This is a genomic window from Myxococcales bacterium, assembly GCA_016706225.1.
Taxonomy (GTDB): Bacteria; Myxococcota_A; Polyangia; order Polyangiales; family Polyangiaceae; genus JADJKB01.
This window is the reverse complement of the sequence record JADJKB010000021.1, coordinates 1199390-1312064: the sequence shown is the minus strand read 5'-3', so window position 1 is coordinate 1312064 and position 112675 is coordinate 1199390. Positions and strand designations below refer to the sequence as shown.

Here is a 112675-nt window from a genome sequence, read left to right as displayed (position 1 = left end):
CTTGATGCAGACCTTGCTGCTCGGTCCGTCGCTCTCCGGCTCCAGTCGCGGGCGGATTCTGGGCTGGCTACGCGAGTGCAAGACGGGGCACGAGAGGCTGCGCGCCGGCCTCCCGCGTACTTGGAACCCCGGTGACAAGACGGGCACCGGAAACAACGGCGCCGTAAGCGACATCGCGATCGCAACGCCGCCCGATCGTGCCCCGATCTTGATCGCGTCGTACATCAGCGAGAGCCGTCGAGTGCTGGCTCGCCTGAACGCCGCCCACGCGGAGATCGGGCGCGTGGTTGCAACGCGGCTGCGCGGGGGATAGGCGTGTAGAGCATGAGAGCAAGGCGCGCCCGAGTTCATGCGGCCATCGTCGGCATTGGTGTCTTCTGTTTGGGGATCGCTCGCGCCGATCTGCCACCGCCGGATGGTCAGACGGGTGTCGACTACGCGTTCCGTGTGAGCGGGGCCGCAACGGGAGTCGTGCTCGTTGCGTTCCCCATGTACAGCTCGGATGGAGGTCACATTCTGAAGCTCGCCTTCGACCAGGACGCTCGGCCCGTTCAGGGGTGGACGCCAGGGATCTACAGTGTGGGCGCAGACGCGCTGGCTTCCATCAAGGACACTGCGGACGACGACGCGATTCGCGCGCTCTTGGCCAGCAAGGCGCACATGTGTGTGAAGCAGGTGCCTCGCGTCCGCCACGTTCCCCGGGCGACGCGGGTCAATTCGATCACGGATGTGTTCCGAGTCGAGGCCACGGCCGCCGCCTGCAAGACGACGTTCGACAAGACGCTCTACGGCGGCGCAAAAGGCATGCAGGGGGAAGGCACGGTCGACACGACGGGTCGACGGCTCGCGCCCGCGCCCTTTGGCTCCGAGCTACCGAACGTGGGCGACCTTGGGTTCACCCTCACACAGCCGGCGCTCACGCCGCCTCCGGCGATCACGCCGACCTCCCCCGCTCCGACGCCAAGCCCTCCGACTCCTGCGACGAGCACGGCGCGTCCGGACTCAGGCTCGCCGCCGAGCCGCTCCGGCTGTGCGGGCTGCGCGGTCCCGAGCTCGCAGGAGAGCAACCAGCGCCCGGCCGCTTGGGCCGTCTTCGCAGTGGGTCTTCTGCGACGCCGCCGAGCGCGCAAGTGAGAGCGTGCTCGGCCGAGCCCTGATCCTCCAGCGCGCCCTCGTGTATGCTGGCGGAGTGTGTGGGCTCGGCGGAATGCGAGGGTGGCGGGCCGTGCTGCTCTCCGGGGCGGTGGTACTCGTCGTGTTGCCGAGCGCCGCCCAACCTGCCCCGTTGCCGCCACGTCAGCCTGGCGAATACCACCACGACGGATTCTACCTGCGCCTCGCGCTGGGCGTAGGTGTCCTGAAAGATAGCGTGCACCTGAAGCAAGATGGGCTCAGCGGCTTCGAACGCGACGGCTCCGTCACCGGCGTCGGTCAAGCGAGCGAGCTCGCGGTCGGGGGCGCGCTCGCCCCTGGTCTGATCCTGGCGGGCGGGTTTTTTCTCAACGTCGCCTACACGTCCAAGCAAGACTTCGGCGACGTCGACACTCAGACCAGCGGCGCGTACGTGACCGCGACCTATGGACCCCTGGTGGACTACTACCCGGATCCGGACGCCGGGCTTCACTTCCAGCTGGGCGGTGGCCTTGGGGTGACGAGCGGTGTTGCCCCTAGCGCGTTCGACAAACCCGGCGGGGCTACCGGGTACGGGTTGGTCGTGGGCGTCGGACAAGAGTGGTGGATCGCCAAGCAGTGGGCGATGGGAGCGCTGCTCCGTCTGCAGCACGTCGAGGCGAAAGACAACCTGGTGTTCTTGCTCGGGCCCGAATTTCACGCCGAGCATTCGAGCAACGCGCTCAGCCTGATGCTCGCCGCAACCTACAATTGAGCGTCGTCACGGCTCGTAGTCGCCGCTGCCGGAGCCGGCGGGTTTCTTTTGTGGCTGCGGCTTGGTGGCGGGGCTCTTTGCGCCTTTCCCGGCGGGTGCCTTGGCAGCCTTCTCGGCAGGGGTCGCTTTCTTCAAGAGCGTGATCATCGCGAGCGTGTTCTCGTCGGCAATGGCGAGAGACGACGTCAGCGACGGCAGGGTGATGCGCGCATCCGTCAGGTTGCGATGCGTCTCCTTCGTGCGCGCCGGACCCAAGAGACGGAAGCGCTCGTCGACCGCGCCCTCGAGCCCGGGCAGCTTGCTCTTGAGCGCCTCTAGCGTCTTGGCGGCGGCGCGCACCCGCAGCGCGAGTTTGGCCGAGCCTTTGGCAATTTGCTCGAGCGCCTTGCTCAGTGAGGTGGGTTTGGAGCTGCCCGAGGCATCGGAGAGAGTGACCACTGCGTCGGTCTCGCTCGCGCCTTCATCGAGTCCGATGAACTCGACATGCAACGATGAGCCGTGTTTCGCCAGCTCGTCGAGCTGCTTCTCGAAGCGCGCAGTGATGAGCTCCATCGAGGCACGCGGGTCGAGTCCGAGCTCCGTCGCGAGAGCGCGTCGCGCCGCGAGTTGTTCGTTCGACGCAGCAACCACCGTCATCTGGACGTCGTGCAGTTCCTTGAAGAACGCGTCGTACTCCGGCTCACTGGACTGATAGAGCTCGGCGCGGCTCACCGGAGTGGGTCCGGTATTCGGCAGAGCAAAACACGCCGTCGCGCCGAGTGTCAGGGCGAGCGGTGTCGCCCAGAACAAGCGGCGGAACGCTTCGGAGGTGGGTTTGCGCAGCGTCATGGGATTCGTCCCGAACGGGCTCGATGCTCGTGCCGACCTAACGCTGCGCCCCGGCCGCCACAAGCGCGGGTTACTCGGCTGAGGAAAGGGTTGGGGGCCTCGAGACCGGTCGGGCTCGAAGCTCAGTGCGCCGGGATCCCCTTCTGCCGCAACCACACCTTGGCGAGCGGAGCGGGATCGAAGCCGGTTTCTGCCTTGATCAGATCGAGCATCTCCTGCATCCGCGCCGCCTTGCCCACGTGCGCGAGGTAGAACTTGCCTATCACCTGGTCCAGCACGTCGACGCCGACCTGCTTCGCCACGGCGCGGTAGAAGAACGCTCCCTTCATGTACGGAACCGACGTGAAGAGGTCCTTCAGGATGTCCACCTCGTTGCACGTCGTCGGCCAGGCCACGTGGTCCCGTTCCGCCACGGCGTTCTCGAGGTCCTGCTCGTAGTCCTTCCACACGGCGGTCTCGGCGGTCGCGCCCTCGGCCGAGCCGGCAGCGCGAGCGGTGAGATAGCTCACGGTGCCCTCACTCAGCACGAAGTCTTCCCAGCAGGCCAGACGCACACCATCGCCAAACCAGCCGTGAGCGGCCTCGTGCAAGTGGGTGGTCTTGTCGCCCATCGAGTCGCGGCCGACGTGCCAAAACGGGTGGTGTTCCATGCCTCCGTAGGCCCCCGGGCCCCAGGTGACCGAGACGGACGCGACTTCTTCACCGAAGCTGTACGCGCCGAGGGTCTTTTCGTACCAGTCGAAGCCCTTGGTGAGTGAGGCGGTTCCCTTGTCGACCACCGCCTCGTCGCCCGGCAGGTAGTAGACGGAGACCTTCGTGCCCGCCGTCGTCGTGCCGAGGTCTTTGTGGCTGTATTTTCCCGTGGCCCACGCGAGCATGTAGGACGGGCCATCGGCGGTCACCTGCTTCGGGAACACCACGGACTGCCCGCTCGGCGCGCCGTGCACGTTCAGGTCGAAGCGCATCCCATCCGATGGGTCGCTCTTGCACGGGAACAGGTTGCCGCAGAAATAGGGCCAGACGAAGGTCGAGCCTCCGGCGAGCAGCCCGTCGAAGCTGGACTGTTTGGTGAAAGTGTAGTCGACCGTGACATCGGTGGGCGCGGTCGACGGGGGCAGCGCCACATCCAGGCGTCCGTCCACGATCTCGAAAGACAACGGACCGGACGCGGCCTCCACCTGATTGATCACGAGCCCCTTGGCCTCGAATGAAACACCGTTCTGGCCAGCGTCGTTCACTCGCAGAGTCGCGCGGGCGGTACGCTTCGAAAGGTCGACGTCGAGCGCTGTCGACACGAGGTCGTAACCGAACTGCGGCTTCGCGGTTCCAATGCCACAGACGGACTTGGCGTCGTTGCAACAGTCTCCGTACTCCGTACAGCTTGCATCGCAGTAACAGGCGCCGCTGGTGCTTCGCCCTCCGCACGAGGTCGCCGTTGCCGTCTTGCAGCTTCCGGCGCTATCGGCTTTTCCGATGGGCCCCCGCTCGGATGGAGTGTCGGACGGGCCGTCGTCGCGCGGAGTCGACGAACAGGCGGTGAGCAGGATACCGAGCAGCATCAGCCGGATGACCCGAGGCATGGTTCCGATGTAGACTAAACACCTACATAAGACCACGCCTATGTTTGAGCGGGTTCCGAATCGAGTGCTCTACACACCTGAAATGAAAGACAAATATTTGTGTTGTGCGCTTATGTAAGACGATGTAGGTTCATGTGGTCCGCAGGAGGCAGCATGAAACTTCACTCCCTCATCGTCGTCGCACTCTTCGGCAGCGCCGTCGCCGCTTGCTCTGCCAACTCGGACTCCGGCGCCCCGAGCGCGCCGGGTGAGAACCCCTTCTTGGTGGAGTTCACCGACGAGGGAAAGGCCGACACGGGTTATGTCAATCCGGACGGTGTCGAGGTCGAGGTCGACCTCGAAGCGGATGTCGAGGCGCCCACATCTCGTGTGATGGAGGCTCCGGCATTCCTCGGGCAGTTCGCCACGACCTACCTGCGCAAACACGGCGACTTCTACCTCGAGTCACTCGCTGAGGACTCGACCTCCGCCGAGCGGGTCGAGTGGCGCGTCGACGGGCAGTGGATGACCGCGGCAAAGGCGGCGAACGTCGCTTCGGCCAAGCTGACTCACTTTCGGATCCGCGGCGTGAACGCGGTGCTGTTGCACGGCGCGGCAGATGGAGTGGCGAAGGGCAGCAAGTTCGACGCGACCGTCCCGCTGAATCCTTTCAACGTCATGAGCAAGGCGGACAAGACCTGCGCCGACTACGACCACCACATGGGCCTCGATCAGTCCGTGTACTGGTACCTGTGGAACCCCGAGAAGACCACCTGCAAGCTACCCACTCAAAAACTGTCCCTGACCGTGTCGAAGATGTTCGCAGCGCCGAAGACGACGTATCCGGAGTACGACCGTCTGGTGGCCGACGGCAAGGTCACCGCCGTGGTGCTCTTCGGGCAGATTGACGATGGGCCGGTGAAAAAGACCGATCCCGGAATGGTGGCGCTCGGGCGCATGGCCAAATGGCTGCGCGAGGGCGGCTTCTCCGAGGTGACCCCCGCACCCGTCGGTCGGCGCTTCAGCAAACACATCGGCAGCGTCGACTTCGTGGTTGATCTGTACTCACCCTTCGACTTCGCCGGGCTCGACGACGAGGCTCACTTCGACAATTTCCAGAAAGCGCTCGGCGAGCACGAAATCGTCACCTATGACGGCCACAGCATGCTCGGGGCCAGCGACTTCTGGGAGCGCCCCAACTACTCGAACGACTACCAGATCTTCCTCTACGGCGGCTGTCTCGGTTACGAGTACTACGTTCGCCCGATCTTGAACGGCAAGGGCGGCTGGCAGAACCTCGACATGCTCTCCAGCGTGGTCGAGGTCTCGGCCAGCACCGAGGAGTTCGCGGCGCCGGTGCTGGCGCGCATCGCCTGGTCGCTCAACCGCAAGAACAAGAGCTCGTGGCTGAGCATTCTGCGCGCGGTCCGGCGTGAGGTCGGAGACAGCACCTTTGGCATGAGCGGTGTGCGCGACAACTGCTGGTCGCCCAGCGGATCACTCTGCCACTGAGGCCGCGTTGTGGGGCAGGGCGAGACAGGCCTCGCCAGGTGAAGGACTTTCGGTGTATGCGCGGGCCCTGAAATGGGAGCCCTGTTCATGCCCAACGTCTCGAGTCAGTGGTCCGCCGTCCTCCTGTCGCTGATCTTCGTGGGCTGCGGTGGCGGTCAAACGGCCGCGCCGAGTGCGGCGCCGCCGGAGCCAGGGCCGGCGACGTCTGCATCGGAAACTCCCGCGGGCCCTCCGGCGAAATCACCGGCTCCGCCGGCCAGCGCCGCTGCGCCCGCGGCCCCACCACCCTCGGGCGAGAAACCGAGTCGGTCGCCCGTCGACACCGTGACCGGAGCGAAGGTCGCCTACGTGATCAACTACCCAAACTCCGCGCCCACCGAGACCGACCAGAAGAAGTGCGGGGGTGTCGCCGAAGATGCGAAGGCGGCCTGTCTGAAGAAGGAGCGCTCCAACTTCTTTGCCGACGTGGTTCGCTTCAAGAAGGATGCCCAGGACAAGGTCTGGTTTTACACCTACCACCGAACCGGCAAGACGCTGACCGTGCTGCACAAGACCCCCGTCGAGCTCGTCAATGACGGAGACGCCGCGCTGAAAGTGCAGATCCTCGGGGACGACAAGGCCGTGCGCGTGTTGTTTCCCAAGTCGAAGTCGTTCGCGATTCGAGTGCCCAACGACTACTCCATCGAGATCGAGGAGCCACGTCTGGGGCATCTGCTCTACGACGCCAAGCTCGACGTCGTGGGCAACTGACGCTCTCGGTCTACGCCGCCGAGTGTTGCTGCGCGCCGCGCCGCCGCCCAGGCGCGAGGGGTTTGTGGCTCACATTGTCGCTGAAATGCGGCCGAGCTTCGTAGCCGACGCCGCGGCGGTTAAGCTCCGAACGCATGCAGCCGCCCGAAGTCCTCCCGATGGGCGCCGTGCTGGCGGAGCGCTATGAAGTGCAGGGGATCCTCGGACGCGGCGGCATGGGTGCCGTCTATCGCGTGCACGACAGGGTGCTTGGCGAGAGCGTCGCGCTGAAGACGCTCCTCATCCGAGGCGCCGAGACCGAAGAGGCCCGATTTCAGCGCGAGGTGCGGCTGGCGCGCCGTATCACTCACAAGAACGCGGCTCGCACCTACGACATCGGGAGCTGTCACGGCACCTGGTTCCTGACCATGGAGCTCGTCGAGGGGCAAAGTGTCGGTCAGCTGGTGAGAGCACGCGGGAGGCTGTCTCTCGGAGAGGTCGCGGACATCGGCGCTCAGATCTGCGATGGTCTCCACGCAGCTCACGTGGCCGGGGTGATCCACCGCGACTTGAAGCCATCCAACGTGATCGTGGAGGAGAGCGGACGCGCCGTCATCCTGGACTTCGGCATCGCGCGGGCGGCAGACGACGAAAAGCTCACGCAGGGCGCGCTGGGCACTCCGGCTTACATGGCTCCAGAGCAGCTCTGCGAGGGTGCGCTCGACGAGCGTACGGATCTCTACGCTCTCGGCCTTGTGCTGCACCACGTGTTGGCCGGCCGGCAACCGAGCTGGGGAGGGGGGCGCGGTGACGTGCTCGCCCGCCTCCAGGGCGTGCCCGCGGAGCTCGACCTGGGCGGTCAGCCGCCCCGGCTCGTCGAGCTCGTTGCCAAGCTCCTCTCGCCCGCGCCAAGGGACCGGCCCGCGTCGGCTGAAGTGGTGGCGACGCTGCTTCGCGGGTTCCTCTCCGCGGAGGCGACCCACGCCGAAGCAACGGTGAGCTTCGGCGTCACACCGTCCGCGGCTCCGGGAAACACAGGCACCGCGGCGCCCTTTGCCCCTTTGCCGGACAGCGGGCGTGTGCTTGCGGTGCTCCCGTTCCGCGAGCGCGGCGAAGTGGTGGCGGATTTGGGCGAGGAAATTGGCGAGGAGTTGATCGACGTGCTCACTCGCGCTCGTGGCCTTCGCGTCCTCTCCAACCGCGCCACCATGAAGTTCGATTCTTCTTTCGATTCGGGCGAGGTGGGTCGCCAGCTTGGTGCGGATCTCATTGTCGATGGAAGCGTGCAGCGCCGGGGCGACGTGCTGCGAGTCACCGTGCGTTTGGTGGATGTAGCCACCGGAGTCCAACTCTGGTCCGAGCGCTTCGACGGCGCGTTGGTCGATGTGTACGCGTTCCAAGAGGAGGTAGGGCATCGGATCGCGGAGGCACTCCGGGTGGAGATCGAAATAGCCGAATCGAGAGGCCAAGCCTCCTCCGAGGCCATCGAGCTCTACCTGGCCGGCCGCCGAGCGTTTCGCACCATGTCCGGCGACGCGCTCTCGACCTTGACGGAGGCGGTGAAGAAAGCACCTGGGTTCGGGCCAGCGCTCGCGGCCCGCGCGCTCGCCGCCGCCAGTCGGCGATTTGCCGGGACCGTCGAGACCCAGGCGCAGGACAACGCGGTCGTCGAGGAAGCACTGGCCGCGGCCCTCGAGGGCGCTCCGGGTTTCGCCGAGACCCAGCTCGCGGCGGGGATCGCTGCGTCGCAGGCGGGCGACTACACCTCCGCAGCGGCACACCTCCGTCGCGCCCTGATCCTCGCGCCGACTGCCGCGAGCGCCCAGGAATACCTGGGGCATTTGCAGTGCGAAGCAGGTCGAACCGAAGAGGGTAAACGTCGGCTCACCGCCGCCATGAAGCTAGACCCCTTGCTGACCGTGGCGCCGGTGGATCTTGCGCGGTACTTCGCGCTGCGCGGCTTGACGGAAGACTACGATCGGATGCTGTCGCTCGCTCAGACGCGGTCGGTGGGGCGGAATGTAACGATCACGCAGCTCCGGATTCGGGTGGCGGCCTGGCGGGGGGACCGCGAGGAACTGGCCAGGCAACGCGAGGTCGTGGCCCCCGACCCGCACGCCGCCTTGCGCTTCTTGAAGACCTATTGTGACTGCGCGCTCTCGCCCGACGCCTACGCTGCGACCAGTCATCACCTGGACGAAATCATGTCGCAGTTCCAGACTCAGCGGTTCTTCACCTACGCCAAGCAGCTGGCGGCCGAAATCGCTGGGCTCAATCAGGACAAACGCGGCGCGTTGAGGCATCTGGAAGACGCCGCCAAATCGGCGCTGGTCGATCTCGACTGGCTCGAGCATTGCCCGGCTCTTGCTAGCGTGCGCGAGCTCGCCGAATTCGATGTCGTCGTCGCCACGGTCCGGGAGAGCGCGCGCGCGATTTGGACCATCTGAACGCCGCCCGGGGCCATGAACGGCGCCCGCGCGTCGCAACCGCCTTCAGTCCCGCCCGTATTCGAGATCGGCACGGATATCCGAAGCCTCGAGCTTCCATGCGTGGGGACTGGAGCTCGCGACCGGCAGCGGGCGAGCTTCTGCAACGGCGTCCAGGATCGTCACGGCCTCACGCCACAGGCTGTCCTCCGCTCCCGCTCGGAAGAATCCGAAGTGCCCGATGCTGGTGAGTCCAGCATCGGCGGGTGCCAGACGGCGGTGAGTGACGTCCGACGAGAGCAGACGACTGCGGAAGCGGTCGACTGCAGCTCGGGGCGCGTAGTCGTCGTCGGTGAACGAGTACAAGACGGCCGGCGCTCGAAAGCGTGCGAAGCGCGCGGCGGCGTCGGGGACGTGCCCCGCGAGGTAGTCAGGATGGGTTGCCCACTCCGCCCATTGCCGCGCGACGCCGCTTGGTAGGTCGACGCCCAGGCCCGCACGCCCGGGCAGGTAGCCGAACGCAGCCGTCAACGCCGGGACCGCGCCACCCCAGATCGCGCGCAGGCGGAGCTGTTCGAACAACGGCCAGTGTCCAACCCAGCCCAGCTGTGCTCCCACGAAGAACGCGAACGCCACGTCGTGAACCTCGTCGCTCAGACCCACCAGCTGGCCACCGAAGCTGTGACCCAGGGAGACGACCGGCTTTGACCCGGCGTGCTGTCTTGCGGCTCGATGGGCGGCGGGCGCGTCGAGGTTTCCCCAGTCGGACATGGTGGCGTCGAACCCGCGCAACGTGTCGGGCCGTGATGCACCGACCCCGCGGTAGTCGTAGGTCAACACCTGGTGCCCACGCCGAGCTAAATGCGCGGCAAAGCGCAGGTAGAACCGCTGCGGCACGGCCGTCCCCGCGTGAATCACCACCGTGGTCTTTGCAGAGCGCGCCTCGAAGAGGGTCGCGCCCAGCTTCCAGCCGTCGTCGGCGGTCAGGGTCAGGGGTCGGCCGCCAGTCGCGATGTGTTCCGGTTCGATCATGGGAGGCTCCTTTGCTGCACACAGTCCTAAGACCCGACCGGCAACTCTGCTCCCAGCGCTTTCGCAGTTCGAAACTGCAAGAAGGCAGGGGTATGTTTCGCCTATTGTCGAGCCGCGACATGGACTGGGACGACCTCAGGCATTTTCTGGCCCTGGCCCGCACGGAGACGCTGGCCCGCGCCGCCCAGCGCCTGCAGATCAATGCGACCACCGTCAGCCGGCGCATGGGTGCGCTCGAAGAGCAGCTCGGCCTCCGGCTCTTCGACCGCACGCCGGATGGCTGGCTGCTCACACCGGAGGGTCGCGAGCTCTTGCCGAGCGCGGAGCGCATGGAAGCCGAGGCGCTGGCGGTGGAGCGTCAGCTACTCGGTGCTGATCAGCGGGCGGCGGGAGGAGTGCGGGTGAGCGTCACGGAGATGATCGGCACGCGGTTCATCGCGCCGCACCTGCCCCGGCTCGCGGAGCGCCACCCGGACATCACGCTCGAGCTCTCGTGCACCTCGCGCAGCGTCAGCCTGGCGCGCAGGGAAGCCGACATTGCGTTGCGCTTGGCCCGCCCACGGGAACAGCGCATCGTGATTCGGCGACTGACGACGATCCCTCTCGCGCTGTATGCCTCGCGAGACTACGTGGAGCAGAACGGCCTGCCGGACCTCGACGCCACAGGGCTCAGCGGCCACGCGGTGATCCTGTTCGCCGACGCCCCGGCGTTCGCGCTCGAGAACGCCTGGTTCGACGCGCGCCGGACGGGTGCGCGGATCGTGCTGCGGAGTGACAGTGTCAGCTCGATCTTCAGCGCGACCGTCGCAGGGCTCGGCATGGCTCTCTTGCCCCGTGCGGTGGCGGAGTCCGACGCCGCGCTCGTTCCGGTGCCGAGCGACACGACCCCGACACCCCGGGTGATCTGGCAGGCGGTGCACGAGGACCTGATGAAGTCGGCCCGCATTCGGGCGGTCCTCGATTTTCTGGCGGAGGTCCTCAAGGCCGTCGACGCCGACATCCCCCCGACCGATGACGGGACTCCGGCATGAGTGAGCATCGCGCAAGCGTCCACTGGCAGAGCAACGACGATGGGTTTGCCTCAGGCAAGTACTCTCGTGTGCATCGCTGGCGCTTCGACGGCGGCGTGGAAGTCTTGGCCTCACCGAGCCCGGCAGTGGTGAAGCCACCGTTCTCGGATCCGGCCGGTGTCGATCCGGAAGAGGCGTTCGTCGCAGCCATCGCCAGTTGCCACCTGCTCACGTTCCTCTACCTTGCCCAGCGGCGAGGGCTCATCGTGACCGAGTACACCGACGAAGCCGTGGGCTTCATGACCAAGAACCCACAGGGTGTTCCGTGGGTCAGCCGGGTCGAGCTCCGGCCGGTGATCGGATTTTCGACCGTACCCGACGCCGCGACGCTCGCGGAGCTTCATCACCGGGCGCACGAGCAGTGTTTCATCGCCAACTCGGTGAAGACCGAGATTGTCGTCGTTGGCTGAGGCGCGACGCGACGGGTTCACTTCAACAGGTGCTTCGCGATGCGCTCGGTGGCGGTTCTCGGAAGGCTGGCGCGCACGTGGATGACGCTGGGGAGCTTGTGCTCGGCCAGGCGCGTCCGCAGAAAGTCCCTCAGGGCTTCCGGGTCCAGCGTGGCGCCGGCGCGCGCTGCAACGTACGCGACGATCTCGTCCTCGCCCAAAGCTGACGGCGCCGCAATCGCGGCTGCTTGCCCGACAGAAGGGTGAGCAAGCATCGCGAGCTCGATCTCTGCGGCGGAGATGTTCTCCCCTCGGCGGCGGATGAGTTCTTTCATGCGGGCCACGAACGTGAAGAACCCGTCGGCGTCTCGGCGCACGAGGTCGCCCGTGTGCAGCCAACCGCCGGCCAAGGTGAGCGCCGTCTCTGCGCTCGAACCGAAGTATTCGCGCAGGCTGCCCGGGTTCTGGAGCCAGAGCTCGCCCGCCTCGCCGTCCGCGGCGTCGGTGCCATCCGCGCGAACCACGCGCGCCCGGTTGATCTCGCCGAGGCGCGGGTGCTGTCGCAGCGTGCCCATGCTGCCGTAGCGAGGCGGGAGCTCCCGCGGCCAGATCGTACCGAACGTGGTTTCGGACATTCCGTAACCGACGAGCATGCGCAGGCCGAAACGGTCTTCGAAGGCACGATGCTGCGCCTCGGGAAGGGCGAGCGCGGCGTACAAGGTGCGGAGCTGGTGATCGCGATCGCTCGGGCGCGCCTCCGCGGCGGCGAGGATATGAACCATTGCGCCCACCGCGTTGACCTGTGTCGCAGCGAGGCGCTTGGCTTCTTTGAAGAAGCGCGACGCCGAAAACTTGGGGACGAGCGCCAGGCTCGCGCCTGCGCCCAGCGCTCCCAGCGTAGAGTACGCCTGCGCGTTGATGTGAAAGAGCGGCAGTGCGACCAGAAGGCGGTCGCTTGCATCGAGACCGAGCCATGCTGGGAAGGCCTCGGCCGTGAGGGTGTAGGTCCGGTGGGTCTGGGCTACGGCCTTCGGCGCTCCAGTGGTGCCGGAGGTTGCGATCAGCACCGCCACGTCGTCGGGAGTAACGGCGACCTCGGGTGCCCCTCTGCCTCTCTGCCCGAGCTCCGCCGTGCTCGCGATGATGGGGCGCGCTCCGTCCGGGAGCGCCGCGCTGGCAACTTCGGCCAGCGCTTCGTGTTCGTCCGCGACCAGCACACGGGGCCGGGCGAGCCGGAGGAACGCGGCAACCTCGAAGGGCGTTTGGGCGGGGTTCACGAAACAGGCGATCGCGCCGAGACGGTTCGCGGCGAACCACGTGAACAGCGCCCGCGGGTGATTTGGGAGCAGGATCGCGATGCGATCGCCGTGCACGACACCACGCTCGGCGAGCCCGACGGCCACACGGTCGACCAGATCTGCGACGTCGCCGTAGGTCCAGCAGTCGCTCTCGTAGAAAAGCCACGTGGCGGACGGCTGGGCCGCCCGCCACGCGAAGAGCTCCGGGATGGTCTCCGGAAAAGCCGTCACGCCGAGATAGTGACGAACTTCTTCTCTTTGAGCGAGGCCGCGAAGCCGTCGCTGGCCTCGTTGACCTTGTTCCAGCTCGGTAGTGCCCGCATCGTCTTCATCCAGCGATCGACGTTGGGGAAGCGCGCAAGGCTGACACCGACCAAGTCGCCCACAGCGAGGATCTCAGCGCCAAAATAGTCGGCGATGGTGATCTCGTCGCCGCACAGGAACTTGTGATTCCCGATCACGTGTTGGTCGAGCACCTTGAGCCAGTGTTCCGCTTTCTCCTTGCCTCGCTCGATGGTGGCCATCTGCGCGGTCTCGGGCTCGCGCTTGTGGTGAGGGAACAACTGCGGGTAAACCAGGTTGTATCCCAGCTCGCGGTACTGCTGAGTGTTGAACCAGTCCATGACCTCGTTGACGCGTGCGCGAGCCTTGAGGTCCTTCGGGTAAGCCGGTGAGTCGAACTTCTCGGCCAGATACTTGAGCATCGCCGACGACTCGCTCAGGCGGAAACCGTCATCGTCCAGGAACGGGACCAAGCCGCTGGGGTTCAGGCTGATGAAGGGCTCTTGATGGTGAGCGCCCGTCATGAGGTCGACGACGACGGGTTCGTAAGCGATGTTGGCCTCGGTGCAGAACAACACGACCGGACGCGATGCAGTGGACACCGGATGGAAATACAGCTTCATGTAGATTCTCCTCCCCGTAGGGGCGGCGAGGCTATGCTCAGTCTTACCGCGGTAACAAGCACGTCGGGGCCGGAGTGATCATGAGTCGGAGCTTCACGATTGAACGAGGCAAAACGCGGGTTGTCTTTGGCGCGGGCTCGAGTGAACGAATCGCCAGCGACATTGCGGCTCTGGGGGCTGAGCGCGTTCTCGTGGTGAGTACTGCGGGAAGAAACGCCGCGGCAGAGCTGTTGAGCGGCCGGCTTGGCGCGTGTTCAGTGGGTGTCCTGAACATCGCTCGGGAACACGTTCCGGTGGAGGTAGTCGCCGAGGCACGCCGAGAGCTTCTGCGAGTCGGTGCCGACAGCGTGCTCGCGCTCGGGGGTGGCTCCGCCATTGGGCTGGCCAAGGCCCTCGCGCTCGACGGCGGCGTGCGGGTGATTGCGCTGCCGACCACCTACTCCGGCTCCGAGATGACTCCCATCTACGGCATGACCGAAGGCGGGCAGAAGAAGACCGGGCGCGATGAACGCGTGCGTCCGGCCCTCGTGGTCTACGATCCCAACCTCACCGCCGCGCTTCCGCGCGCGATCACCATGACCAGCCTGTGGAACGCGCTGGCTCACGCGGTCGAAGCGCTGTGGTCCTCGACCCTCGATCGAGCCACGGCTCTGGCCGCCGAAGAGGCCGTGCGTCTGCTCGCGTCCAGTCTGTCGCGGCTCACCGCGCGACCGGATGACGCCGAGGCGAGGGAAGCTGCGCTCGAGGGCGCCTACCTCGCCGGGCTCTCTCTCGCCGACGCCGGAGCCGGTCTGCACCACAAGTTGTGCCACGTGCTCGGGGGCATGTTTGCGTTGCCCCACGCCGCAACTCACGCGGTGCTCCTGCCTCACGTGGTGGGATTTCAGCGTGCGACCGAGCCCCAGGCGATGGCGGCCCTCGGGCGCGCGCTCTTGGTCGTGGATCCCGTCGAAGCCCTGGCGCGGCTGGCGCGAGTGACCGGTGTCCCGCGCTCCCTTCGGGAGCTGGGCATGCCCGAGGAGGGGATCGCTCGCGCGGTCGACGCCGTGGTCACGGCGCCGAGCACTGGGTCGTTGGAGCGGGCCGCGCTCACGCAGATGCTCACCGAGGCTTGGTCCGGGCCCAGCGCACACCCCGCACCGCCGCCGCTCCGCCGCCCGAGCGACGCGGGCACGCAACCGGGCTTGGGCTCCACTCACGAGTCCGAGGCGCTGCCCGGTGCGCTGCCGAGACGCCAGAACATCCCCCGCCGTGCTCCCTACGGCTTGTTCCCGGAGCTCTTCAACGGCACGCCCTTCACAGTCAAGAACGCAGACAACTCCCGCCTGTGGATGTACCGAGTGCGTCCCTCGTTTGCTCACGGGGAGTTCACTTCGCTGCCCTCGGCGCGCTTCACTGCGCCCTTGGGTGACGCGTGCCCAACCCGCATGCGCTGGCGCCCGATGGCGTCACCGGACGAGACATCGACCACGGATTTTCTCGACGGCCTCGTGACGCTCGGCGGCGGTGGCGATCTCGTCGCCGGGCCGGGCTGGGCGGTGCACCTCTACGCCGCGAACGCCGACATGGCAGATCGCGCTTTCGCTGACGCCGATGGCGACCTGCTCATCGTTCCACAACAGGGAACCCTCGATTGTCGAACCGAGCTCGGGTGGCTGCGCGTGGCACCCGGCTCGGTGCTGCTGATCCCGCGAGCCATCAAGTTTGCCATCGGCCTGCCCGACGGTGCCGCTCGCGGCTGGGTGCTCGAGGTCGTTGGTCGTCGCTTCCGCCTGCCCGAGCGTGGCCCCATCGGCTCGAACGGCCTGGCCGACGCGCGGCATTTCCTGGCGCCGCAGGCGTCGTTCGAAGATCGCCTCTGCCGTGGAGGTTTTCAGATCGTCAACAAACTGGGCGGGCGTCTCGCGGCGGCCATGCAAGAGCACTCGCCCTTCGACGTTGTCGCGTGGCATGGCAACCACGTTCCGTGCACCTACGACCTCTCGCTCTTCAACGCCATGGGCACGGTCACCTTCGACCATCCGGATCCATCCATCTTGACGGTATTGACCGCTCCGCTCGACGATCACGGGCGCGCCATCGCGGACTTCGTCGTCTTTCCTCCGCGCTGGGAGGTCGCTGAACACAGCTTCCGCCCGCCTGTGATGCACCGCAACGCAGCCAGCGAGGTGAACATGGTCGTGAGCGTGGCGAGCGTGGACGCCGGGTATGAGCCCGGCTGCACGTTCCTGTCACCCTTGCTCACTGCACACGGTGTGACCACGAAGGCCTACGACCATCATCTTGGACCCGAGTTCGAGGACGTGCCGAAGCGCATCCCCGACGAGTCGCTGTGGGTCATGTTCGAGTCCGCGCTGCCCATGCAGCTCACGGCGTGGGCGCGCGAGACGCCGCTCGTCGATGCCGGGTTCTTGCAGTTGTTCGACGGGCTCAGCTCCCGCTTCGATCCCAGCAAACCCTGAGACTCGCGGCGAGTCACATGCCCCCGAGCACACACACGTCCGTCTCTCCGCAGGGTTTGTCGACGATGCACTGAGAGATTTCGGCCGCCTTGCCATCACAAGCACCGGAACCATTCACGGTGCAGGTGGAGCCCGGGCTGCACTGTTCGAGCTTGTCGCAGGCCTGTTCACAGATGCTACCGCTCGACAGGTTTCCGTTGCCCGAACCCCCGCTGCCGTCGCCGTCGCCATCGCTGCCCCCGCACGCGGTGGCGAGCGCTGACCAGAGGACGAAGAGGGTGAACGCGAGTCTCGAAGATGCCATGACGATGCTCCTTGGGTTTTGCCGGGTGTGTCCCGGTGCGAGGTGAGACAGCAAGTCGTGTGCCTCGCGCCGGCGGGCCGAAATTGCTGGGAAGGCGCCGTCGTCTGGTGGGGTTCACCCCGCCATGGACGGGGGAGACCGGCAGGGCGCACCACTCGGCTCGTCTTCGCAGAACGGCGCCAGAGATCTAAGCTCGACGGCATGGTCAGCTGCGCCGACGCCGAGCGCGCCGCCGGTTTCGTGGTCGAACACGTCCGGCGACGTGTCGGCACGCGCTGGCATCAAGGGTACTGGTGCCCGCCCTTGGCCGAAGCACGGCATTCGGAAGCGGTCGACCTCATTGCTCGCCATCGGGTGTGGCGCGTGGAGCGCCTGGTGGCGCGCGGAATCGTCGCCTGGGCGTCGGGCGAGCGTCCCGCGGAGGTCCGCGAGACCATCCCCAATTTCCGCGAGGTCCTCGCGCTGCAGGCGGTCGGCAGGCGTCCCGTCTCGCTCTTGCCCGAGACGACACCGACTGCGCCCCACGCGGATGCTTTGGCTTTTGCGCTGCACGACCTGTGTCACCTCGAGAAGTTCGTCGATGCGGAGCATCACGCTGGCCAAGTTGGTTTCTTCGCACATGCCCACGCCGCGCTCGACACTCCGGCGTTTCGAGCGCTCGACGCACGTTTTGATCCACTCTGGCTGGCAGATCTCGAGCACGTGGTCGCCGACATGAACGGCAGTGCAATCTTCCTCTTCGCGGCCCTGAAAATGAAGCTCAAGATGGCGGCTCGGCGTGAGCTCGCGCAATTGACCGGCGCCGCCGCCCCAACCGGGGGTGCGCTCTCGCAAGCAGAGCTGCGCTGCTTCGATGCCGCGCTGGAGTTGCTGCTGGACGCGTTCGAGTTTCGCGGCGCCGAGCGAGCGGCCGCCCGAGCCGTGAACACACAGCGGGGTGAGCCGGAGCAAGCGGCGCAACTGCTCACCCTGTTCGAACGACGTGGGCACGAGCTCCTGGCTTCTCGAGCGTGAATCGCCGCCGATCCGCCGAACGCGCGCCTCCTGTCCGGCCACACAGCGGTCGCGCTGACGCGCTGGGTGCTCGGCTCGGTCTCGTCATCGGGTCCGCTTCGGCGTAGGCTCCCTGGCATGACCTGGCGGGTTCTCGTGGGTTCGTTTTCGGGCCTGCTCGCGCTGTCGACCTCGGCCTGTTCCGCGAGCGATGACGCGGGGAAGGGCGCGCAGGCCTTGCCTTGCGCGGACATCGTCTGTGTCGACTCGCTCCCGACCACACAGAGTGGAACCACCCTCGGCGCGAGTCGGAATGCGTTCGAGGTGTACGGCTGTTCGGGGGCGGCGAACCGGGATTTGTCCGGGGCGGAGGTCGTTCACCGGCTGACGTTGCCCGAAGAAGGGTTCCTCTCCGTAGCGAAGACCAGTGGCCCCGCCGATGGTTTCTTGCTGCTGCTCGGCGCGGACGACGCGGCGAGCTGCATCGACGCTCACCCGACGAACGTGGGGGCTTGGTTGCCACCCGGAGACTACTTCCTGGTGGTCGACGGGCCCGCGGGCGGCGAGGGAGAATTTTCGCTGCGCGCTGCGCTCACCACTCCGAAAATGCTCGAAGCTTCGGGCGTGGACCCCGCTCTCGCGGCGGACGCATTGACGATCTACAAGAACGCCTGGGCCTGGGGCGCGACGCGGCGCGCGGAGTACGTCGTCGTGGACTTCCGGCTGCACTCCGCGGAGCCGCGGGAGTGGGTCTACGATTTGTCGAAGGGCGAGCTGCTCTGGAACCTGCGCGTGGCTCACGGGCGGAAGTCGACGGACGGTGTGGACTTGGCTCACGCCACCACGTTCTCGAACGTGTCCGGTTCGAATCAGTCGAGCCTCGGCCTGGCTCGTTCGGCGGGGACGTACAGCGGCAGCTTCGGCCCTTCGTTCCGCATGGAGGGGCTCGAGCCCGGGTTCAACGACAACATCTGCAGCCGCGACATCGTCATGCACCCGTGGTCTCCCGTCGGGGACGCCTACGTGGCCAAATGCGGCTGGGCCAGGCCGAGCCTGGGCTGTCCGGCCATCGACGACCAGCTCTCGCTACCGGTGCGAGATCGGCTCGCACGTCCGGATGGCCAGCCACGAGACGCCGGTGTGTTGATGTTGTTCTGGTATCCGAACACGGACTGGCACGCGGCCTCGCCCTACTTACACGGAGCGGCTCCTACGCCCGAGCTCGAGACCCAGATGGCCGTCGAGTGTGACTCCAGTCAGGACGGCACGCCGCAGTCGGGTGGCGTCTATCCCTGCGACTGAAAGCCCCTGAGCACTGGCGGGCAACGGGCGCCCATGCGGTCCGAGGCTGCTGGGCGAGACACGCCTGGCGCTGCGCGAAGCGCATTTCTGACCCGATTCCCGCCGGGTCCGTCGGATGGCGTGATCTCCCCGCCAAACGGTGCGAACATCAGCTCCGACATGCCGGCAGAAGAGCTCGTCAGTGAGGTCAAGGAGATCGTAGCGGTGGCCAAGGGCGGCGACGCCGACGGAGCCAACGCGAGGTGGAGCGCGCTCTTCGCGAGCGAACCGTTCGCGGCGTATCCGCCGGAGGACCAGCGCCAAGTGCTGAAGTTCGTGATCCTCGCGAAGCGCAGCGGGATGCCACCGGCGTCATTGCTCGCGGTGCATCAGAGCGCGAAGGCACCGCTCGAGAAACTGGTGGCCGCGTTTCAAGAGCCGGTCGACTACGAGCTGCTCGGCCTCTGCCACCTGATCTTGGAAGAGAACATGGCCGCATCGGCCATCTTCCGAACCGCCCTCGAGGTGGAGCGCGGGCGGAACCCGGCGTCCGATCTCTGCGGCCGGTTGATGAAACACGCCTCGTCCGTCTGAGAGGTAACGCCACGCGCAGGCGTCTCTGCTACCCTTGCCGGGAATGGCCCAACTGCTTGTGGCCCTGGGTGGGATCGCCGCGCTGTCACTGATGGCGCTCGGCTGTGGTGAGAGCGGAGGCGGCTCGTCGCCGACCACCGGTGGCGCAGCCGGTGCGGCGGGGAGCGGAGGCTCCGTCACGGGTGTCGATGGCGGCGGCGGCTGGGTCACGGGGGGCACCGGCACCGGTGGTGCGGCGGGGAGTGCTACCGACGCCGGCGATGCGGGCGACGCCGCGGACGCCGCGGACGCCGCGGACGCCGACCCGAAACCGAGCGGCTCGACCTGCGCGGACGTGCTGAAGAACGAAACCTCGGCCAAGAACGGCAAGTACCTGGTCCTCCCGCCCGGTTCGAGCACACCGATCGAGGTCTACTGCGACATGCAGGGAGGCGGCTGGACGCTCGCGTTCGTGTCGAGCAAGTCGCTGCTCGGAAAGGCGGGGCTGTCCGTGCTCTACGATGGAACGGGCGCCGGATCGTTTGGCTCGATCGCGTCGTTCTACGCCGTCGAGCAGTACGGCACCGCGTTTCATCACTCGGGCATCGAGCTGCGTGTGACCTGGAAGTGTGAGCAGAACATGGGTGTTCTGGAGCTCACGGGCGGCACGGCGCTCGACGGCGGAACCGCCACCTGGAAAGACAACCGCAGCAAGGCAGAGCTCCAGGCGAGCAAAGGCGAATACCACACGGCGTTCTCGGACTTGGTGTTCAACGGGACGCAGTGCTTCGTCGGGCCCCTGTCCACGGACTTCATCTACGGGTTCGCCGTGGGCAACGGTGAGGGGTACGGGCAGTACCTGGGCTGGTACCACCAGCCCACCGAGCAAGCGTGGTCGACTGCCGTGAGCGACGGCGCGTTCGACAACCTGAACGGAACGGTCGCGGGCTGGTTTCGTTGACCTGCGCGAGTCGGGTTGGCGCCCTGAGCGCGTGTGCCTTGACCGAACCCAATTGATCGCGTAGTGTCCGCTCGTTCAAATGTTTTCCCACCTCACGAATCAAACAGTGCGCTCGGGCCAGTCGCCCGTGTGGACGAGCCCAGCGGTCGCATGCGATCGACGGGGCATCGTCGGAGGTAAGACCTGAGCGGTCATCGGAACACACACATGTGTGAACTCGAGGCCGCCAGGGACCCCCGGCGGCCTCGCTGCATTTGGGCCGAATTTGCCGGGAAGTTTGACGACTTTTGGAAGGTCCCGGAACAAATCGAGGTCACCGAGAATCGAATGCAGCGTTTGCCCGTCAGCAGGAACCAGCAGGCAGCGGTCAGCTGTCAGAGCCAGGAAGATGTCGTACACGAATTTCATAGCTGCCGAGCAGCACTCCAGTCGGGTGCTCCGAGTCGGCTCCACGTGTGCACAGCAGTGTGCATGCTGGGGCTTCGGCCTCGGACCATTCACTGATCGCAAGCTCGAAGGAGAGGTCACCTAAGGGGCGGCGCGCGATCCCATCGTTCATCGCGATGAGCCGCCCGGGTGACCCGACCTGAGGCGGCTTTTCTGTTTTGTTTTTCTGCGGGCTCTCGAGCTTTCAGAAAATGGGGAGTGGTTTGTCCAGCGCACAACGAAACAAATTTCGAAACACACCGCGCGAACACCTCGTGTTTGCTCGGGGCTCTAGCTCAATGGCAGAGCTGCCGGCTTTTAACCGGCTGATCGGGGTTCGATCCCCCGGTGCCCCACCGCCCGACACCGAGTCGGACGATTTTGATTGGCCCCCATCGGGTCGGCGCACTCGTGCGCCCTGCTGTTTGAAAACTCGTGCGACGAGAAGAACGGATGCGCGTCCGAGAGGGCGCGCGTCTGCCTTCTCATGGGCAGCCCGCCACGGCTGCCCAAGCTGCCCGCGTACGCATCTGGTGAGGCGACCGGATTGTCGATCCGGCGAGGAGGGTCCGATTCCCTTCGCGGGCGCAGCTAGCTCCCTGTCCTGCCGGAACTGCAGGCTTTGGTCTACGAAGCCAATTGTTTCTTGGTTCGACTCCAAGCAGGGAGGCAAAACCACACTCCGATTCGAGCCAAAGAGGCGGCCTCGAGCACGGAGCTCTCTCCCTGTCCTGCCGGAACCGCAGGCATCGGTGTCCGAAACCGGTTGCTCTTGGTTCGACTCCAAGCAGGGAGGCCATGCACCAACAACCCAGAAAGTAGGTCCCATCATGCACACGCGCACCCTCGTGCTCACGCCCTGGTTTTTCCCCCACAAGGTGGTCCGCTGGGAGGACGCGATCACCCTCGTCTACCTGAGCAAGGTCGATGTGGTCATCGCATACGACGACGAGATCCGCTCGCCGTCGGCGACCTTCCCCATGCCGGCCGTCGTGCGGCTGAAGCGGCAGATCTCGGGTCAGAAACGTGGCGTGAAGTTCTCGCGGATCAACGTCTACGTCCGGGATGGCTTCACCTGCGCGTACTGCGAGAAGAAACTCCCGCTCCGCCAGCTGACTTACGACCACGTGCTGCCGCGTTCGCGCGGTGGCCGTACCGAGTGGGAGAACATCGTGACGGCGTGCACGCCGTGTAACGCCAAGAAATCCAACAAGACGCCGGACGAGTCGGGCATGTGGCCGCGCAAGCGGCCGTGCCGCCCGCGCTCGCTGCCGCTGATGCCGCCGCTGATCGACCCGAAAACGGCACCGATCGAGTGGCGTGACTTCACGGCCGCCCTCCCCGAGGTCGGCGTCGCCTGAGCCCACGCGGACCGCACGAAAGCGCGGTTCGCGTGGTGCTCCCTATCCTCTCGAGTCCGCGCCACACGGCGCGGCCCAGGAGTAACGCACGCATTTCCGAAGACGAAACCGGAAGCCTTCGTGACGACCCCAAGCCCGCCCCAAGCGGGCGGCCGACGGGTTGCAGGGCGCCGGGCCCGGCCAGAAGTGGCCGGCGCGCACTCGCGACGAGTGCGTGGTTCGACACCACGCGTCTTTGCCAAGGAATCAGACACCCGGCCGTGAGGGTCCTACACGCATTTCGCCGCGGAGCCAGTGCGCTCCATGGCGTTCAAGGGAAACCCATGACCCCCACACTCGGGTGCTGACTCCGACAGATTTTCCGCGCCCGGCCGACGAGGCCCTACACGCAAACTAATTGGTGGTTCGAGTCCATCCGAGTGCGCGAGCACTTGTAGCCAAACGGTAAGGCACCAGTCATTGGAACTGACACAACAGTCATGGCTTCTTCACTCGGGCGCGGGAAGCTCTTTGGCGACACCTGGGCACTGCTCCGCTCGGGTTCGCCGGGCCGTCGAGGCACAGCTGTGCTTCCGGCCTGTCTCTCTTCTGGCCGTCGAGCGCGCGTCCGCGCCTCCGGCCTTTTCTCTCCCGGATCGTCGAGGCCTTCACTGGCCTCCGATCCTTTCTTTCCCGCGCCCGTTCGACGAGGCCCTACACGCACCTTGGATGTTGGTGGTTCGAATCCACCGAACTGCGCCAAAATGCAGCTCTCGCCCAACGGTAGGGCACCCGGTAATAACCCGAATCGATGGCTTCTTCACTCGGGCGCGGAATTCTTTAAGCTCGGGAATCCTCCCGAGATCACCCAGGAGAAAATCGTCATGACCACTCAATCGCCGCTCCCGGAGAGCCAGCTCGGTCCGGCCGAGAAGCTCCTCGATCTCGTGCTCTCGTCGTCGGCCCACCTCTGGCACAACCGCCCGGGCGTCGACGTGGCTGGCACCTGGTATCCCCGCCGTGACGTGAAGAAGAACCGCGCGCTCGCCGGCGGTACGCCGGTCTCGTCGGGACTGTTCGTTCCGGCGGCGTCGTCGCTCTACTCGCGGCTGCTCGAGATATACCAGCTCAACGTCGATCTCATGGCCCACTTCGCGAGCTACGCGCTCAAAGAGACCGAGTGGCGCGACCTCAAGGTGGCCTGCGCCGCGTTGATGCTCGTGCAGCAGCGCTCGGGTCAGCCGGTCCACGACGACGATGGCTCCGTCGCTTTCTACGACGACGACTATCGGCGTATCGGTGAGGCAATGCTGCTCCACTACGAGCAGAAGTCCGCGCGCATGATGACGCCGAAGGCCGTGCTCCGGGTCGCCGAGCTGCTCGAGACCTCGGACATCGCCGAGCTGAACCGCCTCGCGGGATTCTCGGATCCGGCGGCCAAGAAGGCGGCCCTCGGCCGCTGGAAGAGCGCTGCGAATCACTGGCTGCGCATCCGGGAAGCCAACCGTCCGATGCTCGAAGGCCTGGTCGCCGCGGGCTACAAGGAGACCATCAAGAAGATCGCTCGCAAGGCCGGCTACAAGCCGGAGAGCGGCGCGTTCTTCGAGATCCTCGGCTGGAAGCAGAAACAGGCGGCCGGCGGTCACCGCTCGGTCGGCATGGACGGCCTCGTGCTCCAGAAGCGCGAGCGCTTCGATGGACTCTCGGAGGCAGAAATCTGCGAGGCCATCGAGACGCAGAAGCTGAAGTACAAGGAGGTCCTCGGCCGGCTGCCGGCGGATGTCGGCCTCACGCCCGCCATCATGGTGACCTTGTTGCCGACGTTGTCGGATCGCGACCTCCGCATCTTGACCCCCACGCTCGAGAGCCTGGGCTTGCTCGTAGTTCCGGAGGTCCGCGATCGCTGGGAAGCGGCGGTGAAGACCTCCACGGATCAGCGGGCGCTGAACATCGCCAAGAACGTTCGGGATCAGGGAGTGCGCGAGAAACTCGAGGAGGCCGCCGACAACGCCGCCAAACAGGCGGTCGCGGCGGCGACCCGCGAGGTCGACGTGCATGTCATGTTCTTGATCGACAAGTCGGGTTCCATGCAAGGCGCCATCGAACAGTCGAAGGAGGCGCTCTCGCGCATCTTGGCCGGTTTTCCGCCGGACAAGCTGCACATCGCGTCCTTCGACACGATGGGCACCGTGCTCGTCCCGAAGGCGCCGTCACGGGCTGCCGTTCAGCACATGCTGACCGGCATCAAGGCCGAGGGCGGCACGCTCCACTCCTCCGCGGTGCACGCGCTGCGTCGCTCCGGAGTGAACGTGCCGCGGGACGCCAAGCTCGTGGTGATCGTCGTGGGTGACGAGGCGGGTGAGGCGGGTCAGAACTTCGCCGACAGCTTCCAGCGTGCGGGTTACGATCCGGCCGCGCTGGCGCTGCTGGTGAACGTCTCGGTCAGCCGTGGCAACACGGTGCGCGAAGCCGCCCGAGCGCTGGCGCTGCCGTTCAGCGAGGTGTCCATCGAGCAGTTCGACGATCCGTACCAGGTGCCGCGGGTGCTCCAGGCACTGCTCGAAGCACCCCGCGCTGCCCCGGCGAAACAATTCGGCTGGGTCGAGCGGGTGATGTCGACGCCGCTCCTGGAGCTTCCGGCGTGAGCAAGCTCGACTACCGCAAGTTCCTGTCCAAGGGCGAGCGGACTCGGTGTGTGCTCCCGTACTTCGGAGGTCGATACGTGCACGACGCCACCCGACGCTACTCCATCAACGTGGAGCAGCCGCCCGGGTGGTACGAGTTCGAGCTCGATCAGCGCGTCGCGACACCCGTCGACCGCGCTGAACCACCGGACCTCTCCGCTCTGCCAGCCGTGCGCGGTCACTTCGCGCGCGGCTGGCTGTTCGGCGGGGGCCGGGACCTCACGCGAGTGGAGCTCCTTCCCGCGGAGGAACCGCCCGTACTCTCGCCGGTCATTGCTCGGCGGTCGGCGGGCGGGGAGCTCGTGTTCGACAGCCTCGAATTCGAGACCGAGGCCGAAGAGGCGTGCCGAGTGGCGCTCGAGGAGGAGCGCGGCATCAATGACGTCAAGGGTGTGAGCGCGGCGCTTCGCGCGGCCTTTGGCTACGCGCTCGCGGCTCGGATCGGTGCGCGAATGGAGATTGCGATTTCGCCCCGCGAGGCGATGCGTGCGGTGAGCACGCTTTCGTCGGACGGTCGTGAACGGGCCGAGCGCTTGCTGCGCGAGCTGGAAGAGGAACGCCGACTGGAGCGCGTACGCATCGACGCCTGGCTTCGAAGCGAGGGTCGTCAGGCGTTGCCGCACGGCTCGAGCGGTCCAGACGGCTGGCGTCGGCCGGAGACCGGTCGCGCGGGGCGGACTCCTGCGGAGCGTGCGCATCGGGCACTGGACGAGGCGGGCGCCGAGCTCTCCGGGTACCGGGTCTTGGGCGACGGCATGCTGGAGGTCACGTATCGATTTCTGGGTGAGCGCTTCATCAGTGTGGTCGACGAGCAAACCCTGCAGGTCATCGATGCTGGCATCTGTCTGTCCGGAAGTGATCGTATGGTGACACTCGAGAGTTTGCCGTCCGTGATCCGTGAGGGTTACGAGAACGACGAGCTCAACATCACGCGGAGGTAGGGGATGGCGAGGGAGGTGTTCTTTCTGATCGGGCGAGGCGGCGCGTTGCTCTTTAGCGACGCCTCGACGAGCCCGAACGCTCTGCCCGACTCACGTCGGCGCTGGGAGGCAATCTGGGAGCACCGTGCGGAGCTCGAGGAGCTGGCGCACAGCCACCCGCATGGCCCGCTGTCCTTCTCCAGCGAAGACGAGACCACGATGAAGGCCCTCGAAGGGGCCCTCGGAGCGGAGCTGTGTTTCTCGGTGGTCAGCCCGAAGGGGATGATTCGCCGGGAAGACGGCGCCACCTCCGGCATCGACACCGAAGACGAGCCCTGGTGGGCGGCGCTCCTGCGCCTGGCCTCCGGCATCAACAGCAAACCCACGGAGGAATGACATGGCAATCTTGAACATCACGTACAACGGCATGAGCGCGGACGCGCCGCACCCGATCGACGACCGCTCGTCGGACTCCGACGTGCGGCGTTACGCGGTGGAGCTCGTGCGCTCGGGAGGCTTGCGTGGCCTCCACATCGCGAACCTTTCGCACGACGCGTTCGACTACTTCGTGGTCGATCGCTTCGATGGTCCGCGGGGCCAGAAGCGCGTCTACCTGCGTCCGAAGGTTCCCTTTGGTCGTGGGCGGGCGGCGGCGTAGGGTCGAGGGTGATGCGCATCGTATTTTGCGGTGTGGGCGCCCTCGGCTCTCTCTCCGCAGTGTTGTGCCGCAACTTAAACGCCACGTTGGTCTTCATCGACTTCGACCGCGTGGAGTCGAAGAACCTCGCCTCACAGGCCTTCGTGAAGCCGAGCGTCGGTAAGAACAAGGCTGAAGCGTTGAAGCTCCAGCTGTCAAACTTCCACGGCGTGAAGGCGGAGGCGTTCGGCGTGCGCCTGGCGAGTGAGAACGTCGACACGCTGCTCGTCAGCGCCGATCTGGTCGTCGACTGTTTCGACAACCAGAAGAGCCGGCTGCTCGTGAGTGAGTGGTGTCGAGCGAAGCAAAAGCCGCTGGTGCACGCGGCCCTGGCTGCCGATGGCAGTTTTGGGCTCGTGCGCTGGGACGCACGCTTCGTCGCGGATGCCGAAGATCACGAGGGGCAAGCCACCTGCGAGGGCGGCGAGCACCTGCCGCTCATCGGCCTGGTCACGGCTGCGCTCGCGCGCGCCATTCAGGAGTTCGTGAAGAGCGCCACCGAGCGCGACTTCATGATCAGCCTGAGCGGTGTGAGCGAGACGTGAGCGAGACGTGAGCTGATCGAAACCCCGGCGACGACTTCTGCGCGGGCCATCCCCAAGCCCAAGCCTGCGCAAGCTCCGAGTCGTCGCCCGTCTGGCCCGGACGGAAAACGGGCAATTTCTGGGCGTAGCTTAGCCTGGCAAAAGCGCCGGTTTCGGGAACCGGAGAGCGCAGGTTCGATTCCTGCCGCCCAGACTCCTTGCACGGTGGCCAAGAGGAAAGGCACGCGGCTGTTAACCGCGCTACCGGGGGTTCGAATCCCTCCCGTGCAGCTGCTCCGAGGTGTTGTGGTGGCATGCCGGACTCTTACTCCGAGCGGCGAAGGTTCGACCCCTTCCGGAGCAACGCCGTCATCCCAATGGCCGGGGTCCTCTTTCGTAATGAGGTTCGCGTGAGTTCGATTCTCACTGACGGCTCCACGGGCCCGTTCGTCTAGCAGTCAGGATCTCGGTCTTTCGAACCGATGACGAGGGTGCAACTCCCTCACGGGTCGCGAAACATCGCGTCGATAGCTGGCCTGGTGGAAGCGCTGGTCTGAAGAGCCAGAGGTGTTGGTTCGATTCCAACTCGACGCACTGTGGCCGTAGTGTAGCGGTTTCTGCACGGCAGGACGTGGCCCTGCAGGCACGAGTTCGAATCTCGTCGGTCACCCCGGGGCGATCGTCCAACAGGAAGATGCTGGTGTCGCAAACCAGAGATCCGGGTGCAATTCCCGGTCGCTCCACTCCATCGAGGGTCCGAGGTCGTGGTGACCAGCTGGTTTCCAAGTCCAGCGGCTGGCGTTCGATTCGTCACGGGCCCGCAATTCGTTCCCATCGTCTAACGGTTCAGGATTCGAGTTTCTCAAGCTCGAGATCGGGGTTCGAATCCCCGTGGGAACGCTGGGGAATGCGAGCGACGCGATCGTGTAGCGGAACCTGCTGGGCGCCAACGAGCGCCTCCGCCTTGGCGATCCCTACGCAGCCGCTCGTGAGGCTAGTGGCCTCAGCCTGTCTGATACGCAGGCCTTTTCCAGGTGCGATTCCTGGCGAGCGGACGAGAAGACGCCTCCGTGGTCCAAAGGAAAGACGCTGGTCTTCTAAACCAGCCGATGCAGGTTCGAATCCTGCCGGCGGCGCCGAGCGCGGGGATGGTCCAACCAGCCAGGACGCGGTCCTTTGAAGTCCGAGATCCGGGTGCGATTCCCGGTCCCCGCCCGCGGGACGTGTTCGTCTGGTGACGACGCCACGCTCACAACGTGGAGCAGCCGAGTTCGATCCTCGGGTCCCGCACTGGAAGTAGCTCTCGCGCCTGTGTCCGGTCTCCTCTTTTGATCGTGATCTGAGCGTGCCGAGACACGAAGTAGTTCCATGCGGGGATGGTCCAATGGCGAGGACGCGGGCCTCTGAAGCCCTGAGGTCCAGGTTCGAGTCCTGGTCCCCGTACGAATTGGGAAGGTGAACCGGTCATGGGATCGGGCCTGCCTCGAAAGCAGTGCGAACCCCCGGGTTTGAGGATCGAGACCTCCGCCTTCCTCTCTTGCTCGAGTGGCGGAACTGGCAGACGCACCAGGCTCAGACCCTGGCGCTCCATCGTGGGCGTGTGAGTTCGACTCTCTCCTCGAGCACTGCTGGCTGGCGTGCACGCCGTAGCGCGTCCGCGTCCGCTGGCCATTCTTCGCGACGGTCGTCCAACGAGCAGGATCTGAGAGCGCCACTCTCGGGATGCGGGTGCAATTCCCGCCCGTCGCTCTGGTTCACCTTGGCAAGCGGGACGCCCGTCCCGACTCCGACCCGATGGCCCGGTGGCCGGCGCGGTTTGCAAGTCCGCGTGGGCGAGTCCGACTCTCGCTCGGGTCTCCGGCCCCTACTCGTCGCACGAGTTTCCTTCACTTCACCCACTACGGCTTCGGCCCCACGAGCCGATCGCGAATCGGGGCGACTGTCTCCTTCCAAGAGATCAGGTCACGTCGTCCACCCGAAATCGTACGACACATTGCTCATGTGCGTAGGACCCGGAGCCGTTCCCTTTCTTCTCTTTCGCTTTCATCAGGAGTCTCAACATGATCACGGTCTTCATTCCCCAGTCCTTCGTCGGCCTCTTGTACGAGAACGGCGCCTTCGCGCGCGTGCTCGAGCCGGGCCGTCACAAACTCCGGACGCCGCTCTTCCAGCGTGTCACGCGCAGGGTCGATCTGGTCGATCTGCGTGAGCGTTCGCTCACGCTGAAAGGTCAGGAGATCTTGACGGCCGACAAGGTCGCCATCCGGGTCTCGCTCTTGGTCTACTTCAAGGTCGTCGATCCGGCGGCCGCGCTCCACAACGTGGCCGGCTACGAGGAGCGCATCTACGAGGACGTGCAGCTCGCGGCGCGGCGGTTCTTGGCCAATCGTACGCTGGACGCCATCTTGAGCGACCGGAACGAGATCTCGGACGCCGTGCGTGAGGACGTGCGGGCCACGGCCACGGTGTACGGCGTCGCGATCCTGCGCGCCGACGTCAAGGATCTGGTCTTCCCGGGCAACCTCCGGGAGATCATGAATCAGGTGCTCGAGACCGAGCGCCGGGCCGAGGCCGAGATCATCCGCGCCAAGAAGGACGCCGAGTCTGCACACATCAAGGCCGATGCTGCGCGGGATCAGGCGATGTTGCAGATGGACGCGGACATCGAGCGGGCGCGGCGTCAGGCCGACGTCGAGCGCGCTCGGGCCAAGCTCGATTTGGAGCTTGCGCTGGAGAAGGCGCACCACGACGCCCACGTCGAGCGCGAGCGGGCCGAGCTGCGCCTCGCCCTCGAGCTCGATCAGGCGGCGGCGCTCCGGGACAACCCGGAGCTCTTCAAGCTGCGTGAGCTGCAGACGCTCACGGACATGGCGCACGCGGGTGGTCGCTTCGCCATCGGCCTGCGGGCGCCGGCGGGCTCGACGCTGCTGTCGGACGGTGAGTCCGACGGAAAAGTTCGCAGCTCGTGAGGCCTGAAACAAAAGACCGCGACCCGCGCAGCCTTACTGCGCGGGTCGCGGCGTTCTGTCCGCCACTGCCCCGCGGAGGACCGGGGCGCTCAGGCGCTGGCTTTGAGTCGGAAGATCGGTCCGCCTGGGATCTGAAAATAGGCGTGCGCTTTGTCCGTGTAGTCGACGCGCAGGGCTCCGAGCTTGGCCAGCGCATCCGTGCGGCGCTCTGCGTCATCCACCGCGAACTCCAGCCAGGCGCTCTTGGCCTGCTGTGAATCGTCCAGGGCTGCCGGACGATCGACGAATGCGACGCCGACCATGCCGCCGTCCGCCAGAACGTAGAGGTCGAAGTCCGGACTGGGCCCAGGCTTCGACGCGAGGCCGAGCCCTTCGGTCAAGATCCGGCGCACGCTGTCGCGGTGCTCGGCAGCAATGGTCCACTTGGTGTTGTTGCCTAGGGTCGTCATGTCTGATGCCTTCCTGGTTTCACCACTGGTGAAAGCTCGTTGATTGGTAAACGCCGAGAGTTGGGGTCGCCGAGAACAGAGCGCCGAAAGCCTTTTGAAAATCAGGGTCGCCATAGACCGCGGTCATTGCGTCCTTGGTCGTCCAGAGATCGATGGCCAGGAACTCCTGCGGATCTTGGGCGCCCAGAAACACGACGTGGGCCACGTCGCCCGCGGCTTTGGCTTGCGCCTCGCCCCCGGCCGCGAGTTGGTCGTGAGCTGGTCGAGTGCTGGCGGGATCCTTGGCGAGGTGACCGCGCACGACCACGTAGTAGTGCGGCTCGATGCCGTCGCCGGCGTCGATGCTGCCCCAGCTGTGCCAAGTGTCCTGTTTCGCAAAGAGCTCGAGGGTCGGTGGTGCCGAGAACAGCGTGCCGAACGCCTTCTGGAACTCCGGGTTGCCGTAGAACGACGCCGGGTCGCTGCCCGGCTTCCAGCGGTCGAGGCCCATGAACGCGTTTTCCGTGGTGCCGAGCAGGGTCGTCCCCAGTGCTACGTCGTGCCCGATGTCTCCCGCAGCCTTGGCCGTCGCTTCACCGCCGGCGGCGATGGCGTCGTGCTTGGCTTGCGCTTCCGTCAGGTTGGTCGTGTAGAGGGTGCCGCGCACGAGCGCCGCGAGCTCCACACTCGCGGTCGTTCCGCCGGCGCCTGCGCTGCCGCCGGTCGCGGCACCCGCAGCACCACCGGCTCCAGCCGCACCGCCCGTCGCGCCCGCTGTGCCGCCCGACGAAGCACCGCCGGTTCCTGGATTCGATCCCGAGCCGTCGTCCGACCCGCACCCGGCGATCACACTGACGGCCATCACACCCACACAGCCAAGAATGCCAATCGTCGTCTTCCGGTTCATGCTGACCTCCTCGGGAACGACAGCTCCCACTCTCTTCGTAACCGCGGACTCCCCGCCGGCAGCCGCCCGTTCGTTCCGCAGATCCGCCCAAACGTCCGGCGCGGCAGAAATCCGGATCTGTCGCGGATTTCTGGCCGCATACTGGGCTTCGACGAGCCATGGACGCACTGGCCAACATCCTCGACTCCCTGCGCGTTGCCAGCAGCGTCGTTTCGCGCGCGGTGCTCAGCGAGCCGTGGTCGGTCCACACGTCGGGCGCCGCGAAGCCCATCTTCCACGTCGTGGCTCAGGGGCGCTGTTTCGTGCAGCGCGATGGTGACGCTGCCGCCACCGCGCTCGAACGCGGTGACACGGTCCTCTTTCCGCAGGGCTCGGGGCACGTGCTCTCGACTGATCTCGCCCGTCACCCGGTGCCCATTCGCTCGATCGCGACGGAGCGACCCGGCGTCCCGTTCTTGCGCTTCGGTGGCCGCGGCGCGGAGACTTCGCTCTTGTGCGGGAGCTTTCGCTTCGAGCGCGACGCCGCCGGGACGCTCGCGCCGCTCCTGCCTGCGATGGTGGTCGTGCGCGGAGACGCCGAGCTAGCGGACTGGTTTGCGCATACGTTGTCGTTGCTCGACCGAGAGCTCAGCGAGGGTGAGCCGGGGAGCGCAGCGGTCGGCGCACGTCTGATGGATGTGCTTTTCGCGCAAGTAATGAAGAAGAGCATGGCGACGGTTGGCGATGCCGATGGCTGGTTCGCCGCGATCCGTGACCCGCATGTTGGTCGAGCGATCGGTCTGATCCACCAGCGCCCCGGAGAAGAGTGGAGCGCTGAGTCCCTGGCGGCAGAGGTGGGCCTCTCTCGCACGCGCTTCTACGAGCGCTTCACTGAACTCGTGGGTGAGCCCCCCGCGCGTTATCTCGCGCGCTTCCGCGTCACGGCCGCAGCCGATCTCCTGCAGACTCGCGACTTGACCACAGCAGCGCTCGCGGAGGCAGTGGGTTACGCCTCGGAGGACGCCTTCGTGCGCGTCTTCAAGCGCTACGTGGGCAAGACCCCGAGCGAGTTCAAAAAAGCACGGGCGAGCTTGATTTGAGTCGGCGCAGTGAAGATCGCGAGCAAGGCCACGGGCGCAGCGACGACGGCGGACACGATCAGCGTCACGAGGAGGGGCACGATGATCCAGCGGAGCTTGGGCACGTACGCTCAGGGAAGCGCCCCGACCCTCGTCTGTCAACACGGCCCCATCGTGCCGGCGCTCGCCGGCGGAGGGCGCGCCGCGCTGGCTGGGCGCTGAGATCCGCGCAAGGCCTCGGCGGGTTCGGGCGCTCCACATCAAGTCGGTCCGTTCGCTCAGGTGTGCTCCGCCTCACGAACGCGCGCGATCTCCCGCAGCCGCTCCGGGTCGTAGGCCCATGATTCGAACTGCGCGTCGTGGATCCCGAGATTTGGAAAAGGCAGGCTCCTTCTCAGCCAGTACTCCGCGCGGTTCCAGACCGTCACGATCAGCCGGCGTGCCCGGCGTCCTTCATGATCGCCGCGTAGTCGGCCGGGTGTTTCTCGCGCGCGAGGCGGAGGTAGACCTCCACGTAGAACATCATCGCCAGCACCCCATCACGAGCGCTCACGCGGGAATTCGAGTCGAGCAGATCCCGAGTGCAGACGCGCGCGGCGAGCGAGTGGGCGTAGGCGTTGTATTCGTCGAGCAGGGTGTTGAAGCCCTGAGCGCCGCTCGAGCCCCTCACTGCGCCGGCTTCGGTGCGCCGCAGTCCGTGGTCTTGCAGGTCACGCTCTCGACGGGTTTGTCTTGGACGGCATCGGTCAGCCAGCTCACCAGCTTCGTGCCGCCGACTTCCATGTCGTAGAAGTTCGCGTTGCCGAGCACGCAGTGCTGAGAGCCGGCCGCCATGAACGAGCGGAAGTTGCCCCCGGCCGCCGAGATGGTCGCGAGATTGGCCTGCATCTTCTGAGACCAGTCGTTCTCGTCGCCGCCGCCCATCGCCTTGAAATAGGAGTGCTGGGTCGCGTCGTAGGTGGTGTTGAACTGTGAGTAGAACATGTCCGGGAACGTCTTGCCGATCGCCACGTACAGCTCGGGCAACGAGGTGAACGTCGCGGGGTCCACCCCGATGAAGCTCGGGAAGGTCGTCTTGGCGTTCCAGGCGGGGAAGCTCTCCTGGAAGAAGGTGTCGGTGATGATGCCGGCCGCACTGTCGGAGAAGTGGTAGACGCTCGCACTCTTGTAGTGGTTCTTCACGAAGCCGGACCAGAAGATCGACCCATATCCTCCAGCACTGCAACCGGTGACCATGACCTTGTCGGGGGAAGGGACGTTTTCGTAGACCCAGTCGAGCGCGGTTTGGGCGTTGATTGCGCCGCGGTGCTCAATGCTGGTCTCTAGCGGCGCGCCGGGGCTGTAGACCTGCTTCGAGTCGCCCCAGTGCACATCACCGGTGCAGTAGGCGAGGAGAACGTGGTGCCAGTCCTTGAAGGGATTGTCGCCACGGCTGTGGTCGTAGATGCCCTGTGCCTTGGTCTCGTCGCTCATCCAAGGATCGGCGTCGGCGGTCGAGGAGTAGATCGAGTCACCGACCGAGCAAGTGAGGGTGTTCCAGCACGCACCGCCACCGCGGAAGTCGACCACCACCCGGTTCACGGTGCCGGGCCGCACCCAGAACTTGTATTTGGCACCCTTGGCGCAGGTTGTTGCGCCGCCGGGTGCGAACTCGTTCCAGCCGGCGGGTAGCGTGGTGATGGGGCCTTCTGCCGGTGGCGCAGTCGAGGTTCCACCCGTGCCGCCCGTACCACCTGTGCCGCCCGTGCCGGACTTCCCACCGCCGCCCGAGTCGTCGCTGCTACCGCAGGCGCTCGTGGCAAAGGCGAAGCTCGGGAGGATCAGAATGGCGAGGAGAGATCGCGTTCGGCCCATGCCTCCGAAGGGTAGAGAGAATCGGCTCGATTGCAAGGCCGAGGCCGTTGGTTTGCTGCCCGCTGTGACCCTCTATCACGGAGCAACGATCATCGATTGAACGGTACCCCCGGCAGGCGCGGCTTCGAGCAGCTTGGAGGCCGGGGTCTGGTTCGCAGTCGTGAAGTCGCTCGTCACGTAGAGCTCCTTCTGCGTGTCCGTTCCGAGATCACCTCGCACGAACAGTCGTGTCCCGTCCTTCGAGAAAGCGAGCTGGTCGACGTCCAGCGTCGTGGAGGTCGGGGCGCCGAGCACCAGGGTCGCCGCGGGAGTCCCGGATGCCGGCAGGATCCAAGCACCATAGGCGTTGTCGGCAGCGCCGGGGGCGCCGGGCCAGTCGGCGACGACGGCCAGCTTGCTGCCATCGGGGCTCCAGCTGATCGGTGAGAAGAAGTCGGGGCCATAGCTCGTCCCACTAGCTGGTGTCGCCGAGATGCTGGTCACCGCAGCTGCCGTGGTCTGCGTCACGTCGAGGACGAACACCTGATACAAGGCGGCCGTCGGCGAGTCCGAGGAGAACGCCAGCTTGGTGCCCGCAGCGTTGAAGCCGAACGAACCGATCTGAGCGTTCACGGCGCCGCCGCCGTTCTTGAGTGCCGTGCCCGGGACCTGCTCGCGGTTCGCGCCGACTGCGCTCGAGCGATAGAGCTGGAACGAGTCGTCCACCTGGAAATCGCTCTTGAAGTAGATGCGATTTAGCGAGTCCCAGCCGAGCAACGCCTGGACGTCCTTGGTGCCCGCGCTTCCACCGAGCTCGGTCTGGGTGACGATCTCGACCGGCGCGGGCGTGGTGGCCAGAGCGTCGACGACCCACAGCCCGTTCACACCGTTGTTCACGACGTCACCGGTGTACGCGACGTAGGCGTTGCTGCTCGAGACGCTGAACGCCCAGCGCACGCTCGACACCTGGAGTTGAGCGTTGGTGACGGCTGGACTCAGCCGCTTGGGCGGCGTGCCGCCTGCTGCCGGCACGACGTACAGGGTCATGGCGACGTCGGCGTTGAGCTGTGCTGCGAACGCGATCCACTTTCCGTCCGGCGACCACGAGACCTCTTGGAACTGGCTGGATGGTTTGCCTGTCGCCACGGTCGTGGGTGCGCCGCTGCCGTCCTTTGCGTAGACGTTCAAGACCGGGTTGCTCGAGGGGGTATCGCGGCCTGCGACTGCGATCTTCGTTCCGTCCGGTGATGGCGCGACGTCGTAGATGTTGTCGCCGCCGGCGAGGCCGGACAGGGCGAGCACACTCTTGGTCGTGCCCTGGTACGCGCCGACGTTTTCCTTGCCGGGGGTGTCGAAGTCGCCCCAGAAGTAGAGCTCGGGTGAGGTCACGGTTGCGCCACCGGTTCCGCCGCTTGCGCCACCAGTTCCGCCCGTTGCACCACCGGTGCCGCCAGTCGCCCCGCCGGTGCCACCAGTTGCCCCGCCCGTGCCACCCGTCGCCCCGCCCGTGCCTGCCGCACCACCCGTTGCGCCGCCGCTGCCCGCCGCGCCGCCGCTACCCGCCGCGCCGCCGCCACCCGCTGCTCCACCAGTGCCACCCGTCGCCCCGCCAGTGCCACCGCTCACACCGCCCGTGCCACCGGTCGCTCCGACTCCGCCCACGCCGCCGCCGCCAAATCCCCCGGCGGCGCCGGTGCCGCCGGTCGCTCCGACTCCGCCCGCACCACTACCGCCGCCGCCCGAGCCTTCACTGCCGCAGCCAGCGAGCGCGAAAGCGAGAAGTCCAAGGGCCGAGAGCGACGAATGCGAGAAACGAGAAGTCATGGGAGCTCCTTTTGCAGTGCAGCGCCGCCGCCCGTAGCAGGGCGCTGCGACGCGGGCAATGAGAGCAGGTGCGCCCAGGTTGATGTGTGTCAGTCGCACTACGCGAGCGGCGCCCGAGCGCTCTCACCGAAGCGCATCGAGGGAAGCGATGCCGAAGCCCCAGCCGAAACGCGACGGGCGTCCCAGCGTGACGTCCGTGAACGCCACGGTCTGCCGCACGCCGCCGGAGAACGGGAACTTCCCCGTCGCGCCGAGCGCCCGCAGCGTGAGCTTGCCCTTGGCGCCGGGCTCTCCGCCAACGATCAGCGTTCGATAGGTGCCAGCTCCCAGGCCCGTGAACGCCACGGACCAACGGCTGGACCGGGAGCCGCCCGGGGTCCAGGGCGACAGCACGACTCCGCTGGGAGTGACGACGATCACAGTCGGGCAGTCCTCGGCCTTCCCATCGCACTCCAGCGTGGCCTCGAAGCTACCCGCTCCGCCGACACTCTTTTCGTAGGCGGGCACATTTCCAGCTTCGATGAGAGGGATCAACGACTGCACCAGCTTTCCAGGTTGGTCGACGGCCTTTGCCAGCGTGAGAGCCGCGTCCTTGTGGCCAGGCACTCGCGCCCGGCAGCGCAACGCTTGGAATAGCGCCTCGTCGCTCTTGGGTGTGAGTGCCGCCAGCGACTGCCAGTGTGCGCACGCTCGCGCCTCGTCACCGGCCGCCTCGAAAGCCCGGGCCGCCCGCACCTGCGTCTGTGCGCTCTTGGGGTTGGTCTCGACGAGCCCCGCTACCGCCGCGAGCGCCAGCTCGCGATCGCCGCTCGCGGCTGCCGCGTACGAGAGGAGCTCGCGCGCGGTTGGCAAGTCGGGATCGAGCCCGACGAAACGTTGTGCCGCCTTCAGCGCCTCGTCGAAACGTCCCCGGGAGAGCAGCCCACGCACCAGGGCGTCGTGTTTGCGCCGGCTGTCCTTGTTGGTCTCCAGGTCCTTGCGCAGCTTCTCGAGCGCGTCTTCACCAGCTGTTAGCCATTTGTCGTCCCCGGCGCGGTGCACCGCGGTGTCTTGGGGCGGTGGGCCTCCGACGAAGCTGTTTGGGCTCGGCAGCCCGATAGGTCCGCTCGGGTCCGGCTTGAAGATGATAGGGATGCTAATCGTCGCCCCGCCCCCCTCCGGCGGATCGAATTGAGCGGCCCGGGCGCGGGCAACCACGCAGCTCACCACCGAGCCCAAATTCCCACTCACACCACCGGGTTTCGCCGACGCGACGCTGCCATCGGGACCGACACCGATGACCAACACAACGCGTCCGGCCATGCTCGGGTCGAGCTGAAGACCACGTTGGTAACACCTGCGGAACCCTGCCCGCATTCCTGCGACCATGCGGGCGGCATTCGCGACCGATCCACCACTCACTTGTGCGCCACCGACTGACACATTGCCGCTGGGGGTGCCCACCGGTTTTGAACTGGCCGAGCCGTCCCCGGCTCCGGTTACGCCGATGCCGGCGAGGCCCCCGCTCGATGCGCCGGCCTTGCCTCCGGCTGGGCCCGCCCCGGTGTCGAGAGCGCCGACCGACGTCATCTCCAAACTGTCGAGCTCACTGAGCGACGAGCCTCTGGCGGACGACGGTATCGCCCCCGCTTCCGCGTTCTGACTCGCACCGCTCTGCCGGATCCCGAACTCCGCAAACATCTGCGCGTTCTCCAGCGCCAGCAGTGACGTGGCCCGCGACATGACATGAAAACGTTTCGACAGCTCGATGAGCTCCTTGGGTGCCTTGTCTGCTGTCTCCGCCTCGAGCTGGTTGATCCGCGCGGACGCCCATAGCCGGGGCACCAGGGGATTCTGTCGCTCGGGCGCTTCGCTCCACTCGATCGGGACAACGAGCTGATACGGCTTGCCATCGAGGGTGCCGCTGAGCTTCACGTTGCCGGTCGGCGCCGACGCGAGCTTCGCGACCACGACGACTTCCCGCCCGAGGCGCAGGTTCGGCAGCTCTCTGGGGTAGGGCTCCGTCATCTCCGGTGGCAACTCGAGCTTCGCGTCCAGGAGCAGCGGGCGGCGAAGATCGCTCGCGATGTGCTCGAAGCGCTCCTCGAGTGCTTCGCCGTTCGAGATGGGCTCGTAGCTGGCCTTGACGGCGTGAGCGAGCCCGGTGAGCACGACCTCGTCGAGCGAGCGCCCAGCGCCGAGCAGACGCAGATCCAGCTTCTTTGCCGAAAGCGCGGGCAACACCCTGGCGGCGATGCGTTCGACGCTGAGCTCGCCGGCGGTCGGCACGCCGTCGCCGACGTAGACGAGCTGCGCCGGCACCGCGGCATCGGCCCGAGCGCTGGCGGCCACGATGGCGCCGGCAACGTCCGACGCGCCGCGGGCGGCGGCCTTGCCGAGCCACTCGTTGGCAGCGGCGACCTTGTCTTCCGTCGCTGGTGCCAGCCCCTGCTCGGGGAAAGCAGAACAGCTCGTGTCACAGGTCAAGAGCGCAAAACGCTCGCCATCCCCCATGCGGCGCAGGAGCGCGATGGCTAGTGCACGTTCGCCAGCGAGGGTCTCGCGCGACTGGCTCTGACTCGTGTCGATGGCAATGATGCGGTCGCGTCGCACCCAGGCTGGGGTCGCTACCTCGGTGGGCAGGTCCACACCCAGGCGGAGCGCGACGAAGCCGCCGCCAGCATCGTTCCGCATGCTGTCGAAGCCTTGGTCATGCAGCTCACCCCACTTCGGGACGTACGCAGACAGCTCGGCTCCGGTTTGACTGCCCCGGGTGTAGGCAACGACGAAGTCCGTTGCGGGCGTGAAGGCCTTGGCCTCGTAGCTCGCTGTCACCACTCGTTCGGCAGTCGTCAGCTTGGCCGCGTAGCCCGGGGTCGTCGGTGCCGACAGGGGGCGTCGTGTGTCGCTGACGGTCACCCGCAGTGAAAAATCGTCGATCTTGGTGGCGCGGTCGGCACCCAGTGACAGTGGGTAGACGTACTGGCTTCGATCCCCATCGGCGGGCAGGGCTTGGTCGTACGCCAGGAGCACCTTGCGCCGGCCCTTGGCCGGGATCGGAAATATCTTGAGTGAGAATTCGCCGCCGGACACCCATTCCAAGAGCGCCGGGTCGCGCGGGCGCACCGTGTCGTCGACGATGCCCTTGAAGATCTGCGCCGCGCGCTTGCGCTCGACGATCTCTCCTTCCATCAGTTTGTCGCCCACCCAGAGCGCAAGGCGCGACACACTCGCTCCCGGTGGGATCGGAAACACGTAGCGACCCTCCAGGACCTGGCTCGTCTCGTTCTCGAACTCCTCCGTGACCTCGGTGCGCGCGAAGCCGTCACGGACTACCGCTCGCACGTGATGGGACGCCAGTCGCACGCCCGAGACGACCGCCGTCTGACCCGGAACTCTGGCGGTCATGCGGCCCAAGCCCCGCGGCTCGAGGCTCTCGGCCCGCTCGCCTCGTTCCATCGCCAGCGGTACAGCGGCCGTGCGGCTGCTCCAGGCCGCGCGTCGATCGGCCGCCTTCCCGGAGGCGAGGCGTGCCATTTCTCCCGCGTGGAGCTCCAGCGTTTCGGCGGCGCGTACCAGCTTGAAGGTCCCGCGGTCCACTGCGAGATCCGCAAACTCGGCGGCGTGAACGTCCACCGAGACGCTGAGCAAAGCGTCGTTTTCGACCACGCCCTCTTCGCCACGCACGACCAGTCGGAGGTTTCCGCTCGAGCCTGCGCCAGCGCGAGCCAAAGTTGCGCCGCCGCGACGGATGTCGAGCGAGCGTGCGCTCGGGTCGAAGGCGACTTCCGTATCCCCACCGAGCAGCAACGTCGTGGCAGGATCGAAGCGCAGCAGCGCGTGGGCGCCCGGGCTGCTCTTCCAGAGGCTGGCCGATTCCAGCTTGGCGCCTTGTTTCATGGGCTGGCAAGCCGAGCCGTCCGGCTGGCACACGAACGCCTGGCTCACTCCGCCGAAGTCCTCGACCGTCGCAGTCGCGCCCGGGATGGGGACGGGCTTGTCGCTCTCTTTGCGACAGCCCGCCACGAGGACGATGACAGCCAGACAAACAGTCGCGCGAAGTCGAATCCCGCCCATGTGCGCAGGGTACTACATCAGCGGCGAGACGGGTCGCTGCGGCCCGCTCTCACGGCTCGCAGGTTGGTCCGCTGCCGGAGCCGGCCTGGTTCGCGCTGCCCTTCGGGTACTGGTAACTGTACGAGCAGCTCACCGGGGCCGACGCCTGATCGCAGTGCAGCACCAGGTTGGCGGAGATGCCTCCGGTGGATGCCGCGCCGACGATGTAGCTCGTCGTTTGGCCGCCGCAGTCGAGCGTGACCTCAGCCAGGCAGTCGGTGCTCGGTGTGCCCTCGTTGATGGTGAAGGCCATGTTCACCGCTTCGCCATTCTTGGCCTGACTGGGCGTGAAGTCCGGGAATGCGACGTCGACCGCCTGACAGGCACGATTGCCGCCGCCCTCGTCGCTGCCCGAGCAGCCGAGCATCACGAGAGTCAGCGCCACACTGGCCGCGCCGCGATCCATGCGCTGGAGTCTAACACGTGCTTCCGCTCCCGGCTCCAGGAGGTAGGCTAGCTTTCATGTGGTTCTCCCACCGGCTCACTCCACTGCCCATGTTGATGTTCAGCCTCGCGATCACGGCGGGCTGCGACGATGCGGACCGCTGCAAGACCGCGAAGGAGTGCGCGAGCCAGGGCAAGTGCACCCAGAACCCAGCTGGCGTGTGTGTCGTCGCCTCGGATCAGGACTGCAAGGCATCCGAACCCTGCAAGGCTCACGGAAAGTGCAGCGCCAAGGCCAACGAGTGCACGGTCGCCGGGGACGCCGACTGCAAGAACAGCGAAGACTGCAAGAGCCGCTCGATGTGCAGCGCCAACCAGGGCAACTGTGTCAACATCGAGACGGCGATCTTCGCCGAGTGCGCCAAGACCTGCGGCCGCGACGGGCTGTGCGCGAGCCGCGACGGACGCTGCGTCGCCGTCTCTCGATTTCACTGCGCTGGCGGCAGCGCCGGCAAGGCCGAGAAAGACAGCCCTTGCGCGACCGAGGGGCTGTGCAGCGCGAAGGACGGGCGCTGCGGCGCCGAGGCGGACAAAGACTGCGCCGACTCGAGCGCATGCAAGAGCGACGCGCGGTGTACGGCCAAGGAGGGCCGCTGTGTTGCGACCGCCGAGTCGTGCAAGGCGTCGCCCGCTTGCGAGCGGGACGGCAAGTGTGGCGAAAAGTCCGGGGCCTGCGTCGCGATCTCGAGTGCGGACTGCAAGAAGGCCGCCCGCTGCAAGCTCGAGGGCGCATGTTCGGTGAAGGACGGCGCCTGCGCTGCCACGTCGTCTGCGGATTGTGCGCGCTCGTCGGTGTGTGCTCAGGTCAAGCGTTGCCTGTTCAAAGACGGGGCTTGTGTGTCGAGCGGCAGCGGCAAGGGGGCGGGCAACGCCGATCCTCCCGACAAGACGCGGAAGACGACGATCGACGGCTTGTGGTGAAGCGCCGCCTGATCCGACGCAGATTCGCCGACTTGTGACGGCCGCCGCGCCGGCTATGCGCGTCGCCGTCCCCGTGCTGTGCTCCCGGCCCTGGAGGGGATGATGGAAACTGAGGAAGAGGTCGACCGCGAGGTTCGCGAGTCGATTCGGGTGATCAGCCAGCAGCGCGCGACCAAGAAGTGGACGGTGCTGATCGGGATGGTGGTTGCGTTGGTGGCGCTGTGCGCCGCCGTGCTCTTGGCGTATCGCGACACCGGCTCGGAAAAGGGCACGGGGCAATCCGCGCCCGCGGTCACGCGCTAGACTCGCACCTGATTCGATCCGGGGCGCCGGCAGCCCCCGGCGCTATTTCGGGCGGCCTGCCGGCGGGGTTGAACGTCGAGTCGAAGACCGCCTGGAGACCTCGGGCCACGCGGGTGTAGCTTGCGTTCGGTGCGTTCCGGATCGACCGAGGAGCTGACCGGCGAGCTCTCGCCGTGCCTGGCGAGCACGCCTGCCAGCGCCTCCGGCGCAGGTTACCTGGCGGCACCGCTGCCGGCACTCGACGATGAGGAGGGCGCCGCGGTCCCGACCGACCTGCCGCCCGTCACTGACGCTCATGTGCACCTGTTCGGCGCGGCATTGTCGGCGGCGATCTGGCGCTGGTTCGACCGCTACGGTTGGCCGATTCGCCACAAGCTGCACGCGCCCGACGTCGTGGACTTTCTGCTCAGCCGCGGAGTGGAGCGCATCGTTGCCCTTCACTACGCGCACAAGCCCGGCATCGCCGAGGGCATGAACCGCGAGTTGGTCGAGCTCTGTCGAACGCGACCTGCGGTCACCGGCCTGGCGACCGTGCTCCCCGGTGAACCGGACGCGCGAGGCATCCTCGAACGCGCGTTCAGTCTTGGCCTCGCCGGAGTGAAGCTCCACTGCCACGTGCAGTGTTTCGGTCCGGATGCGCCGGAGCTACACGAGATCTACGCCCTGTGCTCCGAGCGGGACCTGCCGCTCGTCATGCACGCGGGACGCGAGCCGAAGAGCCCCGGCTACCGCTGTGATCCGCACGAGCTCTGCTCTGCGGCGCGGGTGGAGCGCGTGCTCGTCGACTACCCCCGCCTGCGCCTGTGTGTTCCGCACCTTGGCGCGGACGAGTTCGACGCCTACGCACGTTTGCTCGAGCGCTTCGACAATCTCTGGCTCGACACCACGATGGTCGCGGCGGGGTATTTTCCCGCTCCAGAGCGGCTCGATCTGCTGACATTGCGCCCCGAACGTGTGCTCTACGGCACCGATTTTCCGAACCTGCCGTTTGCCTGGGATCGAGAGCTGCGTCGCATCCGAGCAAGTCGGCTCGGGGGCGACGTGCTCGAACAGGTCCTGGGCAAGACGGCGGCGGCGCTCTACGGCCTCGGCGACGTCGTGGTGTGAGGGCTCGCCGTCGCGCTCTTCACGATGCGCCTGTGAGAGCTCGAACGGTGCTTCGCATCAGGTGCCACAGAATGTCTGACGCACCCGCTCTTCGGGGAGTGGCGGCTCCGCCAGGTGCGCATGCTCGGGCTGGTCGTCGTATGGCCGAGCGAGCACATCGATGAGTTGTTCGAAGGGCCGGAGGTCGGCGCTGCCGACTGCCGCGTCGATCACCGCCTGGATCTGATGGTTGCGGGGGATGAAGGCAGGGTTGGCGAGCCGCATCGACGCCGCGCGCGCGGTGGGGTCGCCTGATTCGCGGCTGAGTCGAGCTCGCCACGTCTCCGCCCAGCTTCGGAACGCGGCGGGCTCAGCGAACAGCGCGACGACGTCGGCGTCGGCGACGGGATCGGCGGCGGACGCGCACAGTCGACGGAAGAAGACCGTGTGGTCGACCTCGCCCGAGGCGAGGCGCGCGAGCAGATCCTGGGCGAGCACGAGGTCGTCAGGCTCCGCGCGCTCGAGGCCGAGCTTCGCGCGCAGGACGCGGGCGTAGGCCTCCTCGAAACGCGCGGGAAAGCGCTCCAGCTGCTCCGTCGCCATGCGCACGGCTGAAGCCTCGTCGTCGGACAAGAGCTCCAGCAACGACTCAGCGAGCCGTGCCAGGTTCCACTGGGCAATTCGCGGCTGATTCGAGAACGCGTAGCGACCGCCGTGATCGATCGAGCTGAAGACCTTGTCTGGATTGAACTCGTCCAGAAACGCGCACGGACCGTAGTCGAGGGTCTCGCCGGAGATCGAGGTGTTGTCGGTGTTCATCACGCCGTGCACGAAGCCGACGCCCAGCCAACTCGCGACCAGATCGGCCTGGGCGTCGATCACCCGCTCGAGGAGCGCGAGGGCGTCGTTGCCGCTGCCGACCGCGTCCGGGTAGTGTCGTGCGACTGCGTGCGCGGCGAGAGCCACGAGCGCGTCACGGTCGCTGCGCGCGGCAAAGAACTCGAACGTGCCGACTCGGATGTGGCTGGCCGCCACTCGCGTGAGGATCGCGCCGGGCAGCACCTCGTCGCGCATGACCCGTTCGCCCGTCGTGACCGCTGCCAGCGCGCGTGTGGTTCGAACACCGAGCGCCGCCATGGCCTCGCTGACGATGTACTCGCGCAGCACCGGGCCGATTGCGGCGCGCCCGTCCCCCCCGCGCGAGAAGGGCGTCCGCCCTGCGCCCTTGAGCTGGACGTCGCGTCGCTCTCCGTCGCTGCCGATTACCTCGCCGAGGAGCACTGCCCGGCCATCACCCAGCTGCGGTACGAAGGAACCGAATTGGTGGCCGGCGTAAGCCAGCGCGATCGGCTCCGCGCCGTCCGGGATCTCGTTGCCGGAAAATAGCGATGCCCCGGCCCCCGCCTCGAGCCAGTCTGCGTTCATGCCGAGCCGCGCGGCAAGGGATCGATTGACCCGGATGAGGCGCGGAGCCGCGACTCGGGCGGGGGCCACCCGCGCAAAGAACCGCTCCGGCAAACGGGCATAACTGTTGTCGAACGAGGCGAGGGCAGCTGTTCCCATGATGTGCGCGTCCGGAATCTGGCACCCAGCGCCCGGTTTGCAAAGTGGGGGTCGGGCTACCCGACGGCTGTGTCATGGATGGACGATTTCTTCCGAGTCGGGCCCGAGGGAGTTGGGATAGCGTTCTGGTTTCGATGACCCGCCCTCGTTTGGCACGCGTGACGTTCGGCCTCTTGATCAGCCTCGGCGCCTGTGGCGCGCCCGGGTACTCCTCGTCGGGGCCCGGGCACTCCGGTCCGCCGGGCACTGTCGGACGACACTGTCCAGAGCCGACCGAAGCCAGTGATCAGCTCAGCGTGGCCATGCCGGCCGAGCAGCGCGCTGACATGGAGGTGAGCGCACGCAGGGGCCCGGTGGTCGTTCGCTTTCGAGACTGCCAACTTCATGTGCTCTCCAATTGCAGCGCAAAGGGAGCGTACGCGTTCGAGTCGGCGGCACCGCGGACTGACCACCTGGTCCTGTCGAGCCCCGCGGAGCTCGAGCGCCGGATGCCGGCGCAGACTGCAGCGCTCGAAGGGGAGCTCTCGCGCGCGGACGGCTTGAGTGTGTTCACTCGAGTCGTCGGGCGCTACGTCGCGGCGCCGGCGGAGCTGTCGGCCGATGCACTCATGGGAGACTGCTCCGGCGCTACGCATCTCGTGGCTTCGATTGACGTCGGAGCGTTCGTGCTCCGGACCGGTCGCTCCTCCGAGCCCGATCTGACGGTGGACTCGGCCGAGCCTGCGCCCCCACGTTCGGACTCGCTCAGCGAAGGACCGAGCTCGGGTTCGTCCCTCGTCGACCCGAGCGCGCACCAACGGACCCTGACCGCCGCGGGAAATTGGACGGATTGCTCCGCCGCCAGCGCGGGTGCGGAAGGGCCACCGCGAACCTGCTCGGAGATCGTGGCCATCCATCTGTCGCCGCTCGGTGCCGGCAGAAGCGCGGCTGCGATCGTGCCCCCCGCCGCGAGGCCCGATCACGGCGAACCGCCCCCCGACGCGGGCGCGCCGGGTCTCGCTGTTCCGGATGGCGCGTTGCTCAAGGGTAGTGGGCCTGACATCTATTTGATCGAGGCTGGAAAACGGCGGCACGTGCCGGATCCTTCGACCTTCAACGCCATGGGCCTCGACTGGTCCGAGGTGAAGACGATCCCGGACGCGCAGCTCGAGCTCGTGCCGCTGGGTGAAGAGCTCCCGCGCCGATGAGCAGTTGCGATTCGTTGCGCGTCAGTCCCGCGTGTAGATGGACTGCGGTCGCTTGGTTGCTGGTTTCACCTGCACGGTTGGCGGCTTCTTCGGCGGCACCGCGGGTCTTGCCGGTTGGGCGGACGCGGACGCCGACGCCGCGGGTTCGCTCGATGCTTCGGCTGGCGGCTCAAGCACAACCAGCTCGGTGCTGCTCGTCGCCGGCGGTGCCACCGCAGATGGGGTTGGTGGCTGAACCTCGGCTGCGGTCCCGGGTGCGGACTGAGTCGGATTCGTCGCGCTCGACGGGCGCCGGGTCGCGAACCAGAGCATCGAGGGGACTGCGAGCACGAGCGCCGCTCCGACGAAGAGCGGTGCAAAGCGCCGCCCGCGTGTCGGCGTGAGGGAGTCCCTTGGGTCGACGACGGAGCCGATCTGCGAACGCCCGGTGCCGGAGACCGGCATGGTCTCCATCGACTCGGCGCGAGCGCGCGCTGCAAACCGGTCCAGGACTTCCCGCGCGCCGGGCACGTCCTGCACGTCGATGGACGACGACGAGCGCTCGATCTCGGCGACGCGGGCGGCACGGTCGTCGAGGCGCCGGCGGGCGCAGTTGCCGACCCACGTGCCGACCTCCCGGGCCGAGACCAGCCCGACGGCATCCTCCAGCGCCACCGCCATCTCGAGCGCTGTCGCGAAGCGCTGGTCGGGATCGCGAGCGAGCCCCTTCATCACCAGAGCGTCCAGTTTTTCGGGGATGTCCGGATTCTTGGTGCTCGGACGGGCGATGTCTCCGTTCAGCACCTTGCCGACGATCTCACCCGGGTCGGCGCCGTGAAACAAACGCCGTCCGGTCAGCGCTTCCCAGAGCACCACGCTGGCAGCGAAGATGTCCGTGCGTGCGCTGACCCCGCGTCCGGCGAGTTGCTCCGGCGCCATGTACGAGATCTTGCCCTTGATGCGACCCTCGTCCGTGGTCTGAAGCCTGCCGGCCGCCTTGGCGACACCGAAGTCGAGCACCCGGGCGACTCCGTCGGTACCCACCAATACGTTGTGCGGAGAGACGTCCCGGTGAACGAGGTGCAGTGGCTCCCCCTTCTCGTTCGTCGCCTCGTGCGCCGCGTGCAGTCCCTGCAACGCACCGGACGCGATGTGGACAGCGAAGCTCAGTGGAATGCGTTCTTTGGCGCGCGAGACGGCTCCGAGCAGCGACGCCAAGGACTCCCCGGCCACGTACTCCATGACCAGGAACACCTCGCCGTTCGTCGCCACCACGTCGAGGGTCGCGACCACGTTCGGGTGGCGGATGCGGGCGGCCAGGCGCGCCTCGTCGAGGAACATCGCGACGAACTCGGGATCTTTGGCGTGCTGCGGGTGCAGCCGCTTGATCGCCACGGTTCGCGCGAAGCCGACGGGCCCCAGGAGGCGACCGAGGTGGACCGTCGCCATGCCACCCGACGCAAGCTCGTCGTAGAGCGCATAACGGCCGAGCAAGAGTGGTTCGCTGCCTGTGGTCAACTCCGTCACAACGACCCTCGCAGCCCGAGCCATGCGCCATGCTCGGAGGCGACCAGCACCGGTAGGGTTCGCCGGGCGCGCTGGGGTGTCTCCGCCGTGCCGCCGCTGAGCAGAAGCACCGTGGAGAGCCCGAGCCCGACGACTCCAACACCAAAACCGATCGTGCTCACGAGCCCGAGCGTCTGAGCCGAGTCCGCTGCGTCCTTGCCGGTCGCGTCGCATTGGGTATCGACGCAGTGATCTTCGATGGTCGATTTCTTCCCCAAGACCATGGCCCCAGTGATGCCACCCACTGCGAGGCCCGCGAGGCCAACGCCACCCACCACGTAGGCGAGCGTGTGCCCGCCGGATTTCTTCAGCGTCGGGGAGTCCGCGGTGGGCGACGGGCCAGGGGTCGCGACCGGTGTGGAGGCGGATGGAGCGTCGGGAAGCTCGAGCTGCACTTCTTCGGTGGTGCTCTCCTTCACATTCACGGTGCGACGGGTCTCGCGCCCATCGCGCATCCGCAGCACCAGCGTCTGCTCACCCGGATCCACCGGCAGCGGCACTCCCAACGCGGCGCGACCCAGCGCGCTCCCGTTGCGGAGCACGGTCGCATCGGCTGGGGCATCCGCGGGTATGCGAATCGTCAACTTCGGCACGCGCGGCTGGAGCTTGGCGAGGGCTGTCTTGGAAATCTCGTCGCGCCCCCTTTGTTTGCTTTGTTCGGCCGCAGTCATGCGTGAGAAACGGCCCAGGTAGTCGCCGTAGTGGACTGCTGCGGAGGCAACCAGGCCTGCCTTGGCCTCACACTCCGCGAGCGTGAAGAGGGAGCCGGGGCGTGGATCGAGGCGGAGGCTCTCGGCGAACGCGGGACACGCGCTGTCGAGCCGGCCCGCTTCGAGCTCTGCGAGCCCCTTCTTGAACAGCGCCTCTGCCGCGGCGGCGTCTTGGGCAGCGCACGGCGAACTCGCCGCGAGCACGCAGGCGAGTCCGGCGGTACCGAGGAGCCCTGACCGAAACGAGAACACCATCTGGCAAGGTATCAGGGTTACCAGCAACGTCCATGTCGGATGGACTCGCACCCAGCGCCGGCTTGCGAATTGCGCAAGAGTCGTAAAGAGTATTGCCTTGGTGCGCGCTCGACTGCTCTTGGTGCTCTGGGTCTCGACGGGCTGCACGACGCTGCTCGGAGTGGACAAGGACTACGAGAACGGAACGGGCGGAGCGGCGACGGGCGGAGCGTCCGGCGGAGGTTCGGGGGGCGTCAGCGCAGCAGGCGGCGCAGCGGGTGTTGGCGCGGGAGGCACTGGCGGAGGCACGGGGGGCGCGGGTGGCAACACCAGTGGTGGCGGAGGAAACGCGGGTGGCGCCGGCGGAGCGGGCGGCAACACGGGCGGCGCGGGTGGCGTCGGCGGAGCGGGCGGCACTGGGGGAGCGACCGGTGGCACTGGGGGAGCGACCGGTGGCACTGGGGGAGCGACCGGTGGCAGTGGTGGCGCGACCGGTGGCAGTGGTGGCGCGACCGGTGGCGCGGGCGGAAGTGGTGGCGGCACAGGCGGCAGCACGGGCGGGAGCGGTGGCACCCCAGGATGTCCGACGTTGGGAGCGGCGTTTCCCGCGACTCCCGTGCTCGACAACTTCAACCTCGCGAACGGGCCACCGAACCCGTCGAAATGGTTGTTGGACGTCGGTGCCTTCTCGATCGAGTCGAACGCGCTGCGCAACTCCGCTCAAAACGGCGACATCACGCTGATCTGGTACGACCCGCGCTGCGCCGATCAAGAAGCGTATCTGACGGTGACGCAGCTCGACCTCACGGCCAAGGAGCTATACCTGAGCATGAAGCGGCAGTCGGTCGCCGACGGTTGCAACACCATCGAGGTCCTGTACGAGCCTCCGAATCATGAGATCGGCGTCTACACGTGTACCGGCGTCAACAACTGGGTGGGGCACGGCACGTTCGCGATGACGCTCAAGGCAGGGGACGTGTTCGGCGGCAGGGCCCGCGCCAACGGCGGCGTCGAGGTGTATGTGAACGGCGCGATCAAGCTGAGCACCAGCATCACGAGCTGGCAGCACTACGCCAAGCCCGGTTACATCGGCATCGGCTGGTCGGCGCCGAGCGGTGCCGGCATCGTGGACGACTTCGGCGGCGGTTGAGACCGGTTCAAATCGCCTCGATTGTCCCTCGGCGCCCGCGTCGAGCCACCACGTCGCGGCTGCTGTGACGGGCATCATGCGCCGCGAATCGAGGCGCCCGAGCTGCGCGTCACTGGGTCAGTCCCGGAATCACTTTTCCCGAGGCGAGCTGCCCGCTGGTGATGTCGTGCAGCCGGTGAGAGAAGTCCATCGCCAGGTAGTAACAAGTCCCGTTGCCGCTTTCGCCGCAGTCATCCGCGGCCGTCGAGATGTACGTTACGTCCGGTAGCGCCGCCGGAAACCCGGCAGTGTTCTCGAACGCCAGGTAGTAGCAGTGTCCCCCTCGCAGTTGGGGCGTCTTGGCGTACGAAGCATACGCGGGATCGGTCTTCAGCTTCTGGGCGCTCGCCTCGTCCTTCGCAACGACGAAGTCGAGCGTCCCACCGCCGTGCGCGCCCCAGCTCGCGAGCTTCTCCTTTTCGGCGAAGGTCGCGTCGCACGGCTGGTCACTGATCCACGCGACTCCACCCGAGTTGTCGCCATAGGCGGACAGTGTTGCCAAGTAGGTGTTCTCTTCCAGCTGGACCTTCACCAGCCAGAGGCGGTCCTTCACTCGACTGAAGCCCAGACGGTACGGTGCCTGGTCCGCAAAGTAGGTGCCGTCGCCCTTGGCGGTCGCGCTCCACTCGCGATACATCACCTCACGGCCGAAGCAGGTCGTCGGGATGGTGAGGGTTGGACACGGATCGGACGCGCCTGCGTCCGACGCGTCGGGGGCTCCCGAGTCGCCAACGCCGCCCGCACCGGCTCCCCCGCTGCCGGCTACGCCTCCCCCGGCGCCGCCATCGCTCGTCGAACCCCCGCTCGTCGAACCCCCAGCGCCGCCACTGCTCACACCGCCGGTGGCCGAGCCCCCACCGCCCGCCACGCCTCCGTTGCCCGAGTCACTGCCACAGGCCATCGCCAACGGGATGCTCACGACGACGACCGAGAGCTGGGCGAGGCAACGACGCATGGGCCTAGCGTATCAGCGGTCGTGCCGTCGGCGAATCCCGAGCGTCGCGGCTCCGCTGCCGATCGTCTACCCCGAGGTTCGGGCTGAGGCGTGACCCGTGGCGGCGGGCGGACGACACGGCGCTTTAGACCTACCCGCCCGACGCGGATCGAGGTTACTCACGGTCACTCGACCAACGAGGCCATGCGGCCTCGTTCTTCCCCGGGGGTTCCAATGTACGACCTGAAGAAATTCTACATCGACGGCGCGTGGGTAGAGCCGCTCTCGAAGCGCGAGCAAGACATCATCAATCCGGCGACCGAAGAGGTGATCGGCAAGGTCGCGCTCGGCTCGGCCGAGGACGTGGATGCGGCGGTCGCTGCCGCGCGCCGCGCGTTCGAGACGTACTCTCAGACCAGCCGCGAGGAACGGATCGCGCTCATCGGTTCCATCCTCACCGCCTACCAGGCGCGCTTCGGCGACGTCTGCACTGCCATCTCGGACGAGATGGGCGCACCGATGAAGCTGTGCCAACAGGCTCAGGCGGCCGCGGGGCTCGCGCACGATGACCATGCTGAAAATCCTCGAGAGCTTCGCGTTCGAGGAGGATCTGGGCACGACCCGCCTACTGAAGGAGCCGGCTGGTGTCGTCGGCATGATCACGCCGTGGAACTGGCCAATGAACCAGGTCTTCGTCAAGGTCATCCCCGCGCTCGCCGCGGGCTGCACGATGGTGCTCAAGCCGAGCGAGATCGCCCCCGTCAGCGCCACCGTGCTCGCGGAGGTGATGCACGCGGCCGGTGTGCCCAAGGGTGTCTTCAACCTGGTGCACGGCGACGGCCCAACCGTTGGGGAAGCCATGGCGCGGCACCCGGGCATCGACGTGGTGTCGTTCACCGGTTCGACGCGCGCCGGCGTCCAGGTGGCCAAGCTCGCCGCCGACAGCGTCAAGCGCGTGGCGCAGGAACTCGGCGGAAAATCCGCCAACATCATCCTCGAGGGGGTAGACCTCACCAAGGCTGTGACCGGCGGCGTCATTCAGATGATGATGAACAGCGGCCAGTCCTGCAACGCGCCCTCGCGCATGCTCGTGCCCGCGGCTCACTACGCAGAAGCCGTGCAGATCGCCAAGGCTGCCGCCGAGAAGATCGTCGTGGGTGATCCGAAATCGGAGGCGACGACGATGGGGCCGCTGGCCAACAAGAACCAGTACGACAAGGTGTTGAAGCTCATCTCCAGGGGCGTCGAAGACGGCGCGACCGTGGTCACCGGCGGCGCCGGCAGGCCCAAGGGGCTCGACAAGGGCTACTATGTTCGCCCGACAATCTTCGCGAACGTCAACAACGCGATGACCATCGCCCGCGAAGAGATCTTCGGGCCGGTGCTGGTGATGATTCCGTACGAGACCGAGGATGAAGCCGTCCGGATCGCCAACGACACACCCTACGGTTTGTCCGGCTACGTCTCCGGCGGCAGCGTCGAGCACGCGCGTCGCATCGCAGCGCGCCTGCGTACGGGCATGGTCCACCTCAACGGTGCGTCCGTCGATTTCGCCGCCCCGTTCGGCGGCTACCGACAGTCGGGCAACGGCCGCGAGTGGGGTGCGCAGGGGCTCGAGGAGTTTCTCGAGACCAAGGCCGTGATGGGTTACTCGGCGGGTTGAGACGGCTCGACGGGCACGAGCGGGCTTGCGTCGAGCGTCGTCGCGCTCGAGCGTCGCCCGGCGCAAGCCTGACCGACAAGTGCCGGATGACGTTCGATGCTCAGTCTGGGCTGAAGACGATCGGGTACACGAAGTCCACCCCGCGGCCGCCGACGGGGTTCTGGAACCGGAAGCCTTTCCAGATGCCGATCGAACACGCCTGCGCTTCCGCGCTTGGCAGCGACGATTCCTGGATGCGCGCCGAATAGACGCGCCCGTCGGGGCTGACGCGCACGGCAAACGAGACCTTGCCGGCGAGCTTCGCGTTTTTCCCCAACGCCTGCTGGAAGCAGGCTCGAAACCGATCGAACTTCCCGCGCACCTCGGCCTGAATGGTCTCGGGCGGAATGCCGACTCGAGCATCAGCGACCGCACAGTTCTGGGCCATGGGGCTGTCGGCGGTGACCCCACCCGGAGGGCACCCACAAGCTCCCTGGCTGTCAGTCGGCACCAGCCCCTTGGCGCAACACGCGATGCGTCGTGCATCGGGATCGCACCACGCTACCGCGTCGGCCGAGCACGCGTGTCTCTTGGGAACGTCTTTCGCGGAATCGCAGGGCCAGAGCGGCGGCAGCGTGGCCGGCGGCTCGGCGAGCGGCGCTTCGGGGGTCTCCGGCGCACTCGCGGACGCGCGCAGCTCACGTCGCTCAGTGCGGTCGTGCTTTCGGTCCTCTCTGAGCCCGCGCACCACCACGACGGCGCCCCCGACGACGGCAACGGCGAGCAGAGCCGCACCCCACTTCACTGCTCGGACTGACGCGCCGGCTTTCGCCTCTGCGACCTCCGGCGTTGCGGTGGTCGTAGCAGGCGCCGCCGTCACCGCTCCCAAATCCATGGCGCCGACGGGCGTTGCCAGCGTGTGCGCCAGAGGATCGACCTCCGATCTCTCGGCGCGGAGGACGACCCTGACGTCGGGCAACGCGGCATCGACCAAGCGCACGAGCTCCGCGCCGTTCAGCGGCCGATCATCGGGATTCTTTGCCAGGCAGCGAGCCACGAGAGCCGCGACGCTCTCGGGCAGGTCCTTCGCGTCCGGCATCGGCGCGGGGGCGTCCCGCAGCACCGATGCGACGCGCTCGAGCGGAGTATTTCCCGTGAACGGAGGGCGGCGCGCAAGCAGCTCGTAGAGGACCACTCCGAACGCGAACACGTCGGCGCGCTGATCACACTTCTTGCCGGAAGCTTGCTCGGGCGACATGTACCCCGGCGTCCCCAGGAGCATCCCTTCGCGGGTCGTCCACGCCGTTTGTCCAGCCGGCGTGTTGTCGTCGTCCAGCGCTTTGGCGATGCCAAAATCCAGGATTTTGACGCTGGCGTCCTCGGTCACCATCACGTTCTCCGGCTTCAAGTCCCGGTGCACGATTCCGGCCGCGTGGGCCTTGCCCAGTGCACCGGCTATCTCGCGGGCAATGCGCAGCGCTTCGAGCGCGCTGATGCTCGCGCGCTCGAGCCGGTCGCGCAGAGTCATGCCCGAGACGCGCTCCATGGCGATGTAGAGCACGCCATCGCTCTCCCCGATTTCGAAGACCGTAGCGATGGCCGCATGGGTGATCTGCGCTGCCGCGCGCGCCTCGCGCAAGAAGCGGTCGCTGCGCACGCGATCCGCCGCGAGAGCGGCGGGCAGGACCTTCAGCGCCACGGTCCGACCGAGCTTCTCGTCCCGGGCCTCGTAGACGACACCCATGCCGCCCCGACCAAGCTCTGACAGCACGCGAAAGTGGGCGACTGCGCTGCCCGCGGCGATCTCGCTCACGGCGGTGATGATACACGCGACCGAGCCCGCCGCGTACGCATGATTGTCCTCGCCCAGGGGAGGCGCGGACGGTGGTCTCGCACCGAACCCGCCCGGCGCGTACCCTGGGCGCGGTGAGTTTGGCGCCCTGATTCGCTGATGTGCGTAACCTCCACCCGGGGTGCATGAAGGCGTGGTTGTGCCGGGCAGGAACCTGGCACAGGCGCCGCAGCTGCTCCAGGTAGTCGCGCTCGGCTTGCAGCTCGGTCATGGGTGCGTCGTCCGCCACGGAGCGTGTCAATGTCAGCTTGGCACCCCAGAGCCGTGCGAGGTGGTCGCCCGTTCCCACCACGAGCGCATCGTGGGGTCCCGGTTCGGCGTAGACCACGATCTCGCGCACGCTCGTCGGTGGCCGCGGGGGAGATCAAGGCGGAGTTTTACGCCAATCATCCCGAAGCTCTCCGGCTTGGGAGCCCGTCGCCGCGAGATGGATTACCCTCGGGGGCATGAGTCGCATCGTGATCGTGCTGGTCGCGTTCCTGGCGGGCGCGTGCTCTTCGTCGTCGACCAACCCCGCTAGCGGAGGCGGGGGCGGCACCGGCCCTGGGGGTAGCGGCGGCAGCAGCACGGGCGGCAGCGGCGGCAGCAGCTTGGGGGGTAGTGCGGGCGTGGCCGGAGCCGGGGGAGCCGGCGGGGCAGGAGGGGCTGGCGGGAGCGCGGGCGCTGCTCAGTGTGGGCAGTGCGGGGGTAGTCTGTGCAACATCCCGTGCAGCGGCAGCTGTGCGTGCGAGCCGGGCTGCGCCTGCGCGTTCCAGTGCGACTCGCTGTGCGACCTCGACTGCGGGACCGAGGCCAACTGCGAGACCAAGTGCGGCGCCAAGGCGCCGTGCAGCATGACCTGCTCAGGCAAGCCCTGCTCCCTCGACTGCGATGGTGCGAGCTGTGACTTGAAGTGTCTGACTGCCGACTGCAGCATGAACTGCGACGATGGCAGCAGCTGCCGGCTCGAGTGCCACAAGGGGGAGAACAACTGCGCGATCCTGGGCTGCGCGGAGGCGGTGCAGCAGATCAGCTGCAACGGCTACACCGTCAAGCTCTGCAAGCGCCCCGGCGCGGGCTGCTGACCCGAGCGGGTAGCGTCAACAGCGGAGCTGCTCGCGCGTTCGGCGACACAAACGCAAGCGCGCCTGGCGACTTTTGGGCGCCGAGGCAGCACCCCTCGCTTTGGGAGCCCTACGGCAAGCCGAAGCTCCTGCCGCGCCGCGTGGCGCTTTTTGCGACGCGGATCTAACATCCTCAACAGGAGCACCCGAGCCCATGACCTCGTTCCCGAGCCAAGCAGGACGCGCGCCGCACCTTTTCTTCGCCCTCCTGGCCCTTCAATGCAGCTCGAGCTCGACCAACGAGGCCGTGGGCGGCGGGGGTGGAGCGGCCGGCGCCGGGGGCGCGGACGCCGGGGCGGCCGTGGTTCGCTGCGGGAGTCTCGCCTGCGATGCCACACAGCTCAAGAAATGCTGCTTCACGAGCAACGATTCCCAGGTGCTCTCGACCGAGTGTTCGGGCAACTGCCCTGCAAAGTACACGCAGAGCACCAGCTGCGATGACAAGTCGGACTGCGTCGCACAGGGCAAGGCGGGCACCTTCTGCTGCGCGAGCCTCGCGGCGACCTGTTCCGATCAAAACCCCGAGCAGTGCATCGAGAGCGCCCAGTGTGTACTCGAGGAAAACTGCGCGGGCCCCAAAACAATCATCCTTTGCGATCCTGCCGCGCTGGGGGACTGCCCCGGCGCACGTACGTGCATGCCCTCCAGCGGACCCATGACCATACGCAAAGGCGTCTGCGCGCCCTAGAGGCGCGGCCACTCGCGAGCGACCTTCCGATTCCCGCGCGCACGCGGGCGGGGTTCGTTGCCACGGGCGCCGCCACCGCGGGCACGTTCGGCTCCGTCCACTCTGGTGCTGCCCCCACTCGCGCTGCCTGCGCTCGTCGGCCTCCCCCAACGCGGCGTGCACCCCGTCGGGTGTCGCCAAGCGCGTCGCGCGGGCGGTTTGCCGATACGCGAGCCTCGCCGCGTGATCACCGCTGCATCTTGGCGCACGGACCTCGCGCTGTGACGGAGGCGCTCGTCGTGACGGACGTCTCGGCGCGCTGCCACTGGGAAGCGTTCCATCGCTTCTTCTCGCGCGGCTCTTGGAGCCCAGACGTTCTCGGGTTCAATGTCTTCAGCTGCTTGCAGCGACGGCTCGTTCGCGGAACGCTGCGCGTCGTCATCGATGACACGATCGCATCGAAGAAAGGGCCCGCACGTCTTCGGGATCGGCAGCCATCTCGACCCCGTGCGCTCGACCAAGCTGTGCCGCGTCTTCACGTTCGGGCATTGCTGGGTCGTGCTTGCCGTCGTCGTCCGTCTCCCCTTCTCGACGCGGGCCTGGGCGCTACCCGTCCTGTTCCGTCTCTATCGCAATCTGAAGGAGTGCGAGAAAAAGCATGCGCTCTACAAGAAGAAGACCGAGCTCGCCCACGAGATGCTCGATGTCCTGCTCGGCTGGGTCGTCGAGCGTCGTGTCGAGCTCGCCGCCGATTCCGCCTACTGCAACGACACCGTAACGCGCGGTCTGCCGGCGCAGGTCGTGCTGTTCGGTGCGATGAGGCCAGACGCGGTCCTCACCGAAGCACCGCCGCAACCCTCGAACTCGAGCAAAGGCGGTCGTCGACGCAAGCGGGGTAAACTGCTCCGCAAGCCGGAGAAGATCGCCGCCGATGGTCGAACGCCCTGGCAGACCACGACGGCCATGCTCTACGGTCGCCTGACCACGATCCGCTACAAGACGCTCGTCGCGCAGTGGTACCGCGCGACGGGGACTCGCCTGCTTCGGAGCGTCATCGTCGAATGCTCGACCGGACGTCTCTTCTGTCGGGTCTTCTTCTCGAGCGATGCGTCTCTGGACGTCGTCACTCTGCTGGAAACCTACGCCGGCCGATGGGGCATCGAGGTCTTCTTCCGCGAGGCCAAGCAACTCTTCTCGCTTCGCCGACTCACAGGCGCGCAAGGAAGCGGCGGTCCTTCGCGTCGCTCCCCTGGTCGGACTCCTCTACTCCGTCCTCGTTCTCTGGTTCGTCCACCGGGTTGAACCCCTCCTGTCGATCGACGCCTTGGCTGCTGAACGCCAATGCGTCCGCGGTGTTTCCCCCCGCGGTGATTGCCCTCGGCCCCGCCGCTCCCCTGCCACCCACGTCTCGAAGTCATCCGCCCTGTGGGCGCCCCTCAACGTGACAGAACAAGTCTCCGAGTGTACGCTTTGCGCAGCCCCTCATGACGGATGAGCACAAGCTCCTCGAGCGAATCACCGTGAACCCCGAGATCTTCGGCGGCAAGCCCATCATTCGCGGGCGACGCTTGGCCGTCGAGCACGTCCTCGACATGCTGGCGGTAGGGGACTCCGTGGAGACCATCTTGGACGGCTATCCGTGGCTGGAGCGCGAGGACGTTCGAGCTTGCCTTGTCTACGCGCGCCGCGTGGTCGCGCACGAGCGCATCGAGAGCTTCGACCTGAAGACCGGGACGTGAAGGTCCTGCTCGACACCTGCGTGTCGGGGAGGCTGCGGAGGTGCTTCGCGGGCACGGACACGACGTTGTCTGGACGGGAGAGTGGGAAGTGGATCCCGGGGACGATGCCATCGTCGCGCTGGCGCACCGCGAGGGACGGGTGCTCGTGACGTTGGACAAGGACTTCGGGGAGCTCGCAGTCGCTCTGCGGCGGCCTCACGCTGGCATCGTCCGCCTCGTCGGGATTCGTGTCGCAGACCAAGGTCCCACCGCTCTGGCCGTCCTCGAGCGCCGAAGCGATCGTGCCAGTAGGCGGCGTGCAGGGCGAAGGGCATGTGAGGTGTTGCCCCCACTCGCCTCGCTGCGCTCGGCGGTCTCCCCCAACGCCGGTGCGCGCGGGCGGAGGCGTCGTGCCAAGACTTGCGAGCGCCTTGCCGATGCCCGCGCGCACGCGGCGGGGGGAGACGCGTGTGCTTGCTTCGGTGGCTCGATCCGCGGGGCGGCGGCTGCCCGGGCGTTTGGCCGCCGGCTCGTGAACCGAGAACCTTACCGCGCGCCGTTACCTCGCAGGCGGCGTCGCTTGGCCGTAGTAGTTCTCTCCCCAGCATGCGACCGTGCCGTCCGTGCGCACGGCGCAGGCGTGATCGGCGCCGATGTCCATCTGGACGAAACGACCGGTGGGCGGGTGGCTGAGTTTGTCGTTCAAGCCGACGCACTCGATGTGTCCATCGAGGTGGATGACGCAGGTGTGTCGTTCTTCACCGCAGTGAACCGAGCGAGCCACGCGGTTGTGCAGATCCCCAATAGCATCGCGAAGGCCCCAGCACGCGACCACGTTGTCAATGTTGCGTGCGCAGGAGTGATTGAGTCCGCTGCTGACCTGCACGAAGGCGCCCGGCGGAGGCGACGCCTGGCCGTCAGTGTTCACGCCCCAGCACGCAAGGGTGCCGTCGGCCCGGATCGCACACGCGTGGCTCGGTGAGACGGATACGTCTCGGAACTTCCCCTGAGGTGGATACCGCCGCAAGGCGCGCCGGGTGGGCAGCCGCCACCGCTCGACCCGGTGAACACGAACGGCGGGGGTGGCGGCGTTTCTGGACTGTTGCCGTCGGCGTCGACGGGGGGATACACCTGATACCCCGCTGCACAGGTCTTCGGTGCAGTTTCGGCCAGCGGGCAGGCCTTGTGGCGAAAGAAGCGGACTTCGAGTTCTGCATTCCCGGAGGCAAGCGCACCGAATTGGATCGAATCCCCGACCCCCGCTTCTTCGTTGACCAGGAAGAAGTCCTCGTCTCCACTGCAGAGTTTGCCCGCGATGGGGCGTGAGAAATTGCTGCCCGCCGCGATCAGGTTCGCCGCCGCCGCCACGCCCAGCAGGTTGACCTTCGCTGCGGTGTTACCAAGCGACTCGTTCTCGAGGCCGCGACCAAAGCCGTACTCTCCGAATGCCCGCTTGACCTTCTCTTCGTAGTTCTGAGCGCCAACACCCCACTCGGCCAAGGCCAGCCCCTGCGCGTTCGCGGCGAGCACGTCGATGAAATCGTTGAAGGAGGTTGGGTGATTCTTTGCTTCAATCAAGGTAAATAGCATCAGCCTCGTCAGGCGTTTGAACCCCTCCTGTCGATCGACGCCTTGGCTGCTGAACGCCAATGCGTCTGCGGTGTTTCCCCCCGCGGTGATTGCCCTCGGCCCCGCCGCTACCACTGACGGGCCACCCGTGACGAGCATGCGGCAGGGGCCGCCGACGAGTGTGCTGTCCTCCTCGTAGTCCGTTTTCAAGGAACGCAGACCGGACCAGTGTGTGAACCGGAACAGCGGTGTCGGCCACTGGAGCGGCCAGCTCTTCTTCGGATTCCAGAGGTTCGGGTAGCCGGGCGTCGCCAGGTGCGCGTCGTCCACGTAGCTGCCCGCCCAGAAGCTGAACGGCGCGTAGTCGGCCAGCGCTGGGTCGGTATAGCCGAGGTGAGGGGGATTGTTGATCGGGTCGTTCTCCCATTCCTGTTGCATGTCGTTCATCGCTGCCATCGCGAAGCAGTCCGGGATGCCCTCCGAGATGGCCTTCTCCTCGGTCTGGTCGGCGGCCTCCGGAAGCACGTCGAAATACACCGAGTGCGCGAGCTCGTGGGCGAGCACCATCGGATCCGCGCTGGTCTTGAAGTGCGGTCCGCCGACACCGACTGCGATGATGCCGTTCTCGTCGCCCAGCGGTGTACTCAACTTCGTGAACCTCGCCTGCTCGGTAATGCCCTTCTGCCAGGCTACGAACCGGACCGGTTGGCCCGAGCCCTCACGCAAAGTGTAGCCGCTCTTCTTCAGGAAGCGCAGCGCCCGTTCACCCCAGTATTGGTCGTTCACGGCGTGTGGGAGCAGGGGATCCGGTCCAGTCCAAACGTCATCGTCGTCTCGGAACAGATTCGCCTCTTCGAACGGGAACACGAGCGCATTTTCCCGGAATGTCACGATGTCCTTCGCGTTCACCATGCGCTCGAGTGGCGATTCGTTACACGACACCAGCGCGAACGGATCGGGCTGCGAGGCGTAATACGTGGTTGAAAACCGCCGCAGCACCGAATCGGAGTCGAGCCCCCGACCTGCGTACAAGCTGCAGAGTAGAAACGAAACGAGCTCATTCGTGATCACCGACTGTCCGACCTTGATGACTTTCGGCACGAGCTTCACGGAAGCGACATTGCCGCCGGAAGACAGCGGAATCACCGCAGCAGGCTCCGCCGTGTCGGCATCGACGAGCACTTGAACGAGCTCCTGCTGAACGGCGTCATCCGTGACCAGTCGGACCGCGTACGCCAGGCGGTCGTTCCCTCGCCGGACTTCGCTCGCGCGTCGAGCGCCGCCGAGCGCCGCGGGTTTTCGCAGCGCCACGAGCGGTAGCGGGTCATCCGGCGCGATCGCGGTCACGGTTCCGAGCTCAGCGGTGCGCCACCGGCCTGCGTACCACCTTCTCCCAAGAAATCTCGCCTTGGCGATCTCACCGCACTCTGACCAACGTCCCCATCCCCCGCGCATCCCCAGAGCGCACGCCGTGCCACGCCGCGGGCACGCTCGGCTCCGTCCACTCGAACAGCCACTTTGCGTCGCGCGGGGAGAGGTTCACGCAGCCGCCGCTCTTGGGTTCGCCGAAGCGATCGTGCCAGTAGGCGGCGTGCAGGGCGAAGGGCATGTGTTGTCCTGCCTCCCCTCGCGTCGCTTCGCTCCGCGGTCCCCTCCTTAGCCGGTGAGCGCGAGCAGGGGCGTCTCGCCAAGACCCCTGGCGTCGTGGCGCTGCTCGCGCTCACGCGGCTGGAGGGGACGCGTCGGTCCGAGCTGGCAACGCCGTCACTTCGATGAAAGCGGCGAGATGTGCCTCGCCGTCTTGCCAGCTCCCGGTGCCCACGCGTGGCCCTGGCCGGTCCGGGGGCAGGGGTGGCGAAAACGGCGGCGAAGTGGCGGCGATCGCCAATCGGCATCGCGGCAAGTCCCCAAGATGACTCGGACGCATGCACGGAACGCGACGTGCTGTGCGCGCCAGCATGCTGGCGCCGAGCGAGTACGTCTACGAGCGCCGTCGACCCGAGGCGGGCAGCTTGCACCAGGTCGTGCGCGAGAATTTGCGCAGCCTGTACGCCGCAGCAGAGCTGGGGTTCGCCACGTCGCTTCCGCGTTTCGTTCGCGCCGAGCTCGAGGGCTATCTCGCCTGCGGACTCTTGTGTCGAGGCTTCGCGCTGCTCGCCTACACCAACGCTGACTGCAGCGAGCGGAAGCTAGTCGCATTTTCGTGCCACGGGCGTGGTTTCTGCCCGTCATGCCTGGGCCGACGCATGGCGGAGCACACCGCGAACTTGGTCGACCACGTGCTGCCGCCGCGCGTGCCACTGCGGCAGTTCGTGCTCACGCTGCCGTTCGAGCTTCGCTATCGGCTCGCCTACGACAGCAAGCTGCTCGGCAAAGTGACACGCATTTTCGTGGATACGGTGCTCGGCTTCTACCGCCGCAAGCTCGCACAGACCGGGACTCTGCGCGGCACGAGCGGCGCAGTCACCGCGATACAACGAGTTTCTTCGGACCTTCGGTTGAATCCACACATGCACACCATCGCCCTCGACGGTGTGTTCGCGGTGAGCAGCGCGGGCGAGCTGACCTTTCATGAGCTGCCGTGCCTCGAGACCAGCGACGTCGCCGACCTGATGCAGGTGCTCCGCGTCCGCATCTTGAGCTACCTCGTCAGGGCCCGAGTCATCGAGAGCGCATGCGGGCTCACGGTGCTCGAAGACACGCTCGCCGAGCGCGAACCCGCCCTGGCTCAGCTCGCTGCCGCGGCGGTCAGTGGGCTTGCACCTGCCGGCCCGGAGCTCCGCCGCCGCGAGCCCGTCGCACTGCGCACGTCACCGGGTGTCGAGGTCGTGGGCTCGCTCTCCGTCACCGACAGCGGGTTCTCGCTCCACGCTGCCACCACTGCGAGCGGGCACGATGCGGCAGGACGCGAGGCGCTGGTGCGCTACGTGCTCCGACCGCCCATCGCCCAGGAGAGACTCGAGCTGTTGCCCGACGGTCTCGCTTCCCCCGCCGGGGATCACGAAGCGCGTCGCATCTGCCTTCGTAGGCCGTTCCGGGACGGCACCGTCGCCATCGATCTCGATCCACTGTCGCTGCTGTGTCGCCTGGCCGCAGCGGTGCCCCCTCCGAAATTTCATACGCTGAGGTACGCGGGGGTTCTTGCGGCCGCCCACAAGTTGCGGCCGCTCGTCGTTCCGCCCGCGCCCGACGGCGATGCCACGGCGGGCGCGCACGCCCATGACGAGCCGCAGCCGAAGCGTCCAGCCTCGCATCGCTCTCGCTATTGGCCGTGGGCTCAACTCCTGAGGAGGACGTTCCAGATCGATGTCGAAAAGTGTACCCAGTGCGGCGCGCCCATGAAGCTCCGCGCGTTCGTCATCTCGGCGGTCGGCATCGAGCGGCTCTTGCGGCACATCGGCCAGCCCACCGAGCCGCCGCCGTTGTCGCCGGCCAGAGGGCCTCCGTTCTTCAAGAGCCGTGTGCTCCGTCGCGGGCCCGGTGAGCTTCGGGGCGCGGTGCGCGGACAAGTGGAGATGTTCGACTGGTAGACGGCGGGCCTCGGAGCAGAGGTGCCCCGCGAGGCGAACGTGTGTCTGCTACCCTCCGTGGCAGGAGTCCCGATGGCCACCCTGCTCACCTCCGTGCTCGGTTCATGGCGCGCTCCCCCTCTCGCAGACCCAAAGCGCGGAGGCGCCGGGGCGATCAAGTCGCGCCGAAAGCCGATCGAGTCCTGTCGAAAGCACTCCCGACCCCAATTGTCCGACCTACGCGCTGGTGCTCGACCTTGCTGTTCACGATGCGGCCGAGTCGGAGCACCTGCACCCACCGGTCCGAATGCAGCTCGAACGGGTCGAAGTCGATCTTGGTGGACCTGCTGGAGAACATCCCATTGGCGTCGGCAAGGCGATGAAGATCACCGTCCGTGAGTCCCCCTCTGCCCAAGTGTTCTTCGATGCGCTCCCGGATCTTCTCGTCCGTGATCTTCTCCATGAGCACCTCGGGCTTCGATCCCGACTCGACCAGGCCGAGCTTCACCGCCGACAGGTGCATGACGACCAGGGCAGATCTCGATGCCGGGATGCCGTTCGGGACCACCAGGTCGGGAACAGTCCGGGACACCTCGGCCTCGGCGAGCCGAACGATATGATCGACGACAGCCTCGATCCTGAACCCACCCTCCCGGTTCCGTGGCCACATCTTCGACGACCTCCACGCCGATCCGTGGACGGTGATCACGTCGGGGGCGTATCCGGAATCTGCAACGTTGGGGTTGCCTGGCAGGTCAACGTGGCACCCTCGAACGGCACGACCACCGAGACGAAGGCGAAGGACCGGGAGCCCACGTTCCAGGCGGAGGAAGCGTTCTTCGAGCCGAACGCCTCGGGCATGAGCTTCGGTGAAGATCTGGTCGCGAAGGCGGAGGGCTTCTTTGGGGATCACTTGACGAGCTTCAGGCCGGACTTTGGCATGGTCTTGCCGGTGACCTCGATGCACTTCTGCGCGAGGTACTCCTGGTGAAAGCCCGGTTGATTGGCTGCCCCGAAGACCGCCAGGGCCACCGCCGGCTTCTTGGCCTTCATCGCGGCCTCGGCCATGGTCACGATGGGTCTCCACTCCGAGGAGCCGAGCTTGGTGGCGAGCTGCACGAACTCGTCGAACTTCTTCTGGACGATCAGGACCGCCGCCTTGAACCCCAATGCTTTGCCGATCTGATGCTCGAACAGTCGATGCCCGGCTAGCTCGTGCTCTGTTTCGTCAAGCACCCGACGGACGAGTTCGAGGTGCTTTCGTGCAAGGCGCACGAGGAGACGTTCGAGCTTCTCGTCCTGGCCGTAATCCTCCCAGACCGAGAACTCGACCGCGTCTCTGATGAACACCTCCGGGTCGATTCCGGTCTGCTCCCAGTCCAGCGCCGAATACCGTTCGATGGCGTCCGAGAACACGATCCCGATGTCACCGGACGAGTCGTCGGCTCGCTCCTGGGCTATGAGGCACGCAAGAAGCATCGCCCGGTGCAAAGCCACGCTGTTCATCAAGTTCTTGCCGACCCGCTTCAAGACCTTCTCGAAGCAAGCGTCCAGTCTTTCTGCAAGACGGCTCCCCTGCCTCTCGTTGTAGAAGTCGTACTCCTCGACGATGTCGAGCAGCTCGTCTGCGTAGGGCTCGGGTGAGACAGGGAACTTTGGCCAGTAGCCAGTCCTGGCCCGATGGCTCAGGCGGTTTCGAGGTGTCTGTCTCATGGCCTCCGTCAAGTCGCGGTCCGAGGCCGTCTGGTCGAAGACCTTCGTCTTGGCCTTGCTCACGATGCGGGCACTGCTGGCGTCTTTTCCGACGAGTTCACTGGGCTCAATCCCGAGCTTCGTGAGTCGGGCTCGAAGATCATCGACCTGCGAGAGCTTGGCCTCGGAGTCCTCGCGGTAGAAACCACCAGGCTTCCGAGAACGTTCTCGGAGCTTCTCCTCGACGCCATTGAGGCCCTCGTCTCACGCCGGAAGGTCATCCACCTTCGCAAACTGGGAGGCTGAGGCCAGTATTAACTACCTCGCACTGCCATGCGCCGGCCGGACATGAGCACGAGTAGTCTTTGCTGTTCTCGGGGTTGCCGGCGTCCGTGCAGTGAGCTGGAACGTAAACGGGACACGGACCGGCACCGGTCGAGCAGGTTCCGGTCGGAACGACATTCTCCGACACTCCGTCGCAAGACGCCCCGTCGCCTTCATCGGCTCCGCCGTCTGTGACCACACCATTGTGTGTCTCAGAGTTTGACGTCGAGTTCGACGCGCAGGCTGCGGGTAAGGGCACGGCTAGGAGCAGCATCGCAAAGAACTGCGTCCTCATGGCTTGCTCGTCTCTGGTGCAACGGCCGGTGTGTCCGGAAGTTCAAACTCGGTCGCGCTGGCGTCGAAGTGTCGAACACGATTCATCGGGCGTGGCGTTGTCACGTCGTAGCTGACCTTCGCCACAAACGAGCCTTTGTGTGTCATTCGGGTGTGTCGAATCGCAATCGTGCCTGGCTGGCTCGCAAGATTCAGGGGCAGCTTGGCGCGAAATGCAGCAGCGTTGGTGGGGCTCGCGAGTTGTTGCTGGAATGCTACGGCATCGGCCACAGCGGCTGCCGGAATCGCTGGCCAATACACCGACTCGAACACAACTTCGTCATCGGCGTTGAATCGCGCAAAGGCGAACGAATCGGGTACCTCAATTCCGCCGACGCTCCTGGACAGCACCGAAGAATACCAGTCGAGCTTCGGGGCAGGGTCGAGCAGGTCGGACACCGGTCCTGACTGGCTGATCGTCGCATGAGAGATCGCGTTGCCGCTCTTGTCAAAATTGTAGGTGTCGTTGTCGTTCCCGTTCCCGCTCTTGTTCGGGTCGTAGAAGTCCGTGTCCCAAACGTTGTAGTCTTTGTAATGCACCAAGCCTGTCCAGCCCGTGCCTCCTGCGGTCATCGAGTTCCAGAAGCCGTCACCCTCCGAATTGCAGGCTATGTCGCACGAGTGGTCACCACAGTAAAACGAGTAGTCGTTGGCGGTCTCGACGGTGATCCCCGAGTTCGCAAGACCATCCGGAGCGAGCAGAGCAACCCCGAACGCCAGCGGCACAAACGTTCCAATACGCCACCTGCCGATCTTCTTCATCTCCGACTCCCTTCGCCCCCTTCGTCAAGACTGCGTCCAGCTGCTTCCTCCGTCAACGACCCTGAATCGGCAGACACGCAAACACCGCGTACTCCGAAAGACGGTACATCAGGGTCGCTGCTTCGGCGTGGCTGAGCTTCTCGCCGTGCCGATCCGGTGCATTCTTGGTCTTGCCAGATGACCCGCAACACTTCCAGCAGGCGCTTGATCCTGAGTCTTTGCGACCCCGTCATCATCATGGTCTTTCATCCGCTGATCTTGAACTCCTGCCGTCTCCGTCCAAGTCGCCCTGAGCGACCAGAACGGTAGCCAAGCGCCTCGGGAAGAAGTTCACGATCAACGATCACATTCTGGCGTGGAAGAAGTTCAATGTCCGGCCCAGCGGCTTCTCCACGACAGGCTGCAACCTCGAATTCTGTGTTCCCGACGCCGCCCACCAAGACTTCTTGTACACCGAGAAATGGGTCGAGTTCCTCGTGAAGACGCTGAGCGACGAAGCCGAGTATCAGGCCCTTCTGAGCTTCAAGCCGGGGTCATCGAACACGTGATCGAAGCCACCCACGCCCTGGCCTGGTCGAGCCTCGTAGCGTGAGGCAGGATGCCTCAGGGTCGAAACGCAACGCTCTCCAGCTCCTTCACCACAGCCGTCAAATCCGCGTGCTGAAGAATCTCCGGGAACTCGCACGGGTACCACTCGTCGTACCCCATGATGAGCCAATCACCGTCGGCGTTGAGGGCAAACCGGCGCAGCGCATAGGGCATTTGAACTGCCAAAACCCACCAAGCCGAGAGTACGCGCTCGACGGCTTCGGGTCGAGATCACCTCCCGCACCCCGACCCCCGCCGCCGATTGGGCTCGCGCCCGTAGTCATTACAAGCGGCGCCCCGGCGCCCCGACAGTCGCGAGCGGGACGCCTTCCCCTGCGCGACGGGTTCACCCTGCCTGGTTCCGGTCTCCGACAGGGTGAATTCTGGTCCGCGAGGCGCCGCTTTCGCCTGGTCGAGGTTTCCGGAGGGCAAGGCGCCCAGCGCCAAGCGCACGTCGGCCCTGGGGAGCGCGTCAGCGCGTGTCGAACAGCTCCGCCTGCGCCGGCTCGCCAAGTCTCCTGCGGACGGCGACGCTCTTGAAGTAGGGCGGAGCGCGAGCGGGCGCGAGGCGCGGCGGCTCGGTCGGCTCACCGAGCCAGGCGAGGTAGCGCTCGATGCCAGCGCTGGTCATGACGAGCGCGCGCATCTTCATACGCGACCCGCACTTGTCGCAGCGCTCAACGTCGATCTTGAACGCGCGCATGAGAAGCTCACGCCACGGGCGATACCCCGAGCGATGCGTGGGCGGCTTGTCCTTCGCGCTGCACGTCGCGCAGTCCTTCGCGCAGTCGGCGGCGTCATCGTCATGCGACGTGGGCGGCGGCGGCGGAACGACTCGCGCTCGCCACTTGCTCGCTGCGGCGAGAACCCCTGCGTACCTGATGGTGTGGAAGCCGGGGGGCGGCACCGTGGTAGCAAGTCGGACCAGGAGCGCCAGTGGGTCGAGGTCGAGCGCGAAGGTTCCGTCACTGAAAGGCCTCTTGAGCTCGATGCGGACGAGGTCGTCGGCGATGAGCCGGACGCGCTCCTGCGCAATCGGCGGGCGCAAGATGTACTTGCACAAGGCCTCTCGTCCAGTGGCGTCGCCGGCCTTGGCCGTGGTCGCGGCGTGGAGAGAGAATCCCCTTCAGCGGCGCATAGCGCCTTGGTGTGCTCGAGCCTCCGAGCCGCCGCGCAGCTTGATGGGGTCTCGACGGCGCAGTGCGGGACCGGCGGGCAGCGTGCCCGCCACGGAGGCGGCGGCGAGCTCCGCGAGCGCGGGCTCGCGGTCGGCCAAAGCGGCGTCGCTCGTGACCGTGTCGTCCTCGAGCACGCCTTTGCGCCGCAGCAGCGCAAGGATGCGCGCGCGGGCGATCTGGAGCAGATCGCCGACATCGTCGTTGGTGAGGAACGGCAGTGGATGGAAGGCGAGCTCGCCGGCGCTCTCGGCGTAGACGCCATCGAGGCAGAGCGAGTGCAGGTGGGGATTGAGTCGCAAATCCGACGAAACGCGTTGCACGACCGTGACGGCGCCGCTCTTGCCGTCGGCGATGCCGCGAGCGCGCATGTGTCGTTGGTACCAGCCGAGCACGGAGTCCAAGAACGCGCGACTCACGCCGCCGAGCAGCTCGCCGTCGTAGGCGAGCCTCGCGCGCAGCTCGAACGGCAACGTGAGCACGAGCTGGCGCAACGGAACGTTTGGGATGACGTGCTCCACCAGGTCGGCCGCGGTGGCCGTCATTCGGCGACCTCCGCACGACGGGCAAAATCCGCGCCCCCTGCAGCAAAACGCCACGACTTTTCGCTCGCGACACTCCGGGCAAGCGAGCACCGCAAAACCTCGTGCGAGCACACCGCAGTCGATGAAACCTTCGAGCTCGTCTCTCACGAAGCCGGGCAGCGGCGAGGCGAAGCCGTCCTCCGCCGCTGCGTACAGCGTGCGGAGGTTGTCGAGCACAACCTGGTAGAGCGCAGTCGTCTCGGGACGGCGGCGTGCGTACGTCGGCTTGCCGGACACGACGCGTACCTGCGCAATCGGCGTGCCCGCGACGCATGCCTGCGATTGCGGCTACTTCGCGCACGCGAAGGGTGGCGTTGGGCGCTTTCGCCGGTGGCGATCGCCACCTCGCGGGCGTGTCTGCGCCATGCTCCTCGCCGACCCCTTCCGGGAGGCAAGGCGGGGCACAGGCCGAGGTCGGGCTGCCCCCGCCAGCACGTGGGTGCTGACGCTCCGCGCCCGGCCCGACGCGTCCCCCCCTTTCGCGTGAGCGCGGGCGCCACCCTCACGCTTCCGTGCCTTGGGGAAACTTCAGCAGCGCCCGCGCTCACCGAATTTGGGGGGGACCGGCGGCGCGTCAGCGCCGACGAGGGGGGGCAACTACACTCGACGCACTGAACGGCTCCGAGCCCGCCAAGAAGCTCCTGGGGCAACGCTTGGCCCAGGCCGAGGCCCAGAAATGGACCTGGGACGCGCTGAGCGGCCGCACCTTGCTGGGTAAGCTCCTGGCCAAGCGGGGCGACCCGGTCGGCGCCCGGCGTGAGCTCGCGCTGGCGAAGCGGCTGGCCGAGGCCACCTCGAACAAGCTCGTCATCGACGACTGCGAGCGCGCGTTGGGGAGCTGGGCAGGACGGCGCGGGCGAGTCAGAAGCCGGCGGCGGGATAGCCGAGCCAGGGGTAGCCAGCACGCGGTCTTCCTCTGAGGAGCGTTTCCCTGCTCGCTAGAACGACGAGCCGACACGGCCGCGACTTGCGGACCCACCCGACGTGCGGCATAACTGCTGAACAGTTATGAGGCACCCATGAACTTCAACCTCTACGTCGATGCAGCGACCGGCGCGCGCCTGGACCGCCTGGCCAGGCGGCGGCGGACTACGCGCAACGCCTTGATCCGTGAGGCGGTGAGCCGGCTCCTCGATGGCACCGGCGACGCCTGCTGGCCCCGGGAGGTCGTCCTGTTCGAGGAGTACCGCGCGCTCCTCGCTTCGACGCCGAGCGGCGGAAGCTACGCGCGCCACGCAAGGATCCGCTCGCGTGAAGTATCTGCTCGACACCTGCGTTCTCAGCGACTTCGCGCGCGGCGATGACGTGACCTTGGCTCGCGTCAAGGCCACTGCGCCTGCAGAAGTGGTGATATCCAGCGTTACGGTCATGGAGGTCGAGTTCGGTCTGGCTTTGAATCCTGGACGCGCTCGAAAGCTCGCGCCAGTGCTTCGTGCCATGATGGCTGCCGTGACTGTCGCTGCCTACGACTCCGCCGACGCTCACGCCACCGCCGCTCTACGTGCAGCGCTCCAAAAGAGCAGCCTCGTACTTCGCCTTGTTTTCGTTTTGGCTTAGCTGCCCGTTGATGCTCAACACCGTCGCCGTCGAGCTCCGGATGTCACCCAGCGCATTTTGAAGGTCAGTGTAGAGAGGTCCACTGGTCAACTGGGCTTGTACGGGGACGAGGGTGACGGCGGTTTCGCCACCGCCGCGAAGCTCAGGCGACCCGCAGGACTGGCGGTGGGGACCGACGGTAGCTTGTACAACGGCGACCGCGACGCGAACCGTGTACGTCGCGTCGGGCCGACCGGTCGCATCAAACCGTGTGCACGAGGCGGCAACGGATTCCAGGACGGAGTTCCAGCCACACAAGCCTATCTCCTGCGTCCGTCGCGCGTGGTCAGCGGCCCCGACGGGCGCGTCTACATCTCCGACGAAGACACGCACCGTGTCCTGAAGGTCGAAGATGGCCTGATACTCCGAGTGGCTGGTCCGCCGCTCGTCGCGCCCTTGCAGCTTGGGGGCACCCCGCTCCCGGGCCTCCCCAGCTGCAAGGGCGAGAACGGCGGGGCGCTGGAAGCGGGTTTCGACTGGCCGAACGGTCTCGCGTTCGACGCGGACGGGACGCTCTGGGTTGCCGACTACGGGGCCGCAACCGGCTGCGACACGGTGCGCCGAATCGCACCCGCCACCCTGCACGCCAAGGTCAACATTGGCGAGGTCGTCGTCCCCTCGGAGGACGGCAGCGAACTCTACGTCTTCAGTGACCTCGGGCGTCATCTCAGAACCGATGACGCGGCCACTGGCCAAACCAAGCTCAGTTTCGAGTACGGCACGTGGCAGACCGCTTCCGACCGGGTCGACACCCTCCTTCACAAGATCACCGATACGCGCGGCTCGCAGTCGGTGAACGGCCTGGTCACGCAGATCGTGCGAGCCGTCGGTGGCGCACCGCTTCAGATCGTCCCGCCGTTCGCTGCCCCGACGACCCTCGTCGTTACCGATGGGTGGCTCACCAAGTTCGTAGCCCCGGGCGCCCTCTTCGAATACTCGTTCGAGTACGACAACCCATTCAGTGGGCTGTTGAAGCAGCTCACCGACCCGAAGAATGGAACTCACACGTTTTCCTTCGACGGCGCGGGACGGCTCCTGGCGGACCGCGATCCGAAGACCGCCACCGGAAGCCCGTTCCGGGACCTGGTGCGCACGAAGAACGGAAGCGTAAAGAGTGTAGCGGTCACGTCGGCCGAGGGCCTGGTCACGCAGTACTCGACCCAGAAGCTGGCGAACGACGCACGCATCCAGTCGGTGAAGCACGCTGATGGCACCACGGTAAGCGCAAAGTTTGACGCAGCAGGAACGCGAACGGTGATTCTGGCCGACGGCTCAACGCGAGTGAGCAAGCTGGTCCCAGATCCTCGATTTGGGCTCGCTGCCCCGACCGCAGAGGAGACACTGTCGCTCGGTGGCAAGGATCTGATCGTCGAGGTCGCTCGGGAGGCAACCAACCTCACCGACCCGTTGACGTTCGCGACGCTCAAGGAAACCCGCACCGTCAAGGCGGATGCCGTCGACGTCGGCCTGAAGTCGACCTTCACAGTCGACCGTGGCTTGAACGAGTTTCGGTGGACGTCGCCAGCCAACCGGAAGGTCAAGGCAACGCTCGACTCGCTCGGGCGCGTCGCCTCGCTTGCTCCCGACGACGCGAGCCCGGAGGTGGCACCCACCACCTTTGACTACGACATCTCGGGCCGTCTCACCCGCGTCAAGCAAGGCCTTCGGCAGAGTCGATTCGAGTACTATCAGGACACCGGCTTCCTCCAGTTCCTGCGCCATGGCACCCCGTCGAACGAGTCACTGTTCGTCACCACATACTTCCGCGATCTCGTCGGTCGCCCCGAACGGGTAGCAGTGAACGGCGCTGGGGAGTGGCGCTTCGGCTTTGACAAACTGGAGAGCGCTGTCGATCTGGTGGGGACTCCGGTGTCGCCAGGAGTGTTCCGGGATCACTCGCTGCCGCACGACACGGTCGGCTTGCTTGAGCAGTACAATCCCCCCGACGTGACCGGGGTGAGCCCGGACGAGGTGACTAACGAGTACGATAGAGACCGCCGCCTTACCAAGGCGACCTGGCCAGGCGGAAAATTGGCGACACTCACTTACAATCCGACAACCGGACTCCTAACGGCCATCGCGGGGACCAGCTTCACCACCCAGATCGGCTATGACTCGGTCGCTCGCCCGAACAGCGTCACCCGCGGTGGGATCACGACCGGCTTCGGCTACGACGGCTTCGGCAAGCTGCCCGACCGTGTGAGCACGACCTGGGCCACCGGCGGACAGAAGGACGTCAAGCTCACCTATGATGGGTACCTCCGGGTCAAGTCGGAGTCAGTCAACGGCGGGGCGACCGTGACGTTCGAGCACGACGCGGACGGGCTGGTCACCGAGGCTTCATCCACGAATCCGAGCTTCACGCTGGATCTCTCGAACCGCAGTGGCCAGAGCGGACGACTGAAGAAGGTCAAGCTGGGTTCGCTGGAGACCGAGTACGGCTACGACGCGACTTACGGTGACCTGAACAACCTCACGACCACGTACTCCGGGTCGAACCGCTACGGCCTCACGCTGACGTATGACGACCTGGGTCGCGTCGCGACAAAGACCGACGCGACCCAGGGTAATCCAACGCCAACGACCTACAGCTACGATGCCGCCGGGCGCCTCCGGTCAGCGTCGGGCAAGCTGCAGGTTGCGCCGACATGGGACTACGACCTCAACGGCAACCGAACGACGCTTTCTGGCAGCACCGTTGGGACGTACGACGAGCAGGATCGGCTAAAGACCTGGAGCGTCGCGACACCGAGCGTCAGCTACGAGTACTACCCGGCGGGAGGGCGGAAGCAGCGCACCCAGGGCCCGGCTGGGCAGGTCACCACCTACGACTACGACGACACGGGGAACCTGATCTCCGTCACCCTCCCGAACCAGAACAAGATCGAGTACCAGCTCGACGGCCTCGGCCGTCGCGTGACGCGCAAGAAGATCGTGGGTGGGCAGACCGTGAGTGAGGAGCGCTACCTCTGGGCCGAGGGCAACCGATTGCTCGCGACCCTCGACGGTGGCGGCAACCTGACAGCGCAGTTCGTGTACGCGAGCGGGGCCCACGTCCCCGATCTGATGCTGGTGTTTGGCGCTGGAGGCAGTGCAGCATCGGTCTACCGAATCCTGACCGACCAGGTCGGCAGCGTCCGCGCAGTCGTGCGCAGCGACGGCGTCGTCACGCAGCGCATCTCCTACGATGCGTGGGGCAAGCCGACCGCCAGCGCCGGTAACCCAAACGTGCGAGGGCCGTTCGGGTTCGCCGGGGGGCTGTGGGATGACGACACCGGGCTCGTGCACTTCGGCGCGCGCGACTACGACCCGGAGGTCGGGCGGTGGATCACGAAGGATCCGTCGCTGTTCGACGGGGGCATGAACCTGTATGCGTACGCGTTCAGCGATCCGGTCAATCTGGTCGATCCAAGCGGAACGATAGCGCTGCCGCCGCAGGTCTACATGGCCGCGGGAGGGTTCATCATCGGATTCTCCGTCAATGCCGTGATGCAGGCTGTGGTTCAGTCGGGGAACGGGCAGAAGACAAACATCAACTGGACAAATGCGGTGAAATCAGGACTCGTCGGAGCAGCGCAAGGCGCGCTCGGGGCATCCGGTTTCGCTGCGACGTCGTGGAGCGCAGCGATGCTCGGTTCAGTCGCGGGCATGGCCAACTACGCGGCCACGACGCCAACCTGCCAGTGGAACACTTCGGATTACGCCGCTGCAGGGCTTTGGGGAGCAGTTGGTGGATGGGTGGGCGGACCATTACCGCAGACTGGCCCTTCGGGTGGAATGATCGCGAATCTTTCGCCGATGATGGTGCCAGCCGCATTCAAGCAGAATCCGCGCTTCCTTGCGGGGTTGACAGTTCCGAATATGGTTGGTGGTGTCCTATCAGGCTTGCCAACCCCACCGCCAAACCAGTGATGATGGAGACCATACCACCTGGAATCGGACGGGTTGTGGCAGCTCCAGTAGGCGTCCTGGTCCGACTGGTTCGATGGCCCGCCGCGTGCGTGGTGGTGGCTGTCATTGCGATACCTTCGGTCCTGTCCGGATTGTGGGCGGCTCCGTGGAGCCGCGAATGGCTCAAGCTTGTCGGTACCGGGGTTGCGATGCTCCTGGCGACCGGAACCGACCTCTGGAACTTCCGAGTCGTCCAGCGGTGGAGGGAGGCGTATTTGGTGCTAGGACCGGTGGTCGTTGCGAAAATGGGTTGGGACCGTCTCGACGGAATTCTCGTGCCGTACTTTCCGAACATCCTGTCGGTCGTCGCTCCAACGGCGCGAGGTATGGTGGAGTTGGTCTGCACTTTCGAGAGCGAGGTCGCGGTCTTCTTGGTCAAGGTGCCGCCCGGATTCTCCCTGAGCGACCGAACGCACAAGCGCTGGCTCAGTTTGGAACGCGAGGATTTACTCGCAGAAGTGGAGAATCGGATGCCCACGCCCTTGCGATGGCGCACGCTGCGCCACCAACACGTGATCGGGCCGCCAGTATGTGTCCGTGCACCCTCGACCGAAGAAGGTCTCGAATACGTCGGGAAAATCATCGCTGAGTACGCGCCAGATGCGCGGTGGCCGGACTGTTCCAAAACCCAGCCCATGAAACCTCCGTCGATATCGGTGCAGTGAGGCTCGCCCTGCAGCGACCAGTTTCTGCCTGTCTACACTCGTTGGATGAACAGCCATGCTAGGTTGCGAGAGCGGAGGTGACCGTGAAGGCAGCGACTTGCGTCATAGTTGGCCTCGCCCTCGTGGTGGGCTGCGGTAGCGGAGGCGAGTCCCAAAGCACCGGCGGAACGGGGGGATCCAGCGGAGCGGCGGGCGGGTCCGCAAGCGGTGGCGACAGCGGAGCGACGAACGGTGGCTCCAGCGGCGGCGGAGCAAGCGGTTCAGATGGTGTTGGGGTCGGCGGAGGTGGGACCGGCGGATCGAATCCCGGCGGCGGCGGCGGGACCGGCGGATCGAATCCCGGCGGCGGCGGCGGGACTGACGGATCGAATCCCAGCGGCGGTGGTGGGACCGGCGGCGCAGGCTCTGGCGGGGCAGGCACCGGCGGAATGAACACCGGTGGTTCGAACACTGGGGGCGCTGGCGTCGGCGGTTCCAACACAGGGGGCGCTGCGGGCTCCAACACCGGCGGAGCAGGCACAGGCGGCTCGGGCGTCGGTGGTTCGAGCCCTGGGGGCGTCGGTGGCATTGGCACGGGCGGCACGGGTGGGTCCGGTGGAAGCGGTACGTGCTCGCAGATCAGCGGCAGCTGGAAGGCAGCCGGCACATGCGGTTGGGGCACTTGCCAGGTCAACCAGCCCGCGGGCGGGTGTATCGTCTACATGGAGTGCACTTGGGGTTCAGGTGGGATTGCAAAGTGCTCGGGCACTATCACTGACTCAACCATGAAGCTTTTTTGCTGGGATGCGCCCGGCGGCGGCGCGAACTGCACCGCCACGGTCTCTGCGTCGAGCTGGAGCGCGGGCACATGCACTCCGGACCCGTGCACCATCAGCGCCACGAAGTAGGTGTTGCCGGCCGAAATGACGTCGTAGGGAAATCGAGAAAGGCCGAGCTGGTGTTGCAATTCGCGACCGGACTGGTCCCAGTTTTCTGGCTCGAGACGACCAAGTGTTGCCGGCCAAACTGACGTCGCACGAAACTCCAAAACTGACGTCGTAAAGATTTCCGAAGAAGCTCGCGCTGCCATCTCAATTCGCGACTGAAACGGTCGTAGTCGCAGGATGCAAAACGACCAACGCCATCGTAGCGCTGGTGGGCACCACGACGGCGTTGGTCGCGCGGCGCGTCGCTACTGCGGCAGGTCGACCTCCTTGCGCCAGTGTGGCTGGAGCAAGACGCGGTTGATTTGCTTCAGGTCGACGGTTTTGGTGCGGTCGCGCACGGCTTCGAGCAGGGCGCTGAGGCAGAGGTTTCTGGCGCGCCGGAGCACGCCCTCCGACGCGCGGACGACGAGGCTGAGCGCGTTCGTCGGAGTTGCCCCCTCTGGCGCTGTGCGCAGCGATAGCGCTGGTGGTCCTGCCCAGCTCGCAGCCCGCGCACGCGCAACCAGTCTCGGAACAACGCGCCCCCTCCATCGGCGCGGACCGCCGGCCCCAGGTGCTCCCGACTTCACCCGGCTCGCATCGACTCGAGCCGCAACTCCCGACCGGCGATGCCGGCGGGAGCACCGATCAGGAGGGGGCAGGCGGCGCGCAGCGGCGCGATAGCGCCGCGAGCAACGACCGGGGCTAGTCTCCCGCGCCCGGCGGCGGGAACTGCGGGTTCGTCTTGCGCACCTCGCCGAGCGGCGCAAATTCCCCGCCGTAGGCGTGCCCCGTGACTCCGATCTCGAATGGCACGCGAAACCTGACCGCCGCCGGCGAAATCACTTCGGCGTCATCCTTCCTGAACGTCCGTTTCAACAGGGAGATGTTGCCGGCCAAACTGACGTCGCACGAAACTCCAAAACTGACGTCGTAAAGATTTCCGAAGAAGCTCGCGCTGCCATCGCAATTCGCGACTGAAACGGTCGTAGGCGCAGGATGCAAAACGACCAACGCCGTCGTAGCGCTGGTGGGCACCACGACGGCGCTGGCCGCGTGCAGCGAAGTCGCTACTGCGGCAGGTCGACCTCCTTGCGCCAGTGTGGCTGGAGCAAGACGCGGTTGATTTGCTTCAGGTCGACGGTTTTGGTGCGGTCGCGCACGGCTTCGAGCAGGGCGCTGAGGCAGAGGTTTCTGGCGCGGCGCAGGACGCCCTCGGACGAGCGGACGATGAGGCTGAGCGCGTCGTCAGTGAAGGTCGAGTGGGCGAGCGCCACCTTGTCGAGCTCGGCGCGGATAAAGTCGGCCACGCTGTCGGGTGCGAGCTTCTGCATCAGGACCGAGTAGGTGACGCGGTTCTTGATGTCTTCGTTGACGGTGAGGCCCAGGCGGCTGGAGCAACTCGGGCTGGGCGACCAAGACCAGGCAGTGATTCTTGGGAAGTCTTCGAAGAGCAGCCGGATCCGGCGCAACGCGGAGACGTCCATCAGGTGCGCGTCGTCGATGATGGGCGCGAGCATTTGCCCGATGCGTTGAGCCGGCGCGCCTCTTCGATGAGTCGTTTTTCGCAGCGGAAGTCGGCCCCGTCCGGCTCGATCTGAAACGCCTCGCACAGAATGCGCAGCGTGCTGTGGTAGGTGTGCAGCGTCCGATTGACGACGGGCGTCATGAGGCGCTTGGGATCGTGCTGGCACAGGGCGTGTTTGATGACGCTCTTGCCGGTGCCCGGCTCGCCGACGATGACGCACAGGCCTCCCTGCTGGCAGTGGACACGCAGGGTGTCGAGCACTTCCCTCTGGTGCGGCAACAGGGTCAGACTCTCCGCCGAGAATGGGTCTTTCGCCAGACCGAAGTGAGCGCGGATCACACTGCATCTCGCCGGCTTGGTCGCGCGCCGGCGCGTTCGCGTGAGCTGTTTTCGAGGGCTTTCGGTCATTGGCGACGAAGTCGACGGGGCGTGCCTCGCCCATGCGCTCACCTTTGAAGTACACGATGGCGCGGTCGAAGTGCAAGCGATCGAAGCGGACCTGGATCTTGCGACTTCGGAGGTCGCGCGGCGCTTCGAAGCGGGTGTTCTTGAGGGAGAAGGTGTTGTCGGCAAGGACGGTGCGATTTTGCTCGACGAAGAACAACTCGTCGTTGACGTCGCCCGGCGGCAGGAAGCGGATGCGGCTGAGATCGAGTCCGAAGCGATCGATGGGGCGCATGCCGAGGAGCTGTGCTCGCTCTGGTGGTACTCGTCCTCGACCCAAGCGGTGAAAGCTCGGTTGAGGGCGTCGAGGCTCGACAGGTCGAGCTGCCGGCTGAGGAAGCTCATGCGGACAGTGCGGAAAAACCGCTCGATCTTGCCCTTGGCGGCGCCGTCGCGCACGGGCGTGTGACACAGGATGGCGCCGATGCGCTGGCAGACCTGACTCATCTCCAGCGAGGAGTAGTTGCTGCCGTTGTCGACGTAGAGGCACTCGCACAGGCCGCGCGTGTAGAGCGCGCTCTTGAAGCCTCGAGCAGAAGTTCGGTGTTGTCGGCGGGAAAGAATTGCCCGTGACAGCACACGCGGCTCGCGTCGTCCAGAAACGCGATCAGCTTGGCTTGCACCTTGCCCGCGCCGTGCTGCACGTAGGGGCCAAACATCGTGTCGGCCTGCCAGAGTTCATTGGCGTGCGCCTTGGCGAAAGCCAGCCGGCGCTTGTCTTTCACTTCGGCGTCGGGCTTGAGCAACTCGTGGGCCTTGACGACGCGGCGGAAGGTGTTCGGGGCGATGTGCTCGCGCTGTAGCAAGCCGTGCTCGATGCAGGCGCGGTAGACCGCCGTCACGTTGGGCGGGCCGCGGAAGCTGCCGCGCACCTGCTCTATGGCTTCGAGCACCTCCTCGGGCGTCGTCTTGCGCGTCTTGCCCTTGTCTGAGCGGGTCTTCGGCTTCACCGTCGTGATGCCGTTTTCTCGTAGCGCAGTACCAAGTCTGGATCGTGCGCCAGGTGAATTGGAAGCGCTGGCCATCCTCGTCGAGGAACACTTGGCCGCTGACGTGGCGAATGCGCGCCACGATGCTGTTGCCTGGCGCCGATTCGATGGCGCCGAGCACCCGCATCTTCAAGTAGCTGCTGACTCGTTTCATGTTGGGTCCTTTCAGGGCGCGCGGCGCCCCGCCGGACGTCTACGGCGAGCCGCGTTGGGATCCGGATTGCCGTCTGCTGTTGTTGTGTGCGCCCGGTTCGAAGGCGCCCGCAGGCTACGAGCGCAGTGTGGATGGCGCGCGGAGGTGACGATGGCGCGATCAACCGTCGAAGAGCCCACGCTGCAGGCGGCCCTGAAAGCCGGATAGGAGGCTCAGTCTTGCCAGAGCCGATCACGACGCGCAGGTGCGCCCACAGCTGCGCCAGCGGCTCACGCGCCGTGCTCGGGGGTGCCGTCGCCTCGCGGCACAGGCGGGCGCGGAGCGCGCTCTGCGCCTCGCACAAGCGCTGCCAGAGTCGATACCCGCTCGACAGCGACAGCGCGCCGCCCGCCGCGCGCAGCCACGCTGTCCGCCTGCTGAGCCCGGACAAGACGAGCTGCAAGAAGACCAGAGCGTGAGCGTGCGCACGAGGAAACCGGCGACCACGGTCGACAGCTTCACCGAAAAGGTCCGGCCACACCCGCGTTGCCTGCCGCGGTTCGAGCAAAAGAACCGCCGGCCGCGCACCACGATCTCGGACCCGCGCTCCGCGTAACCGCGCAGGAAGCCGTGGCCGATGAGGGCTCCGGTCCGGCGGCAATGCGGACACGCGATGAGCTTGATCGCCTCGAGCACCGCGCCGAGCGCGACGTCGGAGTCTTGAAGCGCGGAGGGCCGAGCGGGCGCAAGGGCGGGCTGCCCTATCGATGCCGACTTCTCACGTCAAAACACCAGCCGCCGCAAGCCCGAATTGTCGGCGTTTTCCATGCGCCACCATCCGACGTCAATTCGCAGGTGAATTCGAGCTGGGGCTACGACTGGAGTGCGGCTTTCAACATCTACGCGGCAGTGCCGACCGACGGGAGCGGTGCCGTCGAAACCGGATTCCTGAACCGACCGACGGTGGCCAAGAAGAGCGGTGCTGTCGTGGGTGCACGACTCTTCTGCGAGCCGCAGTCGAGCGGCGTTTCGGGAGTGCTGTTTTCCGACATCGGGATCTGGAACGCGCCCAGGGAGATCGGCACGGATCTGATCTTCGTCCACAACCCGATGGCGGCTGCCCGTAGTCATTACAAGCGGCGCCCCGGCGCCCCGACAGTCGCGAGCGGGACGCCTTCCCCTGCGCGACGGGTTCACCCTGCCTGGTTCCGGTCTCCGACAGGGTGAATTCTGGTCCGCGAGGCGCCGCTTTCGCCTGGTCGAGGTTTCCGGAGGGCAAGGCGCCCAGCGCCAAGCGCACGTCGGCCCTGGGGAGCGCGCGTCAGCGCGTGTCGAACAGCTCCGCCTGCGCCGGCTCGCCAAGTCTCCTGCGGACGGCGACGCTCTTGAAGTAGGGCGGAGCGCGAGCGGGCGCGAGGCGCGGCGGCTCGGTCGGCTCACCGAGCCAGGCGAGGTAGCGCTCGATGCCAGCGCTGGTCATGACGAGCGCGCGCATCTTCATACGCGACCCGCACTTGTCGCAGCGCTCAACGTCGATCTTGAACGCGCGCATGAGAAGCTCACGCCACGGGCGATACCCCGAGCGATGCGTGGGCGGCTTGTCCTTCGCGCTGCACGTCGCGCAGTCCTTCGCGCAGTCGGCGGCGTCATCGTCATGCGACGTGGGCGGCGGCGGCGGAACGACTCGCGCTCGCCACTTGCTCGCTGCGGCGAGAACCCCTGCGTACCTGATGGTGTGGAAGCCGGGGGGCGGCACCGTGGTAGCAAGTCGGACCAGGAGCGCCAGTGGGTCGAGGTCGAGCGCGAAGGTTCCGTCACTGAAAGGCCTCTTGAGCTCGATGCGGACGAGGTCGTCGGCGATGAGCCGGACGCGCTCCTGCGCAATCGGCGGGCGCAAGATGTACTTGCACAAGGCCTCTCGTCCAGTGGCGTCGCCGGCCTTGGCCGTGGTCGCGGCGTGGAGAGAGAATCCCCCTTCAGCGGCGCATAGCGCCTTGGTGTGCTCGAGCTCCGAGCCGCCGCGCAGCTTGATGGGGTCTCGACGGCGCAGTGCGGGACCGGCGGGCAGCGTGCCCGCCACGGAGGCGGCGGCGAGCTCCGCGAGCGCGGGCTCGCGGTCGGCCAAAGCGGCGTCGCTCGTGACCGTGTCGTCCTCGAGCACGCCTTTGCGCCGCAGCAGCGCAAGGATGCGCGCGCGGGCGATCTGGAGCAGATCGCCGACATCGTCGTTGGTGAGGAACGGCAGTGGATGGAAGGCGAGCTCGCCGCCGGCGCTCTCGGCGTAGACGCCATCGAGGCAGAGCGAGTGCAGGTGGGGATTGAGTCGCAAATCCGACGAAACGCGTTGCACGACCGTGACGGCGCCGCTCTTGCCGTCGGCGATGCCGCGAGCGCGCATGTGTCGTTGGTACCAGCCGAGCACGGAGTCCAGAACGCGCGACTCACGCCGCCGAGCAGCTCGCCGTCGTAGGCGAGCCTCGCGCGCAGCTCGAACGGCAACGTGAGCACGAGCTGGCGCAACGGAACGTTTGGGATGACGTGCTCCACCAGGTCGGCCGCGGTGGCCGTCATTCGGCGACCTCCGCACGACGGGCAAAATCCGCGCCCCCTGCAGCAAAACGCCACGACTTTTCGCTCGCGACACTCCGGGCAAGCGAGCACCGCAAAACCTCGTGCGAGCACACCGCAGTCGATGAAACCTTCGAGCTCGTCTCTCACGAAGCCGGGCAGCGGCGAGGCGAAGCCGTCCTCCGCCGCTGCGTACAGCGTGCGGAGGTTGTCGAGCACAACCTGGTAGAGCGCAGTCGTCTCGGGACGGCGGCGTGCGTACGTCGGCTTGCCGGACACGACGCGTACCTGCGCAATCGGCGTGCCCGCGACGCATGCCTGCGATTGCGGCTACTTCGCGCACGCGAAGGGTGGCGTTGGGCGCTTTCGCCGGTGGCGATCGCCACCTCGCGGGCGTGTCTGCGCCATGCTCCTCGCCGACCCCCTTCCGGGAGGCAAGGCGGGGCACAGGCCGAGGTCGGGCTGCCCCCGCCAGCACGTGGGTGCTGACGCTCCGCGCCCGGCCCGACGCGTCCCCCCCTTTCGCGTGAGCGCGGGCGCCACCCTCACGCTTCCGTGCCTTGGGGAAACTTCAGCAGCGCCCGCGCTCACCGAATTTGGGGGGGACCGGCGGCGCGTCAGCGCCGACGAGGGGGGGCAACTACACTCGACGCACTGAACGGCTCCGAGCCCGCCAAGAAGCTCCTGGGGCAACGCTTGGCCCAGGCCGAGGCCCAAAATGGACCTGGGACGCGCTGAGCGGCCGCACCTTGCTGGGTAAGCTCCTGGCGAAGCGGGGCGGCCCGGTCGGCGCCCGGCGTGAGCTCGCGCTGGCGAAGCGGCTGGCCGAGGCCACCTCGAACAAGCTCGTCATCGACGACTGCGAGCGCGCGTTGGGGGAGCTGGGCAGGACGGCGCGGGCGAGTCAGAAGCCGGCGGCGGGATAGCCGAGCCAGGGGTAGCCAGCACGCGGTCTTCCTCTGAGGAGCGTTTCCTGCTCGCTAGAACGACGAGCCGACACGGCCGCGACTTGCGGACCCACCCGACGTGCGGCATAACTGCTGAACAGTTATGAGGCACCCATGAACTTCAACCTCTACGTCGATGCAGCGACCGGCGCGTGCCTGGACCGCCTGGCCAGGCGGCGGCGGACTACGCGCAACGCCTTGATCCGTGAGGCGGTGAGCCGGCTCCTCGATGGCACCGGCGACGCCTGCTGGCCCCGGGAGGTCGTCCTGTTCGAGGGAGTACCGCGCGCTCCTCGCTTCGAAGCCGAGCGGCGGAAGCTACGCGCGCCACGCAAGGATCCGCTCGCGTGAAGTATCTGCTCGACACCTGCGTTCTCAGCGACTTCGCGCGCGGCGATGACGTGACCTTGGCTCGCGTCAAGGCCACTGCGCCTGCAGAAGTGGTGATATCCAGCGTTACGGTCATGGAGGTCGAGTTCGGTCTGGCTTTGAATCCTGGACGCGCTCGAAAGCTCGCGCCAGTGCTTCGTGCCATGATGGCTGCCGTGACTGTCGCTGCCTACGACTCCGCCGACGCTCACGCCACCGCCGCTCTACGTGCAGCGCTCCAAAAGAGCAGCCTCGTACTTCGCCTTGTTTTCGTTTTGGCTTAGCTGCCCGTTGATGCTCAACACCGTCGCCGTCGAGCTCCGGATGTCACCCAGCGCATTTTGAAGGTCAGTGTAGAGAGGTCCACTGGTCAACTGGAGCTGGTTCAAGGCCAGTGCAACCGTGTTGGCCTCTTTGCTCTCGGACAGTGTTTCGAGCTGCTCTGTCTTGGCGAGTATCGCGCTCCCGAACTCGAGCTGCGCACCGGCGTTCACAGCACCGGCAGGGTTCAACGAGATCGCACCGGACGCGGCCGCGATCATGTTCGCATGAACCTGCATGCGCTGAATTGCCAGCGTAGCGAGAGCGCTGTCCTTGTCGATCTTGGCTCCGTTGATCGAGAGGCGAGCGGTATCGACGGAGTTGCGCAATTGTTCGAGGTCGCCTGACGTCCTGTTCCAGGATCCCGCGAGAGTTTCGAGCGCCGTCCGCAGCTCAAGCAACAGGGTCCCATGCTGACCCTTCGCGCCGTTCGTGCCCACGTCGAGGTTCGTGAAATCGTTGACGACCTTCACGGGGACGCTTTCGATGTGAAGCTTGCTCAGCTGATACTTCGCCTTGCGCGAAAGCGAGTCGATCCAAACGACGAAGCCGTCCAGGTCCGCGAGCGTCGCGATCTCGGGCTTTTCGACCGGTAGCGCATCGGAAACGCCGGCGTTCAACATGCAGGCAAGCGTCAGCGTCTGCGTCACCTGCGCAGCTGCGCCACAAACACCAACGGGTGGGTAGGAGTTGACGAAGACAGGAGCGCGCGCGCCGGCGCTGCACACGGTGGGGCGCAGTACTCGTTGCGTGTAGCGGAACCAGTGGTTGTCGGAGAAGTATTGGTCGCCAGCGGCGCACGACTCGTGCACGGAGTAGATTCCACCCGACTGCGCGTGCCAGCAGTCCGGCGCGTGTGTCTGGGCTCCGGATCCCGGCGCAACTTCGACCATCTCCCAGATGAACAACTGGTTGTCGTCGTCGTTGAACTTCTGGTCAGGCGCCACGGTCGGGAACAGCGGGACCTGCGTCTTTGCCATGGTCCAACCCAATGGAGGAAATCCACCTCCTGCGCGAAGCAGTCGATCGCGGAAGTAGCTCTTGTAAGTCCCGCCAGTGTTGGCTTCGAGTCCGAGGAGCCAATTCCCAAGCTCGTTCCGACAGACCCCTCCCCAGTGCTTGCCTTTGCGTAGCGCGGCGACAGCTTTCTCCGCCTTCGTCTGAGCCGCCGTCGGTCCAATTGAGGGTGCCCCGGTCAACTTGAGATCCGAGCCGGAGTTACACGCCAACCCCGTAAGGCCGTTGAGTTGCGCAGCGAGCCATTCGCTCGGGTTCTTGATGTCGAAGCCGGGGAATTCGGTGCTCTCCGCCACAACGTGCAAGTACCGCCCGGGGTCCGGGTAATAGAGATTGAACAGCCAGGTGGGCACCTCGCCGGTTGCGGGCCAGTGGAAGTCGGCTGGGATGGTCTGGCCGGTCCCCAGTGCTTGGACTTCCTCTGGCGGGACGCCCGTCGGGTCGAGGAGACCGCTCGGGGCGAACTTGCCGGTGGCAAACACCGTGAACACCGGCGCAGCTTTTTCTTCCGTCGCCGACCATGTCGGCGAGTTGAAGTTTGCCGCCGGGACGTGCGTCAAGAACATCTTCTTCGGAATCGACCCGGACAGCGCGCCCAGCGTCCAAAGAGCACCCTGCACTCGCCACAGGATGATTCGCGCTTCGTTGTCCTCCGCGTTCGAGCCCGGCGTGCCCGCGCCAAGCGCCGCACCCACAGCGGGCGTTCGGAAGATCGAATCGTGCGCGAACCCGAAGCGCGCTCTCCGAAACCAACGGTCGCGTTCAGCGAACTCGATGCGGCGCGCGCCGATCGAGCGCTAGCGCGCCTCGGCGTGCGTAGAACGCCGCAGCGCCAGCAAAACCGCATTGAAGGGAAGGAACCCTGAATGACGCGACGAAGCCCTGGAACGGGAAGCATTACACCGCGACGCGGACGACACCTGGCGCGCATGCGCGTGAATGGCCGGATGCGCTCCTTCGGCACCTTCGACACCTCCGAGGAGGCGGACCGCGTCCTGTCCGCTGCCGCGTCGAAGCTCGCCTCGCCGGACTACGTTGCCGTAGGCGGCACGACGCTGCGCGAACTCGGCGAGCGGTGCCTGGACCGGCGCGAGCTCGATGGCGTCCGCGGCATCGGCACCGAACGAAGCCGATTCCGCATTCACATAGCCCCTTCTTGGTTGGGCACAATGCCGGTCAAGGCGATCGCGCCGCGCGATGTGCGCCAGTGGGTCGAGGAGGCGGTGCCGGCGGTGATGCCAGCACCGGCACCGACTGTGTCACGCAGCTGGTCGCCGGCAGCTACCACACTTGCGCGCTCTTGAACGACAAGACGGTCTGGTGCTGGAGCAACATCCATCAAGTTCCTACGCAGGTCGAATCCGACGCGGAAGAGATCAGCGCAGGGTCGGCTCACACCTGCGCGCGGATCACGGGTGGGCAGGTGCGGTGCTGGGGCGGCAACGTCGCGGGGCAGCTAGGCAATGGCAACACGATGGAGAGCTTGGTCCCAGCTGACACGGGACTCAGTGGGGCCACGCAGATTTCCGCCGGCGGTTTTCTGTCGTGTGCACGAGCGCAGGCAAAGGTGTTCTGTTGGGGTGACAACAGCGCGGCACAGGCCGGGACCGGTGCGGTGGGCGCGAACATTCTCGCTCCGGTCGAGGCAACGGCCGTCAACCTCACCGGGTTGAGTGACGTCATTGCGGCGGGTGCCGCGGGCTGTAGCCGCAACGGCGTCGAGCTTTCTTGTTGGGGCAGCAACGCGGACGGCGCGCTCGGGATTGGGTCGAGCGATCCGGGCCCCGAGCCCAATCCTGTGAAGGTCGTCATCCCTTCGCTCGGCATCGTGCGCTCCACCGGGCGTTGCGCGCTCACGGATGCCGGCAGTCTGTGGTGTTGGGGACTGAATACCGCTGGCCAGGTCGGCGATGGCACCAACACCACGACGCTGGCTCCCGTGCCGGTCAGCGCGCTCGGCGACGATGTTTCGTCGATGAGCAACACGACCTCCCGGACGTGTGCGGTCAAGAAGGACAAGACCGCGTGGTGCTGGGGACGGAACGACAAGGGCGCTCTCGGGAACGGGAGTACGTCCGGCAACACGTGCGTGGACGGTATCTGCGAATCGACGCCAGTGCAGGTCGTTGGTTTGAACAACGTGAAGAGCATCGTGACTGGCAACGCGCACAGCTGCGCGGCGCTGACCGACGGCACCGTATGGTGCTGGGGAGCGCAGCCTCAGCTGGGTACCGGCGCGCCGGCCCAGACGTGCGGCTCGAGTCCACAGTGCGAGCCAGCGCCCGTGAAGACCTTGCTCCAGTGCCCGTGAGGCCGACGCAGGTTGCTGCGCTCGAAGAGCCGCATCTACTCGCCTGCGCTCGCACCTGCACCCGCTGAAGCTCGGGTGCCGAGCCACGGCCCGAGAATCCGGAAGACGCTGACGCCCGCGAGGACCACGGCTGTCCCGATGTACATCCCGCGCACGATCACCGACTGCGTGTCGGTCCCCGCCGCCAGCCCGTGTGCGAAGCCGAGGACGAAGGTGCCGAATGCCGATGCATGCACCGCGCGCCAAACCCAGCGCGGAAGATTGCGATGAAGTGGGACGAGAGCCGCGAGCGGTGTGACTCCCGATCTCGGGTCGGCGACGGCGAGCACGACGTGGAGTGCGGTCACGACCACTGCGGCGCGGGGCCTCGGCGAGAGCGGACCGGCGCAAGCCTTGCGGGCATCCTCGGCCCAACCGCACGACTATCGCGGATCACGATGCCGGTCTCGGCGCGAACAGCTCGATCGCTGTCAGCACTAATAGGCATGCGAGACCGAGCAGCAGCAGGCCTGCCGATGGCACCGCCAGCCAAGACAAGGACTCCTTGGCCGCGTCCGTACTGCCGAGTCCCGGCGCGCGGCGGGCGGCCAGCATCCAGAACGCTGAGTACCCAAAGGCACCCAACCCCAGTGCCAGCGCCAGCCCGCGGCGTACCGTTCTTTTCGGACGATTCAGCGCTGCGAGGAGCAGAATTGCACTCAACGCGGTTGCGCCGATACCACCTCCGTGAAGGTGGGCGCGCTTGTAGTAGCTCCAGCTCTTGTCGACGACGCTCTTCATCTTCACGGTGTCGCCGCCATAGACATCACTACGAACGGCTTCTGCGCGTTGTGACAGGTCCGTCCGCAGCGGCTCCTCGAAAGCTCCGAACACGCCACCCATTCCGAATCCGAAAAGGATGGTGAGAAGCGCCAAGCTCGCGCCCCAACGGCAGACACGAAGGCTTTCGACGAACTCCGGTCGCGAAGTCATGACAGCCGACTTGCAGCAACCGTGCCAGCGATGCAGCAGGCGGTGTGCGGCGCACACTCTGCGTGATCTCGCGATTGGTGACCTGTTCGAGAAAAAACAGCGCTCGACGGCATCTAGTCGCCCTCGCTCGTGACGGTACCCGCTGAAGCTCGTGTCGCGAGCCAGGGAGCCAGAATCCGGAAGACGCTGACGCCCGCGAGGACCACGGCTGTCCCGATGTACATCCCGCGCACGATCACCGACTGCGTGTCGGTCCCCGCCGCCAGCCCATGTGCGAAGCCGAGGACGAAGGTGCCGAATGCCGATGCATGCACCGCGCGCCAGACCCAGCGCGGAAGATTGCGATGAAGTGCGGTGGTGGCGCTGACGAGGACCATCCCCCAGGTCGCGAGCGTGCCCAGCGCGATGGCACCGGTGAGCTTCTCCGAGGCGAACGGGACGAGAGCCGCGAGCGGTGTGACTCCCGATCTCGGGTCGGCGACGGCGCCGACGACGTGGAGTGCAGTCACGACCACTGCGGCGACGGACCAGCGGCTGTGGAGCTCGAGCACCAAGGCGCGGTCGAGAAGGCTCCCCTTCTTTGCGACGAGGACGCCGAATATGACCGACAGCCAGGACGCGACGTATGCCAAAAGGCCCAGCGAACGACTCGCCCACCACATCACCGGGACGTGACGCGCGGTGAAGGCGTCGCTGAGCGCGATCAGGCCGCTGAGCGTCAGGGCTCCCGCGACGAGGAGCGCGAAGATGCGAAATCCGCGGCCAAATGTGTCGTTCATCGGAGCTCCTCCCAGTTTCGTGTCGTCCACCATTTTCCCGCCTCGTCACAGGCGGCGGCCCGAGCTTCCAGAGACGGGAGCAAGGCGAAGACCCGTTCGGCATCGACGAGCGCCGCGGTGGCGAGGGCGTCCGCCATCACGGTCTCGCTCGCGCAGATCGTGACGGTATGCATTGGGGGTTTCACCGGAGCGCCCGTGCGCGGATCGAGCACGTGATGCAACGCTCGCCCGCTCGCATCGCTCCAGCGCCGCCGCCGAATCGACGACGTCGCGATCGCACCGGACTCCACGTGGACGACATGGCCGGATGCGTACTCGATGGGGCAGCGCTCGCCATGCACGCGAATGTCACCGCCGCCGTCCACGATCACGTTCCGGGCGCCCGCCGCGACCAGCATGTCGACCACACGGTCGACGATCCAGCCCTTGGCGATGCCACCGAGATCGAGCTCGCCCTGGCCTTCGAGTCGCACGTTCGCCTCGTCGGTCGTGACTACCAGCGAGCTCGGGCGGTATTCGCGGGCTGACTCGCGCGAATCGATCGCCTCGAACGTTCGATCGTAACCGAGCTCGGCGAGACGTGCTCCGAGCGTGGGATCGAAGGCACCGCCCGTGAGGTCGCGCATGTCGAGCGCGGCGCGGACGACCTCGGCCAGCATCGGGTCGTCGGTGGTGCGCTCCCGATTCAGGCGCGAGAGGCTCGAATCGGGCAGAAACCGCGAGAGCCTTCGCTCCGCCGCACGGACGAAGGACTCCGCTCCTTCGAGCGCCCCCGAGACGTCACTGGCGACCGACCACTCGGTGCCAGTGGCGGCAAATGTCAGGCTCGCATTCATGACGCCCTCGTGCGACGAATGGCGACGACACGGCGTCGAGGTGCAGGGGCGGGGACCAGACCACTGACGGGTGGTTGCGCCCTGGCGAAGCGCGGCTGGCTCGGTGTGGGCGGAGGTTCCATGGGCGTGACAGCCGGTGCTACGACCCGGGTACGCTCGCGCTCGACTCGGCCGATGATGAGGAAGCTCGTGGCAATCGTCAGCGCCGAGACGAACACCACGGATGCCCACACGATCCGCCTGCGCACCTCGCGCTCAGTCATCGTCGGACTCCCGTTCATGGGAATCGTGATCGTCGTCGTCGTCGTGATGACTTCGTTTCTGGGGAGCGGGCTCGTCCACGTAGATGGTTTCGGGGGGCGACTCGATCGCTTGTGAAGTCGCCGGAATCACTGGCTCTGGACGGGGCGCAGCCGGTTTCGAGCTCGGCGCGGGGTCCGGGGCAGGCGGCGAGGCGGGTTCGATCGGACCAGCGTCGGTCGCGACCTGGTCCGCGAACCAACCCGTAGTGGAGCCGACGACGACGAGCAGCGCCGCGGCCACAGCCAGTCCGGCGATTGCATAGGCCAGGGCGATTTGTTTGTGCATGATGACCTCCGTTGTTGAAGTCACCGTAGCTATCCAACATTAAAGGACGCTGAGGACGCGCTTAGATGTTGGTGATTTTCAGCGTCAGGCGGGCGCGAGGGCCGCGCGCGGGGGAAGCGGCAAGCGTGCAGTCCCCCCGTGACGACGCGCGATCTCCCGCGCAATCGGTAGCCCGAGCCCGAGGCCCGTCCGGTCCCGACGACGAGCCTCACCCGTGCGCGCAAAGCGATCGAACAGCGCTTCACGCTCCTCGACGGACACACCCGCCCCCGCATCGTCGACATCGAAGATCACGTGCTGGTCCTCGCTTTTGACGCTGAGGACGACATCCGCACCAGGAGCGTGTCGCGCAGCATTTCGAAGCAGGTTGGCGAGAGCCACCTCCACGAGCGAACGTTCGGCTTCGAGCTCGGGATCCGTCACCACCTCCACGCGCACGTTCGATCCCGCGCGCGCCAGGGTCTTCCGCTCGCTCTCGAGCGCCGACGTCGCGAGCTCTGCGGCGCGGACCCGCTCGCGGCCATGCTCGATCTGTCCCGCGTCGATGCGCGCCAGAGCCGTGAGCCCTTCGACGAGTCGTCGCAAGCGTTCGACTTCGTCGCGGCTCGAGACGAGTACTTCGCGGTACTCCTCGCGCGTGCGATCGCTGCGCAGCGCGACATCCAGCTCGCCGAGCATCGCAGTGACGGGCGTTCGGAGCTCGTGGGCCGCCTCCGCGGTGAATCGGCTCTGGGCCCGATGCGCAACGTCGAGCCGTGTGAGGAGCCCGTTGATTGCGACGATGAGCGAGCGAATCTCCACCGGACCGTCCTCGGTGAGACGCTGGCCCCCGGCGAGATCGATAACGCGTGACGCTTCCCCGCGAGCCCGGTCGAGCGGGCGGAACGCGTGACGAACGCTGACGCCGAGCGCGACGCTCGCGATCAGCGCCGCCAGCGCGGCCGCCAGAGAGTAGCTCAGGGCGAACGAGCCCACGCTGCGCCCGAGGGTCATGCGAGGAGCCGACGCAGCCGCCAGGTGCTTCGATTCGCCGTGTTCGTGCTCCACCTCGAACGCGAGCAACACGAGCCGTCGATCGCCGACATCCGCGAACAGCGGACGCTCGGCCCGCTTCGCATTTCGCACCGCTTCTGGTGGCACACGCGGGTCTTCGGGCGCCACGAGCCAGGTGTCGACCGGCGAGCGGGCGTGCTCGACCTCGACCTCGACCTCGGCGGAGACATCGGGATGGGCCCGACCATGGACGGCGGCCAAAAGCGCTTCGTCCAGGGCGTTCGTGCGTTGCACGTGGAGCGCCGCGCCGGTGCCGATTCCGACGAGCGCGAGCGTCGTCACCAGAACCAGCGCTCCGTTGCCAGCTACTCGGCGAGCAACGGAGGTGGTCATCGGGGCCGGTCCTCGAGCACATAGCCGACACCGCGTACGGTGTGCAGCAATGGTCGCTCGAAACCCTTGTCGATCTTGGCTCGCAGGTAACTCACGTACACGTCCACGAGGTTCGTTCGCGGGTCGTTGGTCACGTCCCAGACCGCGTTCAGGATCCTCGTTCGCGACAGGACACGACCGGCATTTTCGGCCAGATATCGCAATAAATCGAACTCCTGCGCGGTGAGGCCGAGCTCGCGACCCGCTCGCGTCACTCGGCGCGCCGGCACGTCGATGACGAGGTCGCCGACTTCGAGTTGCTCGGCGAGAGACGCACGCCGAGTCACCGCCGCGATGCGCGCGAGCAACTCGTCGAACTCGAAGGGCTTCACGATGTAGTCGTCGGCGCCGCCGTACAGGCCTTCGATGCGTTCTTCGACACGATCGCGCGCCGTGAGGCAGATGGCGGGCGTCAGTTTGCCTTGCCTGCGAAGCCCACGAACGATCGAGAGACCGTCTCCGTCGGGCAGCATGCGATCGACGACGAGCAGGTCGTAGTCCTCGGTGATCGCGCTTTCCGCTTCTGCGATGTCTGGGACGACGTCCACGCGGTGCCCTTCTTCGGTGAGCCCACGCCGAAGGAAGCCCGCAATCTTGGGCTCGTCCTCGACCACCAGAATGCGCATCTTGGGGTATCGAAGAGCAGATTCCGTGCCGCAAACTGCGCGACCCGCGGGACTGGTTCTCGCGCGCAATTCTTGCGGTTCGGGCCGGAACGCCGCAGCTCGTGCGTGCGACTTGACGCGGTGCGCATGAGTCTCCTCTCCAGCGCTCGACCAGGCCCGCCGCCTCCACGATGCGCTATTCTCGTCGGAGGGTTCTGAATGCGGTGCGCTACCGGTTCACTCGCGCTCCTCTTGATGCTGACTCCGGCGTGCGCCCAGAGTGAGTCAGACGACGCGAAGCTGGTGGGTTGGAAGCACCATTTTGGTACGGGGTCCCTGCCGACCCAGGTGCGCTCCGTCAGCGTGAGCCCAGAGGGCAACTTGATCCTCGCGGGCAATCATGCCGGGCCGCTCGACTTCGGGAATGGCGTGGCTCTAGCGGAGGGAGATTGGTGGGAGATTGCGTTCGTGACCGCGTTCGATGCGAGCGGCGTTCCGCTTTGGGTGTTCGCGAGCCAACAAAACGACTCCGCAGGTGTCTACGATAGCGCTGATGCCACGGCAGTGGACTCCGACGGCAACGTGTTCGTGGCGGGTGGCGCGCGGTTTCCCGGTCTCGGTGACCTCGGTTTGAAGCGAGGCGGTTTCGTGTCCAAGCTTTCGCGCACTGGCCAGCGCGTGTGGGATACGCCGATCCTGCCCCAGGACCCGAACTGGGATCTGTATGGGTTTGGAATCGGAGTCGTGCCGGCGAATGCCGGTGGCGCGGTGGTCGCGGTGGAGTGCGCGTTCAGTCCCCAGATCGATGATGTGGTCATCGACATGCCGGACATCGTGGCGGGGGGCATTGGATATCGCTGGCTCGGCGTCTTCTCGCTGGATGCAGACGGTCACGCGCTCTGGGGTCGGCGCCTCACTTCTCTCTTCAGCATTGGTGGGCCTCGTCCCGCGCTGACGGCGGATGGCTCCGGTAACATCTACCTCGCCGTCCTCTCGCAATTCGCGGTGGATCTCGGCGAAGACCCGATCCCCACCACGGGCGAGCATGCGGTGACCGTCGTCGCGCTGGGGCCGGCCGGTAACCTGCTCTGGCATCGGAGCTTCAGTGGTAGCGACACCGAGGTTGGCTCGCTCGGGGTCGACGAGTCGGGCAACCTCGTGCTCTTGATGATCGCGGGGGGTGATGTGGATCTCGGCGGTGTCACCCTCGGTGGCGGGCCGTACGATCGTCGCGCCGTTCTCTTGTGGTTGGACCACGACGGCGTCGTGCTGAACCGCCGGTCCTTTCCCACGACCAGTCGGCTGGACACGCTCGCGGTTGGGTCCAAAGGTCTCGTCATGCTCGGGACTCACTCTGGTAACGACTACGCTCAGACGCTGGTGGTTCAATGCAACGCCGACGCGACGGAGTGCCGCTCGGCCGACCTCGGGGAAAGCTGGCAGTTCTATCGCAACGTTGCCTGGCACCCGGACGGGGACTTCGTGGGCGCGGGCACGTTCATGCGGGAGAACCCGGACACTTCGGAACTCTACGCGGCGATCGGAAAGCTTCGATTCGAGTAGCTTCGATCGCTCTGCAACCGCTCATTCCGTTCAGCCGCGAGCGAACGCCACGACGTGGCCGTCAGCGTCCAGGCTGTAGGCGACGACGTGTCCCCAATCACGCGCTGCGAGCGGGCTGAGCTCTCGCGCACCGGCTTCGAGCGCTCGCCGGTGGAACGCGGCCGGGTCGTCGACCAGCAGATAGAGCTCCGCGCGCAATCCGGCGCTCGCCTTGGGCAACGTGGGACCCAGCAGGTGCCGAATACCCGCTTCCGGCATGATTCCGAGCACGGCGCCCTCGAGATCGAATTCCGTCATTCCCGGTACGTCGAGCCGCGGTTCACGTAAAAAGACGCTGCGATAGAAGGCGACGCTCGCTTTCTGGTCTCGCACGTACAGGATGAAGTGGGGGGTCATGTTCGCATCAATCGAGGACGGCGAGCTCCGCGGTGAAGTGACGCAGGAGCGGTGGCTCTCGGACGATGCGGTAACCTGGAATGCGATCGAGGCGTCGGGCGACGCGCTCGGCGGTTTCGATGACCCAATCCACGTGAGAGGCCGTGTACACCCTGCGTGGCGGCGCAAGTCGCACGAACTCGTGAGGCGTGACGGCTCCGAACATCAGGCTTCCCACTTCCACTCCGCGGACGCCCCCCTCGCGATAGAGCTCGATTGCCAGTGCCTGGGCCGGGAGCGCGGATCACGCCGTGCGCGGGGATACAGAACAAGTTGTAGCCCGCTTGGACGAGCAGGGCTTCCCGCTCCGCATGCGTCGTGATCGTGATCGGTTCGACCGCCTTGATGCGGAACGGTTCGATGATGGTGTGAAACTCGTCTGCGCGTACCATTGGTATCCCATCGCATGCACGCGGCGTTCCGGTCTCTGGACTTGAACTTCTGTGGACAGCGTGGTCCATTGAGCGGGTGGGCTTCACTGACGTAGGGAGGTGCGCATGACGGCCGTCCTGCCGAGGGGGGGCTCGGCGGTCGCGCCCATCAGTCAGACGGCGGAGTACGCGCTCCGCGCCATGGCCGAGCTCGCGCTGGCGGAATCCGGCACGGCGCTCCCAGCCTTGGAGCTGTCACGCGCGACGAACGTGCCCGTGCATTACCTCTCGAAAGTCCTGCGACGACTGGTGGCCGCCGGCCTCTTGATCTCGCACAAGGGCCACGGCGGTGGCTTCGTTCTGGCGCGTCCCGCGCACCGCATCCGATTCGCGGACGTCCTCGACGCGATCGGCGAGGCGCCGGTCAGCGGTCGCTGCGCATTCGGTTGGGGAGACTGCGACGCGAGCCGACCGTGCCCGCTACACCCAGCCTGGTCGACATTGAACGATTCTCTCGTTCGCTGGGCCAACGACAGCACGCTCGCGAACCTGCGTCGTCGGCGTCGCAAGTAGTCCCAGATCACGTTGGAGCTTCGACTCCAGCGACTTCGGCCAGCATGGACATGCGGCGGATCACGAAACCGCGCTCGGTGGTCTCGAGCACTCCGTCGCGTTCCCAGCGCGTCATCACGCGAATCGCAGTCTCGAACGACGTGGACACCAGCTCCGAGAGCTCGCGCCGCGAGAGCGCGACCGGGATCTCCGACGTGTCGTCGTCGAAGTCGTCGCCGAGCCCGTAGTCATTACAAGCGGCGCCCCGGCGCCCCGACAGTCGCGAGCGGGACGCCTTCCCCTGCGCGACGGGTTCACCCTGCCTGGTTCCGGTCTCCGACAGGGTGAATTCTGGTCCGCGAGGCGCCGCTTTCGCCTGGTCGAGGTTTCCGGAGGGCAAGGCGCCCAGCGCCAAGCGCACGTCGGCCCTGGGGAGCGCGCGTCAGCGCGTCGAACAGCTCCGCCTGCGCCGGCTCGCCAAGTCTCCTGCGGACGGCGACGCTCTTGAAGTAGGGCGGAGCGCGAGCGGGCGCGAGGCGCGGCGGCTCGGTCGGCTCACCGAGCCAGGCGAGGTAGCGCTCGATGCCAGCGCTGGTCATGACGAGCGCGCGCATCTTCATACGCGACCCGCACTTGTCGCAGCGCTCAACGTCGATCTTGAACGCGCGCATGAGAAGCTCACGCCACGGGCGATACCCCGAGCGATGCGTGGGCGGCTTGTCCTTCGCGCTGCACGTCGCGCAGTCCTTCGCGCAGTCGGCGGCGTCATCGTCATGCGACGTGGGCGGCGGCGGCGGAACGACTCGCGCTCGCCACTTGCTCGCTGCGGCGAGAACCCCTGCGTACCTGATGGTGTGGAAGCCGGGGGGCGGCACCGTGGTAGCAAGTCGGACCAGGAGCGCCAGTGGGTCGAGGTCGAGCGCGAAGGTTCCGTCACTGAAAGGCCTCTTGAGCTCGATGCGGACGAGGTCGTCGGCGATGAGCCGGACGCGCTCCTGCGCAATCGGCGGGCGCAAGATGTACTTGCACAAGGCCTCTCGTCCAGTGGCGTCGCCGGCCTGTCCGCTGCCGCGTCGAAGCTCGCCTCGCCGGACTACGTTGCCGTAGGCGGCACGACGCTGCGCGAACTCGGCGAGCGGTGCCTGGACCGGCGCGAGCTCGATGGCGTCCGCGGCATCGGCACCGAACGAAGCCGATTCCGCATTCACATAGCCCCTTCTTGGTTGGGCACAATGCCGGTCAAGGCGATCGCGCCGCGCGATGTGCGCCAGTGGGTCGAGGAGCTGGCGAAGAAGACGACCGTCGATCGGCGCCGACATCGCAAAGTCTCGCGCTCCACGCGTCGGCACTGCGTGAACCTGCTGCGCGCCTGCTTCGGCCACGCCATCGCTGACGGCATCATCGAGACGAATCCGGCGAGAGACATCAAGGTCCGGCAGGAAGGAGACACCGCTGACGGCTGGACCTTCCTCACACCGCAGGAGCAGCGGGCGATCGCGACCTGCAAACACATTCCGGAGCCGGACCGCCTGCGTATACTGTTCGCCATGTACACGGGCGTTCGCCAGAGCGAGCAGTGGTGCTTGCTGCTGGCCGACGTGAAGCTCGATGACTCGACCGGCCCGCACATCATCGTGCGCTACGCTGCGCCAGGACGCGCAACCAAGAGCAATCGAGTCCGGCGCGTGCCTCTCATTCCAGAAGCCGTAACGGTCACCCGGAGCTGGCTCGAGCTGCTTCCGAGCTACGCCCCGAAGAACCCGCTCAAGCTCGCTTTCCCCACCCCACGTGGGCATCGGCGGGACCGCGGCAAGCTGTACCGCTTCCACGAGCTTCGCACGAAGGCCGGCATCACACGCCCGGTCCGGTGGCATGACCTACGCCACACCTGCGCGTCGTCTCTCGCAGCGGGCTGGTGGGGGCGCGTCTGGCGGCTCGAAGAAGTGCGAGACCTGCTCGGGCACTCCAGCGTCGAGGTGACCGAGCGCTACGCCCATCTAGCCACGTCCGTGATTCAGACCGCGGCCAACCAGACCCGCCGCCCAGCGCCCGCCCAATTGCGATCCAAACGTGATCCGAGAGGGTCTAAGTCTTCGGAACCTCGACGGAAGGCAAGGCCCTCCGGAGCCGTAGGTCAGTGGTTCGAATCCACTGGGGCGCACTGTAGTAAAGAGGCTGAAAGGCGCAAACGGCGCTCCTCGAAGCTGCGCGCACCGGGGAGAAAATTACGGTCGAGCGCGCCCGCGACTTCGCTCGCGCCGTGCTGGAGCTGGACGCTGTCGGCCGCCTGGCGCTCCCCCCAGCGTGGGTAACGGTGGCCCCGGGGCGTGCAATTCATCCCGACGACGGGTGAGTATCGCGCGCAGGGCCAGCGCCGGGCGGCAAGCGCGTGTCAGCCAGCGCAGCCAGGCGAACAAGCAGTGGCTCTGCCGGAGATGGGCTACGGTGGCCCCGATGGCGGTATTCGCGAAGAGCACGGCGGCTACGGCTGAGGAGCGAGCCTTCCTGCAGCATCGCATTGGGCTTTTTGGACTCGTCGCAGGTGGCTGCTACCTGTTCTTCCTGAGCTTCCGCCTGCTCTTCGCCGACGTGTGGTGGCGCCCGTCGCTCGGGTATCACTTGGCGAGCGGCCTGGTGTTCATGGGCGTTTGGCTGGCGTGTCGGGTCGGCCAGCACTCGCTGCGCGTCTTGCGAGGCATCGAGACGGTCGGTTTGCTTCTCGGGACCGGGGCCCTCGTCGTCATGGGGGCCTACGTCGAACACGTAGCACGGCCTGACTTCATCCTACTGCTAGCGCTGACCGTGGCCTTGACGGCGCGCGCGGTCTACGTGCCCAGCTCTGCCCGTCGCAGCTTCGCGCTGGCGGCAGCGGTGGGTGTTCAGCTGCTGGTTTGCGTCTACTTCAGCTTTCTCGACCTCGTTCCGACGAATTGGGGGGCCGTCGCGCCAGAGATCGCGAACCAGACGGCCGCAGGCGTTGCTCGCGGACTCACCGTCCAAGCGGCGGCCTGGTGGGCCATGACGGTCGCCGTGACGACGGCAACGTCGCGGGTCATCTACGGCTTGCGGCGCGAGATCCGCGACGCCAAGCAGCTGGGCCAATATCTGCTCGAACACAAGATCGGTGAGGGCGGCATGGGGACGGTCTATCAGGCGAGCCATGCCCTGCTGCGGCGACCGACGGCCGTGAAATTACTCCATGCAGGCCGCGCCTCCGAGGCGCAACAGCAGCGTTTCGAAACCGAGGTGCAGCACACTGCCCGGCTCAATCACCCCAACATCGTCACCATCTTCGACTACGGCCACACGCCGGACGGGGTGTTTTACTACGCGATGGAGCTCATCCATGGCGTTACCCTCGGGCGGCTCGTGGACGTTGACGGGCCCCAGCCGGTCGGGCGCGTTCTCGCCATTCTCGAGCAGGTGGGACAGGCCCTGGTCTGTGCTCACGGTGAAGGCCTCGTGCACCGCGACATCAAGCCCGCCAACATTCTTTTGCTCCTGCCCCATCTGTACGGTGGTCAGCCAGAGCAGCTCAAGCTCCTGGACTTTGGCTTGGTCAAGGAGCTCAAGGACACCGGCGGCATCGACGTTACCCACGCCAACGAAATCGCCGGCACGCCGCAGTACATGTGCCCAGAGGCGATTAGCGACCCGACCACGATGGATGGGCGCGGCGACCTGTACGCAGTCGGGGCCATTGGCTTCTATCTCCTCACGGGGCGTCACGTGTTCGAGGGGAGCACCGTCATCGAGGTTCTGGGGCAGCATCTCCTTGCCGAGCCGCCTCGACCCTCCGCGTACGCGGAGGTTCCCAAGGCTCTTGACGACCTCATCCACCGTTGTCTCGCCAAGGACCCAGCCCGGCGCCCCGATACGGCTCTGACCTTCCTGCAAGAGCTCGAAAGCGTACCCGACGTCCCGCCCTGGACGCCCGCCCACGCGCTCGCTTGGTGGTGCGACAAGGGGAAGACGCTCGAGGCCACGCAGCTGTCGGAGCCAACCGGGGGACTGTCCATCCAGATCGCCGGCTCGACGGAGCTCCGGAGCACGACGGACGACCTGGCGCGACACCGCTAGGGGACAAGTGCGACTAGGCACGTTGCCTCGTCCAGATTCTGGGCTTTGGCATCGCGACGAGCTCTGACTCCAGCCAACAGCACCCCAGTTCCGCCCCTCATGCCGCTCGAGTCGTGCCCGCCTGGCCTGGAGTCCGCTCCTGCGTAGCCGAGGGGCTCGCGGCCACGGCCGCGATCGACAGCGTTGCCCGAACCTCCAGGGCCAACAGCTCGGGAGCCGCTGAGCGGTTCGCGCGCCATCTGCCGTTGATCTTCTTCGATTTCCCGAGTCACACGACGCTGGAATGCGCGTCGAGCAGCACGACGACGCCGCTTGCCGGGACACGAACTGGACAAACCACGGCAAAAATCGCGTTCCTCTCGGCAAATGCGCTCGGAAAGCGCGGGCCTCCGGAGCCGTAGGTCAGTGGTTCGAATCCACTGGGGCGCGCCAAGCTACGACGTGTGTACGAACTGCTCTTCTCACCTGGCGACGGGTCGGAAGCTTACCCACGAACTCGGCTCGCGCTAGAGAGCACGCATCATGGGGAGAGCACCCAGCCTTGCTCCGGCGCGGGGTATAGTTTGTCGGATCCGATCCCGCCCCAAACCACTGCGCGGTCTCCTGCACCGAGTACGGTCATGCTGTGGAGCCCGCGCTCTGGCGGCGCACACTCGCCGGAGGGGAGCGGCGCCCAGCTGTCGGTGCCGATGTCGTAAATCCCGCCCGTGGCCAGCAGCCCTTCCACACCAGTGCCACCGAACACCACCAGTTTCCCCGCCTTGCCCAGGGCGGGGAGGACCGCGCCCGCTGCGCCCGACCGAGCAGAGGGGGCGCCGACGCCAGACATCGCTTTCCACTTCCACTCCGGGATGGAGAAGCGAGCGCCGTCGTCCCGGCGCATGACGGCGTCCGAGCCACCCCAGATGATCAACTCTTCGTTCGCCGGCGACCAGACCGCGACCGGGCCGTCGCGAGCCCCGATTTGGCCGTCCGTCGGCAGCAGCTTCCACTTGTGTGTCTTCGCGTCGAACAGGTAGCCAGCAGCCTCTTTCGTCCCGTCGACTTCGCCGTGCGTCAGCACGCCATAGTCTCCAGCAGTGACCGTGACGCAGCCGACGCACCGGAGCGGAGCGGGTTCCACGGGCGACCACGAATCAGAGCCCGGGTCGTAGAGCGCTGCATCGACGAGCGGCGACCCGTCTGCCGTATATCCGTCCAAGACGAGCAGCTTGCCATCCGCCGCTCCGAACTTGTCCACGCTGCGTGCGCTGAGAGCGCCCGCTGCCGCGACGGGCGACCACGACGCTCCCGCCGGACCCATTCGCCCTCCGTCGCCGAGGACCGGAGGCGAATCGGAGTAGCCACCCCAGACGACAACCGTACCGCCGATGTTCACCATCGCGTGGCCAGCGCGCGCTCCCGGCGCACCGTCTGCAGGGAGAGCCGACGGAGTCGCGGTGGAGCTGCCCGGGATGCGCATCCCGTCTCCTCGCGGCCCGTCGCTTCGCCCTCCCCACACGAGAACATCGCCGCCAACGCCGACGGCGGGGCCATCCAAGCGTTCAGTCGCCCCGGGAGCCGGCGGCAGTTAGCGCCAGTGCGGTCCCTCGCATCCGGTGCTTCCCGCTGACCCCGCGCTTCCGCCCCCGCCACTCGCGGGCACATTCGCGCTCGTCTGCCCGCAGCCGAGGGCGAGGCAGGCCAGCACAACCGGACACCGGTTCACAAACAGTACTCCCGTTCCAACGGAATGCCTCCGCTCGCGAGGCACTCGGCCTTCGCCACAAACCCAGCCCCGGCACCCGCGCCGCAGCACACGAGGGTGCACTGATCCGCGGCCAGCGTGGCTCCTCCGCACGAGCCCAGGCGCATGAACTGGACCGCCAGCGGATTCTCGGAAACCACGCAGCACTCCGTGCACGCGGCATCTGGCAGCGCAGTTCCCGGGCACATCATCATGGGCGCCCAGTACTTTCCACCCCCGTTTTCGCAGCAAGTCCACTGGAAGGAGACCACGGCCGGGTCCTGGATGCTGGGGTCTGGGTAGAGCGGCGTCAGCGGGTTCGACGAAGGGACTCGTCCCAGCTTGCGGTTGTACGTCCGGAAGCGCTCGGCGAACTCTGCAGCTTTCGTTCGCGCCACACTGCAGTCGTTCGGGGTGAGCGTGTGCCCGTTGCACGGCTGTGCGCCGCACATCAAGTTGGCCGGGTCCGAAACGTGCCCGGCGCCAAGGAGAACGTGCCCGAGCTCGTGTGCGAGCACGGTTGCCTGGTCGGAGTCCTCGCGATCGATCTGAGCGTGCACGTTTTTCGAGGTCTTTCCTCGGTAGTTGCTGCAGTGCGCGAAGCCGAACTCCGCGAAGGCCGGCTGCAGTTCGTCGAGCAGCAATGCTTTGGCCGGTTCGCCGATCGCGGCTGCAACCAGATCGCGAATCGAAGCCTCTTCTGCGAACTCCATGACTTGCGGATTGGGATCGCACGGAGAGGATTCATGCTCCGCGTCGAACTTGAACCCCGCGACGACCTGGAACTGGATCCCGCACTGCGTCCAGATGTCGTCGGGGGGCTCGTACCAGAGCTCCGGCGCGGCGGTGTCGGCCGCGTTCCACGGATTCGGCGCGGAGTTGATGTTGGACCCTTTGAACGGGATGTAGTCGATGAGCGCTCGTCCGCGCGCCAGGAAGTCCTGCTCGCTCGCCGGACCCGCCAACGGCTGCGTCTTGATCCAGGAAATCAGCACCACGGGAACGACCAGAACGTCCGGCGCCAACTGGAACCACGTCGCGGAAGGAGAGGGGTAGAGTCCGATGCCGCCGCAGAGGTGCGCTTGCGCCACGGCGTAGGAGTTCTCCGGAATGAGGTTTCCGGTGCGCACTGCCCAGTTGAGCTGGGTGCCGCTCCACCCTCCCGTCGATTGACTGCCCTGAACAGGTCGCATCGGCGTCGCCCAATCATCCACTTCGAACGGCGGCGGCCCGAACTCGTAGGTTCGTATCGTCCCATAGCAGGAGCCCGAGTACTGGTGCGAATACTGTCCGACCCCGTTCCACCAGTTCCCGCCGGTCGTGTTGAACCATCCCTGGAACCACGGGTTGTCGCTGCGAGGCTCCCCCCCCCCCCCGCCCCCCCCCGCGCGCGGGCCGTTCACCGTACCGGCCCCGGGCTTGGCGTCCCTGGCCCCCCCCGGCCGCGCGGGGGTCGTCCCCCCCCCCGCCCCACCCCGCCCGGGCCGCCGCCCCCCGGCGGCCCTCGAGGTTCTGCGGCGTGAGTGCGTGCGTGCGTGCGTGCGTGCGTGCGTGCGTGCGTGCGTGCGGCCTACCCCCGAGCCACCTCGCCCGGTGGGCGCGAGCAGCCCCCGCGGTTTCTTCGCGCGCGTGCCTCGGTGGGTCGGGCGGTGCGCTGGGCGATGCGGCGTCCGCCCGCCCGGGAAGCCCCCGCCGCCCCCGCCCCACCGGCTTCGCCTCCCCCTCCACCTTCGCGTTGCGATGGCCGCGGCCCCTCTCTGTCTTTCTGGGGCGGCGTACCCGGTGGCAGCGACCGGAGCCACTCCTGGATGTCCGGGTGGAGCCTCAGTAGCGCCAAAATGGACCCCACCCGCATCGCCGAAACGCCTTCCCTGGCGGCGATGGCCGCCCCGGTCCGCACCGACCCCTGCTCCAGCTCGCGCCGCCAGGCCTCGGCCTGCGCCAGCAGTCGCGTGATCGGCGGCGGCTCGGTCGGGATGGGCCTAGGTCTGGCGACCTTCCTGGTCCCCTGCACAGTAAACCGACTCCGAAAGTTCGTACTTGTGTCGGGGTTGGCGCACTGCCTTTCTCTTGAAGCGTTGGTGGGCTACCCTTCCCTCGTGGCGTCCCACCCTGCCCCTGGCCTACACGAAGACCTCGTGCGCGCCCTCGCCAGCCTTCGTGAGGAAGAGCGGCGCGCTGTCATCGCGGCCGCTGAGCGGGCGGCCGTCGAGCCACGACCCCACGTCGTGGCCTCGTGGCGCTCCCTTCGGGGCGCTATCGGTGTCGTCAAGGGCGAACGAGCTGACGCGATCGAAGACACGGCCCATCTCTACGATGGCTGAAGTCGTTCTGGACGCCAACGTGATCGTCGCGCTGCTGTATGCGGCCGACTCGCAACACGCGCGCGCGGTCGAGCTTACCGAGCGCTTGGAAGCAGAGGGGCATGGCCTCGTCTTGGTCGATTTTCTCGTCTTTGAGGCCCTATCGGTCCTTTGTCGGCGAGCAGCGCAGCGCAAGACTGCACCGCCTGACCTCAACGCCGCAGTAGCGATGATGCGCAACTGGTTCGACGACGGCGAGGTGCGCTTCCTCGCCCGCGAGCAAGAGCGCCTCGCCCCGAGCGTGCTCGACATCGTCGCTGATAGCGCAGGTGTGCTCAACGCAAACGACGCCCTACTCGTTGCTCTGCAACGCGAAGCGGCCATCGACACCCTCGCGACGTTCGATCGCAACTTCGAGCACGTTGCCGAGTTCGAGCACACCTCATAACGTGTGACGGCAGGCCAACGCGCCAATCGATTCCGACCGACGACTCAACTGCGCCGCAGAGACTTCGGTGACGGGGTTCGCAACGAAACGACAACCTCGTGGCCGCCATTGATCGTCTCACTGCTTGCGCGACCTGTTTAATCACTGCCTTCGCGAGATTTCTGCGCGCCCACTCATTCCGATGCGCCGCTCCCCGAGCCACAGCGGCCGCCATGTAGATCAGGCGTCTGCGCGGAGCGTCCGCAGCTCGGCCAGCGTCGAGAAGGCCATGCTGTCGGTCAGCGCCGCCAGGGCTCGCTTGGCGCGGTTGCGGCCCCGCACGCGGTTGATGCCGGTGGTGCTCAAGCCGCGGCCCTGCCAATCGGGCCCACCCCGCTCAGATTGTCTACGCACGGTCAGATGAAGTTGCCGGCGGTCGCCCACAGCGGCGTCGCATCGATTTCGCAGTCCACTTCGGGTTGACCTGGACTAGTCCAGGCGATTTTTCCGTGCGTGAGCTGCGCGACGAAGCCGCGGGTCTCCGGATCGACCTGGCTGAAAGTCAGCGGCCGCTCGGCTGGCCAGCGTAGCGCGTGCCGGCGAACCTCGATCGGGTAATAAGCGCTGGGTGCCATCACGGGCACAGCTTGCCCAATAGAGGCCTGCGTTCGGCAGGATCACATAAAACGCGAACGCAGTGCGGCCACTCGTGTCGTAACACTCCAATAGGTTGATGCCCGGCAATCAGTTACCTCGTGTCCTTGTCGTTCTAGCTGTAAACTAGTGGACCGCAAAATCAGCGGGCGCCTGCCCGCGTAGGCCGAGCGTCAATGCTCGACTGCGTGCCCCGCCGGTACAGGGGGCCGAGGCGGTGGTGCGAGCGAAGCCAGCCGTCGAAGGGCTCGGGCTTCACCCTGGGAGTCTGCGTGTGAACTTCCCCCATCGCGCGCGAGAAGGCGCGGAACTCTTCGGAGACTAGGGAGACCAAACGCTACCCGGGCGCCAAGCCCGTGCGCGCCGTTGACCGCGCAACCGCGGACTCGTAGGATCCGGATCTCACGAATGCGTCTAAGCCTTCGTTAACATAAGTTAAATTACACGCCAGTCGGGATCGAAGGCGCTCCGTTCCGTAGCCGCTGGCCTTGCTGCTGTCCAGTGCGAGAATGACCTCCGCGAGATCGTCGGGGCTAACGAGGAGGGGACCGGTGAGGACTGGTAACTCTGCGATTCTTGCGACTTCAGGATAGCTCCGGAGCAACACATCGATGCGTTCGATCCCGAACAGTTCGACGGTCGTGGCCCCCGATGAATCTTTGATCCGCTTGCGCAAGTCGCCGTCAGCGACACCGGCGAGCCGACGGTTGGAGAAGAGGAGGTAGTGTTCAAGTTCTCCTGCGGCGACGAGTGCGGCAACGCTAGGCAGTTCTTCTGTCAACACCGCGGAAGCAGCGTCGCCGGAGAAGTCAGCATCGCTGAACTTTGCGCACGGATTTTCGGTGTGCTTCGCCTGAATGACAAACTGGCCTTGAAGCGGGTTTGTGGCGCTCGGAAACTTGCTGGCCGCGCCGTCAAACCGAGCGTCCCGGCCCCCGTCTGGACCACTCGAGAACGGCTGTACACCGGGGCCGAGCAACTCCAGGCACAATGCGTCATGCGACGTGGGCGGCGGCGGCGGAACGACTCGCGCTCGCCACTTGCTCGCTGCGGCGAGAACCCCTGCGTACCTGATGGTGTGGAAGCCGGGGGGCGGCACCGTGGTAGCAAGTCGGACCAGGAGCGCCAGTGGGTCGAGGTCGAGCGCGAAGGTTCCGTCACTGAAAGGCCTCTTGAGCTCGATGCGGACGAGGTCGTCGGCGATGAGCCGGACGCGCTCCTGCGCAATCGGCGGGCGCAAGATGTACTTGCACAAGGCCTCTCGTCCAGTGGCGTCGCCGGCCTTGGCCGTGGTCGCGGCGTGGAGAGAGAATCCCCCTTCAGCGGCGCATAGCGCCTTGGTGTGCTCGAGCTCCGAGCCGCCGCGCAGCTTGATGGGGTCTCGACGGCGCAGTGCGGGACCGGCGGGCAGCGTGCCCGCCACGGAGGCGGCGGCGAGCTCCGCGAGCGCGGGCTCGCGGTCGGCCAAAGCGGCGTCGCTCGTGACCGTGTCGTCCTCGAGCACGCCTTTGCGCCGCAGCAGCGCAAGGATGCGCGCGCGGGCGATCTGGAGCAGATCGCCGACATCGTCGTTGGTGAGGAACGGCGGTGGATGGAAGGCGAGCTCGCCGCCGGCATCTCGGCGTAGACGCCATCGAGGCAGACGAGTGCAGGTGGGGATTGAGTCGCAAATCCGACGAAACGCGTTGCACGACCGTGACGGCGCCGCTCTTGCCGTCGGCGATGCCGCGAGCGCGCATGTGTCGTTGGTACCAGCCGAGCACGGAGTCCAAGAACGCGCGACTCACGCCGCCGAGCAGCTCGCCGTCGTAGGCGAGCCTCGCGCGCAGCTCGAACGGCAACGTGAGCACGAGCTGGCGCAACGGAACGTTTGGGATGACGTGCTCCACCAGGTCGGCCGCGGTGGCCGTCATTCGGCGACCTCCGCACGACGGGCAAAATCCGCGCCCCCTGCAGCAAAACGCCACGACTTTTCGCTCGCGACACTCCGGGCAAGCGAGCACCGCAAAACCGTGCGTGCGGACATACTACGGTTCCCTTTTCTTACCGTTGCGCATTCGGTCAAAGAGGTCGGTTTGGGGCGCGTGATCTGCGGAAGAAACGTCGATTCGCCAGCACTCGCGGTTGCGCACGACAGTGCGGACCGCCCGGAGCTGCCCTGCTTGACCAGATGGGCAACGAGCGACTTTGCCAGGCCAAGGCGGCGTGCCGCCTTCGCTAGCCCGACCCAGTTCTCCGGCGCGGAGCCGCTGGTCAGGCGACGTCGAACGTCTTCGGTGAGCACGATCCGCCAGGGAGCCTTTTCGGTGGCTTGCTGCCCCGACAGCGTGCCGTCGCGGAGCCAGCGATGGATGGTGTGCATTGAGACGCCGAGCTCGCGCGCGGCCTGATCGGCGGTGAAGGGGCCTTCGCGCTCATCGCGCGGTTTGGGAGTTGGACACTTCGGGATCTGGTGACTGCCACGAAGCGACAGGACGCTCGACTTCGTGAAGGCGCGTCCCAGGCCGCTCTTGTGCCCTTGCCGGTTGAGGATGCCGGCGATCTGCACGTCGTCGAACTCCGTCGCCAGTTTGCGCACCAGTTCGATGATCTCCTCAGAGGTGGCGTGTGCAGAGGGACCCTTTGAGCGGTAACGGACGAGGTCACGATCCGTAACCGCACCTCCCTTCCACACGATGCGCAGCAGGTGACGTTTCTCGTCGCTCTTGACCTGCACTTCCTCGATCAGCGCACGTAGCAGGCGCTTGCGATCGCGCACGGTCGTGCTCGGTGCGCTCCATACCTCATGCAGGTCTTTTCCGAGCTCCTGGGCGCGGGCAAGCTCTTCGTCGCTCAGCGGACGCTGGGTCCTGCGCGTCCGCGCCGCTTGCGCGCGCAGCGCTTCGAGCTCGACCAGGCCTCGTTCCAGCGCCGCTCGAGCTCGCGGGCCACGGTGCGGTTTTCGGGCTCTACTGCCGGGTACTGCCACTCCGCACGCTGAGCCTCGTACTCGGCCTTTTCGATCTGCAAGTGCCAGGAGCGCTCTGTCGCCTCGATTTCGAGCCGCAGCGTTTCGCCCGCCAGCGCCGCCGCTTCAATCCCGGCAGCGGCCGACACGTCGAGGAACGCCTCGACCACCAGCGCTTCGATGCGCTTGCCGCCAATGAGCTGGCAGTCCTGCCCTGCGACGGCGGCGAGCGGACGCGAGCAACGATACTGCAGCGTCCGAACGGCGCGCTCACCGCCGTAGTTGACGTACATGCGCCGGCCGCAGTGCCCACAACGCATCAGGCCCTGCAAAAGCGCTCGACCTTCACGAGCGGCTCCTTGGTGAGCTTCGTCGGCGGGGACTGGAATCACGCTGTTGGCGCGCAGGCTCTCCTGGTTTTTGAGGAACGTTTCGAAAGAGATGTATGCCGGATGATGGTCCTTGATCAAGACGGGCCAGTCGACCATCCCCCGCCGCCCTCGCCGCAGCGACAGCTTCTGCGTCTGCGGATCGAGCTCGCGCAGGGGTTTCGCTGCGTCCGAAGACGAAGGCGCCGCCATAGATCGGGTGGCGCAGCATGTTGTGGATCATCCGGTAGCCGACCGGAACCCAGACGATCGGATGCGACCTCGGCAACATGCGACGCACGGAAACGGCAGGCCTTGCTCGCGCCACCACAGGTACACCTGACGGCCGGCACCGAGCTCCTCGAACTTGTGGAACACGCGGTGCACGGCGGCCTGAACTGCCTCGTCGCTCGACATCTCGAGCTGCCTGAGCTCGTCGAGGTCGTAGCCCGCCGGCGGGATCGTGAACGCTTCTCCGCGGCGGGCCTTACTCCAGCGCGCCTCGACCATCCGGTGCACGGCGCTGTCACGCTCGAGCTCACTCACCTGCCCGCGGATGCCGAGCACCATGCGGTCGGCGGACGACGACGGGTCGTACACGCCGTGCTCGTCGGCGATCAGCGTACCCGTCCAGCGACACAGGTACACGAGGTGATGCCAGTCGGAATCGTTGCGCGACAGGCGCGACACCTCGAGGCTCATCACGATGCCGACCTCGCCGCGGGCAACGGCGGCCACCAGCCCGCCGAAGCCGGCGCGTGCTCCGGGCAGCGCGCCGCTCTTGCCCTGATCCTCGTCGATGACGAGGACGCGCTCGCGGCTCCACCCCAGCGCGAACGCCTCGTCGGCGAACGCGTACTGCCGGCGCTGGCTTTCGAGGTTGCCGCGCACCTGCTTGAGCGACGACTGCCGCACGTAGACGAAGGCCAGGCGCGCCTGATGCTCGACTCGTACCTTCAGACGATCCCCATTCGATCCACTCGGTCCAGTCATCATCGATCTCCTCCTCGCTTCTTTTCACTCTTGCTCGTCCGACGGGCAGCAGCGGCGATCAGCCGCGACCACACGGCGACGGCTTCGCGTCGGCATTGTTCCGGCAGTCGCTTCCACAACGTCGCGAGCCCGTCACCTCGCAGGTCGAGCGTTGTCTGTTTCGGCATGCGATTCCTCCTCCAGTGGAGACACCGCATCCGCCACCGCGCACAGGTCCGCAAGCGGCGCCGACCCGTCACGCGGCACGTCTTGCTTCAGCCCGCGGCGACGTAGCATTTCGAGGAGCTCGAGCATTTCCTTCAGCGCATCGATGCTGAAGATCGTGTCTGGTCCGTGCGGCGCCGACTCGCCGTCGGCGTCCGTCCAGGAACGCGGCACTCTCATCGTGCCGTCCGGCAGGCGCACCACGATGTGCTTGGGACCGCCTCGCATCACCTCGAACCGCTGTCCCTCCAGCGGATGGTGACGGCGCGTGAGCGTCACCTCGGGCGGCGTAGGGTGAGTGCAATACTGAGTCTGTACGTGCTTACCCTCGTGCGAGCACACCGCAGTCGATGAAACCTTCGAGCTCGTCTCTCACGAAGCCGGGCAGCGGCGAGGCGAAGCCGTCCTCCGCCGCTGCGTACAGCGTGCGGAGGTTGTCGAGCACAACCTGGTAGAGCGCAGTCGTCTCGGGACGGCGGCGTGCGTACGTCGGCTTGCCGGACACGACGCGTACCTGCGCAATCGGCGTGCCCGCGACGCATGCCTGCGATTGCGGCTACTTCGCGCACGCGAAGGGTGGCGTTGGGCGCTTTCGCCGGTGGCGATCGCCACCTCGCGGGCGTGTCTGCGCCATGCTCCTCGCCGACCCCCTTCCGGGAGGCAAGGCGGGGCACAGGCCGAGGTCGGGCTGCCCCCGCCAGCACGTGGGTGCTGACGCTCCGCGCCCGGCCCGACGCGTCCCCCCCTTTCGCGTGAGCGCGGGCGCCACCCTCACGCTTCCGTGCCTTGGGAAACTTCAGCAGCGCCCGCGCTCACCGAATTTGGGGGACCGGCGGCGCGTCAGCGCCGACGAGGGGGGCAACCACACTCGACGCACTGAACGGCTCCGAGCCCGCCAAGAAGCTCCTGGGGCAACGCTTGGCCCAGGCCGAGGCCCAGAAATGGACCTGGGACGCGCTGAGCGGCCGCACCTTGCTGGGTAAGCTCCTGGCCAAGCGGGGCGACCCGGTCGGCGCCCGGCGTGAGCTCGCGCTGGCGAAGCGGCTGGCCGAGGCCACCTCGAACAAGCTCGTCATCGACGACTGCGAGCGCGCGTTGGGGGAGCTGGGCAGGACGGCGCGGGCGAGTCAGAAGCCGGCGGCGGGATAGCCGAGCCAGGGGTAGCCAGCACGCGGTCTTCCTCTGAGGAGCGTTTCCCTGCTCGCTAGAACGACGAGCCGACACGGCCGCGACTTGCGGACCCACCCGACGTGCGGCATAACTGCTGAACAGTTATGAGGCACCCATGAACTTCAACCTCTACGTCGATGCAGCGACCGGCGCGCGCCTGGACCGCCTGGCCAGGCGGCGGCGGACTACGCGCAACGCCTTGATCCGTGAGGCGGTGAGCCGGCTCCTCGATGGCACCGGCGACGCCTGCTGGCCCCGGGAGGTCGTCCTGTTCGAGGGAGTACCGCGCGCCTCGCTTCGAAGCCGAGCGGCGGAAGCTACGCGCGCCACGCAGGGATCCGCTCGCGTGAAGTATCTGCTCGACACCTGCGTTCTCAGCGACTTCGCGCGCGGCGATGACGTGACCTTGGCTCGCGTCAAGGCCACTGCGCCTGCAGAAGTGGTGATATCCAGCGTTACGGTCATGGAGGTCGAGTTCGGTCTGGCTTTGAATCCTGGACGCGCTCGAAAGCTCGCGCCAGTGCTTCGTGCCATGATGGCTGCCGTGACTGTCGCTGCCTACGACTCCGCCGACGCTCACGCCACCGCCGCTCTACGTGCAGCGCTCCAAAAGAGGGGGCGCCCAATCGGTGCTTACGATGCTCTCATCGCTGGCTGCGCGCTTGCCCGCGGCCTCGTGCTCGTGACCTCGAACGAGCGCGAGTTCGGGCGCGTTTCGGGGCTCGTCGTCGAGAACTGGCGCGTTTGACGCGACTAGCTGGTTTCAGTCCCAGAAACGCTGTGGAGGTTCAAGTCCTCTCCTTCGCACTATAATTTCGAGAACTTGCGCAGCTCGTGACAATTTGCCGTGACGATTGAGGCGTCCCCGGCACTGCCGGCGTGCATCGACCGATCCCGTCTGCCGCCGGAGTGTCCATCTCCGCGCTGGTTCGCGAGATGCGACGATGATCGTCTACTTCGATACGAGCGCGCTCGTCGCGACCTACGTCGTCGACGACTGCACGGCTCAGAACCGGAGCGGCACGTAGTTCGGCGGAATCGTACCGGACGCGCGCTCCGAGCGCGTCTCGCCCTCGGGGCGGAGCAGGAAATACGCGGCGATGCCCAGGCCCACGGCCAGCGCCGCGCCGCCGCTCACGAGCATCCAGGTGCAGTCCAGTACGCACTACGCCTGCCCGGACCTGCGGGGGTACTGGGGTGACTACTTTGGCCTCACACAGTTTCAGAACGTGGGGTACACGCTAGACTTGGGCTTCTTGGGTTCCGTCAAGGACCCATGGCTCAACGCCTCGACCTTCTCGGTCTCCGCCTTCCGGCCCCCCGGGTCCCCATCGCCTTGCAGCACCGCAACCAAGGTTTACTCAGCTCCCGTGGACGTCCAAGCATTCACCTGGCCGAGCTCGATCTATGCCCTACCACCCTTTTGAGCGTGCGGGCCAGGCCGCCATCTGGCTGGCAGTCGGCGTTGTGGTCGCGTGCTGCGGCCGGGCGGTGGAGACCAACCTCGACCCCAAAGCCAACCCACCGCCCGAGCAGCCACCCGGCGCAGATGCGGGCGCCCAGGCCAACCCCGACGCGGCGGTGAGCGAGACAGACACAGGAGCGCCCGATGCAACCAGCGGTGATGCCGGCAGCTCGGACGCGCCGAGTGCAGAAGCTGCTTCCTCCGACCCGCACTGGGACGCCGGTCCCAAGAGCTGCGCGGACATCGGGAAATTCCCGGGCGAGGCTGCGTGTTGCCAGGGAGGCTACTGCTCTGGACATTGCTGGACACCGAATAGCGGTTGTAGCTGCGGCACGACCCTGGGCGGATGCATCTGGCCAGCCGTCTGCTGCGCAGGACTTTGTGTCGGTCCGTGCAACTCCAACTGCGGGGGAGAAGCCAAGTGCAACTGACTCGAACGCTGGCGCTTGCAGCGGTAGCGCTTTCCGTCGTCCGCTGCGGGGCGCGGGCAGACCTGCTGGATTCGACCTCCGCTGGCACAGGGGCTAATGCCGGGGCGGGAGGCTTCGCATCGCCGAACGCCGGCGCGGGCGGGTCGGCAGCGAGTCCGAGCGGGGGAACGAGTGCACAGGGAGGCGTCGGCGCCTCGTCGCCAGAGCTCGGCGGCGCGGGCGGCGGGGCTGAAGGGCCCGCAGACAGCGCACCTCCAGCAGATGTCTCGGCGCCGGGCAAGGACGGTTGGGATGCGTCGGGGAAAGGAGGAAAGCTCAAGTTGCCCGACGCCAGCACGCCCGACGTGTCGGACGCCGATGGCCCCGGCTACGTCGTGATCGACGGCGGCAACGACTGCCAGAAGGAGTGGCTCGGCGCGGTCTTCGCCTATCAGAGTTGCTGCAACGGCGTGCTGTGCCGCGGCGAGTGCGTGGTGTTCGACGGACAGCAAACTCCCACGTGTTACTGCGCGGGCCTGAAGGGCGGTTGCCCAGCACCTCATCACTGTTGCATGGCCACCCACTGCGACTGGCCAGACTACTGCCAATGACCGCGCGTACGCGCTGGGCACTCCTCGGGGCCTGCCTTGCAGCCTCGGGCGCCGTGTTGCTCTGGCCGACCGCGAAATCGCCTCGTCTGCACAAGCTCGGGCTGGTGGTCGTACTTCGGAGCAACGTTTCGAGACCAACGGAGGCAGTGGCGACCAAGAGGGCACAGCTGCGCTGCGGAGAGCGCGAGTGCGATGCGCGGTTGGAACAATGCTGCGTGGGATACTCGGGGGCTGCGCGCGAGTTTGGTGCTGAGTGTGTATCGAACGCCGCGCCCTGCCCTTCGGGTTCAGTGCCGGCATCCTGCTGGTCAGACGCGGAGTGCCGCGCCACCGGCTCGGTCTGCTGCCTCGACGACACGGGCGCCCGCTGCAGTGAGGAGTGCGGCAACGGCCAGCAGCGCATCTGTCGCGAGGACGAGCACTGCGGAACGCCAACCGCGGCACCGCAACGCCCGCGGCGACTTCGCCTCGCGCTGCCATCGCGGCCGCTCCCCGCTTCCGCCGTCCCCATGGCTCAGACGGAGCAAAAGTGAAGCCGAGCCCGCGTCGTCGGCTGGCGCGCGCGGGGTTCCTCTTCGGAGCCGGCGTTGGCTTGGCCGTGGCCTGCGCGCGCGACGCGACCAGACCCGCGCCCGTCGGATTGCAGGCAGACGAGGATGGCGGCAACACTCCGGCCGACGCGGTCGGTGTGGAGAGCTTCGACACGGACACGAGCCTGCCCGGGTCCGTGAGCTCGACACGAACGTGCTGCAACGGGCAGCCGTGCAGAGGCGACTGCGTGCGCTTCAAAGGGGAGAAACCCCCGGTCTGTTATTGCGCGTCGCTGAGGGGTGGCTGCCCTGCGCCACACCATTGCTGCATGATGACTCACTGCGGGTGGGTCGACTATTGCAACTAGCGCGAGGCGGCATGTCGGCCTCGCGAAGCAAGTCGTGAGCTCTCCCCAACCACCCCCGCGATCTCACCGCACTCTGACCAACGTCCCCATCCCCCGCGCATCCCCCGAGCGCACGCCGTGCCACGCGGCGGGCACGCTGGGTTCCGTCCACTCGAATAGCCACTTTGCGTCGCGCGGCGAGAGGTTCACGCAGCCGCCGCTCTTGGGTTCGCCGAAGCGGTCGTGCCAGTAGGCGGCGTGCAGGGCGAAGGGCATGTGTGGTGTTGCCCCCACCCTCGTCGCCGCTCCGCGGCGCCGGTCCCCTCCTTACCCGGTGCGCGCGAGCGGTGAAGTATTGCCAAGACCCCGCACGTCTTGCCGATGCTCGCGCGCACGCGGGCGGAGGGGACGCGTCGCTCCACGCTTGGTGCGCTCGCTCAGGGCATGGCTCGCGCCGCGTTTGGTGGCCGCTCGCTTCGATGACGGCGTCGTGAGCTTTCAAGCCGCGTGTCAGCCAGCCTCCATGTGAGTGTCGGCAGCTGTGCGCCGTTTCGTACCTTTCGAGTGCGCGTGAATTCCGGCACACTTCCTTCGGGTCGTGTACGCCGGGGAGACTGAGACATGGTTGGAACGTCCAGCGCCGTTCGAGTTCTGGGATTGGCTTGCTCCAGCGTTGCGATCCTCGCGCTGGCATGCAGTTCGCAGGGGGGGGGCCGACCTTGAGAGGAGGTCGAGCCCCATCGAGGGGCCCAGCGAGGGGATAGCTCCGATCGATTCGGAGGACGCGTTCACCGGTGTGGTTCGCGTCGACTACGTCGGCAGCTGGGGAAACAAGCCGTGCACTGGCACGCTGGTGTCGTGTCGAGAAGTGTTGACCGCGCAGCACTGTCTCGAGCCAGCAACGCAGGAAGTCGCCGTTCGTCTGCTGCGTTACTCGCCAACGAAGCAATGGAAGTCCATCTCGGTGCCGTTTCAGCTCGGCACCACGGTCATCGTCAAGCAGCCCGGCGTGTACGGCGACCCG

The 112675-nt window shown here is 66.5% G+C and carries 112 protein-coding genes, 17 tRNA genes and 4 pseudogenes (2 of these 133 cut by a window edge); 75 read left to right on the top strand and 58 right to left on the bottom strand.

Going from position 1 to position 112675, the window contains the following annotated elements; genetic code table 11:
• The 3 genes in view from bla to IPI67_30660 are tightly spaced (at most 11 nt apart) and all read left to right on the top strand, a layout consistent with a single transcriptional unit that may run on beyond the window.
• Positions 1-313, top strand: partial view of a class A beta-lactamase gene (bla, locus tag IPI67_30670; protein ID MBK7584538.1) — the 3' portion only. The gene continues 605 nt to the left of window position 1, outside the view; 313 of the gene's 918 nt are visible here — the last part of the coding sequence; its start codon lies beyond the left edge, outside the window; its stop codon occupies positions 311-313.
• Between the two features lie 11 nt (positions 314-324).
• The gene (locus IPI67_30665; protein MBK7584537.1) at positions 325-1134 is read left to right on the top strand and encodes a hypothetical protein; all 810 of its coding nucleotides are present in this window, start codon (positions 325-327) and stop codon (positions 1132-1134) included.
• Between the two features lie 4 nt (positions 1135-1138).
• Positions 1139-1885 (top strand): hypothetical protein, encoded by a 747-nt coding sequence (locus tag IPI67_30660; protein ID MBK7584536.1) that lies wholly within the window; start codon positions 1139-1141, stop codon positions 1883-1885.
• A gap of 6 nt (positions 1886-1891) precedes the next feature.
• Here the strand turns inward: IPI67_30660 and IPI67_30655 are convergent, their stop codons facing one another.
• Positions 1892-2713, bottom strand: a complete 822-nt coding sequence (locus IPI67_30655) for a hypothetical protein (protein MBK7584535.1) — start codon at positions 2711-2713, stop codon at positions 1892-1894.
• A 122-nt stretch (positions 2714-2835) separates the two neighbouring features.
• Complete coding sequence (locus tag IPI67_30650; GenBank protein ID MBK7584534.1) at positions 2836-4293, bottom strand: peptidase M1; 1458 nt, start codon at positions 4291-4293, stop codon at positions 2836-2838.
• A gap of 153 nt (positions 4294-4446) precedes the next feature.
• Between IPI67_30650 and IPI67_30645 the strand changes: the two genes are divergently transcribed.
• The 3 genes from IPI67_30645 (at position 4447) to IPI67_30635 (ending at position 8960) form a co-directional block, all read left to right on the top strand.
• Entirely contained in the window at positions 4447-5784 is a 1338-nt protein-coding gene (locus IPI67_30645) for a hypothetical protein (GenBank protein MBK7584533.1), read from the top strand.
• A gap of 87 nt (positions 5785-5871) precedes the next feature.
• A complete protein-coding gene (locus tag IPI67_30640; GenBank protein MBK7584532.1) occupies positions 5872-6534 on the top strand; it encodes a hypothetical protein in 663 nt (220 codons plus the stop codon).
• 134 nt (positions 6535-6668) lie between these two features.
• Positions 6669-8960, top strand: a complete 2292-nt coding sequence (locus tag IPI67_30635) for a protein kinase (GenBank protein ID MBK7584531.1) — start codon at positions 6669-6671, stop codon at positions 8958-8960.
• Between the two features lie 45 nt (positions 8961-9005).
• Here the strand turns inward: IPI67_30635 and IPI67_30630 are convergent, their stop codons facing one another.
• Positions 9006-9971, bottom strand: a complete 966-nt coding sequence (locus tag IPI67_30630; GenBank protein MBK7584530.1) for an alpha/beta fold hydrolase — start codon at positions 9969-9971, stop codon at positions 9006-9008.
• A 92-nt stretch (positions 9972-10063) separates the two neighbouring features.
• Here IPI67_30630 and IPI67_30625 point away from each other — a divergent pair, with 92 nt between their 5' ends.
• Together IPI67_30625 and IPI67_30620 are read left to right on the top strand one after the other, a co-directional pair.
• Positions 10064-11002 carry a LysR family transcriptional regulator gene (locus IPI67_30625; protein ID MBK7584529.1) on the top strand — a complete coding sequence of 313 codons (939 nt, stop codon included), beginning with the start codon at positions 10064-10066 and terminating at the stop codon, positions 11000-11002.
• Entirely contained in the window at positions 10999-11451 is a 453-nt protein-coding gene (locus IPI67_30620) for an OsmC family protein (protein MBK7584528.1), read from the top strand. Before IPI67_30625 ends, IPI67_30620 begins: the two co-directional genes overlap by 4 nt.
• Positions 11452-11468: 17 nt before the next feature.
• Here the strand turns inward: IPI67_30620 and IPI67_30615 are convergent, their stop codons facing one another.
• Positions 11469-12959 carry an AMP-binding protein gene (locus IPI67_30615; protein MBK7584527.1) on the bottom strand — a complete coding sequence of 497 codons (1491 nt, stop codon included), beginning with the start codon at positions 12957-12959 and terminating at the stop codon, positions 11469-11471.
• The gene (locus IPI67_30610) at positions 12956-13633 is read right to left on the bottom strand and encodes a glutathione S-transferase family protein (GenBank protein MBK7584526.1); all 678 of its coding nucleotides are present in this window, start codon (positions 13631-13633) and stop codon (positions 12956-12958) included. The genes IPI67_30615 and IPI67_30610 overlap by 4 nt, the downstream gene beginning before the upstream one ends.
• Positions 13634-13713: 80 nt before the next feature.
• Between IPI67_30610 and IPI67_30605 the strand changes: the two genes are divergently transcribed.
• On the top strand, positions 13714-16095 hold the full coding sequence (locus tag IPI67_30605; GenBank protein ID MBK7584525.1) for a homogentisate 1,2-dioxygenase: 2382 nt from the start codon (positions 13714-13716) through the stop codon (positions 16093-16095).
• Positions 16096-16108: 13 nt separating this feature from the next.
• On the opposite strand, the gene IPI67_30600 is transcribed toward IPI67_30605, so the two are convergent.
• Complete coding sequence (locus IPI67_30600; protein ID MBK7584524.1) at positions 16109-16399, bottom strand: hypothetical protein; 291 nt, start codon at positions 16397-16399, stop codon at positions 16109-16111.
• Positions 16400-16600: 201 nt separating this feature from the next.
• On the opposite strand from IPI67_30600, the gene IPI67_30595 reads away from it, so the two are divergent.
• The 28 genes from IPI67_30595 to IPI67_30460 all read left to right on the top strand — a co-directional run bounded on the left by IPI67_30595 (position 16601) and on the right by IPI67_30460 (position 29767).
• Positions 16601-17413, top strand: a complete 813-nt coding sequence (locus IPI67_30595) for a hypothetical protein (protein MBK7584523.1) — start codon at positions 16601-16603, stop codon at positions 17411-17413.
• Positions 17414-17530: 117 nt separating this feature from the next.
• Positions 17531-18694, top strand: coding sequence for a murein L,D-transpeptidase catalytic domain family protein (locus IPI67_30590; protein ID MBK7584522.1), 1164 nt, complete (start codon positions 17531-17533; stop codon positions 18692-18694).
• A 120-nt stretch (positions 18695-18814) separates the two neighbouring features.
• A complete protein-coding gene (locus IPI67_30585; protein MBK7584521.1) occupies positions 18815-19267 on the top strand; it encodes a hypothetical protein in 453 nt (150 codons plus the stop codon).
• 43 nt (positions 19268-19310) lie between these two features.
• Entirely contained in the window at positions 19311-20207 is an 897-nt protein-coding gene (locus IPI67_30580) for a hypothetical protein (protein MBK7584520.1), read from the top strand.
• A gap of 711 nt (positions 20208-20918) precedes the next feature.
• Positions 20919-20989 (top strand) — tRNA-Lys (locus tag IPI67_30575).
• A 160-nt stretch (positions 20990-21149) separates the two neighbouring features.
• Positions 21150-21221 (top strand) — tRNA-Asp (locus tag IPI67_30570).
• 242 nt (positions 21222-21463) lie between these two features.
• On the top strand, positions 21464-21994 hold the full coding sequence (locus IPI67_30565) for an HNH endonuclease (protein MBK7584519.1): 531 nt from the start codon (positions 21464-21466) through the stop codon (positions 21992-21994).
• Between the two features lie 863 nt (positions 21995-22857).
• Positions 22858-24618 (top strand): VWA domain-containing protein, encoded by a 1761-nt coding sequence (locus IPI67_30560; protein MBK7584518.1) that lies wholly within the window; start codon positions 22858-22860, stop codon positions 24616-24618.
• Positions 24615-25598: a hypothetical protein gene (locus tag IPI67_30555; GenBank protein ID MBK7584517.1), complete on the top strand. Its 984-nt coding sequence runs from the start codon at positions 24615-24617 to the stop codon at positions 25596-25598. Before IPI67_30560 ends, IPI67_30555 begins: the two co-directional genes overlap by 4 nt.
• 3 nt (positions 25599-25601) lie before the next feature.
• Positions 25602-25973 (top strand): hypothetical protein, encoded by a 372-nt coding sequence (locus IPI67_30550; protein MBK7584516.1) that lies wholly within the window; start codon positions 25602-25604, stop codon positions 25971-25973.
• A 1-nt stretch (position 25974) separates the two neighbouring features.
• Positions 25975-26235: a hypothetical protein gene (locus IPI67_30545; GenBank protein MBK7584515.1), complete on the top strand. Its 261-nt coding sequence runs from the start codon at positions 25975-25977 to the stop codon at positions 26233-26235.
• An 11-nt stretch (positions 26236-26246) separates the two neighbouring features.
• Positions 26247-26819, top strand: coding sequence for a ThiF family adenylyltransferase (locus IPI67_30540; protein MBK7584514.1), 573 nt, complete (start codon positions 26247-26249; stop codon positions 26817-26819).
• Positions 26820-26937: 118 nt separating this feature from the next.
• Positions 26938-27012 (top strand) — tRNA-Pro (locus IPI67_30535).
• Between the two features lie 5 nt (positions 27013-27017).
• A tRNA-Asn gene (locus IPI67_30530) sits at positions 27018-27089 on the top strand.
• Between the two features lies 1 nt (position 27090).
• A tRNA-Lys gene (locus tag IPI67_30525) sits at positions 27091-27162 on the top strand.
• 1 nt (position 27163) lies between these two features.
• A tRNA-Thr gene (locus IPI67_30520) sits at positions 27164-27236 on the top strand.
• Positions 27237-27238: 2 nt separating this feature from the next.
• Positions 27239-27310 (top strand) — tRNA-Glu (locus IPI67_30515).
• Between the two features lie 9 nt (positions 27311-27319).
• A tRNA-Phe gene (locus IPI67_30510) sits at positions 27320-27392 on the top strand.
• Between the two features lie 2 nt (positions 27393-27394).
• Positions 27395-27468 (top strand) — tRNA-His (locus tag IPI67_30505).
• A 2-nt stretch (positions 27469-27470) separates the two neighbouring features.
• Positions 27471-27541 (top strand) — tRNA-Ala (locus IPI67_30500).
• A gap of 84 nt (positions 27542-27625) precedes the next feature.
• Positions 27626-27698: transfer RNA gene (locus IPI67_30495), tRNA-Glu, on the top strand.
• Between the two features lie 164 nt (positions 27699-27862).
• A tRNA-Arg gene (locus IPI67_30490) sits at positions 27863-27934 on the top strand.
• Positions 27935-27940: 6 nt separating this feature from the next.
• A tRNA-Gln gene (locus tag IPI67_30485) sits at positions 27941-28013 on the top strand.
• 1 nt (position 28014) lies between these two features.
• Positions 28015-28088, top strand: a tRNA-Val gene (locus IPI67_30480).
• Positions 28089-28168: 80 nt separating this feature from the next.
• Positions 28169-28241, top strand: a tRNA-Gln gene (locus IPI67_30475).
• Between the two features lie 96 nt (positions 28242-28337).
• Positions 28338-28423: transfer RNA gene (locus IPI67_30470), tRNA-Leu, on the top strand.
• Between the two features lie 163 nt (positions 28424-28586).
• Positions 28587-28655, top strand: a tRNA-Cys gene (locus IPI67_30465).
• 203 nt (positions 28656-28858) lie between these two features.
• Entirely contained in the window at positions 28859-29767 is a 909-nt protein-coding gene (locus tag IPI67_30460; GenBank protein ID MBK7584513.1) for a slipin family protein, read from the top strand.
• An 89-nt stretch (positions 29768-29856) separates the two neighbouring features.
• On the opposite strand, the gene IPI67_30455 is transcribed toward IPI67_30460, so the two are convergent.
• Together IPI67_30455 and IPI67_30450 are read right to left on the bottom strand one after the other, a co-directional pair.
• Positions 29857-30216 carry a hypothetical protein gene (locus tag IPI67_30455; protein ID MBK7584512.1) on the bottom strand — a complete coding sequence of 120 codons (360 nt, stop codon included), beginning with the start codon at positions 30214-30216 and terminating at the stop codon, positions 29857-29859.
• Between the two features lie 19 nt (positions 30217-30235).
• Complete coding sequence (locus tag IPI67_30450) at positions 30236-31102, bottom strand: hypothetical protein (protein MBK7584511.1); 867 nt, start codon at positions 31100-31102, stop codon at positions 30236-30238.
• A gap of 158 nt (positions 31103-31260) precedes the next feature.
• Here IPI67_30450 and IPI67_30445 point away from each other — a divergent pair, with 158 nt between their 5' ends.
• Together IPI67_30445 and IPI67_30440 are read left to right on the top strand one after the other, a co-directional pair.
• Positions 31261-32181 carry an AraC family transcriptional regulator gene (locus tag IPI67_30445; protein ID MBK7584510.1) on the top strand — a complete coding sequence of 307 codons (921 nt, stop codon included), beginning with the start codon at positions 31261-31263 and terminating at the stop codon, positions 32179-32181.
• 9 nt (positions 32182-32190) lie between these two features.
• Positions 32191-32382, top strand: a complete 192-nt coding sequence (locus IPI67_30440) for a hypothetical protein (GenBank protein ID MBK7584509.1) — start codon at positions 32191-32193, stop codon at positions 32380-32382.
• Between the two features lie 56 nt (positions 32383-32438).
• Here IPI67_30440 and IPI67_30435 read toward each other — a convergent pair whose 3' ends face one another.
• The 6 genes from IPI67_30435 to IPI67_30410 form a co-directional block, all read right to left on the bottom strand.
• Positions 32439-32588 carry a hypothetical protein gene (locus tag IPI67_30435; protein ID MBK7584508.1) on the bottom strand — a complete coding sequence of 50 codons (150 nt, stop codon included), beginning with the start codon at positions 32586-32588 and terminating at the stop codon, positions 32439-32441.
• 2 nt (positions 32589-32590) lie between these two features.
• A complete protein-coding gene (locus IPI67_30430) occupies positions 32591-32830 on the bottom strand; it encodes a hypothetical protein (GenBank protein ID MBK7584507.1) in 240 nt (79 codons plus the stop codon).
• A complete protein-coding gene (locus tag IPI67_30425; GenBank protein ID MBK7584506.1) occupies positions 32827-34014 on the bottom strand; it encodes a pectinesterase in 1188 nt (395 codons plus the stop codon). Before IPI67_30425 ends, IPI67_30430 begins: the two co-directional genes overlap by 4 nt.
• Before the next feature lie 75 nt (positions 34015-34089).
• Positions 34090-35817, bottom strand: a complete 1728-nt coding sequence (locus IPI67_30420; GenBank protein MBK7584505.1) for a PD40 domain-containing protein — start codon at positions 35815-35817, stop codon at positions 34090-34092.
• A gap of 123 nt (positions 35818-35940) precedes the next feature.
• Complete coding sequence (locus tag IPI67_30415; GenBank protein ID MBK7584504.1) at positions 35941-39873, bottom strand: AgmX/PglI C-terminal domain-containing protein; 3933 nt, start codon at positions 39871-39873, stop codon at positions 35941-35943.
• A gap of 49 nt (positions 39874-39922) precedes the next feature.
• On the bottom strand, positions 39923-40318 hold the full coding sequence (locus tag IPI67_30410) for a hypothetical protein (GenBank protein MBK7584503.1): 396 nt from the start codon (positions 40316-40318) through the stop codon (positions 39923-39925).
• 56 nt (positions 40319-40374) lie between these two features.
• Here IPI67_30410 and IPI67_30405 point away from each other — a divergent pair, with 56 nt between their 5' ends.
• The 3 genes from IPI67_30405 to IPI67_30395 all read left to right on the top strand — a co-directional run bounded on the left by IPI67_30405 (position 40375) and on the right by IPI67_30395 (position 42687).
• A complete protein-coding gene (locus IPI67_30405) occupies positions 40375-41277 on the top strand; it encodes a hypothetical protein (protein MBK7584502.1) in 903 nt (300 codons plus the stop codon).
• Positions 41278-41379: 102 nt separating this feature from the next.
• Positions 41380-41580 (top strand): hypothetical protein, encoded by a 201-nt coding sequence (locus tag IPI67_30400; GenBank protein MBK7584501.1) that lies wholly within the window; start codon positions 41380-41382, stop codon positions 41578-41580.
• Between the two features lie 228 nt (positions 41581-41808).
• Positions 41809-42687 (top strand): amidohydrolase, encoded by an 879-nt coding sequence (locus IPI67_30395; GenBank protein ID MBK7584500.1) that lies wholly within the window; start codon positions 41809-41811, stop codon positions 42685-42687.
• A 57-nt stretch (positions 42688-42744) separates the two neighbouring features.
• Here IPI67_30395 and IPI67_30390 read toward each other — a convergent pair whose 3' ends face one another.
• Positions 42745-44229 carry a YdiU family protein gene (locus IPI67_30390; protein ID MBK7584499.1) on the bottom strand — a complete coding sequence of 495 codons (1485 nt, stop codon included), beginning with the start codon at positions 44227-44229 and terminating at the stop codon, positions 42745-42747.
• Positions 44230-44363: 134 nt separating this feature from the next.
• Here IPI67_30390 and IPI67_30385 point away from each other — a divergent pair, with 134 nt between their 5' ends.
• Positions 44364-45416, top strand: a complete 1053-nt coding sequence (locus tag IPI67_30385; protein MBK7584498.1) for a hypothetical protein — start codon at positions 44364-44366, stop codon at positions 45414-45416.
• A 21-nt stretch (positions 45417-45437) separates the two neighbouring features.
• Here the strand turns inward: IPI67_30385 and IPI67_30380 are convergent, their stop codons facing one another.
• Together IPI67_30380 and IPI67_30375 are read right to left on the bottom strand one after the other, a co-directional pair.
• Complete coding sequence (locus IPI67_30380; protein ID MBK7584497.1) at positions 45438-46922, bottom strand: protein kinase; 1485 nt, start codon at positions 46920-46922, stop codon at positions 45438-45440.
• A complete protein-coding gene (locus IPI67_30375) occupies positions 46919-47875 on the bottom strand; it encodes a hypothetical protein (protein MBK7584496.1) in 957 nt (318 codons plus the stop codon). The genes IPI67_30380 and IPI67_30375 overlap by 4 nt, the downstream gene beginning before the upstream one ends.
• 151 nt (positions 47876-48026) lie before the next feature.
• Here IPI67_30375 and IPI67_30370 point away from each other — a divergent pair, with 151 nt between their 5' ends.
• Positions 48027-49055 carry a hypothetical protein gene (locus tag IPI67_30370; protein MBK7584495.1) on the top strand — a complete coding sequence of 343 codons (1029 nt, stop codon included), beginning with the start codon at positions 48027-48029 and terminating at the stop codon, positions 49053-49055.
• Between the two features lie 109 nt (positions 49056-49164).
• Here IPI67_30370 and IPI67_30365 read toward each other — a convergent pair whose 3' ends face one another.
• Positions 49165-50049, bottom strand: coding sequence for a hypothetical protein (locus IPI67_30365; protein MBK7584494.1), 885 nt, complete (start codon positions 50047-50049; stop codon positions 49165-49167).
• 213 nt (positions 50050-50262) lie between these two features.
• On the opposite strand from IPI67_30365, the pseudogene IPI67_30360 reads away from it, so the two are divergent.
• Positions 50263-51691 (top strand): annotated as a pseudogene (locus tag IPI67_30360) (aldehyde dehydrogenase family protein).
• 100 nt (positions 51692-51791) lie between these two features.
• Here IPI67_30360 and IPI67_30355 read toward each other — a convergent pair.
• A complete protein-coding gene (locus tag IPI67_30355; GenBank protein ID MBK7584493.1) occupies positions 51792-53483 on the bottom strand; it encodes a serine/threonine protein kinase in 1692 nt (563 codons plus the stop codon).
• Positions 53484-53968: 485 nt separating this feature from the next.
• Between IPI67_30355 and IPI67_30350 the strand changes: the two genes are divergently transcribed.
• The 5 genes and pseudogenes from IPI67_30350 to IPI67_30330 all read left to right on the top strand — a co-directional run bounded on the left by IPI67_30350 (position 53969) and on the right by IPI67_30330 (position 57257).
• Positions 53969-54586 carry a hypothetical protein gene (locus IPI67_30350; GenBank protein MBK7584492.1) on the top strand — a complete coding sequence of 206 codons (618 nt, stop codon included), beginning with the start codon at positions 53969-53971 and terminating at the stop codon, positions 54584-54586.
• Positions 54587-54779: 193 nt separating this feature from the next.
• A complete protein-coding gene (locus IPI67_30345; GenBank protein MBK7584491.1) occupies positions 54780-55313 on the top strand; it encodes a hypothetical protein in 534 nt (177 codons plus the stop codon).
• 423 nt (positions 55314-55736) lie between these two features.
• Positions 55737-56594: a transposase gene (locus IPI67_30340; protein MBK7584490.1), complete on the top strand. Its 858-nt coding sequence runs from the start codon at positions 55737-55739 to the stop codon at positions 56592-56594.
• Between the two features lie 182 nt (positions 56595-56776).
• On the top strand, positions 56777-57031 hold the full coding sequence (locus IPI67_30335) for a DUF433 domain-containing protein (protein ID MBK7584489.1): 255 nt from the start codon (positions 56777-56779) through the stop codon (positions 57029-57031).
• A pseudogene (locus tag IPI67_30330) lies at positions 57028-57257 on the top strand (DUF5615 family PIN-like protein). Before IPI67_30335 ends, IPI67_30330 begins: the two are co-directional and overlap by 4 nt.
• A gap of 312 nt (positions 57258-57569) precedes the next feature.
• On the opposite strand, the gene IPI67_30325 reads toward IPI67_30330, so the two are convergent.
• The 3 genes from IPI67_30325 to IPI67_30315 all read right to left on the bottom strand — a co-directional run bounded on the left by IPI67_30325 (position 57570) and on the right by IPI67_30315 (position 60188).
• The gene (locus IPI67_30325) at positions 57570-58037 is read right to left on the bottom strand and encodes a hypothetical protein (GenBank protein MBK7584488.1); all 468 of its coding nucleotides are present in this window, start codon (positions 58035-58037) and stop codon (positions 57570-57572) included.
• On the bottom strand, positions 57935-59926 hold the full coding sequence (locus tag IPI67_30320) for a hypothetical protein (GenBank protein MBK7584487.1): 1992 nt from the start codon (positions 59924-59926) through the stop codon (positions 57935-57937). Before IPI67_30320 ends, IPI67_30325 begins: the two co-directional genes overlap by 103 nt.
• Positions 59927-59996: 70 nt before the next feature.
• Entirely contained in the window at positions 59997-60188 is a 192-nt protein-coding gene (locus IPI67_30315) for a L,D-transpeptidase (GenBank protein MBK7584486.1), read from the bottom strand.
• A 316-nt stretch (positions 60189-60504) separates the two neighbouring features.
• On the opposite strand from IPI67_30315, the gene IPI67_30310 reads away from it, so the two are divergent.
• Positions 60505-62109 carry a transposase gene (locus tag IPI67_30310; GenBank protein ID MBK7584485.1) on the top strand — a complete coding sequence of 535 codons (1605 nt, stop codon included), beginning with the start codon at positions 60505-60507 and terminating at the stop codon, positions 62107-62109.
• A gap of 154 nt (positions 62110-62263) precedes the next feature.
• Here IPI67_30310 and IPI67_30305 read toward each other — a convergent pair whose 3' ends face one another.
• Positions 62264-62797: a hypothetical protein gene (locus IPI67_30305; GenBank protein MBK7584484.1), complete on the bottom strand. Its 534-nt coding sequence runs from the start codon at positions 62795-62797 to the stop codon at positions 62264-62266.
• Between IPI67_30305 and IPI67_30300 the strand changes: the two genes are divergently transcribed.
• The gene (locus tag IPI67_30300) at positions 62783-63079 is read left to right on the top strand and encodes a hypothetical protein (protein ID MBK7584483.1); all 297 of its coding nucleotides are present in this window, start codon (positions 62783-62785) and stop codon (positions 63077-63079) included. The genes IPI67_30305 and IPI67_30300 overlap by 15 nt on opposite strands.
• Here IPI67_30300 and IPI67_30295 read toward each other — a convergent pair.
• The 5 genes and pseudogenes from IPI67_30295 to IPI67_30275 form a co-directional block, all read right to left on the bottom strand.
• Positions 62998-63864 (bottom strand): hypothetical protein, encoded by an 867-nt coding sequence (locus tag IPI67_30295; GenBank protein ID MBK7584482.1) that lies wholly within the window; start codon positions 63862-63864, stop codon positions 62998-63000. The two genes, IPI67_30300 and IPI67_30295, sit on opposite strands and share 82 nt — an antisense overlap.
• Before the next feature lie 531 nt (positions 63865-64395).
• Positions 64396-65199 (bottom strand): hypothetical protein, encoded by an 804-nt coding sequence (locus IPI67_30290; GenBank protein ID MBK7584481.1) that lies wholly within the window; start codon positions 65197-65199, stop codon positions 64396-64398.
• Between the two features lie 603 nt (positions 65200-65802).
• Positions 65803-65961 (bottom strand): hypothetical protein, encoded by a 159-nt coding sequence (locus tag IPI67_30285; GenBank protein ID MBK7584480.1) that lies wholly within the window; start codon positions 65959-65961, stop codon positions 65803-65805.
• A 298-nt stretch (positions 65962-66259) separates the two neighbouring features.
• Positions 66260-66910 (bottom strand): annotated as a pseudogene (locus IPI67_30280) (transposase).
• Between the two features lie 3 nt (positions 66911-66913).
• Positions 66914-67783 (bottom strand): transposase zinc-binding domain-containing protein, encoded by an 870-nt coding sequence (locus IPI67_30275; protein MBK7584479.1) that lies wholly within the window; start codon positions 67781-67783, stop codon positions 66914-66916.
• Positions 67784-68199: 416 nt separating this feature from the next.
• Here IPI67_30275 and IPI67_30270 point away from each other — a divergent pair, with 416 nt between their 5' ends.
• The 6 genes from IPI67_30270 to IPI67_30245 all read left to right on the top strand — a co-directional run bounded on the left by IPI67_30270 (position 68200) and on the right by IPI67_30245 (position 74645).
• Positions 68200-68466, top strand: coding sequence for a hypothetical protein (locus IPI67_30270; protein ID MBK7584478.1), 267 nt, complete (start codon positions 68200-68202; stop codon positions 68464-68466).
• 99 nt (positions 68467-68565) lie between these two features.
• Positions 68566-68850, top strand: coding sequence for a ribbon-helix-helix protein, CopG family (locus IPI67_30265; protein ID MBK7584477.1), 285 nt, complete (start codon positions 68566-68568; stop codon positions 68848-68850).
• Complete coding sequence (locus IPI67_30260; GenBank protein ID MBK7584476.1) at positions 68798-69103, top strand: PIN domain-containing protein; 306 nt, start codon at positions 68798-68800, stop codon at positions 69101-69103. Before IPI67_30265 ends, IPI67_30260 begins: the two co-directional genes overlap by 53 nt.
• Before the next feature lie 96 nt (positions 69104-69199).
• Positions 69200-73054 carry a hypothetical protein gene (locus IPI67_30255; protein MBK7584475.1) on the top strand — a complete coding sequence of 1285 codons (3855 nt, stop codon included), beginning with the start codon at positions 69200-69202 and terminating at the stop codon, positions 73052-73054.
• A 188-nt stretch (positions 73055-73242) separates the two neighbouring features.
• The gene (locus IPI67_30250; GenBank protein ID MBK7584474.1) at positions 73243-73758 is read left to right on the top strand and encodes a hypothetical protein; all 516 of its coding nucleotides are present in this window, start codon (positions 73243-73245) and stop codon (positions 73756-73758) included.
• A gap of 83 nt (positions 73759-73841) precedes the next feature.
• A complete protein-coding gene (locus IPI67_30245; GenBank protein ID MBK7584473.1) occupies positions 73842-74645 on the top strand; it encodes a hypothetical protein in 804 nt (267 codons plus the stop codon).
• A 723-nt stretch (positions 74646-75368) separates the two neighbouring features.
• On the opposite strand, the gene IPI67_30240 is transcribed toward IPI67_30245, so the two are convergent.
• The 3 genes from IPI67_30240 to IPI67_30230 form a co-directional block, all read right to left on the bottom strand.
• A complete protein-coding gene (locus IPI67_30240) occupies positions 75369-75542 on the bottom strand; it encodes a hypothetical protein (protein ID MBK7584472.1) in 174 nt (57 codons plus the stop codon).
• A gap of 191 nt (positions 75543-75733) precedes the next feature.
• The gene (locus tag IPI67_30235; protein ID MBK7584471.1) at positions 75734-76183 is read right to left on the bottom strand and encodes a hypothetical protein; all 450 of its coding nucleotides are present in this window, start codon (positions 76181-76183) and stop codon (positions 75734-75736) included.
• Entirely contained in the window at positions 76150-77214 is a 1065-nt protein-coding gene (locus tag IPI67_30230; protein MBK7584470.1) for a DDE-type integrase/transposase/recombinase, read from the bottom strand. The genes IPI67_30235 and IPI67_30230 overlap by 34 nt, the downstream gene beginning before the upstream one ends.
• A gap of 1398 nt (positions 77215-78612) precedes the next feature.
• On the opposite strand from IPI67_30230, the gene IPI67_30225 reads away from it, so the two are divergent.
• A complete protein-coding gene (locus tag IPI67_30225) occupies positions 78613-78984 on the top strand; it encodes a hypothetical protein (GenBank protein MBK7584469.1) in 372 nt (123 codons plus the stop codon).
• Positions 78985-79078: 94 nt separating this feature from the next.
• Here the strand turns inward: IPI67_30225 and IPI67_30220 are convergent, their stop codons facing one another.
• Together IPI67_30220 and IPI67_30215 are read right to left on the bottom strand one after the other, a co-directional pair.
• Positions 79079-80155, bottom strand: coding sequence for a transposase (locus IPI67_30220; protein ID MBK7584468.1), 1077 nt, complete (start codon positions 80153-80155; stop codon positions 79079-79081).
• A gap of 98 nt (positions 80156-80253) precedes the next feature.
• Positions 80254-80622: pseudogene (locus IPI67_30215) on the bottom strand (transposase zinc-binding domain-containing protein).
• 452 nt (positions 80623-81074) lie between these two features.
• Here IPI67_30215 and IPI67_30210 point away from each other — a divergent pair.
• The 3 genes from IPI67_30210 (at position 81075) to IPI67_30200 (ending at position 81925) form a co-directional block, all read left to right on the top strand.
• Positions 81075-81251: a hypothetical protein gene (locus IPI67_30210; GenBank protein MBK7584467.1), complete on the top strand. Its 177-nt coding sequence runs from the start codon at positions 81075-81077 to the stop codon at positions 81249-81251.
• 135 nt (positions 81252-81386) lie between these two features.
• Complete coding sequence (locus IPI67_30205; GenBank protein MBK7584466.1) at positions 81387-81623, top strand: ribbon-helix-helix protein, CopG family; 237 nt, start codon at positions 81387-81389, stop codon at positions 81621-81623.
• Complete coding sequence (locus IPI67_30200) at positions 81620-81925, top strand: PIN domain-containing protein (protein ID MBK7584465.1); 306 nt, start codon at positions 81620-81622, stop codon at positions 81923-81925. The genes IPI67_30205 and IPI67_30200 overlap by 4 nt, the downstream gene beginning before the upstream one ends.
• On the opposite strand, the gene IPI67_30195 is transcribed toward IPI67_30200, so the two are convergent.
• Positions 81866-83599 (bottom strand): hypothetical protein, encoded by a 1734-nt coding sequence (locus IPI67_30195; GenBank protein MBK7584464.1) that lies wholly within the window; start codon positions 83597-83599, stop codon positions 81866-81868. The two genes, IPI67_30200 and IPI67_30195, sit on opposite strands and share 60 nt — an antisense overlap.
• 309 nt (positions 83600-83908) lie before the next feature.
• Here IPI67_30195 and IPI67_30190 point away from each other — a divergent pair, with 309 nt between their 5' ends.
• On the top strand, positions 83909-84283 hold the full coding sequence (locus IPI67_30190) for a hypothetical protein (protein ID MBK7584463.1): 375 nt from the start codon (positions 83909-83911) through the stop codon (positions 84281-84283).
• On the top strand, positions 84187-85290 hold the full coding sequence (locus IPI67_30185) for a hypothetical protein (protein ID MBK7584462.1): 1104 nt from the start codon (positions 84187-84189) through the stop codon (positions 85288-85290). Before IPI67_30190 ends, IPI67_30185 begins: the two co-directional genes overlap by 97 nt.
• A 35-nt stretch (positions 85291-85325) precedes the next feature.
• Here the strand turns inward: IPI67_30185 and IPI67_30180 are convergent, their stop codons facing one another.
• The 8 genes from IPI67_30180 to IPI67_30145 all read right to left on the bottom strand — a co-directional run bounded on the left by IPI67_30180 (position 85326) and on the right by IPI67_30145 (position 90516).
• Positions 85326-85637 (bottom strand): hypothetical protein, encoded by a 312-nt coding sequence (locus IPI67_30180; protein MBK7584461.1) that lies wholly within the window; start codon positions 85635-85637, stop codon positions 85326-85328.
• 85 nt (positions 85638-85722) lie between these two features.
• Complete coding sequence (locus tag IPI67_30175; protein MBK7584460.1) at positions 85723-86262, bottom strand: hypothetical protein; 540 nt, start codon at positions 86260-86262, stop codon at positions 85723-85725.
• 113 nt (positions 86263-86375) lie between these two features.
• The gene (locus IPI67_30170; GenBank protein MBK7584459.1) at positions 86376-87041 is read right to left on the bottom strand and encodes a hypothetical protein; all 666 of its coding nucleotides are present in this window, start codon (positions 87039-87041) and stop codon (positions 86376-86378) included.
• A complete protein-coding gene (locus tag IPI67_30165) occupies positions 87038-87877 on the bottom strand; it encodes an FAD:protein FMN transferase (protein MBK7584458.1) in 840 nt (279 codons plus the stop codon). Before IPI67_30165 ends, IPI67_30170 begins: the two co-directional genes overlap by 4 nt.
• Positions 87874-88140, bottom strand: coding sequence for a hypothetical protein (locus IPI67_30160; GenBank protein MBK7584457.1), 267 nt, complete (start codon positions 88138-88140; stop codon positions 87874-87876). Before IPI67_30160 ends, IPI67_30165 begins: the two co-directional genes overlap by 4 nt.
• Positions 88133-88489, bottom strand: a complete 357-nt coding sequence (locus IPI67_30155; protein ID MBK7584456.1) for a hypothetical protein — start codon at positions 88487-88489, stop codon at positions 88133-88135. Before IPI67_30155 ends, IPI67_30160 begins: the two co-directional genes overlap by 8 nt.
• A 60-nt stretch (positions 88490-88549) precedes the next feature.
• Positions 88550-89851 (bottom strand): hypothetical protein, encoded by a 1302-nt coding sequence (locus IPI67_30150; protein MBK7584455.1) that lies wholly within the window; start codon positions 89849-89851, stop codon positions 88550-88552.
• Complete coding sequence (locus IPI67_30145) at positions 89848-90516, bottom strand: response regulator transcription factor (GenBank protein MBK7584454.1); 669 nt, start codon at positions 90514-90516, stop codon at positions 89848-89850. The genes IPI67_30150 and IPI67_30145 overlap by 4 nt, the downstream gene beginning before the upstream one ends.
• A 198-nt stretch (positions 90517-90714) precedes the next feature.
• Here IPI67_30145 and IPI67_30140 point away from each other — a divergent pair, with 198 nt between their 5' ends.
• Positions 90715-92058 carry a hypothetical protein gene (locus tag IPI67_30140; protein ID MBK7584453.1) on the top strand — a complete coding sequence of 448 codons (1344 nt, stop codon included), beginning with the start codon at positions 90715-90717 and terminating at the stop codon, positions 92056-92058.
• 30 nt (positions 92059-92088) lie between these two features.
• Here the strand turns inward: IPI67_30140 and IPI67_30135 are convergent, their stop codons facing one another.
• Together IPI67_30135 and IPI67_30130 are read right to left on the bottom strand one after the other, a co-directional pair.
• The gene (locus tag IPI67_30135; GenBank protein ID MBK7584452.1) at positions 92089-92454 is read right to left on the bottom strand and encodes a VOC family protein; all 366 of its coding nucleotides are present in this window, start codon (positions 92452-92454) and stop codon (positions 92089-92091) included.
• A gap of 7 nt (positions 92455-92461) precedes the next feature.
• Entirely contained in the window at positions 92462-92659 is a 198-nt protein-coding gene (locus IPI67_30130; GenBank protein ID MBK7584451.1) for a hypothetical protein, read from the bottom strand.
• Between the two features lie 331 nt (positions 92660-92990).
• On the opposite strand from IPI67_30130, the gene IPI67_30125 reads away from it, so the two are divergent.
• On the top strand, positions 92991-93437 hold the full coding sequence (locus IPI67_30125; protein MBK7584450.1) for an Rrf2 family transcriptional regulator: 447 nt from the start codon (positions 92991-92993) through the stop codon (positions 93435-93437).
• 7 nt (positions 93438-93444) lie between these two features.
• Here the strand turns inward: IPI67_30125 and IPI67_30120 are convergent, their stop codons facing one another.
• Together IPI67_30120 and IPI67_30115 are read right to left on the bottom strand one after the other, a co-directional pair.
• Positions 93445-93816 (bottom strand): winged helix-turn-helix domain-containing protein, encoded by a 372-nt coding sequence (locus IPI67_30120; protein ID MBK7584449.1) that lies wholly within the window; start codon positions 93814-93816, stop codon positions 93445-93447.
• Entirely contained in the window at positions 93731-94624 is an 894-nt protein-coding gene (locus tag IPI67_30115; protein MBK7584448.1) for a transposase, read from the bottom strand. The genes IPI67_30120 and IPI67_30115 overlap by 86 nt, the downstream gene beginning before the upstream one ends.
• A 24-nt stretch (positions 94625-94648) precedes the next feature.
• Here IPI67_30115 and IPI67_30110 point away from each other — a divergent pair, with 24 nt between their 5' ends.
• The 3 genes from IPI67_30110 to IPI67_30100 are packed head-to-tail and all read left to right on the top strand — an operon-like array spanning position 94649 to position 97496.
• Positions 94649-95728: a site-specific integrase gene (locus IPI67_30110; GenBank protein MBK7584447.1), complete on the top strand. Its 1080-nt coding sequence runs from the start codon at positions 94649-94651 to the stop codon at positions 95726-95728.
• A gap of 15 nt (positions 95729-95743) precedes the next feature.
• Positions 95744-95908 (top strand): hypothetical protein, encoded by a 165-nt coding sequence (locus IPI67_30105; protein ID MBK7584446.1) that lies wholly within the window; start codon positions 95744-95746, stop codon positions 95906-95908.
• Complete coding sequence (locus tag IPI67_30100) at positions 95871-97496, top strand: serine/threonine protein kinase (GenBank protein ID MBK7584445.1); 1626 nt, start codon at positions 95871-95873, stop codon at positions 97494-97496. The genes IPI67_30105 and IPI67_30100 overlap by 38 nt, the downstream gene beginning before the upstream one ends.
• 520 nt (positions 97497-98016) lie before the next feature.
• On the opposite strand, the gene IPI67_30095 is transcribed toward IPI67_30100, so the two are convergent.
• Together IPI67_30095 and IPI67_30090 are read right to left on the bottom strand one after the other, a co-directional pair.
• Positions 98017-98958, bottom strand: coding sequence for a hypothetical protein (locus IPI67_30095; GenBank protein ID MBK7584444.1), 942 nt, complete (start codon positions 98956-98958; stop codon positions 98017-98019).
• A 242-nt stretch (positions 98959-99200) separates the two neighbouring features.
• The gene (locus IPI67_30090) at positions 99201-100415 is read right to left on the bottom strand and encodes a hypothetical protein (protein MBK7584443.1); all 1215 of its coding nucleotides are present in this window, start codon (positions 100413-100415) and stop codon (positions 99201-99203) included.
• A gap of 1123 nt (positions 100416-101538) precedes the next feature.
• Between IPI67_30090 and IPI67_30085 the strand changes: the two genes are divergently transcribed.
• Complete coding sequence (locus IPI67_30085; GenBank protein MBK7584442.1) at positions 101539-101973, top strand: type II toxin-antitoxin system VapC family toxin; 435 nt, start codon at positions 101539-101541, stop codon at positions 101971-101973.
• A 219-nt stretch (positions 101974-102192) separates the two neighbouring features.
• On the opposite strand, the gene IPI67_30080 is transcribed toward IPI67_30085, so the two are convergent.
• The 8 genes from IPI67_30080 to IPI67_30045 form a co-directional block, all read right to left on the bottom strand.
• Positions 102193-102366 (bottom strand): hypothetical protein, encoded by a 174-nt coding sequence (locus IPI67_30080; protein ID MBK7584441.1) that lies wholly within the window; start codon positions 102364-102366, stop codon positions 102193-102195.
• Positions 102367-102368: 2 nt separating this feature from the next.
• Positions 102369-102587 (bottom strand): hypothetical protein, encoded by a 219-nt coding sequence (locus IPI67_30075; GenBank protein ID MBK7584440.1) that lies wholly within the window; start codon positions 102585-102587, stop codon positions 102369-102371.
• A gap of 356 nt (positions 102588-102943) precedes the next feature.
• Positions 102944-104278 (bottom strand): transposase, encoded by a 1335-nt coding sequence (locus IPI67_30070; protein ID MBK7584439.1) that lies wholly within the window; start codon positions 104276-104278, stop codon positions 102944-102946.
• A gap of 237 nt (positions 104279-104515) precedes the next feature.
• Entirely contained in the window at positions 104516-105364 is an 849-nt protein-coding gene (locus IPI67_30065) for a hypothetical protein (protein MBK7584438.1), read from the bottom strand.
• Positions 105365-105438: 74 nt separating this feature from the next.
• Positions 105439-106134: a recombinase zinc beta ribbon domain-containing protein gene (locus IPI67_30060; protein ID MBK7584437.1), complete on the bottom strand. Its 696-nt coding sequence runs from the start codon at positions 106132-106134 to the stop codon at positions 105439-105441.
• A 27-nt stretch (positions 106135-106161) separates the two neighbouring features.
• On the bottom strand, positions 106162-106917 hold the full coding sequence (locus tag IPI67_30055) for a recombinase family protein (protein ID MBK7584436.1): 756 nt from the start codon (positions 106915-106917) through the stop codon (positions 106162-106164).
• A 129-nt stretch (positions 106918-107046) separates the two neighbouring features.
• Positions 107047-107397 carry a hypothetical protein gene (locus IPI67_30050; GenBank protein MBK7584435.1) on the bottom strand — a complete coding sequence of 117 codons (351 nt, stop codon included), beginning with the start codon at positions 107395-107397 and terminating at the stop codon, positions 107047-107049.
• A gap of 43 nt (positions 107398-107440) precedes the next feature.
• A complete protein-coding gene (locus IPI67_30045; protein MBK7584434.1) occupies positions 107441-107623 on the bottom strand; it encodes a hypothetical protein in 183 nt (60 codons plus the stop codon).
• A gap of 281 nt (positions 107624-107904) precedes the next feature.
• On the opposite strand from IPI67_30045, the gene IPI67_30040 reads away from it, so the two are divergent.
• A complete protein-coding gene (locus IPI67_30040) occupies positions 107905-108267 on the top strand; it encodes a hypothetical protein (GenBank protein ID MBK7584433.1) in 363 nt (120 codons plus the stop codon).
• 136 nt (positions 108268-108403) lie between these two features.
• Positions 108404-109036 (top strand): type II toxin-antitoxin system VapC family toxin, encoded by a 633-nt coding sequence (locus IPI67_30035; protein ID MBK7584432.1) that lies wholly within the window; start codon positions 108404-108406, stop codon positions 109034-109036.
• 258 nt (positions 109037-109294) lie between these two features.
• Here IPI67_30035 and IPI67_30030 read toward each other — a convergent pair whose 3' ends face one another.
• Positions 109295-109432, bottom strand: a complete 138-nt coding sequence (locus IPI67_30030; protein MBK7584431.1) for a hypothetical protein — start codon at positions 109430-109432, stop codon at positions 109295-109297.
• A gap of 347 nt (positions 109433-109779) precedes the next feature.
• On the opposite strand from IPI67_30030, the gene IPI67_30025 reads away from it, so the two are divergent.
• A complete protein-coding gene (locus tag IPI67_30025; protein ID MBK7584430.1) occupies positions 109780-110184 on the top strand; it encodes a hypothetical protein in 405 nt (134 codons plus the stop codon).
• Positions 110175-110774 carry a hypothetical protein gene (locus tag IPI67_30020; GenBank protein ID MBK7584429.1) on the top strand — a complete coding sequence of 200 codons (600 nt, stop codon included), beginning with the start codon at positions 110175-110177 and terminating at the stop codon, positions 110772-110774. Before IPI67_30025 ends, IPI67_30020 begins: the two co-directional genes overlap by 10 nt.
• A 961-nt stretch (positions 110775-111735) precedes the next feature.
• On the opposite strand, the gene IPI67_30015 is transcribed toward IPI67_30020, so the two are convergent.
• Positions 111736-111927, bottom strand: a complete 192-nt coding sequence (locus IPI67_30015; protein MBK7584428.1) for a L,D-transpeptidase — start codon at positions 111925-111927, stop codon at positions 111736-111738.
• A gap of 520 nt (positions 111928-112447) precedes the next feature.
• On the opposite strand from IPI67_30015, the gene IPI67_30010 reads away from it, so the two are divergent.
• Positions 112448-112675: the beginning of a trypsin-like serine protease gene (locus IPI67_30010; protein MBK7584427.1), read on the top strand. 2766 nt of this gene lie beyond the right edge of the window; the window shows 228 of its 2994 coding nt (coding positions 1-228); it begins with the start codon at positions 112448-112450; its stop codon lies beyond the right edge, outside the window.

Coding starts and splice junctions, on each gene's coding strand:
- IPI67_30540 (MBK7584514.1), top strand. CDS start 26,247: ATGCGCATCGTATTTTGCGGTGTGGGCGCCCTCGGCTCTCTCTCCGCA.
- IPI67_30100 (MBK7584445.1), top strand. CDS start 95,871: ATGGCGGTATTCGCGAAGAGCACGGCGGCTACGGCTGAGGAGCGAGCC.
- IPI67_30455 (MBK7584512.1), bottom strand. CDS start 30,216: ATGACGACCCTAGGCAACAACACCAAGTGGACCATTGCTGCCGAGCAC.
- IPI67_30420 (MBK7584505.1), bottom strand. CDS start 35,817: ATGACTTCTCGTTTCTCGCATTCGTCGCTCTCGGCCCTTGGACTTCTC.
- IPI67_30220 (MBK7584468.1), bottom strand. CDS start 80,155: ATGCGCGCTCGCGGCATCGCCGACGGCAAGAGCGGCGCCGTCACGGTC.
- IPI67_30595 (MBK7584523.1), top strand. CDS start 16,601: ATGGTCAGCTGCGCCGACGCCGAGCGCGCCGCCGGTTTCGTGGTCGAA.
- IPI67_30385 (MBK7584498.1), top strand. CDS start 44,364: ATGACCCGCCCTCGTTTGGCACGCGTGACGTTCGGCCTCTTGATCAGC.
- IPI67_30620 (MBK7584528.1), top strand. CDS start 10,999: ATGAGTGAGCATCGCGCAAGCGTCCACTGGCAGAGCAACGACGATGGG.
- IPI67_30600 (MBK7584524.1), bottom strand. CDS start 16,399: ATGGCATCTTCGAGACTCGCGTTCACCCTCTTCGTCCTCTGGTCAGCG.
- IPI67_30110 (MBK7584447.1), top strand. CDS start 94,649: ATGCCGGTCAAGGCGATCGCGCCGCGCGATGTGCGCCAGTGGGTCGAG.
- IPI67_30590 (MBK7584522.1), top strand. CDS start 17,531: ATGACCTGGCGGGTTCTCGTGGGTTCGTTTTCGGGCCTGCTCGCGCTG.
- IPI67_30165 (MBK7584458.1), bottom strand. CDS start 87,877: ATGAATGCGAGCCTGACATTTGCCGCCACTGGCACCGAGTGGTCGGTC.
- IPI67_30655 (MBK7584535.1), bottom strand. CDS start 2,713: ATGACGCTGCGCAAACCCACCTCCGAAGCGTTCCGCCGCTTGTTCTGG.
- IPI67_30610 (MBK7584526.1), bottom strand. CDS start 13,633: ATGAAGCTGTATTTCCATCCGGTGTCCACTGCATCGCGTCCGGTCGTG.
- IPI67_30425 (MBK7584506.1), bottom strand. CDS start 34,014: ATGGGCCGAACGCGATCTCTCCTCGCCATTCTGATCCTCCCGAGCTTC.
- IPI67_30085 (MBK7584442.1), top strand. CDS start 101,539: ATGGCTGAAGTCGTTCTGGACGCCAACGTGATCGTCGCGCTGCTGTAT.
- IPI67_30035 (MBK7584432.1), top strand. CDS start 108,404: ATGAACTTCAACCTCTACGTCGATGCAGCGACCGGCGCGCGCCTGGAC.
- IPI67_30290 (MBK7584481.1), bottom strand. CDS start 65,199: ATGAAGAAGATCGGCAGGTGGCGTATTGGAACGTTTGTGCCGCTGGCG.
- IPI67_30030 (MBK7584431.1), bottom strand. CDS start 109,432: ATGCTCGTGAGCGGCGGCGCGGCGCTGGCCGTGGGCCTGGGCATCGCC.
- IPI67_30625 (MBK7584529.1), top strand. CDS start 10,064: ATGTTTCGCCTATTGTCGAGCCGCGACATGGACTGGGACGACCTCAGG.
- IPI67_30350 (MBK7584492.1), top strand. CDS start 53,969: ATGAGTCGCATCGTGATCGTGCTGGTCGCGTTCCTGGCGGGCGCGTGC.
- IPI67_30345 (MBK7584491.1), top strand. CDS start 54,780: ATGACCTCGTTCCCGAGCCAAGCAGGACGCGCGCCGCACCTTTTCTTC.
- IPI67_30140 (MBK7584453.1), top strand. CDS start 90,715: ATGCGGTGCGCTACCGGTTCACTCGCGCTCCTCTTGATGCTGACTCCG.
- IPI67_30095 (MBK7584444.1), bottom strand. CDS start 98,958: ATGCGCATCCCGGGCAGCTCCACCGCGACTCCGTCGGCTCTCCCTGCA.
- IPI67_30265 (MBK7584477.1), top strand. CDS start 68,566: ATGAACTTCAACCTCTACGTCGATGCAGCGACCGGCGCGCGCCTGGAC.
- IPI67_30445 (MBK7584510.1), top strand. CDS start 31,261: ATGGACGCACTGGCCAACATCCTCGACTCCCTGCGCGTTGCCAGCAGC.
- IPI67_30400 (MBK7584501.1), top strand. CDS start 41,380: ATGGAAACTGAGGAAGAGGTCGACCGCGAGGTTCGCGAGTCGATTCGG.
- IPI67_30315 (MBK7584486.1), bottom strand. CDS start 60,188: ATGCCCTTCGCCCTGCACGCCGCCTACTGGCACGATCGCTTCGGCGAA.
- IPI67_30605 (MBK7584525.1), top strand. CDS start 13,714: ATGAGTCGGAGCTTCACGATTGAACGAGGCAAAACGCGGGTTGTCTTT.
- IPI67_30160 (MBK7584457.1), bottom strand. CDS start 88,140: ATGACTGAGCGCGAGGTGCGCAGGCGGATCGTGTGGGCATCCGTGGTG.
- IPI67_30550 (MBK7584516.1), top strand. CDS start 25,602: ATGGCGAGGGAGGTGTTCTTTCTGATCGGGCGAGGCGGCGCGTTGCTC.
- IPI67_30190 (MBK7584463.1), top strand. CDS start 83,909: ATGCGCGTGAATGGCCGGATGCGCTCCTTCGGCACCTTCGACACCTCC.
- IPI67_30235 (MBK7584471.1), bottom strand. CDS start 76,183: ATGCTCGCGCCCATCATCGACGACGCGCACCTGATGGACGTCTCCGCG.
- IPI67_30545 (MBK7584515.1), top strand. CDS start 25,975: ATGGCAATCTTGAACATCACGTACAACGGCATGAGCGCGGACGCGCCG.
- IPI67_30060 (MBK7584437.1), bottom strand. CDS start 106,134: ATGGCGGCGCCTTCGTCTTCGGACGCAGCGAAACCCCTGCGCGAGCTC.
- IPI67_30170 (MBK7584459.1), bottom strand. CDS start 87,041: ATGAACGACACATTTGGCCGCGGATTTCGCATCTTCGCGCTCCTCGTC.
- IPI67_30565 (MBK7584519.1), top strand. CDS start 21,464: ATGCACACGCGCACCCTCGTGCTCACGCCCTGGTTTTTCCCCCACAAG.
- IPI67_30635 (MBK7584531.1), top strand. CDS start 6,669: ATGCAGCCGCCCGAAGTCCTCCCGATGGGCGCCGTGCTGGCGGAGCGC.
- IPI67_30335 (MBK7584489.1), top strand. CDS start 56,777: ATGACGGATGAGCACAAGCTCCTCGAGCGAATCACCGTGAACCCCGAG.
- IPI67_30015 (MBK7584428.1), bottom strand. CDS start 111,927: ATGCCCTTCGCCCTGCACGCCGCCTACTGGCACGACCGCTTCGGCGAA.
- IPI67_30365 (MBK7584494.1), bottom strand. CDS start 50,049: ATGCGTCGTTGCCTCGCCCAGCTCTCGGTCGTCGTCGTGAGCATCCCG.
- IPI67_30640 (MBK7584532.1), top strand. CDS start 5,872: ATGCCCAACGTCTCGAGTCAGTGGTCCGCCGTCCTCCTGTCGCTGATC.
- IPI67_30250 (MBK7584474.1), top strand. CDS start 73,243: ATGCTCCTGGCGACCGGAACCGACCTCTGGAACTTCCGAGTCGTCCAG.
- IPI67_30285 (MBK7584480.1), bottom strand. CDS start 65,961: ATGCCCTATGCGCTGCGCCGGTTTGCCCTCAACGCCGACGGTGATTGG.
- IPI67_30460 (MBK7584513.1), top strand. CDS start 28,859: ATGATCACGGTCTTCATTCCCCAGTCCTTCGTCGGCCTCTTGTACGAG.
- IPI67_30580 (MBK7584520.1), top strand. CDS start 19,311: ATGGCCCAACTGCTTGTGGCCCTGGGTGGGATCGCCGCGCTGTCACTG.
- IPI67_30090 (MBK7584443.1), bottom strand. CDS start 100,415: ATGCGACCTGTTCAGGGCAGTCAATCGACGGGAGGGTGGAGCGGCACC.
- IPI67_30205 (MBK7584466.1), top strand. CDS start 81,387: ATGAACTTCAACCTCTACGTCGATGCAGCGACCGGCGCGTGCCTGGAC.
- IPI67_30130 (MBK7584451.1), bottom strand. CDS start 92,659: ATGTTCGGAGCCGTCACGCCTCACGAGTTCGTGCGACTTGCGCCGCCA.
- IPI67_30175 (MBK7584460.1), bottom strand. CDS start 86,262: ATGACTTCGCGACCGGAGTTCGTCGAAAGCCTTCGTGTCTGCCGTTGG.
- IPI67_30075 (MBK7584440.1), bottom strand. CDS start 102,587: ATGGCACCCAGCGCTTATTACCCGATCGAGGTTCGCCGGCACGCGCTA.
- IPI67_30405 (MBK7584502.1), top strand. CDS start 40,375: ATGTGGTTCTCCCACCGGCTCACTCCACTGCCCATGTTGATGTTCAGC.
- IPI67_30150 (MBK7584455.1), bottom strand. CDS start 89,851: ATGACCACCTCCGTTGCTCGCCGAGTAGCTGGCAACGGAGCGCTGGTT.
- IPI67_30310 (MBK7584485.1), top strand. CDS start 60,505: ATGCACGGAACGCGACGTGCTGTGCGCGCCAGCATGCTGGCGCCGAGC.
- IPI67_30145 (MBK7584454.1), bottom strand. CDS start 90,516: ATGCGCATTCTGGTGGTCGAGGACGAGCCCAAGATTGCGGGCTTCCTT.
- IPI67_30055 (MBK7584436.1), bottom strand. CDS start 106,917: ATGATGACTGGACCGAGTGGATCGAATGGGGATCGTCTGAAGGTACGA.
- IPI67_30650 (MBK7584534.1), bottom strand. CDS start 4,293: ATGCCTCGGGTCATCCGGCTGATGCTGCTCGGTATCCTGCTCACCGCC.
- IPI67_30415 (MBK7584504.1), bottom strand. CDS start 39,873: ATGGGCGGGATTCGACTTCGCGCGACTGTTTGTCTGGCTGTCATCGTC.
- IPI67_30340 (MBK7584490.1), top strand. CDS start 55,737: ATGACACGATCGCATCGAAGAAAGGGCCCGCACGTCTTCGGGATCGGC.
- IPI67_30390 (MBK7584499.1), bottom strand. CDS start 44,229: ATGGGAACAGCTGCCCTCGCCTCGTTCGACAACAGTTATGCCCGTTTG.
- IPI67_30410 (MBK7584503.1), bottom strand. CDS start 40,318: ATGGATCGCGGCGCGGCCAGTGTGGCGCTGACTCTCGTGATGCTCGGC.
- IPI67_30560 (MBK7584518.1), top strand. CDS start 22,858: ATGACCACTCAATCGCCGCTCCCGGAGAGCCAGCTCGGTCCGGCCGAG.
- IPI67_30450 (MBK7584511.1), bottom strand. CDS start 31,102: ATGAACCGGAAGACGACGATTGGCATTCTTGGCTGTGTGGGTGTGATG.
- IPI67_30630 (MBK7584530.1), bottom strand. CDS start 9,971: ATGATCGAACCGGAACACATCGCGACTGGCGGCCGACCCCTGACCCTG.
- IPI67_30665 (MBK7584537.1), top strand. CDS start 325: ATGAGAGCAAGGCGCGCCCGAGTTCATGCGGCCATCGTCGGCATTGGT.
- IPI67_30135 (MBK7584452.1), bottom strand. CDS start 92,454: ATGACCCCCCACTTCATCCTGTACGTGCGAGACCAGAAAGCGAGCGTC.
- IPI67_30125 (MBK7584450.1), top strand. CDS start 92,991: ATGACGGCCGTCCTGCCGAGGGGGGGCTCGGCGGTCGCGCCCATCAGT.
- IPI67_30645 (MBK7584533.1), top strand. CDS start 4,447: ATGAAACTTCACTCCCTCATCGTCGTCGCACTCTTCGGCAGCGCCGTC.